The sequence below is a fragment of the Couchioplanes caeruleus genome, from assembly GCF_003751945.1.
GTDB lineage: Bacteria > Actinomycetota > Actinomycetes > Mycobacteriales > Micromonosporaceae > Actinoplanes > Actinoplanes caeruleus.
In genome coordinates this window covers 168,338-276,821 of the sequence record NZ_RJKL01000001.1, presented here as the reverse complement: position 1 = coordinate 276,821, position 108,484 = coordinate 168,338, and the positions used below count along the sequence as shown (strand labels likewise).

At 71.2% G+C, this 108,484-nt stretch carries 117 protein-coding genes, 9 pseudogenes and 2 riboswitches (2 of these 128 cut by a window edge); of the genes and pseudogenes, 63 read left to right on the top strand and 63 right to left on the bottom strand.

All coding sequences use genetic code 11. The features are described 5' to 3' along the window. Together EDD30_RS01395 and EDD30_RS01390 are read right to left on the bottom strand one after the other, a co-directional pair. Positions 1–54: the 5' end (the start) of a CbtA family protein gene (locus tag EDD30_RS01395; protein WP_084557420.1), read on the bottom strand. The gene continues 750 nt to the left of window position 1, outside the view; only the first 54 of its 804 coding nucleotides appear in the window; the start codon lies at positions 52–54; its stop codon lies off the left edge, out of view. Further along, positions 45–248, bottom strand: a complete 204-nt coding sequence (locus tag EDD30_RS01390; RefSeq protein ID WP_071808872.1) for a CbtB domain-containing protein — start codon at positions 246–248, stop codon at positions 45–47. Before EDD30_RS01390 ends, EDD30_RS01395 begins: the two co-directional genes overlap by 10 nt. Before the next feature lie 37 nt (positions 249–285). Further along, positions 286–433, bottom strand: a riboswitch (cobalamin riboswitch). A gap of 111 nt (positions 434–544) precedes the next feature. Between EDD30_RS01390 and mycP the strand changes: the two genes are divergently transcribed. Then, positions 545–1,771, top strand: a complete 1,227-nt coding sequence (gene mycP / locus EDD30_RS01385; protein ID WP_244945063.1) for a type VII secretion-associated serine protease mycosin — start codon at positions 545–547, stop codon at positions 1,769–1,771. Between the two features lie 710 nt (positions 1,772–2,481). Here the strand turns inward: mycP and EDD30_RS01380 are convergent. The 4 genes and pseudogenes from EDD30_RS01380 to EDD30_RS39695 all read right to left on the bottom strand — a co-directional run. Continuing rightward, positions 2,482–3,279, bottom strand: coding sequence for an aminotransferase class IV (locus EDD30_RS01380; RefSeq protein ID WP_170047648.1), 798 nt, complete (start codon positions 3,277–3,279; stop codon positions 2,482–2,484). Between the two features lie 409 nt (positions 3,280–3,688). Further along, the gene (locus EDD30_RS01375; RefSeq protein ID WP_244945062.1) at positions 3,689–4,180 is read right to left on the bottom strand and encodes a GNAT family N-acetyltransferase; all 492 of its coding nucleotides are present in this window, start codon (positions 4,178–4,180) and stop codon (positions 3,689–3,691) included. A 353-nt stretch (positions 4,181–4,533) separates the two neighbouring features. Further along, positions 4,534–4,872: a VOC family protein gene (locus EDD30_RS01370; protein ID WP_244945061.1), complete on the bottom strand. Its 339-nt coding sequence runs from the start codon at positions 4,870–4,872 to the stop codon at positions 4,534–4,536. 256 nt (positions 4,873–5,128) lie between these two features. After that, a pseudogene (locus tag EDD30_RS39695) lies at positions 5,129–5,665 on the bottom strand (MFS transporter); the annotation flags it as partial. Between the two features lie 548 nt (positions 5,666–6,213). On the opposite strand from EDD30_RS39695, the gene EDD30_RS01360 reads away from it, so the two are divergent. Then, the gene (locus EDD30_RS01360) at positions 6,214–6,822 is read left to right on the top strand and encodes a TetR/AcrR family transcriptional regulator (protein WP_211278001.1); all 609 of its coding nucleotides are present in this window, start codon (positions 6,214–6,216) and stop codon (positions 6,820–6,822) included. Positions 6,823–7,343: 521 nt separating this feature from the next. Here the strand turns inward: EDD30_RS01360 and EDD30_RS41885 are convergent. Together EDD30_RS41885 and EDD30_RS01350 are read right to left on the bottom strand one after the other, a co-directional pair. Then, positions 7,344–8,666 (bottom strand): GNAT family N-acetyltransferase, encoded by a 1,323-nt coding sequence (locus EDD30_RS41885; protein ID WP_084556996.1) that lies wholly within the window; start codon positions 8,664–8,666, stop codon positions 7,344–7,346. A gap of 11 nt (positions 8,667–8,677) precedes the next feature. Next, entirely contained in the window at positions 8,678–9,559 is an 882-nt protein-coding gene (locus tag EDD30_RS01350) for a LysR family transcriptional regulator ArgP (RefSeq protein WP_071808085.1), read from the bottom strand. Positions 9,560–9,629: 70 nt separating this feature from the next. Between EDD30_RS01350 and EDD30_RS01345 the strand changes: the two genes are divergently transcribed. After that, the gene (locus EDD30_RS01345; RefSeq protein ID WP_071808086.1) at positions 9,630–10,223 is read left to right on the top strand and encodes a LysE/ArgO family amino acid transporter; all 594 of its coding nucleotides are present in this window, start codon (positions 9,630–9,632) and stop codon (positions 10,221–10,223) included. On the opposite strand, the gene EDD30_RS01340 is transcribed toward EDD30_RS01345, so the two are convergent. Continuing rightward, complete coding sequence (locus tag EDD30_RS01340) at positions 10,206–11,480, bottom strand: CoA transferase (protein WP_123678008.1); 1,275 nt, start codon at positions 11,478–11,480, stop codon at positions 10,206–10,208. The two genes, EDD30_RS01345 and EDD30_RS01340, sit on opposite strands and share 18 nt — an antisense overlap. Further along, positions 11,477–12,007: a DUF6817 domain-containing protein gene (locus EDD30_RS01335; RefSeq protein ID WP_071807961.1), complete on the bottom strand. Its 531-nt coding sequence runs from the start codon at positions 12,005–12,007 to the stop codon at positions 11,477–11,479. The genes EDD30_RS01340 and EDD30_RS01335 overlap by 4 nt, the downstream gene beginning before the upstream one ends. 168 nt (positions 12,008–12,175) lie before the next feature. Here EDD30_RS01335 and EDD30_RS01330 point away from each other — a divergent pair, with 168 nt between their 5' ends. Beyond that, positions 12,176–12,658, top strand: a complete 483-nt coding sequence (locus EDD30_RS01330) for a hypothetical protein (RefSeq protein ID WP_071807962.1) — start codon at positions 12,176–12,178, stop codon at positions 12,656–12,658. A gap of 122 nt (positions 12,659–12,780) precedes the next feature. Here EDD30_RS01330 and EDD30_RS01325 read toward each other — a convergent pair whose 3' ends face one another. The 3 genes and pseudogenes from EDD30_RS01325 to EDD30_RS01315 all read right to left on the bottom strand — a co-directional run bounded on the left by EDD30_RS01325 (position 12,781) and on the right by EDD30_RS01315 (position 15,037). Beyond that, on the bottom strand, positions 12,781–13,398 hold the full coding sequence (locus EDD30_RS01325) for a hypothetical protein (protein WP_071807963.1): 618 nt from the start codon (positions 13,396–13,398) through the stop codon (positions 12,781–12,783). Between the two features lie 109 nt (positions 13,399–13,507). Beyond that, positions 13,508–14,086: pseudogene (locus EDD30_RS01320) on the bottom strand (maleylpyruvate isomerase family mycothiol-dependent enzyme); the annotation flags it as partial. A 705-nt stretch (positions 14,087–14,791) separates the two neighbouring features. Further along, complete coding sequence (locus EDD30_RS01315; RefSeq protein ID WP_211353784.1) at positions 14,792–15,037, bottom strand: nucleoside triphosphate pyrophosphohydrolase family protein; 246 nt, start codon at positions 15,035–15,037, stop codon at positions 14,792–14,794. Between the two features lie 577 nt (positions 15,038–15,614). Here EDD30_RS01315 and EDD30_RS01310 point away from each other — a divergent pair. After that, a complete protein-coding gene (locus EDD30_RS01310) occupies positions 15,615–18,020 on the top strand; it encodes a carbohydrate binding domain-containing protein (protein WP_143162789.1) in 2,406 nt (801 codons plus the stop codon). Between the two features lie 201 nt (positions 18,021–18,221). Here EDD30_RS01310 and EDD30_RS40195 read toward each other — a convergent pair whose 3' ends face one another. Both EDD30_RS40195 and EDD30_RS40190 read right to left on the bottom strand, forming a co-directional pair. Beyond that, complete coding sequence (locus tag EDD30_RS40195) at positions 18,222–18,491, bottom strand: transcriptional regulator (RefSeq protein WP_244945547.1); 270 nt, start codon at positions 18,489–18,491, stop codon at positions 18,222–18,224. A 65-nt stretch (positions 18,492–18,556) separates the two neighbouring features. Continuing rightward, entirely contained in the window at positions 18,557–19,291 is a 735-nt protein-coding gene (locus EDD30_RS40190) for a hypothetical protein (RefSeq protein ID WP_071806900.1), read from the bottom strand. A gap of 32 nt (positions 19,292–19,323) precedes the next feature. On the opposite strand from EDD30_RS40190, the gene EDD30_RS41880 reads away from it, so the two are divergent. Continuing rightward, positions 19,324–19,452: a helix-turn-helix domain-containing protein gene (locus EDD30_RS41880; protein WP_123678741.1), complete on the top strand. Its 129-nt coding sequence runs from the start codon at positions 19,324–19,326 to the stop codon at positions 19,450–19,452. 154 nt (positions 19,453–19,606) lie between these two features. Here EDD30_RS41880 and EDD30_RS01295 read toward each other — a convergent pair whose 3' ends face one another. The 3 genes and pseudogenes from EDD30_RS01295 to EDD30_RS01285 all read right to left on the bottom strand — a co-directional run bounded on the left by EDD30_RS01295 (position 19,607) and on the right by EDD30_RS01285 (position 20,959). Further along, a complete protein-coding gene (locus EDD30_RS01295; protein WP_071806899.1) occupies positions 19,607–19,969 on the bottom strand; it encodes a YciI family protein in 363 nt (120 codons plus the stop codon). 148 nt (positions 19,970–20,117) lie between these two features. Then, positions 20,118–20,504 (bottom strand): annotated as a pseudogene (locus tag EDD30_RS01290) (transposase); the annotation flags it as partial. A gap of 35 nt (positions 20,505–20,539) precedes the next feature. Next, the gene (locus EDD30_RS01285; protein WP_071806898.1) at positions 20,540–20,959 is read right to left on the bottom strand and encodes a hypothetical protein; all 420 of its coding nucleotides are present in this window, start codon (positions 20,957–20,959) and stop codon (positions 20,540–20,542) included. A 146-nt stretch (positions 20,960–21,105) separates the two neighbouring features. Here EDD30_RS01285 and EDD30_RS01280 point away from each other — a divergent pair, with 146 nt between their 5' ends. Then, entirely contained in the window at positions 21,106–21,399 is a 294-nt protein-coding gene (locus EDD30_RS01280; RefSeq protein WP_071806897.1) for a hypothetical protein, read from the top strand. 67 nt (positions 21,400–21,466) lie between these two features. Here EDD30_RS01280 and EDD30_RS01275 read toward each other — a convergent pair. Continuing rightward, positions 21,467–22,400 (bottom strand): annotated as a pseudogene (locus EDD30_RS01275) (transposase). Between the two features lie 516 nt (positions 22,401–22,916). On the opposite strand from EDD30_RS01275, the gene EDD30_RS01265 reads away from it, so the two are divergent. Both EDD30_RS01265 and EDD30_RS01260 read left to right on the top strand, forming a co-directional pair. Further along, positions 22,917–23,603 (top strand): helix-turn-helix domain-containing protein, encoded by a 687-nt coding sequence (locus EDD30_RS01265; RefSeq protein WP_170047416.1) that lies wholly within the window; start codon positions 22,917–22,919, stop codon positions 23,601–23,603. Then, entirely contained in the window at positions 23,600–24,037 is a 438-nt protein-coding gene (locus EDD30_RS01260) for a VOC family protein (RefSeq protein ID WP_071806895.1), read from the top strand. The genes EDD30_RS01265 and EDD30_RS01260 overlap by 4 nt, the downstream gene beginning before the upstream one ends. A gap of 346 nt (positions 24,038–24,383) precedes the next feature. On the opposite strand, the gene EDD30_RS01255 is transcribed toward EDD30_RS01260, so the two are convergent. Then, positions 24,384–25,124 carry an SDR family NAD(P)-dependent oxidoreductase gene (locus tag EDD30_RS01255; protein WP_071806894.1) on the bottom strand — a complete coding sequence of 247 codons (741 nt, stop codon included), beginning with the start codon at positions 25,122–25,124 and terminating at the stop codon, positions 24,384–24,386. A gap of 87 nt (positions 25,125–25,211) precedes the next feature. On the opposite strand from EDD30_RS01255, the gene EDD30_RS01250 reads away from it, so the two are divergent. After that, complete coding sequence (locus tag EDD30_RS01250) at positions 25,212–25,823, top strand: TetR/AcrR family transcriptional regulator (RefSeq protein ID WP_071806893.1); 612 nt, start codon at positions 25,212–25,214, stop codon at positions 25,821–25,823. 45 nt (positions 25,824–25,868) lie between these two features. Continuing rightward, entirely contained in the window at positions 25,869–26,681 is an 813-nt protein-coding gene (locus tag EDD30_RS01245; protein WP_123678005.1) for an IS5 family transposase, read from the top strand. Here the strand turns inward: EDD30_RS01245 and EDD30_RS01240 are convergent. Both EDD30_RS01240 and EDD30_RS01235 read right to left on the bottom strand, forming a co-directional pair. After that, positions 26,678–26,980: a transcriptional regulator gene (locus EDD30_RS01240; protein ID WP_071806890.1), complete on the bottom strand. Its 303-nt coding sequence runs from the start codon at positions 26,978–26,980 to the stop codon at positions 26,678–26,680. The two genes, EDD30_RS01245 and EDD30_RS01240, sit on opposite strands and share 4 nt — an antisense overlap. After that, positions 26,977–27,411, bottom strand: coding sequence for a hypothetical protein (locus EDD30_RS01235; protein WP_071806889.1), 435 nt, complete (start codon positions 27,409–27,411; stop codon positions 26,977–26,979). Before EDD30_RS01235 ends, EDD30_RS01240 begins: the two co-directional genes overlap by 4 nt. A gap of 354 nt (positions 27,412–27,765) precedes the next feature. Here EDD30_RS01235 and EDD30_RS01230 point away from each other — a divergent pair, with 354 nt between their 5' ends. Together EDD30_RS01230 and EDD30_RS01225 are read left to right on the top strand one after the other, a co-directional pair. Next, a complete protein-coding gene (locus EDD30_RS01230; protein ID WP_071806888.1) occupies positions 27,766–28,941 on the top strand; it encodes a serine hydrolase domain-containing protein in 1,176 nt (391 codons plus the stop codon). A 172-nt stretch (positions 28,942–29,113) separates the two neighbouring features. Further along, positions 29,114–30,001 (top strand): CPBP family intramembrane glutamic endopeptidase, encoded by an 888-nt coding sequence (locus EDD30_RS01225; protein WP_071806887.1) that lies wholly within the window; start codon positions 29,114–29,116, stop codon positions 29,999–30,001. Here EDD30_RS01225 and EDD30_RS41330 read toward each other — a convergent pair. Beyond that, positions 29,996–30,349, bottom strand: coding sequence for a metal-sensitive transcriptional regulator (locus EDD30_RS41330; RefSeq protein WP_084556595.1), 354 nt, complete (start codon positions 30,347–30,349; stop codon positions 29,996–29,998). The genes EDD30_RS01225 and EDD30_RS41330 overlap by 6 nt on opposite strands. A gap of 96 nt (positions 30,350–30,445) precedes the next feature. Here EDD30_RS41330 and EDD30_RS01215 point away from each other — a divergent pair, with 96 nt between their 5' ends. Then, on the top strand, positions 30,446–30,808 hold the full coding sequence (locus EDD30_RS01215; RefSeq protein WP_071806886.1) for a hypothetical protein: 363 nt from the start codon (positions 30,446–30,448) through the stop codon (positions 30,806–30,808). A 22-nt stretch (positions 30,809–30,830) separates the two neighbouring features. On the opposite strand, the gene EDD30_RS01210 is transcribed toward EDD30_RS01215, so the two are convergent. Then, positions 30,831–31,436, bottom strand: coding sequence for an ABATE domain-containing protein (locus EDD30_RS01210; protein WP_211277866.1), 606 nt, complete (start codon positions 31,434–31,436; stop codon positions 30,831–30,833). A 127-nt stretch (positions 31,437–31,563) separates the two neighbouring features. Between EDD30_RS01210 and EDD30_RS01205 the strand changes: the two genes are divergently transcribed. Next, a complete protein-coding gene (locus EDD30_RS01205; protein WP_071806884.1) occupies positions 31,564–32,322 on the top strand; it encodes an MBL fold metallo-hydrolase in 759 nt (252 codons plus the stop codon). A gap of 34 nt (positions 32,323–32,356) precedes the next feature. Here EDD30_RS01205 and EDD30_RS01200 read toward each other — a convergent pair whose 3' ends face one another. Further along, positions 32,357–32,920 carry a transposase gene (locus EDD30_RS01200; RefSeq protein ID WP_244945060.1) on the bottom strand — a complete coding sequence of 188 codons (564 nt, stop codon included), beginning with the start codon at positions 32,918–32,920 and terminating at the stop codon, positions 32,357–32,359. 43 nt (positions 32,921–32,963) lie between these two features. On the opposite strand from EDD30_RS01200, the gene EDD30_RS39690 reads away from it, so the two are divergent. Together EDD30_RS39690 and EDD30_RS41875 are read left to right on the top strand one after the other, a co-directional pair. Then, the gene (locus tag EDD30_RS39690; RefSeq protein WP_211353735.1) at positions 32,964–33,257 is read left to right on the top strand and encodes a transposase; all 294 of its coding nucleotides are present in this window, start codon (positions 32,964–32,966) and stop codon (positions 33,255–33,257) included. Positions 33,258–33,284: 27 nt separating this feature from the next. Next, a pseudogene (locus tag EDD30_RS41875) lies at positions 33,285–33,476 on the top strand (transposase); the annotation flags it as partial. A gap of 138 nt (positions 33,477–33,614) precedes the next feature. Here EDD30_RS41875 and EDD30_RS01190 read toward each other — a convergent pair. Further along, the gene (locus EDD30_RS01190; RefSeq protein WP_170047167.1) at positions 33,615–34,793 is read right to left on the bottom strand and encodes a serine hydrolase domain-containing protein; all 1,179 of its coding nucleotides are present in this window, start codon (positions 34,791–34,793) and stop codon (positions 33,615–33,617) included. Positions 34,794–35,247: 454 nt separating this feature from the next. Between EDD30_RS01190 and EDD30_RS01185 the strand changes: the two genes are divergently transcribed. Next, positions 35,248–35,724: a hypothetical protein gene (locus EDD30_RS01185; RefSeq protein WP_071803740.1), complete on the top strand. Its 477-nt coding sequence runs from the start codon at positions 35,248–35,250 to the stop codon at positions 35,722–35,724. 489 nt (positions 35,725–36,213) lie between these two features. Next, a complete protein-coding gene (locus EDD30_RS01180) occupies positions 36,214–36,408 on the top strand; it encodes a hypothetical protein (protein ID WP_071803739.1) in 195 nt (64 codons plus the stop codon). Positions 36,409–36,612: 204 nt separating this feature from the next. Here EDD30_RS01180 and EDD30_RS01175 read toward each other — a convergent pair whose 3' ends face one another. The 5 genes from EDD30_RS01175 to EDD30_RS01165 all read right to left on the bottom strand — a co-directional run bounded on the left by EDD30_RS01175 (position 36,613) and on the right by EDD30_RS01165 (position 39,485). Next, positions 36,613–37,266: a hypothetical protein gene (locus tag EDD30_RS01175; RefSeq protein WP_143162584.1), complete on the bottom strand. Its 654-nt coding sequence runs from the start codon at positions 37,264–37,266 to the stop codon at positions 36,613–36,615. 126 nt (positions 37,267–37,392) lie between these two features. Further along, the gene (locus EDD30_RS41870) at positions 37,393–37,527 is read right to left on the bottom strand and encodes a transposase (protein WP_394328220.1); all 135 of its coding nucleotides are present in this window, start codon (positions 37,525–37,527) and stop codon (positions 37,393–37,395) included. Continuing rightward, positions 37,488–37,757 (bottom strand): hypothetical protein, encoded by a 270-nt coding sequence (locus EDD30_RS39680; RefSeq protein WP_244945059.1) that lies wholly within the window; start codon positions 37,755–37,757, stop codon positions 37,488–37,490. The genes EDD30_RS41870 and EDD30_RS39680 overlap by 40 nt, the downstream gene beginning before the upstream one ends. A gap of 18 nt (positions 37,758–37,775) precedes the next feature. Further along, positions 37,776–38,237: an IS110 family transposase gene (locus tag EDD30_RS39675; protein ID WP_071803736.1), complete on the bottom strand. Its 462-nt coding sequence runs from the start codon at positions 38,235–38,237 to the stop codon at positions 37,776–37,778. Positions 38,238–38,321: 84 nt separating this feature from the next. After that, complete coding sequence (locus EDD30_RS01165) at positions 38,322–39,485, bottom strand: IS110 family RNA-guided transposase (RefSeq protein ID WP_071803735.1); 1,164 nt, start codon at positions 39,483–39,485, stop codon at positions 38,322–38,324. A gap of 288 nt (positions 39,486–39,773) precedes the next feature. On the opposite strand from EDD30_RS01165, the gene EDD30_RS01160 reads away from it, so the two are divergent. From EDD30_RS01160 to EDD30_RS38630, 3 genes and pseudogenes are all read left to right on the top strand, one after another. Beyond that, a complete protein-coding gene (locus tag EDD30_RS01160) occupies positions 39,774–40,190 on the top strand; it encodes a hypothetical protein (protein WP_244945058.1) in 417 nt (138 codons plus the stop codon). Continuing rightward, positions 40,183–40,681, top strand: a pseudogene (locus EDD30_RS41705) (hypothetical protein). The gene EDD30_RS01160 and the pseudogene EDD30_RS41705 overlap by 8 nt, the downstream one beginning before the upstream one ends. 261 nt (positions 40,682–40,942) lie before the next feature. Further along, complete coding sequence (locus tag EDD30_RS38630) at positions 40,943–41,113, top strand: hypothetical protein (RefSeq protein ID WP_211277702.1); 171 nt, start codon at positions 40,943–40,945, stop codon at positions 41,111–41,113. A 23-nt stretch (positions 41,114–41,136) separates the two neighbouring features. On the opposite strand, the gene EDD30_RS01150 is transcribed toward EDD30_RS38630, so the two are convergent. Further along, positions 41,137–41,547, bottom strand: coding sequence for a hypothetical protein (locus EDD30_RS01150; RefSeq protein ID WP_071803733.1), 411 nt, complete (start codon positions 41,545–41,547; stop codon positions 41,137–41,139). 31 nt (positions 41,548–41,578) lie between these two features. Between EDD30_RS01150 and EDD30_RS38625 the strand changes: the two genes are divergently transcribed. Continuing rightward, positions 41,579–41,917, top strand: coding sequence for a hypothetical protein (locus tag EDD30_RS38625; protein WP_170047165.1), 339 nt, complete (start codon positions 41,579–41,581; stop codon positions 41,915–41,917). 19 nt (positions 41,918–41,936) lie between these two features. Here the strand turns inward: EDD30_RS38625 and EDD30_RS01140 are convergent, their stop codons facing one another. Further along, on the bottom strand, positions 41,937–43,217 hold the full coding sequence (locus tag EDD30_RS01140) for a multidrug effflux MFS transporter (protein WP_084556179.1): 1,281 nt from the start codon (positions 43,215–43,217) through the stop codon (positions 41,937–41,939). Between the two features lie 339 nt (positions 43,218–43,556). Between EDD30_RS01140 and EDD30_RS41865 the strand changes: the two are divergent. After that, a pseudogene (locus tag EDD30_RS41865) lies at positions 43,557–44,144 on the top strand (DUF7691 family protein). Positions 44,145–44,202: 58 nt separating this feature from the next. Next, positions 44,203–44,838: a YfbM family protein gene (locus EDD30_RS01125; protein WP_211277701.1), complete on the top strand. Its 636-nt coding sequence runs from the start codon at positions 44,203–44,205 to the stop codon at positions 44,836–44,838. Here the strand turns inward: EDD30_RS01125 and EDD30_RS01120 are convergent. Beyond that, complete coding sequence (locus EDD30_RS01120) at positions 44,805–45,008, bottom strand: hypothetical protein (protein WP_071803730.1); 204 nt, start codon at positions 45,006–45,008, stop codon at positions 44,805–44,807. The two genes, EDD30_RS01125 and EDD30_RS01120, sit on opposite strands and share 34 nt — an antisense overlap. 471 nt (positions 45,009–45,479) lie before the next feature. Further along, the gene (locus EDD30_RS01115) at positions 45,480–45,959 is read right to left on the bottom strand and encodes a replication protein RepA (RefSeq protein WP_170208242.1); all 480 of its coding nucleotides are present in this window, start codon (positions 45,957–45,959) and stop codon (positions 45,480–45,482) included. A gap of 487 nt (positions 45,960–46,446) precedes the next feature. Between EDD30_RS01115 and EDD30_RS01110 the strand changes: the two genes are divergently transcribed. Beyond that, positions 46,447–47,034, top strand: a complete 588-nt coding sequence (locus EDD30_RS01110) for a TetR/AcrR family transcriptional regulator (protein ID WP_071804227.1) — start codon at positions 46,447–46,449, stop codon at positions 47,032–47,034. A 55-nt stretch (positions 47,035–47,089) separates the two neighbouring features. Further along, positions 47,090–48,322, top strand: a complete 1,233-nt coding sequence (locus EDD30_RS01105; RefSeq protein ID WP_071804228.1) for an MFS transporter — start codon at positions 47,090–47,092, stop codon at positions 48,320–48,322. 13 nt (positions 48,323–48,335) lie between these two features. Here the strand turns inward: EDD30_RS01105 and EDD30_RS01100 are convergent, their stop codons facing one another. Next, positions 48,336–49,352, bottom strand: coding sequence for an ATP-grasp domain-containing protein (locus tag EDD30_RS01100; protein ID WP_084556232.1), 1,017 nt, complete (start codon positions 49,350–49,352; stop codon positions 48,336–48,338). Between the two features lie 157 nt (positions 49,353–49,509). Here EDD30_RS01100 and EDD30_RS01095 point away from each other — a divergent pair, with 157 nt between their 5' ends. Next, positions 49,510–51,009, top strand: a complete 1,500-nt coding sequence (locus tag EDD30_RS01095; RefSeq protein ID WP_071804237.1) for a carboxylesterase/lipase family protein — start codon at positions 49,510–49,512, stop codon at positions 51,007–51,009. A gap of 15 nt (positions 51,010–51,024) precedes the next feature. Continuing rightward, positions 51,025–51,183 (top strand): hypothetical protein, encoded by a 159-nt coding sequence (locus EDD30_RS01090; RefSeq protein WP_211277726.1) that lies wholly within the window; start codon positions 51,025–51,027, stop codon positions 51,181–51,183. A 12-nt stretch (positions 51,184–51,195) separates the two neighbouring features. Here the strand turns inward: EDD30_RS01090 and EDD30_RS38100 are convergent, their stop codons facing one another. Then, positions 51,196–52,083, bottom strand: a complete 888-nt coding sequence (locus EDD30_RS38100; RefSeq protein ID WP_071804230.1) for a hypothetical protein — start codon at positions 52,081–52,083, stop codon at positions 51,196–51,198. A 156-nt stretch (positions 52,084–52,239) separates the two neighbouring features. Here EDD30_RS38100 and EDD30_RS01080 point away from each other — a divergent pair, with 156 nt between their 5' ends. The 5 genes from EDD30_RS01080 to EDD30_RS01060 all read left to right on the top strand — a co-directional run bounded on the left by EDD30_RS01080 (position 52,240) and on the right by EDD30_RS01060 (position 56,649). Further along, positions 52,240–53,010 carry a type 1 glutamine amidotransferase domain-containing protein gene (locus tag EDD30_RS01080; protein ID WP_071804231.1) on the top strand — a complete coding sequence of 257 codons (771 nt, stop codon included), beginning with the start codon at positions 52,240–52,242 and terminating at the stop codon, positions 53,008–53,010. A 467-nt stretch (positions 53,011–53,477) separates the two neighbouring features. Next, positions 53,478–53,975, top strand: coding sequence for a hypothetical protein (locus tag EDD30_RS01075; RefSeq protein WP_071804232.1), 498 nt, complete (start codon positions 53,478–53,480; stop codon positions 53,973–53,975). Continuing rightward, positions 53,975–54,202, top strand: coding sequence for a helix-turn-helix transcriptional regulator (locus EDD30_RS01070; protein WP_071804233.1), 228 nt, complete (start codon positions 53,975–53,977; stop codon positions 54,200–54,202). Before EDD30_RS01075 ends, EDD30_RS01070 begins: the two co-directional genes overlap by 1 nt. A gap of 37 nt (positions 54,203–54,239) precedes the next feature. Continuing rightward, on the top strand, positions 54,240–54,944 hold the full coding sequence (locus EDD30_RS01065) for a DUF4386 domain-containing protein (RefSeq protein ID WP_071804234.1): 705 nt from the start codon (positions 54,240–54,242) through the stop codon (positions 54,942–54,944). A 775-nt stretch (positions 54,945–55,719) separates the two neighbouring features. After that, a complete protein-coding gene (locus EDD30_RS01060; RefSeq protein WP_071804235.1) occupies positions 55,720–56,649 on the top strand; it encodes a PLP-dependent lyase/thiolase in 930 nt (309 codons plus the stop codon). A 6-nt stretch (positions 56,650–56,655) separates the two neighbouring features. Here the strand turns inward: EDD30_RS01060 and EDD30_RS01055 are convergent, their stop codons facing one another. Continuing rightward, a complete protein-coding gene (locus tag EDD30_RS01055; protein WP_084556231.1) occupies positions 56,656–57,966 on the bottom strand; it encodes an NsdA family TPR-like regulatory protein in 1,311 nt (436 codons plus the stop codon). A 406-nt stretch (positions 57,967–58,372) separates the two neighbouring features. Here EDD30_RS01055 and EDD30_RS01050 point away from each other — a divergent pair, with 406 nt between their 5' ends. Then, positions 58,373–60,016: an alkaline phosphatase family protein gene (locus EDD30_RS01050; RefSeq protein WP_071804236.1), complete on the top strand. Its 1,644-nt coding sequence runs from the start codon at positions 58,373–58,375 to the stop codon at positions 60,014–60,016. A 1-nt stretch (position 60,017) separates the two neighbouring features. Here the strand turns inward: EDD30_RS01050 and EDD30_RS01045 are convergent, their stop codons facing one another. Next, positions 60,018–61,058, bottom strand: a complete 1,041-nt coding sequence (locus EDD30_RS01045) for a beta-ketoacyl-ACP synthase 3 (RefSeq protein WP_123678000.1) — start codon at positions 61,056–61,058, stop codon at positions 60,018–60,020. Between the two features lie 164 nt (positions 61,059–61,222). Between EDD30_RS01045 and EDD30_RS01040 the strand changes: the two genes are divergently transcribed. After that, positions 61,223–61,573 carry a DUF6204 family protein gene (locus tag EDD30_RS01040; protein WP_071803456.1) on the top strand — a complete coding sequence of 117 codons (351 nt, stop codon included), beginning with the start codon at positions 61,223–61,225 and terminating at the stop codon, positions 61,571–61,573. Here the strand turns inward: EDD30_RS01040 and EDD30_RS01035 are convergent. Further along, complete coding sequence (locus EDD30_RS01035) at positions 61,570–62,052, bottom strand: GNAT family N-acetyltransferase (RefSeq protein ID WP_071803455.1); 483 nt, start codon at positions 62,050–62,052, stop codon at positions 61,570–61,572. The genes EDD30_RS01040 and EDD30_RS01035 overlap by 4 nt on opposite strands. A 66-nt stretch (positions 62,053–62,118) precedes the next feature. Between EDD30_RS01035 and EDD30_RS01030 the strand changes: the two genes are divergently transcribed. Next, positions 62,119–62,802: a Clp protease N-terminal domain-containing protein gene (locus tag EDD30_RS01030; RefSeq protein ID WP_071803454.1), complete on the top strand. Its 684-nt coding sequence runs from the start codon at positions 62,119–62,121 to the stop codon at positions 62,800–62,802. Here the strand turns inward: EDD30_RS01030 and EDD30_RS01025 are convergent. Continuing rightward, complete coding sequence (locus tag EDD30_RS01025) at positions 62,787–63,254, bottom strand: heme-degrading domain-containing protein (RefSeq protein WP_071803453.1); 468 nt, start codon at positions 63,252–63,254, stop codon at positions 62,787–62,789. The genes EDD30_RS01030 and EDD30_RS01025 overlap by 16 nt on opposite strands. A gap of 129 nt (positions 63,255–63,383) precedes the next feature. Between EDD30_RS01025 and EDD30_RS01020 the strand changes: the two genes are divergently transcribed. Continuing rightward, entirely contained in the window at positions 63,384–64,184 is an 801-nt protein-coding gene (locus EDD30_RS01020) for an endonuclease/exonuclease/phosphatase family protein (protein ID WP_071803452.1), read from the top strand. Here the strand turns inward: EDD30_RS01020 and EDD30_RS39670 are convergent. Further along, the gene (locus EDD30_RS39670; protein ID WP_071803451.1) at positions 64,166–64,360 is read right to left on the bottom strand and encodes a hypothetical protein; all 195 of its coding nucleotides are present in this window, start codon (positions 64,358–64,360) and stop codon (positions 64,166–64,168) included. The genes EDD30_RS01020 and EDD30_RS39670 overlap by 19 nt on opposite strands. A 53-nt stretch (positions 64,361–64,413) precedes the next feature. Here EDD30_RS39670 and EDD30_RS01010 point away from each other — a divergent pair, with 53 nt between their 5' ends. Further along, the gene (locus tag EDD30_RS01010) at positions 64,414–64,851 is read left to right on the top strand and encodes a MarR family winged helix-turn-helix transcriptional regulator (protein ID WP_071803450.1); all 438 of its coding nucleotides are present in this window, start codon (positions 64,414–64,416) and stop codon (positions 64,849–64,851) included. 14 nt (positions 64,852–64,865) lie between these two features. After that, positions 64,866–65,285 (top strand): organic hydroperoxide resistance protein, encoded by a 420-nt coding sequence (locus EDD30_RS01005; protein WP_071803449.1) that lies wholly within the window; start codon positions 64,866–64,868, stop codon positions 65,283–65,285. 134 nt (positions 65,286–65,419) lie between these two features. On the opposite strand, the gene EDD30_RS01000 is transcribed toward EDD30_RS01005, so the two are convergent. Continuing rightward, positions 65,420–66,379 carry a tyrosine-type recombinase/integrase gene (locus EDD30_RS01000; RefSeq protein ID WP_071803448.1) on the bottom strand — a complete coding sequence of 320 codons (960 nt, stop codon included), beginning with the start codon at positions 66,377–66,379 and terminating at the stop codon, positions 65,420–65,422. A 1,128-nt stretch (positions 66,380–67,507) separates the two neighbouring features. On the opposite strand from EDD30_RS01000, the pseudogene EDD30_RS00990 reads away from it, so the two are divergent. The 4 genes and pseudogenes from EDD30_RS00990 to mraY form a co-directional block, all read left to right on the top strand. Beyond that, a pseudogene (locus EDD30_RS00990) lies at positions 67,508–67,795 on the top strand (hypothetical protein); the annotation flags it as partial. A 346-nt stretch (positions 67,796–68,141) separates the two neighbouring features. Next, positions 68,142–68,990, top strand: coding sequence for a lysophospholipid acyltransferase family protein (locus EDD30_RS00985; protein WP_071803447.1), 849 nt, complete (start codon positions 68,142–68,144; stop codon positions 68,988–68,990). Positions 68,991–69,172: 182 nt separating this feature from the next. Next, the gene (locus EDD30_RS00980) at positions 69,173–69,796 is read left to right on the top strand and encodes a DinB family protein (RefSeq protein WP_071803446.1); all 624 of its coding nucleotides are present in this window, start codon (positions 69,173–69,175) and stop codon (positions 69,794–69,796) included. A gap of 28 nt (positions 69,797–69,824) precedes the next feature. Further along, positions 69,825–70,928 (top strand): phospho-N-acetylmuramoyl-pentapeptide-transferase, encoded by a 1,104-nt coding sequence (gene mraY, locus EDD30_RS00975; RefSeq protein WP_071803445.1) that lies wholly within the window; start codon positions 69,825–69,827, stop codon positions 70,926–70,928. Between the two features lie 216 nt (positions 70,929–71,144). Here the strand turns inward: mraY and EDD30_RS00965 are convergent, their stop codons facing one another. Further along, positions 71,145–72,332 (bottom strand): macrolide family glycosyltransferase, encoded by a 1,188-nt coding sequence (locus tag EDD30_RS00965; RefSeq protein ID WP_071803444.1) that lies wholly within the window; start codon positions 72,330–72,332, stop codon positions 71,145–71,147. A gap of 110 nt (positions 72,333–72,442) precedes the next feature. On the opposite strand from EDD30_RS00965, the gene EDD30_RS00960 reads away from it, so the two are divergent. Next, the gene (locus tag EDD30_RS00960) at positions 72,443–73,027 is read left to right on the top strand and encodes a TetR/AcrR family transcriptional regulator (protein ID WP_071803443.1); all 585 of its coding nucleotides are present in this window, start codon (positions 72,443–72,445) and stop codon (positions 73,025–73,027) included. Positions 73,028–73,099: 72 nt separating this feature from the next. After that, positions 73,100–73,402, top strand: coding sequence for a DUF4158 domain-containing protein (locus tag EDD30_RS00955; protein ID WP_071803442.1), 303 nt, complete (start codon positions 73,100–73,102; stop codon positions 73,400–73,402). A gap of 12 nt (positions 73,403–73,414) precedes the next feature. Here the strand turns inward: EDD30_RS00955 and EDD30_RS00950 are convergent, their stop codons facing one another. Beyond that, positions 73,415–74,110: a GAP family protein gene (locus EDD30_RS00950; RefSeq protein ID WP_071803441.1), complete on the bottom strand. Its 696-nt coding sequence runs from the start codon at positions 74,108–74,110 to the stop codon at positions 73,415–73,417. Between the two features lie 117 nt (positions 74,111–74,227). Here EDD30_RS00950 and EDD30_RS00945 point away from each other — a divergent pair, with 117 nt between their 5' ends. Both EDD30_RS00945 and EDD30_RS00940 read left to right on the top strand, forming a co-directional pair. Beyond that, positions 74,228–75,424: a sensor histidine kinase gene (locus EDD30_RS00945; RefSeq protein WP_143162550.1), complete on the top strand. Its 1,197-nt coding sequence runs from the start codon at positions 74,228–74,230 to the stop codon at positions 75,422–75,424. Next, on the top strand, positions 75,421–76,080 hold the full coding sequence (locus EDD30_RS00940; RefSeq protein ID WP_071803439.1) for a response regulator: 660 nt from the start codon (positions 75,421–75,423) through the stop codon (positions 76,078–76,080). Before EDD30_RS00945 ends, EDD30_RS00940 begins: the two co-directional genes overlap by 4 nt. Before the next feature lie 73 nt (positions 76,081–76,153). Here EDD30_RS00940 and EDD30_RS00935 read toward each other — a convergent pair whose 3' ends face one another. The 4 genes from EDD30_RS00935 to EDD30_RS41325 form a co-directional block, all read right to left on the bottom strand. Beyond that, positions 76,154–76,480, bottom strand: a complete 327-nt coding sequence (locus EDD30_RS00935; protein WP_071803438.1) for a hypothetical protein — start codon at positions 76,478–76,480, stop codon at positions 76,154–76,156. A gap of 229 nt (positions 76,481–76,709) precedes the next feature. Continuing rightward, positions 76,710–77,039 (bottom strand): hypothetical protein, encoded by a 330-nt coding sequence (locus tag EDD30_RS00930; RefSeq protein WP_071803437.1) that lies wholly within the window; start codon positions 77,037–77,039, stop codon positions 76,710–76,712. 272 nt (positions 77,040–77,311) lie between these two features. After that, complete coding sequence (locus EDD30_RS00925; RefSeq protein ID WP_071803436.1) at positions 77,312–77,860, bottom strand: LuxR family transcriptional regulator; 549 nt, start codon at positions 77,858–77,860, stop codon at positions 77,312–77,314. After that, a complete protein-coding gene (locus EDD30_RS41325; protein ID WP_280526116.1) occupies positions 77,857–80,445 on the bottom strand; it encodes a LuxR C-terminal-related transcriptional regulator in 2,589 nt (862 codons plus the stop codon). Before EDD30_RS41325 ends, EDD30_RS00925 begins: the two co-directional genes overlap by 4 nt. A 278-nt stretch (positions 80,446–80,723) precedes the next feature. Here EDD30_RS41325 and EDD30_RS00915 point away from each other — a divergent pair, with 278 nt between their 5' ends. The 5 genes from EDD30_RS00915 to EDD30_RS00895 are packed head-to-tail and all read left to right on the top strand — an operon-like array spanning position 80,724 to position 86,361. Further along, positions 80,724–82,175, top strand: a complete 1,452-nt coding sequence (locus EDD30_RS00915; RefSeq protein ID WP_244945055.1) for a dynamin family protein — start codon at positions 80,724–80,726, stop codon at positions 82,173–82,175. Further along, positions 82,172–84,016, top strand: coding sequence for a dynamin family protein (locus EDD30_RS00910; protein WP_071803433.1), 1,845 nt, complete (start codon positions 82,172–82,174; stop codon positions 84,014–84,016). Before EDD30_RS00915 ends, EDD30_RS00910 begins: the two co-directional genes overlap by 4 nt. After that, entirely contained in the window at positions 84,013–84,573 is a 561-nt protein-coding gene (locus tag EDD30_RS00905) for a hypothetical protein (RefSeq protein WP_071803432.1), read from the top strand. The genes EDD30_RS00910 and EDD30_RS00905 overlap by 4 nt, the downstream gene beginning before the upstream one ends. A gap of 46 nt (positions 84,574–84,619) precedes the next feature. Beyond that, entirely contained in the window at positions 84,620–85,981 is a 1,362-nt protein-coding gene (locus tag EDD30_RS00900) for an MFS transporter (protein WP_071803431.1), read from the top strand. Between the two features lie 17 nt (positions 85,982–85,998). Continuing rightward, positions 85,999–86,361 (top strand): GntR family transcriptional regulator, encoded by a 363-nt coding sequence (locus EDD30_RS00895; RefSeq protein ID WP_071803430.1) that lies wholly within the window; start codon positions 85,999–86,001, stop codon positions 86,359–86,361. Between the two features lie 22 nt (positions 86,362–86,383). Here EDD30_RS00895 and EDD30_RS00890 read toward each other — a convergent pair whose 3' ends face one another. Then, positions 86,384–87,226, bottom strand: a complete 843-nt coding sequence (locus tag EDD30_RS00890; RefSeq protein ID WP_071803429.1) for a helix-turn-helix transcriptional regulator — start codon at positions 87,224–87,226, stop codon at positions 86,384–86,386. A gap of 100 nt (positions 87,227–87,326) precedes the next feature. Between EDD30_RS00890 and EDD30_RS00885 the strand changes: the two genes are divergently transcribed. Next, positions 87,327–88,097: an SDR family oxidoreductase gene (locus tag EDD30_RS00885; protein WP_071803428.1), complete on the top strand. Its 771-nt coding sequence runs from the start codon at positions 87,327–87,329 to the stop codon at positions 88,095–88,097. Positions 88,098–88,223: 126 nt separating this feature from the next. Here the strand turns inward: EDD30_RS00885 and EDD30_RS00880 are convergent, their stop codons facing one another. The 7 genes and pseudogenes from EDD30_RS00880 to EDD30_RS00855 all read right to left on the bottom strand — a co-directional run bounded on the left by EDD30_RS00880 (position 88,224) and on the right by EDD30_RS00855 (position 94,289). Further along, positions 88,224–88,418: a ferredoxin gene (locus EDD30_RS00880; RefSeq protein WP_211277674.1), complete on the bottom strand. Its 195-nt coding sequence runs from the start codon at positions 88,416–88,418 to the stop codon at positions 88,224–88,226. After that, complete coding sequence (locus EDD30_RS00875; protein ID WP_071803426.1) at positions 88,415–89,638, bottom strand: cytochrome P450; 1,224 nt, start codon at positions 89,636–89,638, stop codon at positions 88,415–88,417. Before EDD30_RS00875 ends, EDD30_RS00880 begins: the two co-directional genes overlap by 4 nt. Before the next feature lie 107 nt (positions 89,639–89,745). Then, positions 89,746–90,591: an undecaprenyl-diphosphate phosphatase gene (locus tag EDD30_RS00870; RefSeq protein ID WP_071803425.1), complete on the bottom strand. Its 846-nt coding sequence runs from the start codon at positions 90,589–90,591 to the stop codon at positions 89,746–89,748. A 53-nt stretch (positions 90,592–90,644) separates the two neighbouring features. Further along, positions 90,645–91,613, bottom strand: a complete 969-nt coding sequence (locus EDD30_RS00865) for a tyrosine-type recombinase/integrase (RefSeq protein WP_071803424.1) — start codon at positions 91,611–91,613, stop codon at positions 90,645–90,647. Positions 91,614–91,625: 12 nt separating this feature from the next. Next, positions 91,626–92,273 (bottom strand): ATP-binding cassette domain-containing protein, encoded by a 648-nt coding sequence (locus tag EDD30_RS42245; protein WP_483400372.1) that lies wholly within the window; start codon positions 92,271–92,273, stop codon positions 91,626–91,628. A 456-nt stretch (positions 92,274–92,729) separates the two neighbouring features. Further along, positions 92,730–93,134: pseudogene (locus EDD30_RS42240) on the bottom strand (ATP-binding cassette domain-containing protein); the annotation flags it as partial. Positions 93,135–93,425: 291 nt separating this feature from the next. Continuing rightward, a complete protein-coding gene (locus EDD30_RS00855; protein ID WP_071803422.1) occupies positions 93,426–94,289 on the bottom strand; it encodes a sigma-70 family RNA polymerase sigma factor in 864 nt (287 codons plus the stop codon). A 222-nt stretch (positions 94,290–94,511) separates the two neighbouring features. Here EDD30_RS00855 and EDD30_RS00850 point away from each other — a divergent pair, with 222 nt between their 5' ends. Next, entirely contained in the window at positions 94,512–95,039 is a 528-nt protein-coding gene (locus EDD30_RS00850; RefSeq protein ID WP_071803421.1) for a 2'-5' RNA ligase family protein, read from the top strand. A 24-nt stretch (positions 95,040–95,063) separates the two neighbouring features. Here the strand turns inward: EDD30_RS00850 and EDD30_RS00845 are convergent, their stop codons facing one another. Both EDD30_RS00845 and EDD30_RS00840 read right to left on the bottom strand, forming a co-directional pair. Beyond that, on the bottom strand, positions 95,064–95,246 hold the full coding sequence (locus EDD30_RS00845; protein WP_123677998.1) for a hypothetical protein: 183 nt from the start codon (positions 95,244–95,246) through the stop codon (positions 95,064–95,066). A 15-nt stretch (positions 95,247–95,261) separates the two neighbouring features. After that, complete coding sequence (locus tag EDD30_RS00840) at positions 95,262–95,678, bottom strand: VOC family protein (RefSeq protein ID WP_071803420.1); 417 nt, start codon at positions 95,676–95,678, stop codon at positions 95,262–95,264. Between the two features lie 117 nt (positions 95,679–95,795). On the opposite strand from EDD30_RS00840, the gene EDD30_RS00835 reads away from it, so the two are divergent. From EDD30_RS00835 to EDD30_RS00815, 5 genes are all read left to right on the top strand, one after another. Continuing rightward, positions 95,796–96,779, top strand: coding sequence for an NAD-dependent epimerase/dehydratase family protein (locus tag EDD30_RS00835; RefSeq protein WP_071803419.1), 984 nt, complete (start codon positions 95,796–95,798; stop codon positions 96,777–96,779). Positions 96,780–96,896: 117 nt separating this feature from the next. Beyond that, entirely contained in the window at positions 96,897–98,609 is a 1,713-nt protein-coding gene (locus tag EDD30_RS00830) for an IucA/IucC family protein (protein ID WP_071803418.1), read from the top strand. A gap of 8 nt (positions 98,610–98,617) precedes the next feature. Next, on the top strand, positions 98,618–100,225 hold the full coding sequence (locus EDD30_RS00825) for an IucA/IucC family protein (protein WP_244945053.1): 1,608 nt from the start codon (positions 98,618–98,620) through the stop codon (positions 100,223–100,225). Continuing rightward, entirely contained in the window at positions 100,212–101,357 is a 1,146-nt protein-coding gene (locus tag EDD30_RS00820; RefSeq protein ID WP_071803416.1) for an alanine racemase, read from the top strand. Before EDD30_RS00825 ends, EDD30_RS00820 begins: the two co-directional genes overlap by 14 nt. Then, entirely contained in the window at positions 101,357–101,794 is a 438-nt protein-coding gene (locus tag EDD30_RS00815; RefSeq protein WP_071803415.1) for an NUDIX hydrolase, read from the top strand. The genes EDD30_RS00820 and EDD30_RS00815 overlap by 1 nt, the downstream gene beginning before the upstream one ends. On the opposite strand, the gene EDD30_RS00810 is transcribed toward EDD30_RS00815, so the two are convergent. Genes EDD30_RS00810 through EDD30_RS00800 form a run of 3 tightly spaced genes read right to left on the bottom strand, consistent with a single transcriptional unit; the run spans position 101,778 to position 104,230 of the window. Then, positions 101,778–102,440, bottom strand: a complete 663-nt coding sequence (locus EDD30_RS00810; protein WP_071803414.1) for a class I SAM-dependent methyltransferase — start codon at positions 102,438–102,440, stop codon at positions 101,778–101,780. The two genes, EDD30_RS00815 and EDD30_RS00810, sit on opposite strands and share 17 nt — an antisense overlap. After that, the gene (def, locus tag EDD30_RS00805) at positions 102,437–102,931 is read right to left on the bottom strand and encodes a peptide deformylase (protein WP_071803413.1); all 495 of its coding nucleotides are present in this window, start codon (positions 102,929–102,931) and stop codon (positions 102,437–102,439) included. The genes EDD30_RS00810 and def overlap by 4 nt, the downstream gene beginning before the upstream one ends. Before the next feature lie 48 nt (positions 102,932–102,979). Then, a complete protein-coding gene (locus EDD30_RS00800; RefSeq protein WP_071803412.1) occupies positions 102,980–104,230 on the bottom strand; it encodes a chorismate-binding protein in 1,251 nt (416 codons plus the stop codon). Between the two features lie 122 nt (positions 104,231–104,352). Here EDD30_RS00800 and EDD30_RS00795 point away from each other — a divergent pair, with 122 nt between their 5' ends. Continuing rightward, positions 104,353–104,553, top strand: coding sequence for a DUF5999 family protein (locus tag EDD30_RS00795; RefSeq protein ID WP_071803411.1), 201 nt, complete (start codon positions 104,353–104,355; stop codon positions 104,551–104,553). Positions 104,554–104,698: 145 nt separating this feature from the next. Here the strand turns inward: EDD30_RS00795 and gcvP are convergent, their stop codons facing one another. After that, positions 104,699–107,503, bottom strand: a complete 2,805-nt coding sequence (gene gcvP / locus EDD30_RS00790) for an aminomethyl-transferring glycine dehydrogenase (protein ID WP_071803410.1) — start codon at positions 107,501–107,503, stop codon at positions 104,699–104,701. A 73-nt stretch (positions 107,504–107,576) separates the two neighbouring features. Continuing rightward, a riboswitch (glycine riboswitch) is annotated at positions 107,577–107,670 on the bottom strand. A gap of 59 nt (positions 107,671–107,729) precedes the next feature. Here gcvP and EDD30_RS00785 point away from each other — a divergent pair. Both EDD30_RS00785 and EDD30_RS00780 read left to right on the top strand, forming a co-directional pair. Continuing rightward, a complete protein-coding gene (locus tag EDD30_RS00785; RefSeq protein ID WP_071803409.1) occupies positions 107,730–108,398 on the top strand; it encodes a nucleotidyltransferase domain-containing protein in 669 nt (222 codons plus the stop codon). After that, positions 108,395–108,484, top strand: partial view of a nucleotidyltransferase domain-containing protein gene (locus EDD30_RS00780; protein WP_071803408.1) — the 5' end (the start) only. The gene runs 669 nt beyond the window's last position; the window shows 90 of its 759 coding nt (coding positions 1–90); its start codon is at positions 108,395–108,397; the stop codon falls past the right edge of the window. Before EDD30_RS00785 ends, EDD30_RS00780 begins: the two co-directional genes overlap by 4 nt.

Sequence of the window (108,484 nt, the reverse complement as noted above, 5' to 3'; positions counted from 1 at the left end):
CCGCAGCAGCAGGACGCCGTAGGTGGGCGCGGTGCGGCTCTGCGTCAGTGACACGGGACGCCGAGCAGGTGGCGGCCGTCGTGCATCAGCTCGTGCAGGAACATCCCGCTCTGCGAGACCGCGCCCTGGTCGAACGCGACCAGGTAGGCGAGCAGCAGCAGGGTCGCCACGACGCCGAACGCAGCCCCCAGCACGCGGGGGGAGACGGTAGTGGGGTGCAGCGGGCGAACCGTCTGGACCTTGGGCATAACGGAGAGGACCTCCTTGCGGGATGACGCGTCCCGATCGACAGGCCTGCGGCGCGTGAGCGTCCTGACTCACGGATCCGACGGATCCGTTCACAGTGGCGCGACCGCACCGGAGTTGCACCGGTTTCCCTCGCGACGCCGCAGATGGTTCCCACAACCTAGCGGCGCGCCGGTGAGGCGGTCAATCGCGGCCCCCCGCACACCAATTCTGACGATGTGCCCACCGTCCCGCCGTGGATCTCCAGCCCCGGCCCGGGACCGGTAGCATCCAACGCGGTCGTGGCACAGGAGTGAGCATGCGGATGAGAAGGGCGGCACTGGCCGTCGCCGTGGTGGCCGGAGGGCTGATGCCCGCCGCGCCGGCACAGGCGCGCGCGTTCACATGCCCCGACAAGCAGGCCGTCGCCGCCCAGGTCAGCAAGGCCCAGCCGTACGAGGACAAGATGTTCGCCCCGGACAGGTTGGCGCCTTTCGCCACAGGCGCCGGGGTGCGGGTGGCAGTGATCGACTCGGGTGTGGACGCCGACCACCCCCAGTTGCGCGGCCAGGTCGACAGCGGCCGTGACTTCCTGCACGGCAACCCCGACGGCCGGCAGGACTGCGTCGGCCACGGCACCGGTGTGGCGAGCATCATCGCCGCCCGTCACGTCGACTCGGCCGGCCTGCGCGGGCTCGCCCCGGATGCGACGATCGTGCCGGTGCGGGTCAGCGAGCAGACCGACACCGAGAGGCCCGGCGGGTCCGACCCGGTCGATCCGGGGAGGTTCGCGGACGCCATCGACTGGGCCGCAAGCCCGTCCGGTGGCAACGCCGACGTCATCAACATGTCCCTGGTGATGACCGACCCCAGCGACCAGGTGCGCTCGGCGGTCGAGCGGGCCGCCGAGCGCGGTGTGGTCATCGTCGCGGCGGCGGGCAACCGCGGCGGCGCCGACGCCGGCAATCCCACGCCGTTCCCGGCGTCCTACCCCGGCGTGATCGGCGTCGGCGCCATCGACGCGGGCGGCGCCCGCGCCGGCTTCTCCCAGCGTGGTGACTATGTGGACGTGATGGCACCGGGCGTCGACATCACCGTCGCCGCCCGCCGCGGCGGTCACACCTCCGCCCAGGGCACCAGCTATGCGGCGCCCTTCGTCTCCGCCACGGCCGCCCTCGTCAAGCAGCGTTTCCCCACCGCGACCCCGGCCCAGGTGGCACGCCGCATCCTGGCCACCACCGACCCGGCCCCGGGCGGCGCCCGCAGCGACGAGTACGGCTTCGGCGTGCTCAACCCCTATCGGGCCCTCACCGAGACCCTGGGCCCCGAGAAGCCGGCCGCCCCCGCGCCGAAGGTGGTCGTGACCGACGACCCGGCAGCCGTGGCCCTCAAGGCCCGCCGCGCCCGCGCCCAGGACCTGTCCTTGATGGTGGCGGCCGCCGGCGCCGGAGCGATGGTGTTGGTGATCATGCTGGCGGCGGCGCTCCGCCACGGCCGCCGCCGCGGCTGGCGTCCGCCCACCCCACCACCCCCGGGCGGCGGCTGAGCACCGCAGGCGCGCCCCGGACACCCGCAGCCCCTCCGATGGACGCCGCCCGCGCCACCGGCCACCCCGAGTATCGGACCCGGCCCGAACGGCGGCCCCGTAGCCCCTGACCGGACGTGGCCCGAACGGTCCCGCAGCAGCCAGCGGACCCCGGCACCCGACACGGGCACCGACGCGGGCAGCATCCGGACGGAGCCGGCCTGATCGGCGACGCCGCGATCCGGACGGAGCCCGAGGCCTGGACCGAGGAAGATCGGTGCCGGACGGACGCTGACGACAATCTTCACTGCCGGACGTCGTCCGGCGCTGCTGACCGAGATGCGTGGCGGCCCGACTACCCTGCTGCGCTGCCAGATCACCCGCAAGCCGCTGACCGCGCGGACCGGACATGGGCCTGGTCCCGCCGATGCGGCGCCGCGCACGCGGAAGACGGAGTAGTCGCGGATGCCGACCAGGCGCAGCCCTCGGTGACGCGGGGCCTGGCCGACAGCGGGGGAATGCCAGTTGGTGTCGGCCTGGGGGAGAACCGGACGAGGGCGACGGTCCGCGCCGCGGCGGGCACCGCCGGCTGATGACGGAGGGGGCAGGGTGACCGGCCGTCCCCGGGAGACCACCGCGCGCAGCTCCCGGAGCGCCGTGACGTCTGGGGCGGGGTCGCCCACGTCACCTCGCGGCCGAGGTGGAGGCATCTCCACACCTGGGACAGGCTCCTACCGAGCTATGCGGACTGGCTCCCAGACAGCCTCCTGCCAGGCTCGCTGCAGCAGGCTGGTAAGCGCCTCGTCGCCGGGGAAGACTGTCTCGTCCACGGCAGCGATCGGCTGGGCTGAGCAGTGCGAGTTGGTCGCGGCAGCGGCTCTCATGCCGTTTAGTGATTCGCCCGTCAAGCGCCGTGTCTCGTCGGGAATGCCGAGCCTTCGCATGCCCAGCCGCAGAATTTGCATGGTGATGCCGGCCAGCATCGGGGCTTCAGGCCAGATGACTCGGTCGCCGTCCCAGAAAGCGATATTCCACACCGAGCCCTCACGCAGAAAGCCGTCCTGCCCCGCGAAGAGCACGTCGTCGAATCCGGCGCGGCGAACCTGCAGGGAGTGGTAGGTGAGCCCCATCGTCGCCAGGTGCTTGAGGTGAGGCAACTCCCGCTCGTACCGAACGGTGCGAACCCGCAGCGGTGGGCGTGGAGTGTCCCGGGCCGGCTCGGAAACGGACACCATGACGTCAGTACCGGTACCGTTCGTCAGACTCGGAAGAACGGTGACCCGCACGGAGGCGTCCTGCTGATCCCGCAGCGCGTGGTCGATGAACGCCCTGATCTCGTCGTCGGAGGGCGGCGTGGCATCGGGGAAAAGCACGGCCGAACTTTCGCGCAGGCGGCGCAGGTGAAGGGCCAGGCCGGCTACTGCACGGCGACGCACCTGCATGGACGTGAAGTGGCCGTAGTTCCAGGTCGCTGCTCGATACACCGCATCGATATCCGCCGGGCCGCCGTTGATCTCCACATGCGTCACCGGGCCCATACTGTCATCCGATGCTCTGGCCGGCCCCAGTGGCGGGGCAGCGCATGCGGCCATCCCTGCGTTCGGCGCTCACGCTGATCGAGTATCCGGAGTAGCCGCAGACAACACGCGCCCGACCAATCCTGTGCCCCATTTGGCCCACTCGCCGGACACGGACCGTAGTCGGGGCTATCGCTGCGCGGTCTCGTCCGCCTGACCCTTACCAGGCGCCGGAGGTTAACGGCAAGCTGGCTCCTGGCGAGACTGGTGATTGTCAGCTGCGCTGGCGACTCATGCGGTGTCGTCGTATATGTGAGACCTCAACCGCAAGATCATTCTCAGCGCTAACCGCTGCACCGCTCTTCCCCAACCCCGGGCTCAAGTTCGGCGATGGATCTTGAGAGGGATCGATTGGTCGGTTCTATTCGGCGAGAACGAAGATGAGATCCTCGATCCCATCCTCAGGATCGGGCGTTTTGGCCTCGCGTGCACGGTCTCGTTGGAAGCCGCACTTCTGCAGGACGCGGATCGAACCGGCGTTGTGGGCGGCGACGTAGGCATACAACGGCCGGTCCGGCACCTCGTTTACGAACTGCTTGAGCGCTCGCGTCGCTACGGCTTGCCCCCAGTGCTCGCGCCCGATCCAGTAGCCGACCAGCCGCCGCCCGTCGTCGTCCTGCCAGCTGCTGATGCCGCCCGCGACGACGCCATTGGCCACGATCGTCCGTAGGACCACTGCATCATCGAGACGGATCTTCGCCCAGTGCGCGTCGAACTGCTCCCGGTCGCGCGATACGAAGGCAGCCATCTCGGCTGCCTCCGGATCTGCCTGGTGGCCGAAAAGCACATCGAGATCGCTATCTTCGACGGCCCTGAGGCGCACCCGGTGTGATTCGCCCGGATCTACGGTCACTCTCAGTCCTCCTGCTCGATTCTTGGCACCTGCGGTAAGACCGGACAGATCTCCATGCGCAGCACACTGGCGCAGCCACGCTGACACCGCAAGACCGGGTCGCTGCTGGCTCGGCAAGGCGGGTCAGCGGCAGCCAGGGGTTGAGAAGGATCGGGGCCTTGGTCTTTCGCAGTACAACGATGATCTTTGTCAAGGACTCCCTCCTCACCGGGCTGTTGGGTCTCGCCTGCCTTATCAGCCTGGCGCCCCGGATCACCGAGACGAGCGTCGCCTTCGACGCGGCCGGCCGCACGCTTGACCTGGATCGTCACATCGGAGTCCGCCGCGGACCGGTCCGCGGCGGACTCCGGTGGTCAGCCGGCGGCCAGGCAGAACGGGTGACCGGCCGGGTCCAGCAGGACCCGCCACCGGTCGCCGCCCGGCTGGTGGTCGGGCCTGACCGCGCCGAGTTCCAGCGCCTGCTTCTCCGCGGCGTCAAGGTCCTCGACTCGGAGGTCGAGGTGGAACTGTTGCGGCACGTCCTGACCGGGCCACTGCGGGGCCCGGTATCCGTCGACTCGCTGGAAGCCCAGGTCGCAGCCCGAACCGGCGGTCAGGGCGACGAACTCGTCTGCGTCATAGCTGAGGGCCATGCCTGTCAGCTCTTGGTAAAACCGGGCCAGGGCCCGGGGATCGGCGCAGTCCATAGTCATGCCTCGTACCGTGGCGATCGGCATCGTTCACTCCTTCTCATCCAGGTCCGCGGGGCCACGCCGTGGCCGCGGGTAGTGGTCTATCCGCACTGTCGTGGCCCGGCTCCACTCACTTTTCGGCGCCGGACAGCGCTCGTCCCGGGCCTCGGTCGTGGCGCGCCGTTGCAGCAGCACCCCGGCGGGGACGGCCCCGGCCGGTTCGCGGGCGACGGCGAGCGGGACGCGTGTGGTGGCGCGGAGCACGGTGCACGTCCAGTCACGCCGCCGGAGTCGGGCGCCGGTTGACCAACGCCAGCACGACGGCTGTGGCCGTCAACGCGCTGGCGGCCCCGAACGCACGCGACATTCCGTCGATCGGCGCGGTCGCCGACGTTGCGACGGTGACCAGCACGGCCAGCCCGAGCGCGCCGCCCACCTGCTGCATCGCGTTGAGCAGGCCGGCCGCCGCGCCGGACTCGGCCGGCTCGACCCGGGAAAGGATCGACGTGGTCAGCGGCGCGAAGACGAGTCCCGCGCCAGCGCCGAAGAGCAGCACCGGGCCGAGGATGCCTTCGGCGTACCCGGAGTCCCGCGAGATCTGCCCGAGCCAAACCATGCCGGCGGTGGTCACCACACCGCCCGCGATCGCCAGCCTCGGAACACCAACTCGGGGCAGGAGCCGAACCGCGAGCGCGGATGAGGCGAGGATCAGGATTGTTATCGGCAGGAACGCGAACCCGGTCCGCAGCGCGCCGTAGCCATGCGTCTGTTGCAGGAACTGAGTCAGGAAGAAGAACATGCCGAACATGGCCGCCGGGGAAGAGCAGCACCGTCAGGAACGCGCTGGCGCGCGCCCGGTCGGCGAACAGCCGCAGCGGGACGATCGGCTGCCGGACGCGGACCTCCACGACGAGGAACGCCCCGAGCAGCGCCACCGCGCCGGCGAGGGCGGTCAAGACGACCGGATCGCCCCAGCCGTCGGTGGAGGCTACGGCGATGCCGGTGACGAAGACCCAGCGCTGGCCGAGGATGTCACCGGCCCGCCCGCCCAGAAGCAGCAGGCCGCCAAAGGCCAGCGTGTACGAGTTGACCACCCAGGACAGGCCGCTTGCGGTGAAGCCGAGGTCGGCCTGGATCTTGGGGAGCGCCACGTACACGACGGTGCTGTCCAGCACCACCATCCACTGGCAGGCGGCGATGATCGCCAGGACGGCGCCACGCCGGGATGTGGATGCGCCCGGCGTGGGTGCCGTGCTGATAGGCGCGGTGGCCCTGGTCGACATGGGAGTCCCCTCGTGGCCGGCTAAGCTGAGGTTGCCTCGACAACATATTGAGGCGGCCTCAACTTAGCAAGGGGTTACCGTGAACGCTGCGAACACGCCCTACCGCCCGATGCGTGCCGACGCCCGCCGCAACTACGAACGGCTGCTTGCGGAGGCGGAGGTCGCCTTCCGGGAACGGGGCACGGAGGCGTCGCTGGAGGAGATCGCGCGCCGTGCCGGGGTGTCGATCGGCACCCTGTACGGGCACTTTCCGACCCGGCAGGCGCTGCTCGAAGCGATGCTCCACGAAAGCATCGACCGGCTCGTCGCCACCGCCGAGGAGTTGCTCACGCACCCGTCGCCCGGCGAGGCGCTCACCCGGTGGGCCCGCGCGACCGCAGCACACATGTCCGCCTACCGAGGACTGGCCACCTCGCTACTGAGCAGCCTGAAGGACGAGAATTCCCCGCTGTACCGGGCCTGCCAGCAGATGACCGCCGCTGGCCAGCGGCTGCTCGACCGAGCGCGCGCGGCGGGTCTCGTACGGGCCGAGGCCGGCGCCGACGACATGTTCGCGCTCATCAACGCGGCCGCCTGGGTCCGCGAGCAGGTCTCCGACGAGCAGGGCAACCGCCTGCTGGCGTTCATGCTTGACGGACTGCGCCCGGTGCCCGCCAAGACTCGCCGTCCCGCCGACCCAGGCCCATGAGGTGACGGGGCCGCGGGGCGCCGAAGGGCGAGTGCCGGCTCGCGGGCTCCCACTCGGCTCGCCGCCGCACGTGAGACCTCTCGCCAACGTGTCAGTGCTGATTCTCACCGGGACGTCAGTAGGTCTCTCACAAGGTGTCAGTGGCGGGCGTGACGGCCGTTGCGGTGGCGGTGGTGGATCAATGCTGCGATCCTCAACGGTCTGGTCGCCATAGTGAGGCGGTTGACGGCAAAGCTCAGGTCATCCCGCCCCGCCGCTGACGTCAGCATTTGCACACAGCCGCGGGAGGAGGAAATCTGGCATCGACTTTCAACATGCCGAACCGCCCATTGTCACAATCTTCCTCCGGACGTCGGATGACCATGAATATAGACTTGAGCAGCACGTTAGCCGGGTGCAGATTCACACCCGGCGGTCAAGTACGTACAATTCTATTGACGAGGCCCATTAGCCTCACCGAGCGCGGCACACCGCCGGTCCGGGTCACGGTGTCCTTCTTCGCCGGTCCGTGCTGAACCGGGTCAGGATCGGCCGGCCGGCGCCTCGTACACGAACTCCAGCCCGTCCTCGTCGTCCCACTGCTCGCCGACCTTGCGGAAGCCGTACTGGGAGGCGAGTTGGTAGGAGGCGACGTTGTCCGGGGCGATGCTGACCCGTATGCGGCGTACCCCCGGCTCCCGGGCCGCCCGGGCGAGAAGGATCTCGAGGGCGGCGCGGGCGTAGCCCTGTCGCCGGTGTGCCGGGTCGACGGCGTATCCGATCTCCACCATCCCGTCGGCGTCCGGCGGCGCGTGGAAACCGGCCCGGCCGACCGCCGTCCGCCGGCGCTCGTCCCAGATGATGCCGGTGACCCAGTCCGCGGCCTGCGGGTCCTCCCCGGCCTGCCGACTGCGCATCCGCCACACACTCCGGCACGCGGGGCCGGCGAGATAGTCCGAGACGGGTACGGGGCTGAGCGCGTTCGCCGCCGCGACGTCGCCGTCGGCCAGGGCCTGAAATGCCGGGCCGCTCAGGTGCACGACCCGGACGCGCGCCATGAACTCCTGGGCTCCGCGCAGCCGGGTGCGGAGCACCGACTCGGCCGTGTCGGTGCGCAACCGTACGTCGGCGGGCAGTCGCAGGCCCCGCTCGGCGATCGCGCCGGCGGGGATCAAGGCGGGATCGAGGCCGTCGCGCCGGGCGACGAGTAGGCCGAGGTCGTAGCGGCTGATGACGTCCGGGCCCGCCACGTTGATGATGCCCGGATACCTGTTCGTCGCCAGCTCCAGCAGGGCGTCGGCGAGGTCGTCGACGTGGATCGGCTTGCGGAGCTGATCGGTGAACAACACCCCGTCGGCCCGGCCGGAGGCGAGCTGGTGGGTGAGGACCTCGTGGGCTCCGCCGCCATCGCCCAGGATCGTGGAGGTGCGGACCACGGCGGCCGTCGGGTCGATGGCCCGGATCGCCGTCTCGGCCGCGGCCTTCGCCGCGCCGTACCGGTACACCGGATCCGGTGGCGCCGTCTCGTCGTAGTGGACCTCCCGGCCCGAGAAGATCGCGTCGCTGGAGACGTGCACGAGCCGGATGCCCAGGGCGGCCGCCGCGACCGCGACGTGGGCGGCGCCGTCGGCGATGGCGTGCCAGTCGTCGCGGCCGGCGGCGGTGTGGATCACCGCGTCGGGGCGCAGGCGGTGCAGCAGCTCGCGCACGGCGGCCGGGTCGCGGATGTCCAAACGTTCCCGGGCGATCGCCGACGGCGCGGTGAGGTAGGTGCCGGACACGGACCAGCCCGCGGCTACCGCCCGTTGCACGGTCGTGCGCCCGAGGTGCCCGGTCGCGCCGGTGACCAGCAGTCGATCAGCCATGGCCAGGGACCCTAGCGCAGAGCGTCGGCGGCGGCCGCGCGGACCGCGGCCGTCAGCGCCGACAGCACCGGCGACTCCAGGCGCCAGTACTGCCAGTACAGCGGCACGTCCAGGTGGTGCCCGCCGGCCAGGTCGACGAGCCGTCCGGCGGCGATGTCGGTACGGGCGGAGGCCTCGGGAATCAGCCCCCAGCCGAGTCCGAGCCGGATCGCCGCGGTGAAGCTCGCCGATGCCGGCACGAAATGCGTCGGCGGGTCGATGTCGCGGCGGGTCACCGTACGGGCGAAGCGGTGTTGCAGGGTGTCCTTGCGGTTGAAGCGGATCATCGGCGCGGCCGCGAACGCCGCCGAGAGCTCGCGGCCGGCGAACCATGCCGTGTGGCACTCGGGGGCGGCGACGGCGAGGTATCGCATCGCGCCGAGCCGGTGCACGCGGCAGCCCTGCACCGCGACCCTGTCGGTGGTGACGGCGGCCATCACGGTGCCGTCGCGCAGCAGCTCGGCCGTGTGCCCTTCGTCGTCGGTGCGCAGGTCGAAGTCCACGTCGGGCAGCGCGGTCAGGGCCGGCAGGAACCAGCCGTCCAGGGAGTCCGCGTTGACGACGACGGCCACGCGGGTGCGGGCGCTGCCGCTCAGGGCGCCGCGCGCGGCATCGAGGGCCTCGGCCTCCAGCAGGGCCAGTTGCCCGCCGAGGCGCACCAGCGGCCGACCGGCGCCGGTCGGCACGCACGGCCGCGCCCGGCGTACGAGCACCTGCCCGACGACCTGCTCCAACGCCTTGATCCGCTGGCTGACCGCGGACGGGGTGACGTGCAGCATCCGCGCCGCGGCGTCGAAGCTGCCGTGCTCGATGACGGCCTGGAACGTGGCGAGCTGCACGGGGTCGAGCGTCATAAGCGATTTTAACCGTACTGAAGAATCTTTAGCTGGAGTGACAGCGGGCCGCCGCCCTAGCCTGGCGGTCATGGGTTCCGTCCTGGCCGGCTTCGGCTTCTCTCTCGCGCTGATCGTCGCCATCGGGGCGCAGAACGCCTTCGTGCTGCGCCAGGGGCTGCGTCGCGAACACGTCCTGCCCGTCGTGGCGGTCTGCGCCTGCGCCGACGCCGTCCTGATGACCGCCGGTATCGCCGGCCTGGGTGCGGTCCTGACGGACGCCCCCACCGTGCTGAGCGCCGTACGGTGGGGTGGTGCCGCCTTCCTGATCGGGTACGCGGCGCTGGCGGCCCGCCGGGCCTGGCGACCCGCCGCCCTCTCCCCGCTCGACCGTCCCCCGGCCACGCTGCGCGCGACGCTGCTGGCCTGCCTGGCCTTCACCTTCCTCAACCCGCACGTCTACCTCGACACGGTGGTGCTGCTCGGCACGGTCGCGCACCACGACCCGCACCCGTGGCCGTTCGGCGCCGGTGCGGCGGCGGCGAGCCTGCTGTGGTTCGCGGCACTGGGCATCGGCGCCCGCCGGCTGGCGCCGCTGCTCGCCCGCCCGGCGGCCTGGCGGGTCGTGGACGGAGCGATCGCCGTGATCATGACGGCTCTCGGGGTGTCACTGGCCGTCGGATGAGAGCGGCCAGGCGGCCGGGGCCGCACCGTACGCCGCGGGCAGACGCGGCCAGCTCAGCGCCCGCCCGTCGAGCATTCCGGGCGGGCTGACGCCGCTCCACCCGCCGCCCAGGTCCACCCGGTAGGCGTCCGGATCCACCTCGCCGGCCGTGGCGGCGACGGTGTCGTGACCGAGCAGCCACCGGGCCGTCCGCTCCAGCGACACGGACACGTGCGTGGCTGCGCCGCCACGGCACCGGCGGGTCAGGGCATCCAGCACACCCGCCGCGAGGAAGTAGCCGGTGGCGTGGTCGAGGAGCTGGCACGGCAGGGCGCCCGGCCGGTCCCCGTCCACGCTGGTCATCGCGCCGATGCCGGTGGCGATCTGCACCAGGCTGTCGAAGCCGCGGCGGGTGCCCCACGCGCCCGCCGTACCCCAGGCGCTCAGGGTGGCCACGATCGTGCCGGGGAAGCGGTCGGCGATCCGGCCGGGCGCCAGCCCGAGCCGGTCCAGCGCGCCGGGACGGCCCGCGGTGACGACCACGTCGGCCTGCGCCACGAGCCGGTCGAGAACCTCTCGGCCCGCGCCCGTACGCCCGTCCACCGTGGTGCTCGCCTTGCCGACGACGCCCTCGACCTGCAGCGAGTCCAGCTCGGGCCGGGCCGGGTCGTCGACGCGCAGCACGTCGGCGCCGAGCGCCGCGAGCATCCGGGTCGCGACGGGCCCGGCGATGACCCGGGTCAGATCGAGGACCTTCACCCCGGAGGCGGGCAGCTCGCCGGGCGCCGGTAGGACTCCCGCAGGCCCCAGCGCGACCGCATTCACCAGTGGTGTATCGTCCGGCGGGTTCTCCGCCCGCCACTGCCCGGCGGTGCGGGCCGCGACGGCGAGCCCGCCCGCCGCGTACACGCGTTGCTCGATTCCGGTAGCAGGCAGCGCGGCGATCGTCTCTCCCACCGCGGCCGCGACGACGTCGTCGGGCCCATCGGCCACCCCGAGGGCGGCGAGCAGGGCGGATCGGTGCCAGGGATAGTTCGCATGGGTACGCACCCAGCCGTCGGCGGCCCGCCACAACCGCGACAGCGGCGCGAATCCGGGTACGCCCCGACCGGCCGGATCCCGGAGCAGCACCTCGCTGCGCACCGCCGCGGCGACGTGCGCCGGGTCCAGGGTGATCTCGGGCCGCCGGCCGGTGCGCGCGAACGCCAGCTCGGCCGCGGCCGTCAGACAGGCCGACACGGAGGCGACCGCGCACTCGGCGACGGGCAGCGCACTCATGCGGCGAACACCCGGCTTGCCTCGGCCAGCACGGGCTCCGAGGCCAGGCCCTGCCAGGTGGTGAAGACCGAGCGGAAGTACGGGCCGTGCTTCTGCGCCACCGACGCGTCATGCTCCGCGACGTCGAGCTCGTTGACGATGCTCAGGTCGGCGAAGCCCGTGGCCAGGTCGTCGGGCAGCGGCGCGGCGACGCCGGTCCAGCGGTTCCACACCTGGCGGTTCTCCGGCAGGACCTTCCACGTACGGGACCGGTCGCATGCGCCGTACAGGTACACGAGCGCCTCGGCACGCTCGCCGACGAGGTGCCGCAGCGGGGCCCGGTCGCCGGGGTCCAGCAGCGTCAGGTCGAACCCGTCGGTGCCGTAGACGGCATGGGCAAGACCGGCGAGGCAGACGTCCGGGCCGTGCCCGAACCCGGCCAGCCGATCGTGGACACGGCCAAGATGGGCATACAACGTCCCACCAGGATGGTCGATCGTCTCGGTGCCGCGCTCCCGCAGCCAGAACTTCACATCGCCGGTCGTCACGGCTTCATGCTTAGCAAGCGATCATCCCGGAGCGGTATCACCAACCTCACTGAGGTGTCCGTCGACACGACCGGACGGGCCACGAAGCTGATGTCTCGTTCCGGTGTGCGGTCGGTAGGGTGGATGCGGTGCGTGGCACTTCGACGGCAAACACCGCAGCGAGGGATCGTGTCCGACCGCGACGACGTGCAGCCCGGCCAGCAGGAGCAGGCGCTGGCCGAGCTCGAAGGCGCGCTCGCCCAGCGGGAGCGGGAGGTGGACGCTCGGACGCGGGCGGCCGACCGGCGTGACCGGGTAGCTGATGACCGGGATCGCCTGTCGGACGAGCGGGAGCGCGCCGCCGACGAACGTGAACGCATCGCCGACCGCCGTCAGGATGTCGCTGATGCGCGCGAGGACAGGCTGAGCGAGTGGCAGGGGCGCCTCGACGAACGGGCCCGGTGTCTGCAGCACGTCGCGGACCATCACATCGACAACAGCATGGAGTCTCTCGAGCTGGCTCGAGCGGCACTGCAGCGTTCACGGCAGCGGCTGGAACGCGCCGACGCCGCCCTGGTCAGCAGTACGCGCCGGACGAACCGCGAGCAGGCCGAGATTGATCGGGAGGTCGCGTGTAGCGAACGCGAGGAGCACGGCCGTGCGCCGCAATGACCGTTGGTGGAGGGTGTGCCGGTCGCGGCGGCGGTGAGGTGTCTGTCGGATGTGGGCCAGGGGGTGGAGGTGCCGGTGAGGCGGTCGACGATGGCGGCTTCGGCGGCCTGCCCGGTCCCCACCTAGGCGACGAAGAGGGCGCGGCGGCGACGGGCGGTCAGCACGCCCACCGCACCGGCGCCGAGCAGCAGCAGGCCGGTTCCACCGATCAACCCGGCCACGGGGCCGGTGACCGCCAGGCTGTCACGGCCACCGACGATGCGGACCTTGCTGGTGCCGGTGATCGGCGTCAGTCCCTTGGCGGAGAACGTGATGGTCACCGTACCGGTGTCGCCGATCTCGGCGGTCTTGGCGGCTTTCACCATCACGGGCAGGTAATGCTCGATCGTCGTTCCCTCGAACGAGAGCACCCGCGGATCGGAGCAGACGACCCGGGTCCGTGACGGTGTGACGCATTCGCCGCCGCCGTCTCTGCTCGGGGTGAGCTGAACCCCGGCGACCCCGCTCAGGTCATAGGCGACCTTCACCTGCGTCAGCTTCGTCGGGCCCGTGGACCAGACGTTCGGTCCCAGCGGATCGATGGCGGTGCCGCCCGCCGGCACCTTGATGTCCGGGAAGGCGACCGAGATCGGGTCGCCTCGGTGGATTCCCCCGGCCTGGGCCGGGCCCACCACGGTGGCGAGGAGAACGCCGGCCACCGCCAGCACGCCCGTGAGGTGTCGCGCGTACGGATGCCGCATTGCCGGTGTCTCCCTGCCGACGGTGGATCAGGCCTATGCAGCGTAACCAGTGCCCGGAGAAGTCGCGTGATGTGACACGCGTCGGGAATGAGTGGACCGCCGAGATGATCTACGCGGTCCTGGATCGGGAGTGGCGCGGCTGAAGCCGGGCCGTCAGCTCCGCCACGCCGGGGCCGGTGAGCTGCGGCAGGGCGGCCAGCCGTCCTGCGGAGACCAGCAGGATCGCCGCGATCGGCCCGCGGACCTGCGGACCGTCGCCGCCTGACCAGGTGGTGTCGGTGGCGGTCACCCGGAACGCCTTCACCACGGTGGTGGCGGGGCTGGGCAGCGGCCAGCGCATCGACCACGCCCGACTGGCGGCGGTGGCGGCCGCTTCGACCGGCAGCTCGAGCCGGCGTCCGAGCGGGATCGCGATGTCCTGGCTGTGGACCAGGGCGTCGATCAGCGCCTCCAGGTGGGTGACGCCGATGTTGCGCCGCGGCGAACCGACCATGCCCCGGATCCGGGCGGTGATCTCCATCGTGGTCAGCGCGGCGGCCTGCCGGCGGGCGGCGTGGTCGATCATCCGGTCCATGCCGCCGGGAGCCCGGAGCATCATGCCGAGCGCCTCGCCGAGCCGTATCTGCTGCAGGGTCAGGTGGGCGGCGACGTCGCGCACGGTCCAGCCGGCGCACAGCGACGGGTGCTGCCACTCCGCTTGGCGTTTTACCTCCGGCTCCGACCCGGTGCCACCGGAGGCGGGTTCGTCGCGTTACTAGCGTTGACTACATTGGGTGACGCGCGGTGCCCCGAGCGCGGCTGGAGCGGGTACCGGGCGCGCGTTGTCTGCGGCCAGAAGACTCGCCCGGTGGGGCACGCCGTTGCCGACCAGGCCGCCGAGCAGATTCGACTGTGGGTCCGGCATGGCGTGCCGGACCGGACTTGACGTGCATCAGACGCCTTGCCCTTCTGAGGCCTAGGAAACTACATCGGCTGCTGGGTAGCTGCGCGTTGTCCAACTGTTCCGGGCCGACCTCGCACCGCACTATCGTCGACAGAAGTGGATACTGTTCGAGCGGACCCTCGCGGCGGGGCGGCCGTAACACACCGTACGTACTGCTGGTCGACAGTGACACTTCAGCATGGGTGGTGCCGGGCTCGAAGGCCCGGTGTCACCGAAGCGGCGCCCCCGTTGAGGGCGGGCGGAGGTTTAGGAACCCCGGCGCGACGAGGGCCTGAGCAGCGCGTGTACGTAAACCTCGGTTGTCCCGGTCATCGGCGCCGGCCGGTTTCTGAAGCCAGCAGCGAGCTCCTCGCTACGACGCGGGTTCATCCTGGTCACCGGCCAAGGCGCATCCGCGCACCGCCCGTAGTAGGTGGAACATCAAGCCGCGCCAGAGGTTGAATCACAAGCTCAGGGGATGAGCACCTCGTCGAGCCAAAGGCGCCGCGCGAACGCACCACGCTCGGCGGGCTTGCTGGCGGCCGCCTCATCCACTTCGGCCTCGGTGAAGCCGAGTGCGGCCGTCAGAGCGGCGAGCACTTCGTGGATGTCGGCGAGTTCGCCAAGTCGCGCGGCCGGCTCGGCGGAGGCGACTTCCTCCGCCTCCTCGTGCAGTTTCGCGATCAGCGCGGGAAGTAGCTCTTGGGCGCCCAGCACCCGGACCTTTGGAGTCTGACCACCGGCGGAGATGATCTCCGGAATACGATCACGCACGAGCTTGCCGCTGTCGCAACCGTGCCGATCACCGCAAGATCATCCTTAGCGCTACTGGCCGTTCCGTTGTTCCCCAACGGCCGCTGCCCGACGCGGCGGGACCACGCCCAGGTCCGTCTCGCCCACACCGATCCCGGCGATCTCAGCGATCCGCTCGATCGCGCCGGCCAGCGCCATGCCCGAGATCCGGGTCGGGCCGCGCCGCAGGCGCTCCAGCTCCGAGATCCGCTTGCCTCATGGCGGATGTCGATGTGGCTGGTCGGCGGAGTTGGACCCGGCACAACGAGCCGATCATCGATACGTTCCGCCTGCTTACTGCCGTTGCAGTACTAGCCGACTGTGGCCCATCCGGCGTGGTGTCTCAGCCGATCAGGCGTACCGGTCGTTCGCACGGCTGAGAAGCCTTGGCGTCGCGGTGGAGAGCATCACTCCTGCGGATGCTCATGTTCCGGTCGCGCCCGCCGTTACTCCGGTCGCACCCGGACGGCAACCCGCCGGGAACCGACGACATGGAGTGGACTTGACTCACGAACCCCGACGGCCGATGCGCATGGCGCTGCGTGTGCTGCCCGCTGTCCTACTCACGGCTGCTGCACCCGTGCTGCCTCTGGGCACGAGTGCGGCGCTGGCCGCGACCGACCTGCCGGATGCGCCGTACTCGCTGGACGCCACCGTGAGCCCGGCGCCGTTGACCGGCTGTGCCACGGATGTGCGGTGCAAGCTCGTGTTCGCCCCGACCGGCGCCGACGACTGGAGCAAACTTCAGGGCGAGCTGACCGCCGCCGGCAGCCGGGCCCAGGCCCCGGTGCTGGACGCGAACGGCACCGTGGTCACCCCGGCCGTGCCGGCGACGGTGCTGCTCCGCGCCGGCACCTACTCGGTCACCAAGCCGCTGAAGGTACCGGTGAACGTCAACCTGCGCGGCGCGGGCATCAAGACGACCGCCATCAAGATTGACGACGCCGCGCCGTGGATCAACTTCAACTACTCGTTCCTCATCAAGCCAACCGTCGACCCGGACAGTGAGAAGGATCTTGCGCCGGGCAGTGTCAACACGGTCTCCGACCTGACCCTCAACGGCCGGTGCATCAAGGGCAAGGGCGCCTACACCGACGGCGCCAGCCAGGAGCCGACCATCTGGACCGACGCGCAGTCGAAGACCGGATGTGAGAGCGACTTCGCCACGGAGAACAACGCCGGCGGCGGCATCAAGGCGGGCAACCGCTGGACCGTCCAGCAGGTCCGCTTCACCAACTTCAACTACTTCAAGCTGTGGGTCAGCAAGACCCGCGACGTCCACATCATCGACAACCGGTGGGACAACTGGGGCGGCGCCGGCAGCGGCGACGAGGACAACATCGGCGGCGGCGGCGAGAACACCGGCACCGTGATCGAGCACAACCAGTGGGACCAGACGATCCGGGGCAACAGCTTCGACTTCACCCACGCCAAGAACGTCACCTTCAACTGGAACAAGGTCGTCGCGAACCGGTACTACGCCAAGCTGCGCGACGTGGAGGGCTACGGCTCCGTCTACTTCGAGTCCGTGGTCGGCGGCACCGTCATCGGCAACAAGCTGAAGGGCGCCAACATCGTCCTCAAGTCGAACGCGAACTACGAGCACACCGGCGAGAACTTCCACGTCACCAACAGCCGCGACTTCGTGGTCAGGTGGAACGAGATCCGCGACACCTACAACACCGGCATCTCGCTCGTCTACGACGACTACCCGCAGGACAGCCTCAACCCGCACAAGCGTTACCCGGGTGGCAACAACACGATCACGGAAAACGGGATCATGAACACCGCCAAGAGCGCGATCCTGATCACCGGCGTGAAGAACTCCGACAAGGACGCCCCGGACACCATCACCGGCAACAGTATCTTCAATGTGGGCATGGACGGCACCACCGAGTACGTCGGCTACGACCCCGTCGGCATCGCCATCGGCATCGGCGACGGCGACAAGGTGTACGGCAACAGCATCAGGGATAACCAGGCCCAGCACACCACCTGGTACGGCCTGCAGATCGGGTCGAGCAGCAACAACGACATCTCCGTCACCAACATCCACCTCACTGACGCCTACGGCAACGGGAACACAACCCCCTTCCAGCATGAGATCATCGGCGGCCTGATTAAGTACGGTGCCCTCGCGGCCCTTCCGCCGACCAACCTGACCAGCTCGGTGACCACCACCTTCGTTGCGGGGGCGGCGGGCTGGTCTAACGGCGTGGTCACCTGGTCGGAGTCGGTGCCGCAGAACCCGGCGCTCGGCTACCGCCCGATCGCGGGCTACCGGGTCTACCGCGGCGCTTCTCTGGCGGCAGACCTTCCGGTCGGTAGCTCCGTCGTCCCGGGCAACCTGCTCACCGCCGAACAGGCCGACTTCGAGTCCGGCGTCACCGGGTACACCGTCTACGGCGGTACCGCCGCGGCCAAGACCGGTGACGCCGCCATCGGCAACGGCTCGCTGCTGGTCACCACCGGCGCCACCAACCGCACCGTCACGCTCAACGGCCAGGCGGTCCCGGTCACGGCCGGCACCACCTACACCTCGGTGGCCTCGTTCAAGGCGGTCACCAGCGGCGGCCGCGTGGTCCGCGCCGGCATGTCCTGGCGCGACGCCAACAACAAGTCACTCGGCCAGCCGGCGACCCAGAACAAGTTCACCATCGCCTCGACCGGCAACTGGATCACCTCTTCGCACACCGAAAAGGCCCCGGCCGGCGCAGTGACCGCCCTGCCGTTCCTCGTGATCGACAACTCGATCGCCGGCGAGCAGCACCTCATCGACCGCGTCGGCCTCGTCGCCGGCACCAACACCGAGGGCTGGACCGACAGCGGGCGGACTTACCGCTACCACGTGGTGGCCTACCGGGCCGGCGACCTTCAGAACTCCACGCCGGCCACGGTCATCGGCTGACCGGCGAACACCCGCACCATCGAACGGCCCCGATCAGCACCGCTGATCGGGGCCGTGCCGTCAGGTCGCGCGTCGGTGACTGGCTACCCGCGGTCCCTGACGGCCATGATCCGCGGGACAGAACCCTCCCGCCCTGTCGACCGTCCGGCAGCTCAATGAGGGCGACCACCTGCTCGATCGCGTCCTGGATGGTTGTGGCTGTCAACCCTGTGGATCGTCGAGGTCCGCTGACTTGAGGCGTGCGGTGAGTTGTTCAAGCGCGAGCAGTTCGGCGCGGAGAGCGCGGCGACCATCCTGGGTGAGTTTGAGCCAGGTTCGGGGCCGGTTACCTTCGTAGCCCTTGTTGACGGTGACCAAGCCGGCATCGGCAAGGACCTGCACATGACGGTTGAGATTGCCGTCGGTGAGCTGCAATTCGTTCCGCAGGGTGGAGAAGGCGCATTCGGGAATCTCGGCAAGCATGACGAGCATCCCTAGTCGCACTCGCTGATGGATGACGTCGTCGAGCCCGACTGCAGGGTGTGGAGGTGCGTCGCTCACGTCAGATGTCCGCGGGATCGCGCAGCGCGGTAAAGGCCGCTCAGCGCGAGAGGCAGCGCCATCATCATCAGGGCAGGCGCGGGGCGATCCATGCCGAGCAGCGTCAGTTGTCCGCCCAGTGCGGGCCCAGAACCGCCGCCGAGGATCCATGTCTGCCAGCCGAGCAGGCCGCCGACCTGGCCGGTGGCGCAGAACTGCCAGGCCAGAGTTGCCATCCAAGCCCCGGATACCGTGATGGCGATGCTGCGCTCGACGAGCCCGAGGACGATCGCGGCGATGGCGATGCTGAGTAGGGGAGTGAGCAGCCCCTGCCACCACGAGAACGAGGCGGCCCACGCCCGTGCCGGTTCTCCGGTGGGAGCGGCGAAGAGCGCCAGAAGGCAGAAAATGCCGACTGTTCCGGCAGCGATAGGCACGCGCCAGGGCACCCGGATGCCGTGGTGGTGCTCGCGGTAGCGGTACCACTGTGCGACGAGGACGAAGGCGAGCGGCGCAGCCACGAGCCAGAAGGCGTAGGACGCGAGGCTCGCGCGTTGCGTCTCCGGCAGGCCGGCCCAGTACGGAAACTGGACGAGGCCTCCGCCTCCCGCATCGCCGCCGGAGTTGATGACCGAGGAGAAGGGGTGCTGGTAGAGGACGATGCTTGACAGCGGTAGTGCGGCCAGCGCGAGAGCAGGCAGCCAGGCGCCGCCATCGGCCAGCCGTCGGCTCCGGGCCTTGAGCTTGTTCATGCAAGGGCAAACTCCGCGGCAAACAACCCAAGCTGCCCGAGTCCGCCCAACGCTCCATCCGCTCCCGCTACGCCGAAGGCGGCCTCTCTCTGGCCGACGTCGCCGAGGAATACAGCGTCGGCCGCTCCACCATCCACCGAGTCATCCAGGCGACCCAGTAACCGACAGCCGCGAAGCAGCAGGGTCCTCAAATCAGCCACATGCCTTCTGACCAGCCTTACCGCTTGTTTTCACAAGGTCGTCAGTCGAGGGCCAGGACCTGCGGCGCGAGGTCGCGCAACAGGTCCCCGAACGGCTCGGTCACGAACCCCACTCTCACATGTCCGTAGGAGGCTCATCCATGACCCGCCGGACCTCCATCGGGTACTCGGTCACCGCGACCACCTGCGAGGCGATCTCGACCGCCCGTTCGTAGCTGCCCTCTATGACCCAGTATCCGGCGAGACTCTCCTTGGTCTCCGCGAACGGGCCGTCGGTCGGCACGGGCGCGCCGTCGACGAACCGGACGGTCGTGGCCTGCGTCGGGTCGGTCAGGTGCCGGCTCTCGATCACTTCGCCGGCCTGGCGTAGTTCGCGGTCCATCCGCATCATCGTGGTCTGCATCTCGGTGATCCACTCCGGGCTGCGGTCGGCGCGCGACGCCCCCATCCCGCTGAACATCATGACCATGTACTTCATCGGTTGCTCCTTCTCGTCGCGCGCCCGGTCGCTGGGCGTCGGCTCTCGGTCGGAGCCGGCACCCTGGTTCTCGACATCCCGGCCAAGATTTTCCTTCGGGCTGCCACGACCGGCAGGGTGCCTGTCTAGAGGCGTCCCGGAAGCGAGGGAGCACGATCTCGTCGACGCCGGTCAGCCGGCGCTGGCGCTTCTTCACGATCTGCGGTTCGAACGTTCCGGCCCTGTCTCGCGGTACCTCGATCTCGACGTGACCGGTGGCATCGGTCAGTACCGTCTTCGACCGGCTGCCGTTGCGCACGTTGCCCGACCCGGCACCGACCGGATCGCGTTTGGCGTAGCCGAGGTGTTCGGTCATCTCCTCGTTCAACGCGGTCTCCAGGACCGTCTTGGTGAACTGTTTGAGCAGCCCGCCCGGGCCGGTCAACGACAGGCCCTGCTCCTTGGCCAGGGGCACCAACTCCGCTGCGGCAGCAGCCTCCGCGGACGGCTCCGGCTTCTTCTTCCGAGGGGTCACATCATCCAATGTCGTGGTCATCACGGCACCTTCCTCGCCGGGCTACGCCCGGCGGGTCAGGCCGGAAACACCGAAAGATCCACAGTCCCGCCGACGGCGATGACGTCGTCGCGGGTGACTTCGCGTAGGTGATCGAAGCGGGTGGACCAGTCGAGCAGCACGGGCTGGATCTCGTTGAGGTAGCCCCAGACGGTTTCCAGGCGGCGGGGCCGCGACCGCGGGCCGCCGTGGTGCAGGGTGCGTAGCCACTGTTCGACGTCGACGCGGATGCCGAGCGTGACACCCGTGAGCCTGCGCGCCAGCCAGGTGTCGAACTGAGAGGGCCGGTCGTCGTGGAGCAGTCCGAGGAGGCTGAGGATCTCGGCGGTGCGTCCGACACTGAGTCCGTGCGTGTAGCGCGGGAAACATCTCGCTGTAGTGGACGTTGTCGCCGCCGGTGTGGCCGGAGAGCCGCATGACCAGGGCACGGTCGACATCGCTTGCGGCCCAGTGGCTCCAGCCGTGCGATTCGGTCCACCGCTTGGCCGACACGTTGCCGTCGAGGACAGGCCCGAGTTCTGGGATCTGACCAGGACCACCGTCAGCTCGAGGCGACGGACTTCCAGAGGTCGGGGTTGCGGTAGTGGTTGCAGGCGCCGGTCTGCAGGACGGCACGGAGCTGGGGCAGGTGCTCGGTGTCCGGGGGCAGGGAGAGCTGGTCGAGTACGGTGCGGGCCTCTACAGGATCCAGGTCGCCGTAGAAGTCGTGGTAGCTGGTCAGGAGGCCACGGAAGACGGATCGATGCAGAGCCGGGACGGTCGCGGTGGCCCGGTAGATGTCGTGTTTCCTGAGCCAGGAGACCGGGCCGGAATGCTCCAGGACGCGGGTGGCGCGGCGGTGCAGGGCACCGGTAGCTACTTCGACCTGAAGAAGTAGGCGGCGGTTTCGGCCGGCTGGTTGGGGCTGCTGGTTGTGGTGGCGCGGTGGTGCCGGGTCGTTGTCGTTATTCGGCGAGGGCGCTGATCTTGGTGAGGTTGTGGGTGAAGACCCCGTGTCCGCACCAGATCCGGGCGCCGGTGAGGCCGTCGAGCATGGTGCGGTCCCAGCCGGATCGGCGTTTGAGGTGGGTGATGCGGCCTTCGCATCCGGTGCGCCATTTGACCAGTTCGCGGAAAGGCCGGCGGTGTTCGGTTTCGCGGCGGGCCGGTCCGGGTGCTCCCTTGCGGGGGATGGCGACGGTGCGGACGCCGAGTTCGTGCAGAGCGGTGTCGATGCGGGCTTCGCCGTAGCCGCGGTCGGCGGTCACCGCGCGCGGCCTGGCGCAGCCGGAGTCGGGAGTTGATCTGCCGGGCTCGGCGGCCGGCGGCTCTGGTGCGATCCCGCCACGGGGTCCGTGCTGCCGCACCGGCGGTCTTGATCCGGGCGATCTGGCGGTTCATGACACCGATCGCCTTCGCCAGCAGGCCGGAGTCGGTCGGGCGTTGCACGTTGGCCGTGACCACGGTGGTGTCGGCGCGGACCCGTCCCACCCGCAGCAGTTTCGCCTCGGCCGCCTTGGCCAGCAGTGCCTCGTTGAGCTGCTCGATCACCTCGCTGCCGCACCGGGTGGTGATCTTCATCAGGGTGGTCGGATGCGGCACCCGCCCCTCGAGTCCGATCCGGCAGAACAACCGCCACCCGATCGAGTCGGCCACCTCGGCGCACAACGACTCGTAGCCCAGCCGGTAGCGGACCTTCAAAAACATCAGCCTCAGATAGGTCTCGACCGGGATCGACGGCCGCCCGAACGTCAGGTCGACGTAGGCCCGGAACGGGGCGAAGAACCGCTCATCGTCCAGCAAGGCATCCACCCGCGCGAGCTGCGCCGGTAACCGCAGCACCTCGGGCGGCAGGACCGACTCCCACAAGGTTGGCTGGTCATTGCGTGTGCGCAGCATCCGGGCCTCAACCCCTTACACGGCAACGCCTCCAGCCAACTTTCCCAGTTCACGTCCGACGAACGTGGTAGCCACGCCGATCGATTCGCCCGCCGCAGGATCCACCAGTTGATCTTAGTTTTTCAGGGCGAAGTAGCTAGGACTCTGTCATCAGGTAGAGCAGGTCGCGGAGGGTGCGGCGCTGAGGTTCGGTGAGCGCGACGAGCGGCTCGCTCGCGAACCGGAGGTGGCCGCGCATGGTGCTGTGGACCGACCACGGCCGAGCGGGTCCAGCGCAGGCACCAGGGTGTCACCGGGATGCATGAATGTGGCCAGCTCGGGCCGGTCGGCATCCCTGGCCGACGGCTTCTCCGCGAAGAAACTCCCGACAGCCCAGGTGCCGGCGACGTCGATGGATACTGGATCGTGGCCCTGTGGACCCGGCTGGTTGATTACGCGGAGCGCATCGACGGTGAGGTGTGCCGTCGTGAGGCGGCTCCGGCCGGCGTGCCGTTGATCTTGTCTTGGTCCGGAACAGTGACCGTGCCGGGAACCGGCGGGTTCACCAGGGGATTCGTGGCCGGCCCGACCGACCGGTGGACCGATACGGTCTGCCGCGGCGACGCGGCCGGCGTGCAGGTCGACTTGACGTGGACGGCGGCCCGCGCTGTGCTCGGCCTGCCGCTGATTGAACTGCGGCACACGACGGTTGCGGTCGAGGACATGTGGGGGGCCTCCGGACGTCGGCTGGTCGAGCAGCTCGCCGAGGAATTGACGCCAGCCGGGCGGCGCCGGTTGGTTGAGGTGTTCCTACGGCGGCGCGCCGAAACGTCGGTGCCTGCCCTGGTGACCAGCGCCGCGGCCATCCTCGACCAGCAAGCCGGCCGGATCAGCGTGGCCGACCTCGCCGCCGAACTCGGCTGCGGGCGCCAGTACCTGCACCGGCAGGTGAGCCGGCACCTGGGGCTGGCGCCGCATACGCTGGCGCGGTTGGTCCGGTTCCGGTCAGCGCTGACGGCCCTGCGCACCAGCCAGCACTCGACGGGCTGGGCCGGCCTCGCCGCCGACTACGGCTACTACGACCAGTCGCATCTGTACCGTGAGTTCCGCGAGCTGGCCGGAGTGACACCGGGCCAGGCTCGAGCAACGTGGCGCCTGGCGCCAGTGAAGGCGACATCTGTACATGACGAGGCGTTCGGCGACGCCGTAGCGTCGTCGCCATGAACACTCTCACGCCATATCTGTGCTGCGCCGACGCGGCCGCGGCGATCACCTTCTACCAGGTCGCGTTCGGCGCGGTCGAGGTCGAACGGTGGACCGCGGATGATGGCCGGATCGGCCACGCTCAGCTCGACATGCAGGGCAACCCGGTCTACCTCGCCGACGAGCATCCGGAGATCGGCGTCGTGTCGCCGACCACCCTGGGCCGCACGCCCGTCTCGTTTGTGCTGGAGGTGGCTGACGCTGACGCGGCGGTGGAACAGGCGGTCGCAGCGGGCGCCACCCTTGAGCGCTCGGTGACCGACAGCCCCGATGGCCGGCGCGCCGGCTGGATTGTCGATCCATACGGGCATCGCTGGAACCTGAGTGCGCAGAGCGCGCAGGCAGCGGCCTTGCCTGATCGGGTGGGAGAGTACAAGGTTACCCAGGGCCGCTGAGTCGATCGGCCAGCACCCGCCGCCATGTCTCGCGCGGAGCCCGGCCCTCGACTGACGACCTTGTGAAAACAAGCGGTAAGGCTGGTCAGAGGGGCATGTGGCTGATGGTCAGCCGTGTAGCCGGGCTGTAGTGCACATGCGGATACGCATAGTGCCGAGATGCTGGGTTTTCCATGTGGCAGTCCCGGTGTCGCCGGGGTGCACGGTCTGGCCGATGTCTTTCCAGGTGATGGTGCTGAACGGCTGATGAGGTAACTGCATGCTGGTCCCTATGCTCCTACGGCTGGCCCGCTGTGGGGCGTCGGGATGCTGAGGCCGGTCCTTCGGCGTGCTGGATGCTCGGTCGTCAGACGGTGGCGAGGCGTCCGCCGTCGATGACGATGGTGGTGCCGTGCAGAAAGCTGGCCTGCGGTCCGGCAAGGTAGACGGCCGCGCCGGCCACCTCTTCGGGGGTGCCGGGTCGGCCGGCCGGGAAGGTGCTGGTGAAGTCGTCCAGCGTTGTGCCCATGGGGGCGGTGCCGGGAGTGCGGGTGGGGCCGGGGGCAATGGCATTGACGTTCACGCCGGCCGAACCGAACTCGGCGGCCCAGGACTTGGTCAGATGTTCCAGGGCTGCCTTGCTGGCCCCGTACAGCGGCCAGGTGGCGCCGCCGAGGTGCGCGGCGATGGAGCTGATGTTGATGACGCGGCCGCGGCCGCGCTGGGCCATGGCGGGGGCGATTGCTGCGGTGAGCAGGAACGGTACTCGGACGTTTAGGTGCATGGTGGCGTCGAAGGTGAACTCGTCGGTATCCAGCGTGGACATGAACGGGTAGCTTCCGGCGTTGTTGACCAGGATGTCGACCGGTCCGTGCGGGCGTGCGGCGTCGAGCAGGTGCGTTACACCTTGGGCAGTGGCGAGGTCGGCGATCAGCGCGGTGGCGCGGCCGCCGGCGTCGGTGATCGTGTCGACGACCTGCTGGGCCCGGTCGGCGTCGCGGCCGGCGACCAGTACGTGCGCACCCTCGCGTCCGTATGCCTCGGCGATGGCCCGGCCGATGCCGGAGGTGCTGCCGGTGATGAGTGCCGAAGATCCGGTGAGCTGCATGGAGACCCCTATAGTCGTAGAACTGGACTGGTCGGTCCAACAGTAGAGTGGACTGGACCGTCCAGTCCAGAAGGGTTTGCGTGACGCATGTCGCAGGAGCCGAAGACCGTGCGCGGGCGACGAACCCGCGAGCGCATCGTGGCCAGTGCCGTGACACTGATGGCCGACCATGGAGTCGAGGCGACCAGCCTCGATCAGGTGCTGGTCGCGGCCGGCGCCAGCAAAAGCCAGCTCTACCACTACTTCCAGGACAAGCAGGAGCTGGTACGTGCGGTCATCGCCTGGCAGGCAGAGACCGTCCTGCGCGTGAGCGCGCAGGAGCTGGCCGCGGTCGACAGCTGGCCGGCCCTGCAGGCATGGTTCGACGCCCTGGTGCAGGCGCAGCGGCACAGCCAGTGCCGGCTCGGATGCCCGATCGGCTCGCTCGCTGCCGAACTCGCCGACATCAGCGAGCCGGCCCGCCAAGACCTGGCAGGCGCCTTCGACGCTTGGACGCGACAACTCGGCGCGATGTTCGATCGGCTACGCGCTGGGGGGCTGCTGCCCGGCGACGTCGACGTCATGACTCTGGCCACCGCCACCCTTGCCACCATCCAGGGCGGGATCCTGCTGGCGAAGACGACACGAGACCCGGAGCGGCTGCGAGCGGCCCTGACCGCCACCACCGGCTATCTGCAGGCCCTGGCTCCCGGGGCCTGACAGTCGTCACGGCCGAAGAAGGTTTCGACGGGGGTACCGGTCCGGCTGCCACCGGGTGCGGGCTGGGGTAGCGGCAGCGATGTCAGACGGACACCGTCACCTGCCCACCGTCCGGGGGCCCGCCACTATCCGTCGGACACCAGCGACGCCGAATGGCAGGTCCTCGCCCCGCACGTCCCGACCGGCCGCGGCCGCCCGATCGTCTACCCGCGCCGCGACATCGTCGACGCGATCCGCTACCTCGACCGCACCGGCTACCAATGGGACGCCCTGCCCGCCGACCTCCCCCACCCCAAACTCGTCTACCACTACTTCAAGGCGTGGGCCGCCGACGGCACCCTGACCCGGATGCACAACAGCCTGCGCGAGCAGGTCCGTGAACACCTCGAAGGTCGTAACCGGCAGCCATCGGCGGCTTTGATCGACTCCCAGTCGGTACGCGGCGCGGAGACCGTCGCCCGCACGAGCCGCGGCTACGACGCGGGCAAGAAAGTGAACGGCCGTAAACGGCACGTCGCGGTCGACACCTGCGGACTGCTCCTCGCGGTCCTGGTCACCGCCGCCCACACCCCAGACCGCGACGGCGCGAAGCCCCTGCTCTGGGTGCTGCACGCCTGCTCCCCGAGCGTCCGGCACGTATGGGCCGACTCGGACTACGCCGGCAAAGTCGTCGACTGGGCCACCGCCAGTCAGGCTCAACGCCAATCTCTGCGCCGCTGGTCCTCAACCCCAAGTTCGTCCGGCTGGGTGCGTAGACCGGACGCAGAGCGGCAACACTGGGCGTTGGAGCCGTTCGTGGTGGTGGGCCGTTGCGAGGCACTTCAGGACTTCTCTCAAGATCTACAACGTCCGACCTAGTTCACGGAGGGAACCGTCGTCGCGTTGACGATCTCCCGGAGCGCGGCGACATGCCCTTTGTACGCCTTCAACCCCCGGCGTGTCATCGACAGCCACACCCGCCGAGTGTCCGAGCCGAGACGCTCCTGCTTCACGTAACCCGCGTCGACGAGGGCGGCGACCTGTTTGCTCAGTGCCGACGGGCTCAGATTCAGATGTTCCTTGATGACCGACAGCTCCAGAGTGCTGCCGGCGACGAGCATCGCGCAGATACGCAGCCGGTGCGTCGGGTGGATGATCGGGTCGAGGTCCGCGGTCACCGGGGCGCCCCTGTCGACCGTCGGTGCGCTACGCCGCCTGCCAGGTAGAAGGCGGCCGCCGCGATGGCCAGGACGACGATCGGCCATGGCTGCGCGGTGAGGTCGGCGGCGATGAACGCGGTGAGCACGCACGCGCCTGCGGCGCCGGCCGAGGCGAGGAAGGCGCGGCTGGTGGGCAGGGTGAACGGCGCACCCATCCGGTACCCGGCCAGCATGTTGACCGCGATGAGCGCAGCGCTGGTGGCGAGGAGGAACACGAAGCCGTCGTCGCCCAGCGCGAAGGTCAGCGTCATGGCGCCCAGCAGGAGGGCGTTGACCGGGTAGATCCACGTGGGCCACGGCGCGTCCCGCACGGCACGCTGGGCTGTGTCTATGTGCGCCAGCGCCTCGCGGGCCTCGACGGAGTTCGGGACGTGCGGGTTGTTTTCCATAGCGGAAACTATCTCAGATGTTTTCCGCTATGGCAACTTTCAGCCACTCGGAAACCATGTGGACCCGCCGGCGGCGGAGTCGATGCCGAGGGTCCAGTCCGGGTCGCCGGCATCGGCGTCCATTCCCGGAACAGATGAGGCTGCAACGGCGCCCACATCTCATCAGAGGTCCATCGACGAACCCTCACGTCCCATCAACGAACCACTGATCCGAGACGCTCCCTAGCCGGCCGGCCGGTCGAACTGGAGTGGGGTTAGCCTCACCCTGGTTCGGCCGGCTGCCCGTATCGCTCTTGGAGTCGTTACTGACGAGGCTTGGGCGGTCCCTGTCGCACCGTCCGAGGAGCGTCCTTCGTGTACCGTCGTCATCCCCTGCCGCCGACCGATCTTTCCGGCGCCCGGCGCCCGTCGCGGGCCGCCCGAACATTGACGGCGTTGGCCGCGGTAGGTGGCCTCGCCTTGGCCGGCGTTGCGCCGGCTGCGCCCGCACATGCCGGCAAGCCCTTCGGCGCCGTCGAAGCCGACCTCAACCGTCTGGTCGCCGAGCAGGGGTTCCCTGCCGCGCTGGTCAACGTCCGCGGGCGCGATGGCGAGACCCGCGATCTCACCGCGGGTGTGGCCGAGCTCGGCAAGCGCAGGAAGCCGCCGGTCGACGGTCGGGTGCGGATCGGCAGCAACACCAAGACCTTCGTGGCCGTGGTCGTCCTGCAACTGGTCGACGAAGGCAAGATCAAGCTCGACGATTCCGTGGAGACGTACCTGCCGGGGCTGCTGCGCGGCGACGGCATCGATGGTCGACAGATCACCGTACGGCAGATGCTGCAGCACACCAGTGGCCTGCCCGACTACAGCCACCACATCCGCGACTACCGCAGCACCTACTTCGAGCCACGGGACCTGCTAGACGTGGCCTTGGCGCACAAGGCGGGGCCGACGCAGTGGAGGTACAGCAACACCAACTACGTCGTCGCCGGACTGCTGGTGCAGAAGGTCACCGGCCGGCCGATCGCCGAAGAGATCACCCGGCGGATCATCAAGCCGTTGAAGTTGCGAGACACCTACTTCCCCGCGCAGGGCGACAAGACGATCCAGGGCCGGCATCCGCACGGCTACCAGGCCGACGAAGCGGGGACGCCGCGCGATGTCACCGAGATGGACCCGTCCGTGGCCTGGACCGCCGGTCAGATGATCGCAAGCCCGAGTGACCTCAACCGCTTCTTCGCCGCCCTGCTCTCCGGCAAACTGCTAGCGCCGGCCCAGATGGAACAGATGCGCACCACCGTTCCCGCCATCCAGCCGGGACTGCCCGCCGGCAGCCGCTACGGGCTGGGGCTGCTCAGCAAGCCACTGCCCTGCGGCGGAATCTACTGGGGCCACGGCGGCGACATCGACGGCTACGAAACCCGCGGCGGCGTGACCGACGACGGTCGCGGCGTCAGCCTCGTCGTCACCGTCAGCCCTTCGGGCCCGAACGCCCTTGGCGCCGTCGCGGCGGTCGAAGAAGCTGTGGCCACGACCCTGTGCCGGTAACGCGCCGCGGCACCTCGGCACAGCCGCGGACAAGGGGCGACCCCGATCCAACCACCGGCTGGCCGCTCCTGGAGGCTGAACCGCCAGAAATTTCGATCTTTGATTGCGAAGCCGCCGACCAGGACGTGGTTCGCGTAGCCGCCTCATTGAGGCACACATTGAAAGGGTTGTTGTGTCCCACACCATCTCTGCGCCGCCTCTGGACGACGCCGCCTCCGGCGGTCCTAGGCGGCCGCTGAGCCCTGCACGGGCCCGGCGAGACGTCTGGCTGTTCCTCGGCATCGTCATGACCGCCACCGCGGTGATCAGTACGGCGGTACTACGAGGTGGCTCGGTCGCGTTGGTGCTCCTGCTGATGTGGACGCCGGGCCTGGCATCGGTGGTGCTGCGGCTCGCCGGGCGTCAGGGATTCGCCGACGTGTCCTTCCGGTTTTACCTGCGCCGCTCCTGGCCCTGGTATCTCACGGTGTGGCTGATGCCGGTGGCGGTCGGCGGCCTCGCCTACAGCGCCGCGTGGATGACCGGCATGGTGGACATGGCCGCCGGCGTCGGCGGCGCAGCCGTCGCACGAACCGTTCTGGGTGCGCTCACCGTGGGCGTACCGCTTGCCGCCCTGACGGCGCTGGGTGAAGAGCTGGGCTGGCGCGGCTTCCTGGTACCACGACTGGCGCAGGCAGGCGCTCCCCGGCCGGCGCTGATGACGGCCGTCGCCTGGTGGCTGTTCCACGTCCCGCTGATCCTCGGCGGAGTGTACGCCTCCGGCTCACGGCCGTGGCTGCACGCCCTCATCTTCGGGATCGTCATCCTGTCGCTCAGCGGCCTCGCCGGCTGGTCGCGGCTGGCCACCGGCAGCGTATGGCCCGCGGTGCTGCTGCACTCGTCGTGGAACGCGGTCATCCAGTCCGCGTTCGACGCCTCCACGGCGGGCGCCGGCCCGCGAGCGGCGGGCAACCTGTGGGTCGGCGAATCCGGACTCTTCGTCGCCGCCGCGGCGCTGCTCGTCACCGGCATCGCCGCCCTGATCCTGCGACGATCGACACCGGCAGGTCCCTCGTCATGAGCAGATGAATGCACCGCCCTTTCCCGGCGGTGCATTCATGCATCCGCGCCCGTCTCGCGCCGCACGCGGCCGAGGCCGCTGTGCGGATCGCGTCGCTGCGCGCCGGTGATCGCTCGGCCCGCTGGAACGCGGTGGGCTGAGCCCTGTGGTCAGGCCGCAAGCTGCATGCGTAACCACTCCTGAACGGCTGGCCGCCGAGATCTGGGTCAGCACGTCGATGCAGTAGGTGTCCTCGTCCACCATCCGCTGCAACCCGCGAACCTGACCCTCGACCCGCTTCAACCGGGCCAGCAGAACCTGCTTCTCCGCGGAGTACCCGTGCGGACCCACCGCCAGATCCTCGTCCATGCCGACAATGATCCCAGTAGGGGTATGTACAGGCAGTGCCGAGGATTACAGCGGCGGCCGGGTGGAACACTCCTTCTCGGGTTCGCGCTGGGCTTCGTGCCGTTGACCCTCACCGCCGTGCACGGCGTGCGCCCGCAGGACTCCGGTATCGCCTCGGCCCTGCTCAACGCTGCCCAGCAGATCGGGGTCGCCATCGGCCTGGCCATCGTGTCGACCGTGTCGGTCACCGCGACCGCGGCCCGACTCCCCGACGCCCTCGGCGCGCTGCACCACGGCCGGACCGCCGGCGACAGCACACTGATAGCTGCGGCCAGCGACGCCCTCGTGCACGGCTACAGCACCGCGCTGGTGGTCGGGGCGCTCGTCCTAGCCGCCGCCGCGGTGATCACCGCGCTGCTGGTCAACGCGCCGCGCCAGCACACCGCGGACCAGGCAGCGGCCGGGAACGAGGCTCCCTGAGCCGCCGCGGCGCTTCGCTGGGCTAGGGCGCCTGCACCTCTACCGGGGCAGGTGAGGCCTCCCCGGGGCGGGCGGCGCGTCGGGCGTAGGCCCGGGCGGCCCGGGCGCGGTCACCGCAGCGCACGGAACACCAGTGCCGCCGCCGGTGAGTGCGCAGCAGATACCGGCGGCAGGGAGGCGACCCACACGCCGTAAGCAGCTGGGCGTCGTCGCCGGTAAGCAACTCGGCGGCGTCGGCGGCCAGCACGGCGAGAGCGTGCTCGACAATCTGCGTGGTGGGATGCGCCGCCTGCCGGTGCAGCCCGTGTGCGCTGTCCCAGCGCAGCACAGCCGCGGTCGACACGCGGGTCATCGCCTCGTTGATCGCCTCTATCGCCGAGCCCGGTGCAGGGCGCCCGGCGACCACAGCGGCGATCAATGAGCGGATGTGCTCGCGCAGGCGGCGCAACTGCGCCGCGCACTGCTCTCGCATGCCGGCCTCGGCTGGCGCCAGGTCCCGCTCGGTCAGCCATCGGTTCGCGGCTTGGGGAGTATCGAGGAGATCGAGCACGTGGCCCCCGGCCACGGTGACCACACTGTTGGCGAAGTCCAGCGCGACGTAACGGTCCGCGCCCGGAGCGGGTGACACGTCGCGACCACTGCCCCGTGGCTTAGCAGATTCCCTCACACATCTCACGGTACCCGTGGCAGATTACCGTGAGAAGCAGCTACCGTGGTCTCACGGCAAAAAGCCGAAAAGACCATGAGAGGTGCCCATGACCGAGCACGCCCAGGTTCCCGTCCGCGTCTTCGGCGGTCCCACCGCCCTCATCGAGTACGCCGGGCTGCGCCTGCTCACCGACCCCACCTTCGACGCCCCGGGCGACTACGAACTCGGACCAGGGCTCGTGCTGACCAAGACGGCGCCGTCCGCGACGAGCCCGGCAGAGCTGGGCCGAGTCGACGCCGTCCTGCTATCGCACGACCAGCACCCCGACAACCTCGACACCTCCGGCCGCGCCCTGCTCAGCGACGTACCGATGGTCCTGACCACGGCCAGTGGCGCCCAGCGCCTCGGCGGCACCGCCCGCGGCCTCGCACCCTGGGACAGCATTGAGCTGGCCAGCCCCGACGGCGGCACTGTCACCGTCACCGCCACACCCGCGCAGCACGGCCCCAAGGGCTGCGAGCCGATCACCGGTGACGTCATCGGGTTCATCCTGTCGGCCGACGGCCAGCCCACCGTGTACATCAGCGGCGACAACGCCTCTGTCGACGTCGTCAAGGAGATCGCCACCCGTGTCGGGCGCGTCGACACCGCGGTGATCTTCGCCGGCGCTGCCCGGACTCCGTTCTTCGACGGTGCGCTCGTCACCGTCGACGGCTCCCTCGCCGCCGAAGCCGCGCAGATCCTCGGCGCCCGCCACGTCGTACCAGCCCACACCGACAGCTGGGCACACTTCACCGAGACCCGCGAGCAGTTCCAGGCCGCCTTCGACGCCGCCGGAATCAGCGACCGCCTCCAGCTCGGCTGACCACCCCGTCTGCCGCGGGCCCACCGGACCCGGTTCACCCAGCGCGGCCCTCGCCCCGCAACGCCAGCCGCTTGGTCATGTTCAGCTTCACCTCGCCGTACGGGGCGACGTGCGTCCAGAACAGCGGGGTCAGACCGCGCCGATCCTCCGCGGTGAGCGCGTCGGCCCAGGCCGGTTCGGCGAGGACGTCCTGCACGAGCAGGGTGTTGACGTAGGCGACGGCGGCCTGCAGCACGTGCAGGCAGGCCACGGACAGTTCCTGCTCGTCGCGGCGGTTGGTGGCGATGTCGCCGCCCTTGCCGTAGAAGAGCACCTGGTTGCCGCCGTTCCAGCCCTCGGCCACGTTCAGCCCGTCGTGGATCTCACGTTGCAGGTCTCGGTCGCGCAGATACCGGGCCACGAAGATCGTCTTGACGGCCCGGCCGACCTCCAGCATCGCCTGATACGTGGAGTGGGAGGCGGCGCGGGTGAAACGGCGCAGGATCGCCTCGGTCGACGCGGTCCCCGTCCGGATCGCCGTCGCGTACTTGATCATCTGGTCGTACTGCTCGGCGATGAGGTCCCAGCGGATCGCGCGGCCCATCATCGCCGGCGCCAACTGCGGCCAGGCACCCGCTTCGCCCGGGCCGGATCGGTAGAACTTGACGTGGCCACGGCACTACCCGTCGGACACCAGCGACGCCGAATGGCAGGTCCTCGCCCCGCACATCCCCGCCGGCACCGGCCGCGGCCGTCCGATCATCTACCCGCGCCGCGACATCGTCGACGCCATCCGCTACCTCGACCGCACCGGGTGCCAAGGGGACGCCCTACCCGCCGACTTCCCGCACCACAAACTCGTCTACCACTACTTCCAACGCTGGACCGCCGACGGCACCCTGACCCGGATGCACAACCACACGCGAACAGGTCCGCCAGCACGTCGAAGGCCGTAACGCGCAACCCACCGCCGCGCTGGTCGACTCCCAGCCAGGCAGACCACCTTCATCGTCCTGCACCGCAGATGGGCAGTCGAGCGGACCTTCTCCTGGATCAACCGCTGCCGACGCACCGTCCGCGACTACGAACGCCTACCGCAGCACCACGCAGCGATGGTCCAATGGGCAATGATCATCATCATGACCCGACGCCTCGCCCGCCACCGACACACCTGAACCCCTTATTTACCAGGGTCTTAGGGCCAGATTCCGTCCCGATGTTCCTCGACGGACTTACCGGGAGGCCCTGAAGCCACGGGAACGACCGGGCGGGCCGGGCGCCACGACGGCGCCCGGCTTGTCACGCGATCACCGTCAGAGGCGGCGGCACATCACGTTGTCGATCAGTTTCCAGGCGGCGTCGTGCGTGGGCGTGTCGGCGCTCGTCGAGATCGAGATCACGACGGTGGTGCGGCCGTCGGCGCTCACGCCGTTCTTGGTGCTGAATCCCGGCACGTCGCCGTCGTGGAACCAGTACCCGCCGCCGCAGGACAGCGGCGTCCACTGGATGCCGAGACCGTACCGCGTGCCGGGCTGGTCCTCCTCGAACGTGGTGGCGGGCACCGTACGCCGCATCTCGTCCTGCTCGGCGCGCCGCAGCAGCGTCCCACGACCGATGGCGCTCCAGAACCGGCTCAGGTCGTCGGCGTTGGTGACCAGCGCCCCGGCGGCGTCGGACCAGTTGACCGCGGCGTCGGCGGTCTCCACGCGGGTCTGCGCGTCGAGGAACAGGTAGGCGCTGGCGTGCGGGTCCGGCAGGTCGGCCGAGTCGCCGGGTGCGATGGTGTGGCGCAGGCCCAGCGGCCGCACGATGCGGTTGTGCACCTCCACGTTCCAGGGCCGACCGGAGACCCGCTCGATGATCATGCCGAGCAGCACGTAGTTCGTGTTCGAGTAGCTGAACCCCTGCCCGGGCGCGAACTTCGGAGCGTGCGCCATGGCGATACCGACTAGCTGGTCCGGCGCGAACGACTCGAACCGCAGCTTCTGGTACTCCGCCACCGAGGTGATCCGCTGCGACAGGTCCTCCGCGTAGTTGTGCAGGCCGCTGGTGTGCTGCAGCAACTGCCGCACGGTGATCGCCTGGCCGTCGTTGCCGTTGCCGGTGACCACGCCGGGCAGCCACCGCTCGACCGGATCGTCGAGCGACATGCGGCGCTCCCGCACGAGTTGCAGCACGACCACCGCGACGAACGTCTTGGTGTTGCTGCCCATCCGGAAGTACCCGTCCGGATCGACAGCGCCGCCGGCGTCGAAGTCGGCCACGCCGCTGGTGCCGCTCAGCCGGCGCTGGCCAGACCGGACCTCGGCGAACACCCCGGACACCCCGGTGTCGCGGATCGCGTCCAGGTCCCGCTGCAACTGCGCCTGCCCGTACCCGTGCGGGGCGTCGCCGCCCCACGCGACGTGCCCGACGGAAACCGTCACGACGACCATGACCGCCGCGGCCGCGGCTTTGAACCACCGCCTGCTGACCCATCGTGCATCGAACACCGTCATCTCCCCTTTCGGACCGGCGCCACTCTGCCGAGGGCACAGCATTGGTGCCCCCTTGGTGGTCAGATCTCAGGTTTCCGTGGCCGGGCCGCGCCGTCATTGGGGTGTGCGCCCCGTTGAGGGTGGGGTTTTCCCCACCCTCAACTTGTCGTTTAACCAGCTCGGCGGGGTTTGGTGCCCTTCTGGTGGTGGGTTGGCCGCTGATGCGCCTGGCCGGTGACCAGCATGAGCCCCACGTCGTAGCGGGTGGCGGTGTGCCGGTTAAGTGCCCGTCTCTGAACCTCAAACCAGTAGCGAGCCGTGCGACGACGCTCGGACGGGTGCCGGAGCCGTCAGGGCGGAAGCTGGACGAACGGGTATCAGCGTCCGGATCCGAGGAGCGGTATCCGGCTGGCGCCGTGTCTTGGCAAGAACGACACCAAGGCACTGGAGGATCTCTACGCTGGATGACGTGCTGGTGGCCAGGAAGATGGATCGCACCTGGCACAGCCGGTATGAGCTCACCATCGACGACCAGCCAATCGGCGTCTGGAGGGGTCGCTTCTACAGGCTCGGCGGTGACCTTGAGCTTCAGGGCCATTGCTATCAGGTCCGCAGCCCTAGCTGGTTCTCTGACTGGTGCTTCATGCTCGACGCGCACGGCACAAGACTCGCTACGGCAAGCAGGGGGAAAGGCAGACGGCAAATCATCGAGGCGCAGGGGCAGACCTACCACCTGTCGCCGAACTTGCTGGGTACCGCGCACCAGGTGCACGTCGGCTCTGTGTGGGTGGGATGGGTGGAGCGAGCCAGCTTCTGGCGTCGAGACCTGGGCGCCGCGGAGCTGCCGGGTCTGCCCCTCACGGTGCAGGCTTTCATCCTCGCCGTGGTCATCGACTCATGGACCAAGGGCGTAGGCGGAGGCGGGGAGGCCGGAGGCGGGGAGTGACTGAGTGCCCGTCCTTGAACTTCAAGATCGCCCTTGGGTTGGTCGTACGCTCGCGGCATGATCGGTGGCGCGCGTCGTGCTCGGGGTTGGTCGTCGCTGGTGCCGCAGCCGGCCGGGGGCCGGCCGGGGGCCGGTGGAGCCGGCAACGCGGCGGTGTCCCGGTCTGTGGTGGGGGTTGCCGGGGAAGGCGCGCGCGTCCATGGTGTTCTGTTCGACGGCGTGCCGATCGCGGCATTGGCGTACGTCCGGCGGAGCCGGACGCGGATCGCTGCGGCGCGGCAGGATCAGCGGGTGGGGTGTCTGCAGTGCGGCGCTGAGTGGGTGGTCGGTCTTGACCGGCCGGTGTCTTCGGTGTTCTGTTCGCCGCGGTGTCGGACTCGGGCGTGGCGGGCGCGGTCCCTCGGGCAGGGTCGGGCGGATGGGTGACCGCGTGTGAGGGACTGTGACCTAGCTGATCTGCGGTTCAACCTGGACGAGTATCGACCGTAGTTGCTGACGGCGGCCCACGCCGCGCTGCGGCCCTCGGGTGGTGAAGTGATGCCAGCCATGATCGGTAACGTGACGCAGGCCCGTTACGAGCAGATCGTGACCGAGTGGCGCGAGTTGATGCGTGAGCACACTCGGATCCAGTTCCGGATGGGTGAATGGGCGCTGGATCTCTTTACCGACCGCCGGAGCCGGTGAACCGAATCTGACCTGCGGCGATACATAAATTACATGTCCACGACGGCGCGGTGGGGGCAGCCGCTGTAGTCCGTCTGGGTGGTCGTCAGGATGAGGGCGGCCGGCAGATGGGACGGATGGCCCCGCACCTGAAATTCGTCGGCTACGCGACGTGACGGTGGGCGGGTCCGCCAACATCCGGATCTGCCGAGAAGAGTGCGTCTGTTAGCCGATGGTTGCGCTGTGCGATGAGTCGTTCGCGCTGCCAGAGAGGTGAATGATCACCTTGTGCTCTGTCACAGCGAGTCCGACGCATTCGATGGTCTGGTTCAGCAGCCATCCGATGGGGCGACACCCTGAGCCCCATCCGCGCTCTTTGACGTGCCGCTTCACCTCGTTATAGAGATCATTATCGGCTTGCCCGGTGCGACCGGTGACCGTAATCGTCCGCGTACATGATTGCGAGCCGCAGTCTGCATCGTCGGCGGGACGGACTGTGGCATGCAGGCCATCGGGCAACGGCAGCACTCCGCCGGTCGCCGGGAAGAACGGCGCCGGCCGCCAGAGAATCGCGCCGCAAAGCAGTGCCACTAACGACCAGCCAGCTAGGAGGTGCGTCGCTGCGCTCACCCTGGCCTGCCGTGCAGGGCCGAGCCGGCGCCCTTCGACAAGGCGGCCGGTAAGAGCGGTCGCCAGGGCCAGAACCAGGACCGACAGGGAGATCTCGAAGAAGCCCCCCGGAAAGAAGTGAACGAGCATGGTTGCGATCGCCGCTTGACCGGCAAGGCTCGCGGCGATGATCCACCGCATCCGCGGCTCGCGTGACATGACCAGCCAGAGCAGCAAGATCGGCCCGATTAGTATCAGCACCAACAACATCCAAACGATCATGCCGGGCGCGCGCAACAGGCAGCCGCCAGCCAGCGCGAGACACTGCCCTGGCCTCAATGCCACAGCGGTACGGCGCCCAAGTCATGCCTTCAAGGGCCGCGGACCGGTGCGCGCTCATTTGGCACCCCTCTGGCCCTGCTTGGTGATCGGCCCGCGATGCACGACCGTGTCGGACTCGCGATGCTTGGGCGTCAGCCCTGCCCACGACGTCAGATGCGCCGGCGTGGCGAACCGGGTGACGTCACCGATCTCGGCGACGAAGATCGCCGCGAGACCGGACCCACGCCCGGCACCGCCTGCACCGCGGTGAACCCCGGGTGGTCGGCCAACGCCACCCGCAGCGGTCCGGCGACCGCGCGGATCTCGAAGTGGATGGCATCGATCAGCCGAAGCAGGGCGTTGACCCGTAGCCGATACGCCGTGTCCAACGGCGCCGCGGTCAGCCATCGGCGCCCGGCGACACCGAACAGATCCGTCACCACCGGATGCAGGCCCTGCTAGGCCAGGACCGCGTGGATCGAGGCTTTCAACCCGCTGCGCCAGGCCACCAGCTTCGCCCGGTGCCGCACCAGCTCCCGCAGCTCCCGCACCGCCGGCGGGGCGATCCACCCCTCGGGCAGCCGTCCCATCCGCAGCAGGTCCGCCAGATCGGCGGCGTCACGAACGTCGTTCTTGACCCGCCGGTAGGCGAACCCTTTCACTCCCAGCGGATGGGCCAGGTGCACCTGTGCGTCGGCGTCTTGCAGCACGTCGACGGCCCAGTACCAGCCGTAGGTCGCTTCCAGCACCACCTGCGGATGTTCTCCGGCCTTCGCGATCTCCGCCGCCAAGGCCATAGGGTCATTGTCGATGCGCTTGCTCTCCAGCCGTTGCCCGGCCTGGTCCATCCGCACGATCACCGACCGGCGCCGATGCAGATCGATCCCGACGTACTGCTGCTCGTCGTACGCTGCTGACACAGGGGCCTCCTTCGTCGTTTGACGTGAGCACCCCGAGCATCCCGCCGGGAGTCACGCGGAGCGAGGCCCCGCTCCTTCATGCCATCAAGAGGTGGTGGGCAGCGGTGCTCTAAAGTGGGGTTCGGCGGGTCCGGGAAGTGACTTTTCCGAAGTGTCGATCTTGGGGTTCGGGTCGGCCGCGCTGGATTTCGAAGTCGCCCCCATGTGTCCTCCCGGACCCGTCCTGAGCAGCTTGGCGTCGGCGACCATCAGCCGATAGACGATGTCGGACAGACGCCGTTTCAGCGCGCGTAGGGCCTCCATCGGGGTTTTGCCGGCCGCGAGCCTGCGCCGGTAGTAGCGGCGGCCTTCGGTGTCACGGCGCAGTTGGACGATGGCCATGATGTGCAGCGCCCGGTTGATGCGCCGGTTCCCCGCGCGCGACAGGCGATGTCGGTTCTGCTCGCCGGACGAGGCATCGATCGGTGCAGTGCCGTTCCACGAGGCAAAATGAGCGCGGCTGGAGAACCGGACGATGTCGCCGATGTCGCCGAGCAGTCGGGCTGCACCAGAGGGCCCGATGCCAGTCAGGTCCATCAGCCTGCTGCCAGTGCTGCTGACCAGCTCGGTGAGTTCCTGTTTCGCGATCTTGATCTTCCTGTCGATGACGACAAGCTCGTGGATCAATTCCGAGGCGAGCCAGCGGCGAGTCTTGCCGACCACGGCGCGGGGACGGACGGTGTTGAGCAGAGCGCGGGCCTGCTGAGCGGAAAGGTCCTTCTTCGCGCCGCCGGGGACCAGTTCGAGCAGCAGGTGATGCAAGCGGGAGACCACCTCAGTGCGGGCCCGGCCGAGCTGGTCACGGCGGTCGACCAGCAGCCGCAACGCGACCGTGGTGTCGTCGGTGACAACGCGCCGTAGGCCTTCGGTGCGCACGGCGACTACCGCGACGCTGCGGGCATCAACCGGGTCCGTCTTGCGGCCCTGCCCGGTGGCGAACACCCGTGCCCGGGCGGACAGCTTCGCCGGCACATCGATGACAGTTTCGCCGTCTGCGACCAGGCGCTGGGCGACGTGCCGGCCGATACCGTTGCAGCCCTCGACCGCCCACAGGCGGTCTTTGTGCTGGCGGCCGGCGGCAAGCATGGCTTGGTAACCGACGCGGTCGGTGTTGAACCGGCCCTGCCCGACTGTCTTCTCCCGCGTGGTGATGACCTCGATGGTGGCGGAACGCTTGTGCGGGTCCACGCCGATGATGACCTGGGCCATCGTGTCCTCCCTCGATTCGACAACGGTTGTCGACGGGAGGGCAGCGCTACCTTGAGCTGGGCAGTCCCCTCTTGAGCCTCTCGCCGCCGCGGTGACCGGCGGGGCGCACGCCAGATGAGAGCCACACCAAACTGCGGTGGGCAGCCGCGATGAGAGCGACTCCACCGGTCACCTCGACCCAACCTGGCCGGGCTGCGGTCGTGCAATCACTCAATAGGTAGCCGCGATCCGGGCGTCGACCCGCTTCTCCTGGTAACCCGGAGTAAGTAGAGGAGCGGAATCACGTGGATGGTGCTGGGTCGGCGAGGCGGGCCTCCAGGCGCCATCCTGGCGGCGCTGATCGCCCATGAGCTGTACGGAGACGATCATGCGGGCAGCGATCCCGAGGGTAGCCCCGAACGGCATGGCCCGTACTGGCGCGAGCGGATCACGCCCGCCTGCTACGACTCGATCGACACCGACGCCGCCGAGCGGCACCTACGAGCCTGGGCCGAGCAAGTCGCGCCGCTTCCGGAGCATCTGCGACCTGTGCTGGAGCAGCAGGCGTACCAACGGCTGCGCACCGCAGACCGGGTGTATAAGCTCCGAGACCTGGGCCATGGCGCCTTCCACGACTGGGGCGGCGTTCACAACGATTTCCACGAGCTGGTACTCATCGACCGTGCGAACCGCGTCCTGACCCTGATCGTGGCAGCCGATGACTGAGCAACCTCACGACCGGCAAACTCCACTGCCGAGCACGGTGGCGGCCTGGTTGGTGCTCGGCGTCGGACCCACCGAACGCGTTCCCTGGTGGGCCGCGCAGTGGCTCGCAGACGGCCATGACGGCCAAGCGCTGCGGGAGTTGGCCGGGCTCAACGGCCGTGACCCCCATGCGGTCACCGACCTGCTCCCGGATGCCCTGGCCGACATTGGGCGTCGCCCTACCAACCACCACCGTGGCAGCCGCCAACGAAGCCTTCCGAGAGTTGGCCGAGATGTGCCTGTCCGGACGAGCAGGCGAGCGATGGGTCGCGCAACAGGTCGAAGAAATCGTGAGGCAGACCGACTACAACGACGGTGTGATTGACCTTCCCCTCGGGCAGCTCTACGGCACTGAGGACGCTTGGCAGGGCGGCTGGGGCCCACCGATCGAGGAACTCAGGGCCACCGTGCGCGCTTGCCGCACGGCACAACTGCATGCCACCAAGCCGTAACGATTCACCGCCACTTATCAGCGAAGGTCACACCCAACGGCAGAGACCCCGCGCCGAGCGCCCGGTGAAGGACCCTCAAACGGGACAGCAGCGACAACGCTTCTCCGTAACTGTCCGCGATAACTGCAAGATCAACTATTTGCCGGCTGGTGGCACGTTCGTTACCGGCACCCAAGGTCTACGGGTCGGCCGACCCCCATCCCAACCGGCAATCAAGATCCCCTACCTTGCGGTTCGCCGTAGCTTCGGGAGTCTCGGGCCTTGCAGGGCCAGGAGCGCCTTGAGGTGTTTTGTGGCTTCTTGCGGGAGATCGGTCGACGTTTGGGCAAGCCGGTGCTGATGGATTCGGAGTTCGGCTATGGCCATCCGGTGCTCGGCTTCGATGTCGAGGCTGATCGAGTGGTTCTCTTGGCGGAGCCGCTAGCCAGGTGATTTTTGGTAGCCGGCTGTGAGGATCAGTCGGTGGCGCCAGCTGAGCGGAGAGAGCGACCGAGATCGCCGACGAGTAGGCGAGGGTGACGCCGCCACCACCACATTGTGACGGGATCGAATCCGCTGATCCGGTGGAACTGTGCCAACGAGATGCCGTCGTCGAAGACGGTGGCGGCCCGAAAACGGTCGTCGAGGGCTTTGATCTGTGGGGTCCGTAGGAGGATTACACGGTCGGGAAGGATTGGCCACGCCTCGTGCAGCCAGTTCCGGCTGTAGAGGTCGTTGGTGTATTCGTCCACCAGGTCGCTGTAGCCGTCCTCGACCTTATCGACGAGCCAGGCCCATTTGTCGACCATCTCTTGGACGGTGAATGCCTTGCGCCAGCCGCGTTGATGCAGGACTTCTCCTGCGGCCTGCTCGTTGTGGGGTTCCATAGGGCCGGAGCCTGGCATATGACCCGCTCCGGTGACCAGCAGTTTCGTTGATCACCGAAGCGAGCGGCAACTCCCACTACCGGTTCAGGTTGCCTGCGATTTGGGCTTCAAGGTCAGCGACGCGTCGATCCTGGAATCGAAGGTGGGAACGGGCGGCCTTGAGTCGTTCGTCGAGGGCCCGGTTGTCGGCGGTGAGCTGGCGGACGCGTTGCTTGAGAGTGGCGTTCTCGATGGTGATCCGATGGATGGTCTCCTCGGTCCATTCGGCCTGCAGGTCGCGGATCTGACCGAAAAGTTCACCGATCCGGGTCCGCTGCTACACAGTGCGCGCCTCGGCCCACGAACCGGCGGCTCCCGGCGGACCCGCTAGCTCCGCCGTCGCCGGCCGGTCAGTGACCGGCGACCGCGACCGGTTCCACCTGCTCGGCGGGGAGGCGGTGCGGCCGGACTACCAGGAAGCAGACCAGCGCGGCGGCGAGCATGCCGCCGAAGACGACGACGGCCATGGCGACCGCGCCGATGCCGAGGACACCGACCAGGGGTGCGGCCAGGGCACCGACGCCGAACTGCACCGCGCCGAACAGGGCGGCCGCGGTGCCGGCCACCTCGCCGTGACGGGACAGGGCCAGGGCCGGCGCGTTCGGCATGACCAGCCCCACCATGGCCAGCACCAGCCACAGCGGCACCAGGATGCCGACCAGGCCGCCGACCTCGGTCACCGCCAGGATCAGCAGCACCAGGCCGGAGGCGAGCCCGGCCAGCAGCGAGCCGGCCAGGATCTGTTGCTGCGTCCAGCGGCGCAGCAGCCGTACGTTGCACTGGGTAGCGCCGATCAGGCCGACCGCGCCGCCCGCGAAGACGAAGGCGAACTGCTGCTCGCTCAGGCCGAAGCCGTCCTGCAGCACGTACGACGAGCCACTCACGTAGGCGATCAGCGCCGCCATCGCCAGCCCGGAGACCAGGATGAGGCCGACGAAGACGCGGTCGGTCAGCAGGCCGCCATAATCGCGGAACGTGCCGACGATCCCGCCGTTGCGGCGCTGCGCCACCGGCAGAGTGTCGGGAACCACGACCGCGGCGGACGCCAGGATGGCGGCGGCGACGAGCGTGAGCACGACGAAGACGCCGCGCCAGGAGGTGAACTGCAGAACCTGGCCGCCGATGGTCGGGGCGAGGATCGGCGCGACGCCGACCACGAGCATGAGCCGGGAGAACAGGCGCGCCGCGGCAAGGCCGCTGAACAGGTCACGCACGATCGCCATCGCCACCACCGACGCCGCGGCCGCGCCGAGGCCCTGCACGACACGCAGGGCACCGAGGACGGCCAGGGTCGGTGCGACCACACACAGCACCGAGGCGAGCACGTGGACGCCGACGCCGACCAGCAGCGGCACCCGGCGCCCGACCGCGTCGGAGAGCGGGCCGACCAGCAGCTGGCCCAGAGCGATACCGACGAGCGTGCCGGTCAGCGTCAGCTGGACGGCGGCGGCGGTGGCGGCGAGATCGTCGGTGATGGTGGGCAGCGCGGGCAGGTACATGTCGATGGTGAGCGGGCCGAGGGCCGTGAGCAGCCCGAGCACGAGCACGACCCGGAAGCGGCGCCCCGCGGGGAGCAGCTCTCCGGGAGAGAGGTCAGCGTCGGGCGGAGCTACGGTCTCGGTGACAGCCACGACTGCGATAAGAGGTCGGGCGCCCGGACTGTTCCGTTCGGGCCGCGACGGTAACCACCGTCACAAGATCTGGGTTCCGCGTCCGGGCGGCTGATGTTGTGCTTGCGCGCCATCGCGACCGGCGGTTCAGCGCACCGCGGCGCGCTTGGTTCCCACTGGTTTCACCTGGCCGAACTCAGGCTGTGTCGCCCAACTCCATCGCCGTGATCGGACGGCGGCCCGTTACCGGCCTGAGCAGGCGGAGAAGCACTGAGAACGCGGCGCTACCCCCGCGGGGGACAGGGCCGTCAGCGAGGCTGACCGCAGGCGCCGGCGCATTGATCAAGTTATGGTGGCTATGTGGGATACGGGTTCACGGCATATCAGGTAGACCTCGAACGGCTGGGCGCTTTCGTCGATGGTCGCGTCGACGTCGAACCCGTCATCGCCGCGATGAGCGACCTGATCGGCGAGCTTGACGAGGACTTTGCCGACGACATTGACGACGGCGCGCCCTCCGTGGCGCAGGCGTTGCGTCATGGGGGCAGCGAGCAGATGGATGAGGAGTTCGGCCAAATTTACGCCTACGCCTTGCAGGTGCTGTGTGGTTACGCCGGCACCGAGCTGGCCAACCGTGGGCTTATGCCGATCCCCGGCGGGATGACCGGCGTTCAGTAGCTCAGCAGTGCTCTGCGCGTCGCCAAAGTGAGCACGGTGTTGCCCGACGACTTCACCGGTTTCGAGCCCCCGGTGGAGCTGCCGTACCCCGATGGGCACCCAGGAGTGGGCACGGTAACCCGCGAGGAATGGGGGCGGGCCGAGCGGCAGTACGCCGACGCGATCCCTATCCTCGCCGAGCCGCGGTGGCGGGCGGCGGCCGAGCAACTGCACGCATGGTTCACCGCCTGCCGTCAGGCGCAGCGCGACCTGGTCGTGTTCTACTCCTGACCCCGCGGCCCTCCCGGCCGCCGATCGTGCTGACGATCGCCTATTACGATCGTGTCGCATGAGCATGCTCGGGTACTGGCTGCGGGTCTCCCCGGCAGAGCTTCAACGCGCTGTCAGCGACCTGGAGTGGGCGGCCGCGCTGGCCGAGCAAGAGGATGTCTCGCCGCCGACCGTGCGGCGGCAGCGCCTGCTGGACCTGGACAAGACCTGGGACGGCCTGGACTTCCTGCTGCGCCGCCGCGGCTTCCCGGTGTCGGTCGTGCGCGGTGAGGAGGTTTTCCCGTTCAACCCCGGCGACATCCCCGACTGGGGTTACGGCCCTCCGCAGTACCTCACCCCCATGCAGGTCGTCCGGGCAGCGCAGGCGCTGGTTCCGCTCACCGAGCAGGACCTGGTTGCCGACGTCGACCCGGCCGAGCTTGCCCGGACCGGGGTCTACCCCGCCAACGTGGGACAGCCCCGACGAGCTGCGTTGGGCGGTCTCGCGACTGTCGAGGGTCAAGGAGTTCCTCTCCGCAGCCGCAGCCTCTGGCGACGCGGTCATCTGCTGGATTGCCTGACCAGGCGATCCAGGGGATGGCTGGCCGCCGGCGGCGTCGACGCGGCTGCGCCGCCCTGCACCCGTGCACATCGCCGCTATCAGCGACATGGATGCAGGTCTCAGGTGCGCTTCTTCCTCGTCCAGATGACGTAGACGGCGCAGAGGATCAGCATGATCACGGCGATGGCGGTCCAGGCCCAGCGAGCGAAGGGCTCGTCGGCCACGAAGGCGCGGACGCCGGCCACGACGGCCAGCGCGAGCGGGCCCAAGCCGAACCACTCGGAGTGGTCCGAGACGGTCAGGTCTTTCAACGCCTGCCGCATGCGGCCAGTTTAGGCAAGGGTCGGCGGCCCCGGAAACGGCTGGCGAACTGCGCGATACCTGATCGACCGCCACGAAACACACCGCCAGGTACCTACCAGCCGCTTCGTCATCTGCCGATCGCTGGTGCGCCGCGGGCTCATCCATCATCACCGAGACGGGCGGCTGCTAGTTGACCCGCGCTGGTCATGCGGCGGCCTACTGAACGGGCGACCGCTGGCCATCTGGTTACCGGGTGCTCCGCTGGCAACGGTCTGGCTGGCTTGGCACCGGAGATGCCTCGTCCGCTGCTGCGGCGGCGGTCCGGCGTGCGGGCAGGCTGGCCGCGGCCTGAGCGCGCCGCAACCCGTGCATTCCGCGCTCAGGCACGTGCGGCGGGCTTGGCCGCAGCTCCAGGCCGAACTTCGTCTCCTCGACCTTCGCCTGGGTGATAGACGGCCAGCACGGTCGGGAGCTGGGCCAAAATGTTGCGCTTACTCTCGGCCACCGCGCGGCTGCGGGCGCGGTTCGGGGCACCGACATTCGGGCAGGCCGTTCTTGCCGAACTGCGCGGTGAGTTGTTCCCACGTGAGCGTGACCGGCTTGGTGAGCTGCCGCAGTCGGTAGGTGAGCCAGGCGTACAGGTCCATGGCCAGTGCGCTGTCGCCGAATATCCGCAGGGCATCGAGATTCAGCGGGAACGAGTGATCGATGATCTCGTCGTAGAAGTCCCTGGACAGCTCGATATACGACCCTTCGACCGGGTGGGTTGGGTTCTCTCCGCTGCGGTCCCACCACACCTTCCACGAGCGGGCGATGCGCATGCCGGCGCCCTCGTCGGTGAGGTAGCGCGGGTCGTCGTCGAAGTCGTGCTCGACGACGAGCTGGGCGCGCACCAGGCGCCGAACCTGCTCACCGACGAGGGTCTTGGATCCGGTGCGGCCGCCGGAGGCGGCCAGGCCGAGTTCTTTCATGGCTGGAGGCGGTGATCTCAGCGAACTGAGCCGGCCCGGCCCGCGCCGGCTCGCCCAACTCGCCGCTGTCGCCACGGCGCTGATACCGGCAGCACTCATGACCGCAACAGTCATGACCTGAGCGTGGAGAAGAGGCAAGCCGACTAGGTCGCCTCACGCAGCGTCCCCGCGCAAACTCGCGCTCGAATTAGCGGATTGCCATTACCAGTAATCCGATAATCCAAAATCGGACATAATCCCTGCTACACCATAATGACAGTTATGGTGTACGCCGCATCGGGCGCGGGATGAGTTCCTACCTCTTTGGGCGCTGGAGCACGACGACCCGAAGCCGCTCCGGACCGTCCTGCGCTTCGGTGGCCCTGTCCCGAGTGGTGCACCTGCTCGAGCGCGTGGCCACGGGCGAGCGAAGGCCCGTGACCCATCATGTGTACGCTCGTACACATGATGGGTAGGACGATGGGCGCTCCAGGACCATCGAGGCGCGATGAGTGAGGCCACCGCGACCAGTGCGCCGCCCACGCCGCCCAGGCCTCGCCGGGCGCGGCGGCACGACCCTCGGCGGCGCGACCGGCTGATCGACGCCGCCCTGGCCGTGATCGCCGAGCGCGGGGTGGCCGGCACCACGCATCGCGAGATCGCCCGGGCGGCGGACGTGCCGCTGGGGTCGATGACCTACCACTTCACCGGCCTCGACGAGGTCCTCGTGGCGGCGTTCACCCGGCACGCCGAGTCGGTGGCGGCCGTCTTCGATCAGCGGCTGGCCGCGGCCGTCGATCGCGACGAGGCGATCGAGGCGGTCATCACCCTGGTCAGCGAGGACGTGTTCGGCTCGTCTCGCGACCTCGTGCTCACCGTGGAGCTGTACGCGGCGGCGGCACGCAATCCCACGTTGCGCACCGTCACGCAGGCATGGATGGAGCGCAGCCGGCGAGCCCTGGAACGCCACTTCGACCCGGCCACCGCCCGCGAGGTCGACGCCCTCATCGAGGGCCTGACCCTGCACAACTCGTTGTCGACGCAGCCGATGACCGCCCGGCAGATCCGCCACGCCATCGAGCGTTACCTGCGCTGACCTTTCGGCACCTCATTTCGTCCCGCCCGTTCCGTCCCGCTGCGAAGGGTTCGCCTTGTCCACCTCCACCACGGCCGCGCCCAGCCGGCAGGCACGCCGGGCACGCGCGGCCGTCGCCGCCGTGTTCCTCACCAACGGCGCCGTGTTCTTCAACGTCGTCCCTCGCTATCCGCAGATCAAGGCCGACCTCGGCATCAGCAACGCGGTGCTCGGCACCGCCATCGCCGGCTACTCGATCGGCGCGCTGGTGGCCGGGCTGCTCGCCGGCGCCGCCATCCGCCGCTTCCGCTCCGCCCGCGTCGCGGCGTTCGGCATCGTCGTCACCACCGTCGCGACGCTGGCCATCCCGCTCGCGCCGCACTGGGCCGTGTTCGGCGCCGTGCTGTTCGTGATCGGCGCCCTGGATGCGATCGTCGATGTCGCGCAGAACGCCCACGGCCTGCGCGTGCAGCGCCTCTACGGCCGGTCCATCCTCAACTCGCTGCACGGCGTATGGAGCATCGGCGCGGTGATCGGCGGCCTGATGGGCTCGGCCGCCGCCGGCCTCGACATCCCCCTCGGCATCCACCTGGGCATCTCCGCAGCGACGTGGAGCCTCGTCGCTCTGATCGCCTACCGGTCTTTGCTGCCCGGCCCGGAGGACGCCGAACGCGAATCCGAGGCGCAGGACCTCGCCGCCGCGGACGGCCACCCGGGTGCCCCGCCGGCCCGGCACGGTGGCCGGCGCTCGTGGGGCGCTCCCGCCGTGCGGATGCTCGCCGCGCTCAGTGCGCTGGCCGCGTTCGGCGCCCTGGTCGAGGACTCCGGCGCCTCGTGGGGCGCGCTCTACCTCACCAGCCTGCACGCCAGTGCCGCCGTCGCCGGCTTGGCCGTCGTGGTCTTCCAGGTCGCCATGACAATCGGTCGCCTCTCGGGCGATCGCGTCGTGGACCGTTTCGGCCAGCGTACGGTCGCGCGCGTCGGAGCGGCGCTCGCCGCTGTCGGCATGGGTGCCGCACTGGCCGTGCCGTCGGTCGGTACCGCGCTGGCCGGGTTCGCCTTCGCCGGACTCGGGTTCGCCACCCTCGTGCCCGCCGCCATGCACGCCGCTGACGAACTCCCGGGGATTCCCCACGGAACCGGCCTGACCATCGTCAGCTGGCTGCTGCGAATCGGATTCCTGCTGTCCCCACCGCTGGTCGGCTTCGTCGCCGACCTCACCAGCCTGCGCGTCGGCCTGCTCACCGTGGTCGTGGCCGGCACCGCCACCTTCGTCCTCGCCCGTGTCTTCGCCCACCGAAGCGCCTGAACCTCGACCTCGATCAGGACGGGCCGGTGACCCGGCCATGGCGCGTGGCGTCGGCACCGGACGACGTCCGGATGCCGTTCGACGCTGCCGGCGACCCGGTCGACCGGCCTCGCGGCGCGGCGCTGACGGTCACGGCGGCGCCGGTGAGTGCGCCCTCGCGGCCTTCGACCGGCCCGCGCGCACGGGACCGATCATCGATCGTCCGCTTCCGCGCGCGGGCGGGCGGGCGGACGAATGGTAGGTCCCGTGACGTCAGACGCCGGCGAGGCCCGGCGGCGCGCAGGACCACGTCGAGGACTCGGGCCGGGTCGGCGGCGTAACACGAACTGAACCACGCCATGTTGGCCTCCACCACCGCCCAGTGTTCGTCACTGCGGTCGGCGTCACTGGCCAGGCCGACATCGATGACGACGGCGCTGGGCAGGCCTTCGGCGCCGGCATCGAGCAACGTAGCGGCGAAGTCGTGCACCGCGGACTCGTGCGGGCCGTTCTCCAGCGGCGCCGGATCGAGCCGGCCGAAGGTGGCGTATCGGCTGGCCGCGTACACCGCCGCGTCCAGCACGAAGAGCCGGTACTCGACCGCGAACGTCACGATATCGCTGACCAGAACCTGCGTGTCCGCCGGGAGGGCGTCCGCGCCGGGAAGGCGGCTCCCGTCCGCGTACACGCCGGCCGGCAGCGTCTTGTCGCGGGGCTGCTTGACGAACATCGGCGCACGCGAGCGGCGGGCCTCGCCCAGAGACGTCAGGACGATGTCGCGTCGGACGAACTCGTCGGGCAACCCCACCAACCAGTCGTCGGCAGGCTCGAGCAAGGCGACATCGAGCTCGTCCGCGACGGTGCCGGCGAACCGGGGTCCGCCGTAGAGATGTCCGCCGGTGGCGCCACGGAGCCGTTGCGGCACGCCGCCCGTCCGGAACCGTTCCACGGCCATGCCGCGGCGTTCTGCCGCGTCGGCCAGCAGTTCCGCTGTGCTGTTCGGGCGCGGTGGCAGGACGAGGAACTCGGGGGCCGACTGGGCAACGATCATGATGGCCATTCTGGCGATCACCCGGCGTCCCGTCGCCGCCTTTTTCTCAGTCTGAGGCACCCCAGGGTCGGCGTCAGGGTCATGGCTCCACCCACCGGGCAGACGACACCGCATATATGGCTGGCGGATGGGTGGGGCACGCGTGATGATCCGGCTCATGACGGGGATTGCCGCGCCTGAAGTCCGCATCGCTGGTGGTCGCTTGCGAGGCAACTGGGAGGACGGCCTGGCGGTCTTTCGCGGGATTCCCTATGCCCGGCCGCCGGTCGGTTCCTTGCGGTTCGCGGCGCCGCGGGCGGTGCAGGGATGGGATGGCGTACGGGAGGCTCTGGCCTTCGGGCCGGCCGCGCCGCAGAGCGACGTGCTCGGTGATGCGTCGTCTTCCGATGGGGGCGACGACTGGCTGACCGTCAACGTGTGGTCGCCCGGCGTCGGTGCGGGCGCTCAGCTTCCGGTGATGGTGTGGATCTACGGTGGTGGCTACGCGCTCGGTTCGGCCGGTCGGCCCGAATACGACGGCGGCCGCCTCGTACGCGACGGCCGGGTCGTTCTCGTGACGTTCAACTACCGACTCGGGGTGGAGGGGTTCACCTGGATCGAGGGGGCGCCGCCCAACCGGGGCCTGCTCGACCAGGTCGCGGCGCTGGAATGGGTGCGCGACAACATCGCGGCGTTCGGTGGCGACCCCGGCCATGTCACCGTCTTCGGCGAGTCGGCCGGTGGCGGTTCGGTGGCGGCGCTGCTGGCCATGCCGCGCGCCTCGGGCCTGTTCCGCCGGGCGATCGCGCAGAGCGTGCCGGGCCCGTTCTTCTCACCGGCCCTGGCCGGTGACATCGGCGCCGCCATCGCGGGTGAGCTGGGCGTTCGTGCCACGGCCGCCGGCCTGGCCGAAGTGGACCCGGCGTTGCTCTGCGCCGCGGGGGACTCGCTGGCCGCCAAGATCGATTCGCGGGGCGACCGGTGGGGCCAGGCCGCGCACGGTGCGATTCCGTTCGCTCCGGTGGTCGACGGTGACATCCTGCCGGCTACGCCATGGCAGGCCCTGGCCGCCGGCGCCGGCCGTGGCATCGACCTGATGGCCGGTCACACCCGTGACGAGCAGCGCTTGCTCACCGCCCTGACCGGCATGCTCGGCCGGGTCACGCCGGCCCAGGCCGCAGAGGCGCTCTCGATCTTCGCGCCGGGTCGTTACGACGCCCTCGATCCTGAGGCGAGCCCCGACCGGCTCTACGAGCTGGTCCACTCCGACTGGCTGTTCCGCATGCCGTCGCTGCACCTCGCCGAGGCGCAGCTCGCGGGCGGTGGGCGGGCCCACCTCTATGAACTTGCGTGGCCCGCTCCGGGAATGGGCGGTGTCCTGGGCGCATGCCACGGCTTGGATGTGCCCCTGGTCTTCGGCAACCTGACCGCCGGCCAGCCCGCCATGCTCATCGGTGACCCGCCCACCGCCGAAGCCGTTGCCCTGTCCGCGGAGATGCGCTCCGCCTGGACTCGGTTCGCGGCGAGCGGCGATCCGGGCTGGCCCGCCTACGATGTCGCGCACCGTCTGACGCGGGTCTTCGACCGTCCCTCGGCCGTCGTGCCCTACCCCGAGGAGCGCTCGCGCGCCCTCTGGCGGGGCCACTCCTTCGATCCGCTGCCGCTTCTCGACGCCTGAACACCATCCGGCTTGATGACCGGTCGACGCCGAGCGGCGGCCGTGGCAGCGCTGGGCTTTCTGCTCGGCGGCCTGCTCGCGACCGCCTGGGCGATCACCACTCCGTTCTGGATCGCCGCCGTGGTCATGACGGTCATCACGGCCTGTGCCCGGCGACCGCTGCGCGGCGCCTAGTTGGGGCGCCGGTCAGAATCCGCAGATGACCTGGGCCACGATGTAGTCCCAGTCCGTTGACGTCGGGGTGTTCTCGATGGCGCTCACATGGACCTCGTCGAGTACGTCGTCAAGGGCGACCCAGCGCAGGGATGTCGCGCCCGGCGCGGTGAATGCAACCGCGCCGCCGCCGCCGAACGGGATTCTGCCGTCCAAGCACGTGGCCTCTGCCGCCTTGCTCGACTCAGAGTCGTCGCCGTCGGAGGGAACGTTCCTGACCGCGTACCCGTCGATCATGTCGGCGCAGACGGCTACCGCCATCACGAACCAGCTGCTGGCGTAGCCGTCGGCGTCCTCGTGGCCCTGAGCGTAGACGACCTTGCCCGTCATCGAGGCGCGCATGACCTGAAGGCCGACCTGGCCGCTGGAGTTGGCGTAGATGTACGCCCCGGTACCGACGACCACCTCCTCGTCGGGGCAGGTGGCCTGCGCGAGCTGGCTGGAGGCCGACGACGGCGTGCTGGCCGCCGTGACGATGTGCAACCCGGGCAGCGGGTCCGCGCAGACCGCGTAGGCCTTCACCGACCAGTCGGTGTCGGTGCCGCCGTTGATCCGCTCACCCGTGACGACGAAGCTGTCGGCGCCGGTGAACGGGTGTACCGGCTGCATGCGCGTGAGCACGACGTCGTGGGTGTAGTCGTTGAGGAACCACTCCACGCCGCCGCCACCGCCGATGACCCGCTTGCTGGTCGGGCAGAATGCCTCGGCGGTCTCCGTCTGCGACAACGGATCGTTCGTCGAACTGGCGCTCCAGATCTCCAGACCGGTTACGGCCGCGTCCGCAGCCGCGGCCGGGTGAACCGTGGCCACCTGAACCAGCGCGGCGGCGGCGAGTACCGACGCCGCATCGGCGCAGTTCACGACCCACCCGCAATTGCGCAAAGGTCGAGCCTCCACCCGGACTGCGGCTCGACACACAGGGGAGCCCAGATCCGGATGGTCGGCGAGCAGCAGTTGCCTGCCGCGGGCCGTGGCCATGTCGGTCTGCTGGCCCCGCGCCGCCGATAGTCTGTGTTGATGCGGGTCATCATGCCGTTGCCCGACCGCGACTTCGACGTCACCGAGGTCGCAGTGCCGTGGCGGTTACTCACCGACGCCGGTCACGAGGTCGTCTTCGCCGGCGAGCGGGCCGGTGCCGACCTGGCCGCCGATCCCAGGCTCATCTCAGGCGTGCTCTTTGGCCAACTCGGTGCCGAACCCGAACCGCGCCGGTTCTATACGCAGCTGACCGACGCGGCGGCGTTCCGGTCGCCGATCGCCTGGGCAGACCTGCGACCCGACGAATACGACGGAATGATCCTCGCGGGTGGCCACGCACCGGGGATGCGGCAGTACCTGGGCAGCGAGCTGTTGCGCACCAAGGTCGCCGAGTTCTGGTCCCTGCGCCGGCCGGTGGGTGCCATCTGTCACGGCGTCCTGGTCCTGGCCCGGACCCGGGACCCGGTGTCGGGACGCAGCGTGATCGCCGACCGGCAGACGACCTGCCTTCCGAAGTACATGGAGCGCGGCGCCTACTACCTGACCGCTTGGCGGCTGGGCCGCTACTACCGCACCTATCCTCGCTATGTCGAGGACGAGGTCACCGCGGCGCTCGATGATCCGGCGCAGTTTCACCGGGGGCCTCGCACGTTCGCCCGCGCGACCATGACCGATGACCGCCTCGCGTTCGTGGTGGAAGACGGAAACTACGTGTCGGCGCGCTGGCCGGGCGACGCGTACCTGTTCACCAAGCGATTCCAGGCGCTGCTGGCCGACCCGCGCCACCGGGAAGGCCTCGCCGGCAGGTGACCCACAGTTTCGGCAGCAGAGGCGGCGGCCGGTTCGACGACAGCGTGCAGACGTACTGCCATCGACTGTGAGGCTCCGGCCGGAAGCACGGCGACCGAGATTGTGCGAGGGCGCGGAGCCGGCAGAGGCTGTCTGGGACTGTTGCTCATGAGGAGCGCGGTTCCCACCGGCGCGGCGGAGGCCGCTGCGGGACCCGTCGGGGCGACGAGAGCCAATGCCAGGACACCGGTGACAGAAGCCGTCGCCACAAGGGGACGAAGGCCTCTCTCGGGCGCCGGGTGCTGGGTGGCGTGGGCCAGGGGGGTGACTCCTTTACAGAACGGTGCGGTGCATCGGCGGGGATCCACCCTGGACGGTGTGGAGGCGAGCGTGTTGCCAGCGCGCGGGCGATGTCAAAGATGTTTGACTCCTTAGGCCGGGATGCCATACAGTCGCCGTGTTAAACATTTTTGACACTGGAGGACGGTATGGCCGTTGACGAGCCGCTCCCGGACGACGACGGGCCGATCCCGATGACCGCGCAGGAACGGACCGTCTGGGCCTCGCTGGTCACCGTGATCGTGTCGTCGGGGGCCTACTTCGCGCTGATGGTGCCCCGGCTGGTGGCCCGGCCGGTCCCGGAGATCTCCTGGGTGACCCCGATGCTGTGGACCATCGGCCTCTCCGTCGTCGGGGCCGTCGTTTTCACCATCGCATTCGAGATCATCGCCGCGGCGAGCCGCCGCGGCTGCGGTGCACCGGCGGAGCGCGGCGAGGTGACCTCCGACGTCCGCGACCGGGAGATCGGCCGGATCGGCTGGGGCGCCTCGATGACCGTCATCAGCGTCGGCTTCGGCGGGGCGCTCGTCCTGGCGATGCTCGACGCCGACACGTTCTGGATCGGCAACCTGCTGTTCCTGTTCGGCACGGTCAGTGCGGTCGTGGAGACCGTCACGAGGATCCGCCTGTACCGCCGAGGGTTCTGATGAGCCCCAAACCCACCCGGGTGACCAACCGCATCCGGCAGCTGCGCTCCGACACCGACCAGATGACACAGGCAGAGTTGGCCCGCCGCCTCGGCGTCACCAGGCAGACGGTCATCGCGATCGAGCAGTGCCGCTACTCGCCCTCGCTCGAGATGGCGTTCCAGATCGCCCGGGTCTTCGGCGTACCCCTCGACGCCGTCTTCCAGTACGACGCACCGCACGACTGACGCGCGCACCCACCCCATCGCGACCCTGGAGGCCTCCATGATCGACGCCAGACGCACCGCCCGGATCACCGGCCTGGCCTACCTCGGCCTCGCCGTCTCCGGCTTGTTCACCTTCCTGTTCATCCATGCGCAGCTCTACGCGCCGGACGACGCCGCACGGACGGCCGCGAACCTGGTCGCACACCAGGGGCTCGCCCGCCTCGGCATCGTCGCCGACGTCACCGTGGTGCTCACCCAGGCCGCCACCGCGGTGTGGTTCTGGAGACTGTTCCGGCCAGTGCACCCCCTCGCCGCCGCGTCGATCGCCGCGTTCGGCCTGGTGAACTGCGCGCTGATCCTGGTGGCCACGATGTTCTCGGCCACCGCGCTCAAGGTGGCGCTGCGCGCCGACGCGGCCTCGGGCGGGAACGCGCTGCTGCTCTACGACCTCAACACCGCGGCGATCAACCTGGCGGGCCTGTTCTTCGGGCTGTGGCTGGTGCCCATGGGATGGCTGGTCGGCCGCTCCGGCTACATGCCTCGGCCGCTCGGTTGGATCCTCGTCGGCGGTGGCATCGGGTACGTCCTGAGCGTTCCCGTCGCCGCCCTTCTCCCCGCCGCGCCCGGTGTGGCGTACGCGCTCACCACGCCCGCCACGATCGGCGAGTTGTGGATGGTCGGGTACCTGCTGGCCAGGGGCGTGTCGGCCCGGGCAGCGGCGGCGGGCCGACCGGCCCCCAGCCACGAGGTGGCACTCACCTGAGCCGCCGCGCCAGCGCCCGCGCCACCACCGAGGTGGCCGGGGCGCTGGCGCATCCGCGCGGGTCTACCCGGGCGTCGCCGACCGGTCGTGGACCGGGCGATCGCTACCAAGGCGGCGCGGTGGGTGGAGTTCGCGCTGCTCGCCCCGTGGAGAGGCGGGTCACAGTGCTCGTTCGTTGACCGGTTGACCCCCAGGGTCTCGGGTATGGCTCAGTGCCTGTTGCCGCGGGATGGCTTCAAAGACTTCCTCCAACTGCTCGCCGCGCACCGCGCCGGAGACGACGCCTTACGTGCCGCTCGGGAGACGGGACACCCGCGAGCCCCGCTCCAGAGCCGCATTTTTGTGAGCCGAATTCGAATTCGGGCAGAATGGCGCCGCTCGCTGCTCCGCGCAGGACCGGGCGGGTCCTCGATGGTCCGGATGGTGTCCACTTCAGGTCCGCGCCTGGCCCTGGCCAGGTCATTCTGTCGCCCCGGACCATAACGGAAGGACCCGCGCAGCTCGAGATCGGATCTGCAATGAAAAAATCTCTGTCCAGAGGTGAGTCGATGAAATCGACGACAGTTCTCGTCTCGCATCTCCTGGCCGTCGCAGTAAGCGTCGCCGAATTCGAGAACCTCCAGACGCCTGTCGTCGTGTGCAGTGCACTGTCGGTGTTGGTGCAGATCTCGCTCGACATTCAGCGGCGGAGTGCGGACCGCCGACCGGCCCCGCAGCATCCGGGACCCGAAGCCACCTGTCCCCGCGCCTGACACGCCGATCTGGAGGACGACTCATGCTGGACGGTTCGGTCCACGTCGCCAAGAACGATCACACCATGTCCATCCGCCAGGCCGGAGATCGACTCGTCCGCGATGTCGTACGGACGCCGGTGCACCTTGTCGGCGCCGACGTCTGGCTCAAACGAGAGGACCTCCAGCGGGGGTCGTCGTTCAAGATGCGCGGCGCGGCCAACGTGGTGCGCACCGCACGGATCGGTCCGCAGAGTCCGGGCGTGGTGTGCGCTTCCTCCGGCAATACGGGCCTGGCGCTCGCGATGCTCACCAGAGAACTGGCCGTGCCGGCGTACGTCTTCGTGCCGGCGAGGGCGACCGGGGGCAAGGTCGAGGCGTTGCGGCGTCTCGGTGCCCGGGTGGTGCACGTACCCGGCGATTTCTCCGGCGTTGCCCGGGCCGCGCGCACCTTTGCCTCACGCCACGATCTGCTGTACTGCTCGTCCGCAACGACCTGGGACTTCATCTACGGCAATGCCACCGTCGGCGTGGAGCTCCTGGAGCAGTGTGCATCGCTGGACGAGGTGTTCGTGCCGATCGGTGGTGGGGGACTGGCGGCAGGCGTGGGTCTCGCCCTGTCAGTGTTGCCGTGGTGTTCCCGGCCCAGGCTGGTCGGCGTCGAACTCGAAACGTCGTGCCCGGTCCGTGAGTTTCTGCGATCCAGCCCGGCCGTGTGGTCCCCGTGCGTCTCCGTCGCGGACTGCCTGGACGGTGACCTCGAATCCGGAGCGATCGTCCTGCAACTGGCCGAGGACGTCCTGGACGACATCGTCCTCGTGTCCGACGCCGACCTTCTCCGTGCCCAGTGGGAGCTCGCGCGTTCCGGGATTCTGGTGGAGCCGGGTCCGGCCGCCGCGTTCGCGGGTTACCGGGCGGTGGCCGGACGCCGGCCGGCCGGGCGGACCGCGGTCCTTGTCACCGGGTCCCGCTAGCCGAGCTCATCCCAGGACCTGCCGCAGCGAGGTCTCGGAGAACACTTCGATGTGTTCCTGCAGGTCGGCCGAGACCGGCGTATCGAATGAGTTGAGCTTGCGGTGGACGAGATGCATGGTCTTCACGAGGTCGTGGATGCGGTGTTCGGGCGGCAGGGCCAGGACGGGCCGCAGCGAATCCGCGACGCCGTCCAGCTCGCCCCGGGACGCGCGGGCCAGCGCGAGGCTGATCTGCGAATCGGCCAGGCAGGTGAAGTCCCAGTGCGGTTGGGTCGGGTCGGCGTACGCCTCGGCGGCCTCGATCGAGAAACGCTCAGCGGCCGCGAATTCCTCCGGAAGACCGGCCAGTGCCCGGGCGGCATAGTAGAGATATTTCGGATGGCTGAACGTGCACAGGCCGCCGATGTTGTCGACCTCGTCGGGACGGGCCAGCTCTTGCGCCGTCTCGGCCTTGTGGAGGAACGCCTTCGCCTGTCCGGCGTTGCCCAGCGCCGCCCAGGCGCGGGCCTGCCCGGCGAACAGCCACGCCGTCGCGCTGCCGGTGGTGGCGCTCGCCGGGGCGGCGCCCAGCTCGGCGTAGCGCAGGGCGTCGCGGGGGCGGTCGGCCCAGAAGCAGATGAAGGACTGGAGGCCACGGATCCAGGTACGCAGACCGTCGTGGTCGGTGTAGTCCGCCCACAGGTACGCGGTTCTCGCGTGTGTCATGGCGAGTTCCGGTCGGGAGACGTCGTTCGCCGCGTTCGCGAGCAGGCCGGCGATCACCGCGGCCAGGAAGTACAGCTCGCGAGCGTTGTTCGGTGTCTGCCGGCGTTCCAGGAGCGACAGGATCGTGGACTGTGCCCCGATCAGGCGGCCGAGAATGGTGGGCAGGGGTCGATTGACATAAAGCCCGGCCAGTTCTTGCACCTCGTCGTGCAGGCTTCCGATCACTTCTCCACCGACCGGTAACTCCCGGCCCATGGCAAACTGACGTGCTTCGTCGGCGGCCATCTGCAGCAACTCCGTTTCCTTCTGCAGGGCCGGAGCGGGGCTTCGGCCGGCCACCTCGACCACCTGATCGGGTCGCCACGGCCGCAACAGCTCATCGCCCGGCACATTGAACATGGCGTGTAGTACGCGACGGGTTGCCGGCGTGGTGCCGGTACGTTCGTGCGAGGCGAGCCGGCGCAGGTGGCGGGCGGAAATGGTCAATCCTCTCTCGCCCTGCATCCGTGCCACCCGCTCGAATTCGGCAGCTACCTCCTCGTACGTCCGTTCCTGCTGCCGCAGCAGATGTTCCAGAACGGTCCGTGGCTCGTGCAGGTTGCTACCGGCCATCGTGGCGCCTCTTTCGTACTACTCACTTCATGATGCACGCCGGGAAAGGCAAAAAGCCGAATGGTCCTCACATGGTCCGGAGGTGGTCCGCAAGGTCCGCCGCGGATCGGTCGGCTCTTGGCGAGCGGGGGGATCTTCGCCTCGGATCCGATTGATCAGAAGCGATCGGTGATCGATAAGGTGACGGGCCACCTTTGCGTTCTCCGAACTATAACGGCTCGTCGAAGGTAAAGGCTCTGTCGTCCGTTCCTGTACGGCAGATCGAGGCCGTGCACCCACGGCTTCGAGACGGGCGGCGGGGAGTCGTCGATCACCGGCCGGAGGGCACCGGGCCGATGCTTGTCGGCCGTGCGCATAGGCTTGGCCGCAGGTACGTCGCCCTCCGCGTGTTAAAGGATCGCCTGTTTTGTCTCGTCCGCGCCGCATAGCCGCGGGGGTCGCCACCGGCCTCTGCGCGCTGCTCGTCTTTCTCGCCCTGGTGGTTCCCGAGCAGATCACCCGCCTGCCCGCCGGGACGTCGCCCTGGGCCGCGCTGGTACGCCTGCCCGTGGAGGCGCTGCTCGCCGCCGCCGTGCTGATCGTGCTGCCGGCGCGGGCGCGGGTCATCACCGCCGGCGTGCTCGGTGGGGTGCTGGGACTGCTCACCGTCGTGAAGATCATCGACGTGGGGTTCCTGACCACGCTGGACCGGTCCTTCGATCCGGTGCTGGACTGGCCGCTGTTCGCCGACGCGTACCGTTTCGTCCGGGATTCGTTCGGGACCGCGGGGGCCGTCGGTGCGGTGGCCGGGGCGGTGCTGCTGGCCGTCGGCCTCCTGGTCGGCATGGTGTTCGCCGTCCGGCGGCTGGCCACGGTCATGGCCCGGCACGACGCGGTGGCCCGCGCGGGTGTGGGTGTCGCCGCGGTGGCGTGGCTGGTGCTGGCGCTGCTCGGCACGTCCCTGGTGCCGGGGCTGTACGTCGCCTCCGACAGCGCCGCCGTGCTGGCGCGCCGGCAGGTGCTGCGGGTGCCCGCCGCGGTCCACGACCGCAAGCAGTTCACCGCGGAGGCCTCCACCGACGCGTTCCGGGACACGCCGCCCGCCTCGCTGCTCACCGGGCTGCGGGACAAAGATGTGATCTTCGCGTTCGTCGAGAGCTACGGCCGGTCGGCGATCGAGGATCCCCGGCTGAGCCGCCGGGTCGACCCGGTGCTGTCGGAGGGCACCGCGCGGCTGGCGAAGGCCGGCTACGCCGCCCGTAGCGGTTTCCTGACCTCGCCTACGACCAGCGGCTTCAGCTGGCTGGCGCACGCGACGCTGCACTCCGGCGTCTGGATCGACAACGAGCAGCGCTACCGCGGTCTGGTCTCGGGTGACCGGCTCACCCTGCCCGGCGCCTTCCACAAGTCGGGCGCCTGGCGGACCGTCGGCGTCGAGCCGGGCAACACGTTCGACTGGCCCGAGAGCCGCTTCTACGGCTTCGAGCGAATCTACGACTCGCGCACGCTGGGTTATCAAGGGCCGTCGTTCGGCTGGGCGCGGGTGCCCGACCAGTTCACCCTGAAGGCGTTCACCGACTACGAGTACGCCCGCGCCGGTCGCGGACCGCTGATGGCCGAGATCACGCTGATCTCCAGCCACACGCCGTGGGCGCCGACCCCGTCCCTGGTCGGCTGGGACGAGATCGGCGACGGTGCGCTGTACCGCGCTCAGCACGCCCGGGGTCGCAAGGCCGCCGAGGTGTGGAAGGAATCCGCCCAGGTGCGCTCCGAGTACGCCGCGTCGGTCGCGTACTCGATCGGCAGCCTGGTGTCTTGGGTCCGCGAGTACGGCGACGACGATCTCGTGCTGGTGTTCCTCGGCGACCACCAGCCGGCGCCGATCGTGGTCGGGAACCGGGCGAGCTACGACGTGCCGGTGACGATCGTCGCGCGCGACCGTACGGTGCTGGACCGGATCTCCGGCTGGGGCTGGACCGAGGGGCTCGAGCCCAGCCCGCAGGCGCCGGTGTGGCGGATGGACGCGTTCCGGGACAAGTTCCTGACCGCGTTCGGTCCCGGCCCGCGCTGACCTACTGCTCGGTGAGGACCGCCTCCATGCCGGGCCAGGTCAGCAGCGTCGATCCCCAGGTCAGCCCGCCGCCGAAGGAGGTCATCAGCAGGCGGTGACCGGCGGCCAGCGAACCGTCACGGACCGCGTCGGCCAGCGCCAGCGGGATCGACGCCGCGCCGGTGTTGCCGACGGAGGCGACGTTGCCGAGCCGGCGTTCCTCGCCGACCCCGACCTCCTCGGCGACCCGGTCGAGGATGCGCTGGTTGGCCTGGTGCGCCACGAACCGGTCCACGTCGGCGACGGCGACGCCCGCGGCCTCCAGCACGCGCTGCGACGACCGGGTCATGTGGATCACCGCCCGCCGGTAGACCTCCTGGCCGGAGACCGCCCAGTAGAGGTCGTCGTAGGGATCGTCGCCGCCCGGCGCGCAGCCCGCGGCGCTGCGGGCCCGCTGCCGGCTGCCGCCGGACTCGATCCGGATCAGGTCGGCGTGGCCGCCGTCGCTGCCCAGGTCGAACGGGCCGACGGCGCCCGGCTCGTCCGCTGTGCCGGCGCGCAGCACGACGGCGCCCGCGCCGTCGCCGAACAGGATCGCCGGTCCGCGGTCCTGCGGGGTCCGGCGCAGGAAGTACGAGTTGGTCTCCGCGCCCACGAGCAGCACCCGCTGCGCGATGCCCGCGGTGATCAGCCCGGCGCAGGTCGCCAGCCCGTACACGAAGCCGCTGCACACGGCGGCGAGGTCGAACGCGGCCGCCGGGGCGACGCCGGCGCGCCAGGCGACCTCGGGGGCGGTCGCCGGGCTGAGCCGGTCCGGGGTGGTGGTGGCCACCACGACCGCGTCGGCGCTGTCGACGCCGGCGGACTTCAGGGCGTTGCGGGCGGCCGTGCTCGCCAGGTCCGCGGTGGTGGTGCCGGGGTCGACGACGTGACGCCGGGCGATGCCGGTACGCCGGCGGATCCACTCGTCGGTGACGCCCAGTTCCGCTTCCAGCTCCGTGTTGGGTACAGTACGCGTCGGTAACACCGCGCCGAGACCCTCTACGACGGCCGCTGCCTGCATGCTCTCTCCTTCGCACCGTGGGGCGTCGCCACCCCAAGAATGGTCTGCGTCCGGGGGAGCCGGCGCACCGATACACACCCCCGGGCCCGAAATCCGCCATCCGTGGCTGTTCGGGCGCAGAAAACCGATGGTGGTCGCGCGTCGCCCGCCACTACGGTCGGGCCATGGGATCACGCACCATCCGAGTCACCGTACGCGGCGCCTTCGACGGCCTGACCGCCGAGCAGCGTGCCGCCCTGCTGGCCGACGCCGCCGCGCACGACGTCGCGTTCGCCGCGTTCACGGCCGAGGGGTCGCTGACCTACGACATCGCGGCCCGGCCGTTCTTCACTTTCCGCTTCGCCGACTCCGTCGACGAGGAGCGGGAGATCCCGGCGGCCACCGCCCGCGCCGAGGCCGCGGCGGTGCAGTGGCTGACCTCGCACGGGTACGCCTTCAAGAACCTCTCCGCGCAAGCCGTCGACATGTCACAGACGCCGCTGGGCAAGCGCGGCCGCCGCGAGGCTGCCCGCTAACGGGAACGCAGGTGCAGGTGCCCTTCGTACGGGAATGGGTGCTCGGCGGCGTACGTCTGCTCGTACGCGTAGCCGGTCTTGAGCGCGACCCGGCAGGACCCGGCGTTGCCCACCTGGTGGAGTAGCCGCAACCGGGGCAGCTCGGGGAACTCGGCGAACGCCCAGCCGGTAAGGATCTTCAGGGCGCGGGAGGCGACACCCTGCCCGCGGGCCGCGGCGGCGGTCCAGTAGCCGACCTCGGCGCCGGGCTGCTTCAGCACGGCGTGCCCGAGCAGCCGCCGGTCGTCGAGCACGGCGAAGGCGTAGCGGGTGCCGGTCTCCCAGCCGTGGTGCTGGATCCGCAACCAGGCGGCCGCCGTGGCCTCGTCGCTGACCCGTAGCGACGTCCAGCGGCGCAGCTCCGGGTCGGTGGCCACGGCGATCAGGGCCGCGGCGTCGCTGTCGCGCCACGGGCGCAGGGTCAGCCCGTCGTCCTCCATGGAGCGTGAGCCTACGCGTCAACCACTCGTTGACGATAGCGATACCGTCAACCTATAGTTGACGGCATGACGCAGATCACGCCACCGGTCCGGCTCGACGACCTCATCCACGCCATCACCAGCAACCGACCCGACGCCCCGCTCGAGCGGCTCTCCGACGCGGTCCTGCTCGCCGACCACCTCGGCGAGCTCGCCGACCACCTCATCGGCCACTTCGTCGACCAGGCCCGCCGCTCCGGCGCCTCCTGGACCGACATCGGCCGCAGCATGGGCGTCTCCAAGCAGGCCGCGCAGAAGCGCTTCGTCGCCAAGGCCGACCTCGACCCGTCGCAGGGATTCAGCCGCTTCACCGACAACGCCCGCAGCGCCGTCGTCGGCGCCATGAACGCCGCCCGCGCCACCGGCCACCCCGAGATCCACCCCGAGCACCTGCTGCTCGGCCTGCTCGACGTGCCCGGCGCCCGGGCACACGACGCCCTCGGCGACTTCGGCCGCGTCCGCGAGGCCGCCCTCGCCGCCCTGCCCGAGGCGCCCGGCGGCGAGCTGCCACAGCTCATCCCGTACGACGCGCGCTCCCGCAAGGTCCTCGAGCTCACCTTCCGCGAGGCCCTGCGCCTCGGCGACGACAGCGTCGGCACCGGCCACATCCTGCTCGCCCTGCTGGAGGAGGCGCAGGGCGGCGGCGTGCTCGGCGGCCTCGGCCTCGACAAGGCCGCCGTCGAGGCGGCGCTGGGTCAGTCCGCCAGGTAGGTCTCGATCGCCTCGACCACCAGGGCGTGGTCGTCGGCCTGCGGCAAACCCGACACGGTCACCACGCCCACCACACCGACGCCGTCCACGCGAACGGGGAAGGCACCGCCGTGCGCCGCATAGTCGGCCGGGTCCACCCCGTACTTCGCGTCCAGGGCGTCGCCCTTGGCCGCCAGGCGCCGGCCCACCAGATACGACGACGCCGCGAACCGTTCCACCACCCGTACCTTGCGGGCGACCCAATGGTCGTTGTCCGCCGTGCTGCCCGGCAGCGCCGCATGGAACAACTGCTGGGCGCCGCGCCGGATGTCGATGGCCACCGGCAGATCGCGGCCGGTGGCCAGATCCACCAGCAGGCTGCCGAGATGCCACGCGTCCGCGTTGTCGAAACGGTCGAACGTCAGGCGCTGTTCCTGCTCCTCGAGCCGGGCGAGGAGATCGTCGTCGGTCATCCGCCCATTCTGGAGCAAGATCAGCCCCGGCGGCGCCGCAACCAGATCCCGACCAGCCCGATCAGCACGAACACCGTCGCCGCGCAGCACACCGCCTTGAACACGAGCCCACCTCCGTACTCTTGATCCGTGCGCCTGGCCACCTTCAACCTGCTGCACGGCAGGTCCCTCTCCGACGGCAACGTACACGCCGACCGCGTCGCCGCCGCCGTCGCCGACCTCGATGCCGACGTCCTCGGCCTGCAGGAGGTCGACCGCGCCCAGCCCCGCAGCGGCCACCTGGACCTCACCGCCATCGCCGCCGACGCCCTCGGCGCCAGCGCCCACCGCTTCGCCGCGGCCATCGCCGGCACGCCGGGGGAGACCTGGCAGCCCTGGCGCTGCGAGGAGGACAACGTCCACCCGCTCTACGGCATCGCCCTGATCAGTCGCTACCCGGTGGCCCGCTGGCAGATCACCCAGCTTCCCGGCGCCCCGGTCCGCTCCCCGGTCTGGGCGCCCGGGCCCGACGGCGGCCTGCTGCTGCTCAAGGACGAGCCCCGGGTCCTGATCGCCGCCGTCATCGACGCACCCACCGGGCCGATGACCGTCGCCACCACGCATCTCTCGTTCGTGCCGGGTTGGAACATCCGCCAGTTGCGCGCCGCCGTCCGCGCCCTGGGGTCGCTGCCCGCGCCCCGCGTCCTGCTCGGCGACCTCAACATGCCCGCGGGGCCCGTACGCGCCTTCACCGGATGGCGCGCCCTCGCCCGCCGGCCCACCTACCCCAGCCCGGCACCGCGCGCGCAGCTCGACCACGTCCTGGCCCACCCCCGCGGCGCCGCCCGGCTCGGCCCGGTGGTGCAGATTCGCACCCCGGCGGCCGCCATCTCGGACCACCGCCCGCTGGTCGTGCACCTCGACCCGCCCGCTCACACCGCCCGCTCGTAAACGGTCTTCAGGCCGTCCACCCCGTCCCACTGCTCGCCGACGGGCACGAAGCCGAACCCGGACCACCCGCACCCGGGGGTCACCCTCGGCCCGCCGGCCACCGCGCTCGCCGTCTCCAGGTCGTCGACGACCAGGGTCCGCAGCGCCGCCACCGGCAGTCGGACGAAGGTGATCATTCACACCTCGTGTCCGGTTGTGCACAACTTAATCGCGTACTACTGTTCTGGTCATGCAACAGAGCACCGGTCTCGAACAAATGATCTGCTTCGAGCTGTACGCCGCCTCCCGCGCGATGACCAGCCTCTACCGGCCGGCGCTCGACACCCACGGACTCACCTACCCCCAGTACGTCGCCCTGCGCGTCATCTGGCACCGCGGGCGCATCACCGTCCGCGACCTCGGCACCGCCCTGCGCCTCGACAGCGGCACCCTCTCACCCCTGCTCAAACGCCTCGAAACCCAGGGCCTCATCCGCCGCGAACGCGGCACCGACGACGAACGCGTCGTCTGGATCAGCTCCACCCCCGCCGGCACCGCCCTGGAACAGCAAGTCGCCGACCTGCCCCAGCGCCTCGCCTGCGCCCTCGACCTCACCGTCGAGGACTTCACCACCCTGCAGCACCTGCTGAGCCGCATCCGCGGCGCGGCAACCACCACCCCCAGCTGAACGGGAGACCCCTCATGCAGTCCCTCTACACCGCCTCCGCCACCGCCACCGGAGACGGCCGCGGCGGACACACCCGCTCCAGCGACGGCGTCCTCGACCTGGAGCTCGCCGTCCCCAAGGAGCTCGGCGGCCCCGGCGGACAGCAGACCAACCCCGAGCAGCTCTTCGCCGCCGGCTACGCCGCCTGCTTCCACAGCGCCCTCAAGCTCGTCGCCGGCAAGCAGAAGATCACCCTCACCGACACCGCCATCACCGCCGACGTCGGCATCGGCCCCAACGGCACCGGCGGCTTCGGCCTCACCATCGCCATCGAAGCCGAGCTCCCCGGCCTCGACGAAGCCACCGCCAGGCAGCTCCTCGACGCCGCCCACCAGGTCTGCCCCTACAGCAACGCCACCCGCGGCAACGTCGACGTCAGCCTCACCCTCGCCTGAACGGTCCCACCACGCCCCGCGGGAACCCTCCGCGCCGGCATCGACCCGCACCACCAGGACCGCGGCGGAGCCCCTGATCGCCGTCCTGTGATCCGCCGGTGATGGCGGGCGCGACCGGTCGCGCCCGCCATCACCTATTGCAGCCGGCCCAGAGCCCTGTTCGTCCGGTTGGCGCGCACCGCCGCCCGCTGCTGCGCCGCCGTCACCTCGATGTATCCCTGCGACGTCGTCAACGAGGCATGACCCAGCAACCGCATGATCTCCGACGCATTCGCCCCGTCCTCGGCCAGCCGCGTCGCGAACGTGTGCCGCAACGCGTGCAACTGCGCACCTCGCGGCACCCGGTCCGACACGCCCGCGCGCCGGAAACACGACTGCACCAGGTACTGCAGGCCGCCCCGGCGCAGCGGCTCACCCCGGCGATCCACGAGCAACGGGTCTTCCGGCCGTACCCGCCCGAACCGCAGCCGGCGGCTCTCCACATACCGCGCCACCACCGCATCCAGCTCCGGCTCGATCGGCACCGTCCGCGGCCGCCCACCCTTGCCGGCCACCTCCACCCGCCGCTCACCGTCGCGGCCCACGAGCGAACCGGCACGCAGCGCGAGCAACTCGGACAGCCGCAACCCGGCGCACAACGCCAGGGCCAGCACGGCCACATCCCGCTCCGGCCACGGATCCCGCTGCCGCTCGTCGGCGCGGTTCACCGCCTCCAGGAGCCGTTCGGGAGTGTCCTCGCCGCGGAGGGGCTTGGGGGAGGGCGCCGACATCCGCGGCTTGCTGACCGCGGGCATCGGGTTGCCGGCCACCACGCCGTCGACGACGAGGAAGCCGAAGAACGAGTTCCAGCTCGACCAGGCACGGTAGACGGAGGCGGGGGAGCGACCGGCGGCGAACGTGGCGAAGGCCGCCCGGAGTGTACGGGGGGAGAGGTCACGGAGGGTGATCTGCTCGCGCTCGCCGAGGAGGCGGAGGACGGCGTGCAGATCGCGGCGGTAGGCGAGGAGGGTGTGCTCGGACGGTTTCCGTACGGCTCGGGCCGCGAGAAACTCCTCGATCAGGCCTTCGACCGGAATGTCTTGTTCATCCTGCATAAGGAATATTATGCAGGAAAGTCCCGTCTGGTGGGTCCGCTGATGCCGTCGGGTGGGCGGTCCCGTCCGGTGGGTCCGCTGATGCCGTCGCCGGTGGGCGCTGGTGCCGTTCTCCGTGGGTGCGCCGTTCGGCTGTTCTGCGGGTGCGCCGTTCTGTAGACGTGAAGCGCGTGTGCCTTCACGGAGCGCGCCGCCCGGCGGTGACGCCGCCGTTGCCTCGGCGCGGCAAGGATTTCGTGTGTACGTGTTTCGTGGTTGTCAGCCCCGTTTTCACGCTCAGGTTGACATAATGTCAATTATCGACCAAGCAGATTGTCGCCGGATTCCTCAGTCTGACGGGGCGGCCGCACGGTCTTGTCGGACGGTCCTGGTAGAACTGACGTCGTTGGAACACACGTTCTAGGGCGAGGGGTGGGGACGATGGCGGCGGCGCGGACCGGGGTGCGAGGGCTCGGAGCGGACGAGTTGCAGGTGATCCGGGACGCGGTGGCGGCCGGACGCAAGCCGAAGGTGGTGTTCACCGAGTCCGCGGGTCAGATCGCGGGCCAGCTCGGCCAGGTGGTGGCACTGACCGATCCGGCGGAGTCGGACGAGTGGGTGGTGGTGCGCTTCGGCCGCGACGAGCTGCCGTTCGCGCCCGCCGACCTACGGGTGGCGCCGAAGGGCGCGACGGCGAGGAAGGCGGCTCCCCCACCGCCGGCGCCGCCGAGTCGACCGGAGCCGGAGTTCGTCATCGACAAGCCGGTGGTTCCCGCCCGGGGTGGTCGGCCCGGCGCCTCCCGCGCGTCGGATGCCTCCGGTGCTCCCCTGGCTTCCGGGGTTTCCCGCGGCGCGGGTCGGGTGTCAGAGCCGCGATCGGGAAACGGCGCGGAGTCGGCGCGGCCCAGTGGTGGTGTGACGAACGGGCGGGCGAGCTCGCATGCTTCCGGCTCGGCGTCCTCGGCTCTCTCTGCGCAAGCTGCGACGTCGGGATCCTCCCCAGGCGCTGAGGCGCCGCCGTCCGGGTCGGCGGCGTCCTCGGGATCCTCTCCGGGTGCTGCCGCGTCGGCGTCCGGGGCGGCCTCGGCAGCCGCCGGCGAACGGCGGGCTTCGGGGACCGCTCCAGCGCCTCGCAAGTCGTCCGGCCGGGCGGCGCGGCCGAAGCCGTTGCCGGAGCTGACCGTCACGCTCGCCTACGCCGAGGGCGAGTGGACGGTGGCGGCCAACCAGGGGTCGAAGGCGCTGGCGAAGCCCTACATCATCCGCCCCGCCGAGGCGCTGCGGATGGCGTCGCTGGTCGACGTGCCCGGGGTGCAGGAGGCGGTGGAGCAGATCATGGCCGCCGAGCGCGCCCAGGCGGAGCAGCAGGCGCAGCGGTTACGGGCGGAGTTGGCGGAGATCGAGGCACGGTTGCAGGAGCTGGGCGAAGCCGGTTGAGCGCTGCCGAGACGTCGTGGGATGCGCCCGAGCCCAGCCGCTACCCGGGGGGTGTCGTTGAGCTGCCGCCGTCGCTGCCGAGCGGGACCGCGGTGTGAGCGTCGGGCTCGAGCGTGGGGCTACTGATAGCCCTGGGGTGCCGGACTACGCCCGGGCGGCGCGGGCCTGGGCTCGGACGTGAGCGCGGGGCCGTCGGCCGGCTTGGCGGACGGCGGCCGGGCACGGGCGCGTACCAGTCCTGGGCCGGACGCGGCACGTCCCGGGCGCGGGCCGGGGCAGGGCGGGGCGGGCTTGGGGGCCAGGGGCGGCCGCGGCGACGGAGGGGGCGTGCGATCATGGCGGCCTGATGGATGCGTCATGGCGGGTGCCGGTGCTGTGGCGGGTGCTTCTGCGGTTCTCGCGGGTGCTCGTGCCGCTGATCTGCCGGTTGCGGGTCTCCGGGCAGGTGCCGGCCGGGTTGCGGCACGGACCGTTGATCCTGGCGGCCAACCATGTCAGCCCGGTGGATCCGATCATCCTGACCGCCGCATGCAGCATTGCGGGGGTGGCGCCGCGGTTCATGGCGACCGGCGGGTTGTTCGATGCGCCGGTCGCCGGGTGGGCCATGCGCGCGTCCGGGCATCTGCGGGTCGACCGGCATACCGCGCAGGTCGCCGAGGCGCTGCCGAACGCCGCCGCCGCGCTGCGGGCCGGGTCGGTGGTGCTCGTGTATCCGGAGGGCCGCATCGGCCTGGACCCGTGGATGTGGCCCGAGCGCGGCAAGACCGGTGTGGCCCGGATGGCGGCGTTGTCCGGCGCGGACGTCATCCCGGTGGCGCAGTGGGGATCGCATGCGGTGCTGCCGTATACGGCGCCGAAGGATGTGGTGCGGTCGGTGCTGAGGGCGATGCGGCGCCGGCCGGTGGTGCAGGTTCGTTTCGGTGAGCCGGTGGATCTGTCGGGCCTGACGGGTTCCGCGGGGGCGCAGGCGATGCGGGCCACGGATCGCATCATGCAGGCGATCACGGACACCTTGATGCCGCTGCGGGTGGATGAGCCTGAGATGCCGAGCATCGTGGACCACACCCGTCCGGCCGACATGGCCCGGGTCCGGCGGCGCCCGGCGGGGGTCTCCCCCGGGCCGCAACGACGCAGCGGGCACGGCACACCGGTACGGCAGGACACGCCCGAACGCGACGACTCGCCGGGATGGTAGGGCGCCGCCGACAACGGCCGGGAGGGCCGCCCCGCCGGGCCGGTGTGAGACGCGGAAGCTGATCCTGGGGCCCGCAGTGGTGCGGCGGGCTGCGCGGCCCCGCCTCTCGTCGAGCCTGGCTGACAATCCGACCCGGGCGCCGGGGCTGCTCTGCTTGTCGTCGGATGGCAAGCTCGTGTCCCGTGATCGATGATCTCGTGAAGGACTACTTGCACGGCCAACTCAGGTCGACACGTCGGGCACTGGTATGGAAGCTCGATGGCCTGTCCGAGTACGACGTCCGGCGTCCTCTGACGACGACGGGAACGAATCTCCTTGGCCTGGTGAAGCACTTGGCGACAGTGGAGGCCTGGTATTTCGGTGAGGTCTTCGGCCGCCCGTTCCCGGAGCCGCTGCGGCGATGGCAGGACGCGGATGGCAGCGACCTGTGGGTGATCCCGACCGAGAGCCGCGAACAGATCATCGACTTCTATCAGCGTGCCTGGGTACATGCGGGCGCGACGATCAACGAGCTTCCCATTGACGCGCCTGGCCACGTGCCATGGTGGTCGCGGCCCGACGTCAATCTGTTCACCATCATGGTCCACGTTCTTCAGGAGACCGCCCGGCATGCCGGGCACGCCGACATCCTGCGTGAGCAGGTCGATGGCCGGACCGGGGTGATGGCTGAGTACGAGGAACAGGTCGACACGGAGGCCCGCGAGGCGCACTGGGCGACGATCGAGCGGGCTGCACAGGAAGCGGCCGGCGGCTCGCAACATGCCGAGCTATCCGACACTCATCGAACGGTGGGGCCCGCGTTGTGAGAGTTCCCGATCTCGTGGAGGCTCGCCCGTGAGGGCGGTCATCGTCGCGGCCGCCGTCGCGTTCATCATCTCCCTGTTCGGCACGCCGGTGGCGATCCGGGTCTTTACCGCGCTCAAGGCCGGACAGCCGATCCGCTCCCTCGGGCTCGCCTCGAACCAGGGCAAGAAGGGCACCCCTGCGATGGGTGGCGTCGTGTTCATCGTGGCGACCCTCTTGGCCTACGTCGCCGGGCACCTGGCGCTGACCACGCTGCCCGAGCGGCAGATCGCGCAGGAGAAGCCGACCATGACGGCCCTCGTCCTGCTCGGCCTCTTCGTCTTCTGCGGCGCGGTCGGCTTCGTCGACGACTTCCTCAAGGTCCGCAAGCGCAACTCCGACGGCTTGTCCGCCAAGGGCAAGCTGCTCGGCCAGGCGATCATCGGCACCGGGTTCGGCATCGCCGCCCTCTACGTGGCCAGCACCAACGGCCAGACGGTGGCCAGCGAGCACATCTCGTTCATCCGGGACATCAGCTGGTGGAACGTCGGCAAGGTCGGCTCGGTGATCGTGTTCGTCTTCGTGATCACGGCGATGTCGAACGGCGTGAACCTCACCGACGGCCTCGACGGCCTGGCCACCGGCGCGTCGACCCTGGTGCTCGGCGCGTACGCGCTGATCGGGTACTGGCAATACCGGCACTGGTGTGCCGACGAAACGTACGCCCGTGCGAACGACTACTGCTACCAGGTCCGGGATCCCCTCGAGATCGCCATGATCGCGGCGGCGGCCGCTGCTGCCTGCGTGGGCTTCCTGTGGTGGAACACGTCCCCGGCGCGGATCTTCATGGGCGACGTGGGCTCGCTCGGGCTCGGCGCCCTGATCGGCGGGCTCGCGGTGGCAACCCGCACCACGCTGCTCTCGATCCTGATCGGCGGTCTGTTCTTCATCATCACCGTGACCTGGGTGATCCAGATCGTCTCGTTCCAGACCACTGGTAAACGTGTCTTCCGGATGGTGCCGCTGCACCACCACTTCGAACTGGCCGGGTGGAGCGAGGTCAACATCGTGGTCCGGTTCTGGACCGTGGCGGGTGTCTGCGTGGCGGCTGGTCTGGGCCTGTTCTACTCGGACTTCCTGGCGGCCGCCGGATAGGGCCACGCGACACGCCTGGGTCGTGCCATTCAGTCAGATTCCCTGCGTCCGCCTGATCGATGGTCAGGGCGCGTGGGCGGCCGCCCACGCGCCCGCGCCCTCGGGCGCGGGCGGCGTCGAGGCCCTCACGGGTTCCTTCGACGATCTGCTGACGTGGGACTTGGCGATGGCCGCGAACACAGTGAAGGTCAATCCGTCGTCGGAGCGCTGCGTCGGTTACCGCATGACGGCTTCGGCCAGTTCGGCCTCGATCAAGTCGGCCGCGTGCGCTGCGCTGCCTTGCTCACGCACCTGGCGCTGGATGGCGGCGCAGCGGGTCGTCACGGTCGTGTCGGACGTGAGGTGCAGCAACGCTCGGCGTAGCTCGTCGGGGGTCACGGTCGCTGGATCGACGATGCGGGCCACGCCGAGTGCGGCGAGTTGGTCGGCGTTGGCGAACTGGTCGGTGGCCTGGGGTGCGGCGATCATGGGGGTGCCGCAGTACAGTCCCTCGCTGCTGCCGCCCATCCCGGCGTGGGTGAGGAACGCGTCCGCCTGCTGCAGGACCGCGAGCTGGGGAATCCAGTTGTGCGCTTCGACGCGGGCCGGGAGGGTGCCGAGCTCGGCGGCGTCGACGTGCCGGCCGATCTGCAGGACTGTGTGCCAGCCGGGGAGTGTGCCGAAGGCGGTGATACAGCGGCGGTAGAAGTCGGGGTGGCGGGTGTTGGCCGATCCGAGGGACACGAGCAGCACCTTGTCGGCAGTTGCGGGGCGGGTCCAGCCGCCCTGGTCGCGGCGGTCGCCTAGGGCGGGGCCGACGAAGCTGTAGACGGCGGGGTCGACCCGGTCCGCGTGTGGCTGCAGGGCGCGGGGCACCAGGGCGAGGCAGCGGGGCGGCCGGCCCTGGAAGGCGACGCTGTCCGTGGTGGATGATCCGTTGGCCGCGAGCCAGCCGGCGAATCGCCGGTAGTAGTCCGCGCCGCGTGGGTCGGCGCGGATGGCGTCGACGACCGGTGCCATCTCCTGCTCGTATCCGTCCCAGGCGACGAAGGTGGGCGAGAGCTGGACGGCGGGGATGTCCCACTGTTCGCCGAGGAGCCGGGCCGGGGCGCCGGCGATGTCGTAGAGGAACAGGTCCGGTCGGTCGTCGGCGTACGCGGCGCGGAGCTGCGGGAGCATGGCGACCGCGTCGTCGAGGAACAGCGTTAGCTGCTCGATCGGGTCCTCGGGCCACATCTTGTCGGTGCTGGGCAGGGTGGAACGGTACGGCTTGAGTTCGGCTCCCGTACGGGCGATGACGTCGCCGAACGAGGCGGCGTTGGCGTAGGTGACCCGGTGGCCTCGTGCCACGAGCGTGTGCACGACGTCCAGGCTGGGGTTGACGTGCCCGTGTGCCGGGATGCTGACCATCGCGATGTGGGCCATGGTTCTCCTTCACGAAAGCGAGACGAGACGGTTCGTCTCGTTAGAGTGCCTCCGACGCTTCCACCGTGTCAAGACGAGACGGTTCGTCTCGTCTGCGGTAAGGTGCCCGGATGCCCACTCCCGATCCCGGCCGTCGCAACGAGCGTGCGCGCAGGGCCGTCCTCGACGCCGCCCTCGGCCTGTTGCCGGAAACCGGATACGCCGACCTGACCGTCGAGGCGATCGCCGCACGCGCCGGCGTGGGCAAACAGACCATCTACCGGTGGTGGCGCGGCAAAGGCGCGGTGATCCTGGACGCGCTCGTGGAGGCGGTCACGGCCGCCGGGCCCGTCGCGCTGCCCGACACCGGCGACCTCCGCACCGACCTGCGCGCGGTCGTGCGGAGCACTGTTGCGGAGTTCGCCGACAGCCAGTTGTCCGCGACCACCCGCGCGCTGACCATCGAGACGCTGGCGGACGACGCGCTCGCCGAGCAGGCCCGCGACCGGCTCCTGCGGCCCCAGCTCGACGCGGTGAAGGACCGTCTGCGCGCCGGCCAGCACGCCGGGCAGGTGCGCGCCGAGGTCGACCTCGACCAGGCGGTCGAACTCCTCTTCGGTCCGATCTACCACCGGTGGTTGTTGCGCACCGGGCCGCTCACCGACGACTACGCCGACAGCCTCGTGGAACTGGCCCTGGCCGCGCTCGCCCCATGAGACCTGACCGCTCGTCCATGAGTTCCTCGATCCGTACGGGTTGATCTCTACGGGTGTGGGGCGTGATGTGGCGTGACGTCGATCGAGCGGACCGCGTATCCGAGATTCAAGCGGTTCTTGTCGGCTCGGGAGTTGCACGTGTTCTACACGCCGCAGCCGGAGGAGATCGGGTGGGCGAGTGGGCAGGTGCGCTCGGACGGGCAGCAGGTCGGGCCAGTCATCGGGGCTGGTCAGGAAGTGCGCGCCGGCGCGCCACACCGTCGTGAGGACCACCGCCGCAACCTGACGCCGCCCCCGCAGCCATCGAGAACGCCGACTCTGACCCTAACGATCCACATCTCGGACATCCTGTGCCGGTCGACGAACCGCTCCTGACCTGATCCTGATTCAGGAGAAGAGGTCCAGGCGGAAAGCGGCGTCCCGGGCGAGCAGGAATCCGACTATGCCTACGATCCACGCCACGGCGTTGCTGCGGACCATCCAGTCACTCAGCCGGGTCAGCAGCGGGATGACGTGCTGCCCGGCGGCCAAGCGAGCGACCAGCAGCACCAACGCCGGGATGATCATCACCAGGCAGTAGCCGGCCATCACCAGCGCGATGTGCGCTGCGGGCAGCGCCGCCGTGGTGACCATCCCGATCGCGGCGAGGTAGGGCAGCATAGTCGTCACCTCGGCGGCGCCCGCCGTGAGCGCCAGCCCGGCGAGGGCCGCGACGCCGCCGCCGTCCGCCAGGGCGCGATCCCGCCAACTGAGCAGCCGGCCGCTGCCGGCCGTCGTCTTGTTCTTGCGCTCCAGTCGGAAGCTCCAGAAGAACAGTGCGACCCCGACGACGAGTTGCGCCCACAGCACCGGCCGGGTGTCGAGCAGGCGGCTGATCTGCGGCAGGAAAGCGTCCGCGCCCAGCGCGACGGCCACCCCGACCGCGAAGTAGAAGGCGGCGACCGTGCCGAGGAAGACCAGCATGCGCGCGGCCCGGACCCGGCCGGGATGCATCAGCAGCCAGGCAGGGATCAGCAAGGTCCCGAAGCTGGTGGAGTCGATCAGTGCAAGGACCGCCAGCGAACCCAAGAGCGCGAATTCCATACCGCAGACTCTGCGGCGCGTCGGCCGAGCGTCGCGTCGGCCGAAGGATGTCCGGTCTCCGGGCGCGTACAACCTTCGACGGACGCCGTTCGGTGCGGCCCATGATGGGATAGGCCCGTGGGAACGGCACAGGTGCGACACCGGCTCGTCGGGCACTGGCGGAGCAGCACCCGGTTCCAGGACGTGATGACCGCGGCCGGCACGTTCGCCGTCGGCCTGGCGTTCAACCTCGTCGGCCTGATCGATGTCTGGTCCTCGACCCAGGCCGGTAGCCTCGCCGGCGTTCCGGGCTGGTGGCACACCGTCTTTCTGACCGCCGGCTGCCTGGCCATGCTCGGCAAGCGCCGACACCCGATGCTCGCGCTCGGCGCTGCCACCGTCGCGGCCGGCGCGGACGTGGCGCTCGGCGGCAGCATCGCTCTCGTTCTGGTCATGTTCGACCTGCTGCTGTCGGTCGGCCTGTTCGCCTCCGCCCGCGCTCGGGCTGCGGTGACGACCGCGGTGTTCGTCGCCATCGGCACGGCAAGCGTCGTGGGTGGCCTCGCCGCGGGCCAGTTCCGCATCGCCGTGTTCATCAGCCTGCAGCTGACCACGTTGCTGTTCGTGCCGCTGTGGTGGGCGGCGAACATGCGCCAGCAGCGTTCGCTGGGCGCGCTCACCGCCGAGCGGACGGCGCACGAGGCCGTCCTCGCCGAGCGCGCGGCGATGGCACGAGACCTGCACGACGTCATCGGCGCCCACCTGTCCACGACTGCGATCCACTCCGGCGCCGTCCTGGCGCTGCCGCCCGAGACCGAACGCGACCGGGCGGCGCTGCGCGAGGCCCGCACCAGCAGCCTGGCCGCCCTGGAGGAGATGCGGTCGATGATCCTGCTGTTGCGGGCCGAGGACGCCACAGAGAAGGACCCCACGATGCCCGGCGGCCTGGACCGGGTGCCCGACCTCGTCGAGGCGGCCGTGGCCAGCGGGTTGCGGGTCGACGTGCACACCCGGGAGATTCCGCGGATTCCGGTGCTGGTGGCGCACGCCGCCTATCGGATCGTCCGGGAGGCATTGATCAACGCGCGCAAACACGCGCCGGCCTCGGAGGTACGCCTCGACGTACGCGAGGCCGGCGACCGGGTGACGGTGACGGTTGTCAACACCCTGACCCGCTCGGACGATCTCGGCCATCACGCGCTGAGCGCGGGCACGGGCCTGACATCAATGCGCGAGCGGGCCACGCTGCTGGGCGGCGAACTGATGGCGAGCCGGGACGGCGACCGCTGGCGGGTCCACGCGACGCTGCCCCTGCATCCCCGGGAACGCCCGTGACGCAACCCCAGATCCGCGTCCTGCTCGCCGACGACCACGCCGCAATCCGCGCCGGGCTGCGCCTGATGCTGGAACAGGCCGCCGACATCGCCGTGGTAGGCGAGGCCGCCGACGGCGCGATCGCGATCCGCCAGGCCGCCGCGCTGCGCCCGGACGTGGTGCTCATGGACATCCGCATGCCCGGCACCGACGGCATCACCGCGACCCGCGCAATCACCGCGACCGGCGCGGCCGACGTACTGATCCTTACGACGTTCGACATCGACGAATATCTCTTCGATGCGCTACGCGCAGGCGCGGCGGGCTTCCTGCTGAAATCGGTGGAACCGGCCGCCCTGGTGGACGCCGTGCGCCGGGTCGCAGTCGGCGACGGCGTCCTCGCGCCGGAGGTGACCCGCCGACTGCTCGTCGTCTTCGCCGCCGCCGAGCCGACGCCGGCGCCGCCACGCCCGCATCCGTCACTCGACAGCCTGACCGCCCGCGAACGGGACGTGCTGGCAGCGCTGGGCCGCGGCCTGTCCAACGCGGACCTGGCGGCGACCTTCGCGATCACCGAGGCAACCGCGAAGACGCACGTATCCCGGGTCCTGGCCAAGCTCAGCTGCACCTCCCGGGTGCAGGCCGCGATCCTTGCCAAGGAGGCGGGCATAGCCTGACCTCGCACGACCAGCCCGCAGGTGCAGGTGGCCTGCCGCGAAGGGTCCGCCGCCTACACGGCCCCACGCTTGTCTAGCTGGCCCAGCACCACAGATCTTTGATCTTGTTGGCGGCGCCGGCGGCGGCGTGGGCCTGTTCCATCTGGGATGCGCCGGCCCGATCGCCTTGTTGCAGTCGGCAGGATCCGACGTTGACGAGCGCGTGCATCTCGGTTTCGAGGTCGCCGATCCGGCGGGCCAACGCGAGTGCCCGGCCTCCCCAGTGCGTCGCGTCGCCCGTCGGCATCGACGCCGGCGAGTCGCTCAGCCAGTGCGCCGCGGAGGTGGCGAGTAGTTGGGTGAGGCGGTGGCGGGTGCGTTCGGGACTGGCTGGAACACCGGGACCGGGAACCCTACCCATCGGTGGTCAACCTGCGTCCCGAGTCGGACTGGCCCCGGCGGTACAACGTCGTGGCCGACGTGGCTCGGGTGGTGGCCATCTTGCGGCGTATCGCCTACGACATGCTGCGTGAGTGCGGCGCGGAAGCCGTCGTCCGGTTCGTAGGACGTCATGGTCACCGATTGTTCTTGCCAACTCGCCGCCCGGCCGGCCCCATGGCGCGGCGGCCGCCAGGGCCTACGGGCGGGGGCTACTGTTGTCCGCCCTCGCGGTCGATCAGCTGGCCGAGCAGTCCCACGATCTCGGTCAGGCTCGCGCCGTGCTGGTCGCGTAGATGCCCGACCGTCGCGGTCAGCTGATCGACCTTCTCACCAAGTCCGGTGATCGCCTGTCCCTGGTCGAGCTGGGTCTCCCGCAACGCGGACAGCACACGGGTGTGCCCGCGCAGCTCGGCCCGGTAATCCGCGACGTCACGGTCGGCGCCGGCCGCGAGAGCGCGGGCCGCGGCCGCCTCCTGGCGCAGCACACCGACCTCTTCCTCCAGCGCGGCGACCCGCCGGGCCAGCTCCTCCAGGTTCATGGCGCTTACGGTACCTGCGCCGACCCGCACGGCATCCTCCGCGCAGAGGACGATGCTGCCGGCACGGGACTGACAGCATCGTGAGCGGCCACGGTACTCGCGCGCAGCGCGGACGGACAGCGCCCTATCCAGTGATGGCACGGGGGAACATTGCCTCCCCCAGTACTTTCCGTCACGATCGACCCCCGAGATCCCTTCCGGGTCGGCGGAGATCAGCACCTTCATCGATGCGGATCTTATCGACAGGGGTGGCCCTGCCGTACGGGCGGCTTTCAGTCGGCCGCGCGGCGCTGGCGCAGGTACGCCAGGACGGCCTCTCGGGTGGTGCGGACGCCGAACAGGGCGCGGGCTTCGGCGATGCGGCGGTTCGCCGTACGCAGGGACAGGAACTCCGCTGCCGCCGCCGCCGCGATGGTGTCGCCGGCGGCGAGACGGTCGAGCAGGGCGCGCTGTTCGGGGATGAGCTCGGCCAGGGCGTCGCCGGCGTCCGCGGGGGACGCCGTCTGGTTGCCGGGACCGAGCTGGACCGGGCCGAGGCGGCTCAGGTCGTCGATCAGCGCGCGGCCCAGGGCGCTGTCGGCGTCGCAGACGGCGACGATGCCGGCGCCGCGCGCCGCGGCCAGGACGGCGAGCTTGAGGGTGTCCCGGTCGCCGATGCGCCCGTACAGCACGAGACGTTCGAGGGTGACGTCCCAGGTGGAGCTGGGCAGGGCGTATCCCTCGCGGACGGTCCAGCCGTCGCGCAGGAGGCGGCGCACCACGGTGTCGGCGTCGGCGCTGGAGGCGACGACGTGGCGGAGGGCGTCAGGTTGTCGGCTCACCGGCCATCCTCACGGTCGGATCGATCGGATCGATCGGATCGGTCACGCGGAGCACCGCGTTCAGGCGGCGGGGAACGGTCGGGCGAGCCGGGATGGTCGCGCCCGGCGGGCGGGGGGTGAAAGCGGCCGGATTCGAGCTGGGTCAGTGCCAGTGCTGCCGCTTCCGTACGCGTGCGGGCCCCCAGCTTGCGCATCCCCGCGCGGATGTGGGTGTCGACCGTCTCGGCCGCGATGCCGAGCTGGCCCGCGATGCGCCGGGTCGGTTCGCCGGCCGCCACGAGGTGCAGCACGTCCAGCTCCCGGCGGGTGAGGTTGGTGCCGGAACGGGGGCTGCGGGTGTCGCGGTGCACGCGGTGGCGGCGTAGGCCGCGGCGGGCGCGGCCGGCGAGGACGACCAGGCCCGCCTCGTCGGCGAGGTGTTCGGCCTCGAGCAGGGCGGCGACCGCGCGGTCCGGGTCGGCTTCCTGCAGGCCGGCGGCGAGCAGGCAGCGGATCTGTTCGCGCCGGGCGGTCCCGGCCCACGCCTGGGCGGCGGCCGTGAATCCGGTGCCGGTGGCCCAGGCGGTCAGGGTGCGGCGGGCGGCGTCGGGCAGTCCGGCCGGGATGGCGGGTGCGGCGTCTCCGGCGGGGGTTCGAGACCGGCCGCCCGTGTCGTACGCGGCCCAGCGGGAGGTGATGTGCTGCAGGCCGGTGAGCAGTCCCGCGGTGCAGGCCTCGGCGGGTGCCGCCGCCCGTTCCGGTTGCCCGTCGAGCCAGGCGGCCTCCCGGGCCACCCAGGCGGTGGCGGGATGCTCCTGCGGGGTGGCGAGCCGGGCCCGGGCGGCGGCGAGGAGCCCGGTGTCGGCCTCGACCAGCGCGGTCGCCGCGAGGGCGTAGGCCCGGGCGTCGGGTGGCAGTGCCCGGTCGGCGAGGTCCGCGCCCTTGCGGACGACGTCGTCCGCCACCGACGTCGGGGCCGTCGCGACAAGGTCGGCAGCGGAGGGCGGGAGGGTGTGGCCCTGCAGGACCTCGGCCCATCCCGCGACGGCCAGGAAGCGGGTCTGCCAGCTGTACGCCAGCGCGGCCCCGCAGGCCGCGGCCGCCGACCGGGCCGAGCGGGCCGCGTCGGCGAGGCGCCCGTCGGCGATCAGATGGCCGACCAGCAGCCAGGCGCTCCACCGGGCGGTGAGCGGGTCGGTCGCGGCCGACGCCGCCGCGGCCAGTTCCCGTTCCCAGCCGGGCGTGCGGTGGGCGGCGCGGACCGCGGCCAGGGCCGCCGCCACGCCGGGTGGTGGCGTCGGGTGGCGGGCGATGATCTTCTCCGCGGTGTCGGCGGCGGTCACCGGATCGCAGGCCAGGTCCGCAAGGAGCAGGACCCGGTCGCGGGCCGCGACGACGGTGGCGGCGGCCGCGTCGGGTACGGGGGCGACGGCCGCCCGGGCCGCGACGGGGTCGCCCGCCTGCAGGAGCGCCTCGCCGCGCAGGACGTCGGCCTCGACGCCGAGCGGGCCCGGGGTGGCCAGCACGGCGGCCGCGGCGTGCGGGCGTCCGGCGGCGAGCAGCGCGTCGGCCGCGGCGACGCGGACCCGGGCGGTGACGGTGACACCGGGGCAGGCGCAGGCGAACAGAAGCAGGTCGGCGCGGTCGCCGCCGGTGGTGTGGTCGGCGGCGGCGAGGGCCTTGCGGTAGGCCTGCGGATGGTCTCCGGCGGCGGCGAGATGCCGGGCCGCTTCCGCGTCGGGTACGGCGGTGGCCAGGGCGCGGTGCAGCTCGGTGCGGGCGTCGGCGTCGAGCAGGCCGGCGGCGATCTCGGCGACGTACGCCGACACCGCCACGATGCCGTCGCCGGTGTCGTGGACGAGCCCGGCCTCGTGCAGCGCCTGCGCGCCGGCGCCGAGCAGTGCCGGCGGGGCGGGGCGTCCGAGCAGGCCGAGGGCGGCCAGCGCGGTGCGGGCGGCGCGGGGCAGGTCGGCCAGGGCCGTGGCGATCGCGTACGCGACCTGGTCGATGTCGGTGTCCGGGGTGCCGCGGCCGGCGCCGGCCGCGCGGGCGAGGGCGGTGATCGCCAGGGGGTTGCCGCCGGCGCGGGCGACGACCGCGGCCACGGCGGCCCCGTCGAGGTGTCCCGCGGTGCGCCGGACCAGGTCGGCGGCGGCGGGCGGGTCCAGCGGGGCGATGTCGAGCCAGGCCGTGGCGGCGCCGCGCAGCGCGGCCACCGTCGCCTCGGGGATGCGGTGCGGGGTGCGCAGGGCGGCGACGACCCGGATCCGGGTGGCGAGGTGGGGCAGGGCGGCGAGGGTGGCGGGGTCGGCGTACTGCAGGTCGTCGAGGACGAGCAGCCCGGTGCGCACGCGGGAGCGGACCGCCTCGGCCAGCAGCGGCACGTCGTGGGCGGGCAGGCGGGCCTTGACCGCGCGGGACAGGGCGAGCGCGGGCACGCCGGCGAGCATCGCCAGGCCGCCGCCGGCGTGGACCGGGCCGGCCGCGGCCTGCGCGACGCGGCGCAGCAGGGTGCTGCGGCCGGCGCCGGGTACGCCGGTGAGCACGACGAGGCCGGGGCGGCGCAGGTGGGCGGCGGCGAGACCGGCCAGGTCCTGCTGTGACACCCACACCCCCATCCCGCTGCGCCCCCCGGCAGCGTCCGTTGGCACGAACTCGGGATCCGCGCGTGTTCGCGCATCCGTAGTGTGTGCTGCGGCAGGCGATCCGCCCTGCCCGGGAGGGGAAGGTCACTCGCCTTGTCTGCGTCGACGGCCGCGGTCAGCACATTCTCGCCGAATGTGTGCTCGGCTGACGAGTCATGACCGTGGGCCCGCTCTCCGCCCGCGTGGCTACCTTGTGTGACGAGGTTGTTGCCACGGTGGGCCCGGAGGCCGCTGGCCAGGTGCGACACGTTCGTGACCGGCTCGCCGAGCCGTTACGGGTCGCGATCGCCGGGCGGTTGAAAGCCGGAAAGTCGACACTCGTCAACGCGTTGATCGGGCGCCGGGTCGCCCCGACGGCCGTCGGCGAGTGCACCCGGGTGGTCACCCGGTTCCGCTACGGCACGGCCGACCGGGTCGACGTGGTCGGCCGCGACGGCAGCCGCGCGAGCCTGCCGCTCGACGACGACGGCATGATCCCGCAGCGCCTCGGGATGGGCGCCGGGCGGGTCGCGTACGTGGATGTGACGTTGACCAGTGAGAAGTTGCGCGACCTGACCGTGGTGGACACGCCGGGCCTGGCCTCGGCCGACACGGTGGTGTCGGCGCGGGCCGCGGCCGAGCTGGGCGCCACCGCCGCGCCGTTCGACGCCGCCATCGACGCCGATTCGGCATCGGAGATCGCCGCCGCGGAGGCGGTCGTCTACGTGTTCACGCAGGCGGTCCGCGCCGACGACGTGCGGGCGCTGGAGGCGTTCCGGGCGGCGTCGGCGCGGCTGGCGAGCAGCCCGATCAACGCGCTGGGCGTGTTCGGCAAGGTCGACACGCTGGTGGGCGGGGCGGCGGACCCGTGGCCGGTCGCCGGTCCCCTCGCCGAGCAGCAGGCCGGCTTGCTGGCCCGTACGGTGTCGCAGGTTGTGCCGGTGGTGGGGTTGCTCGCCGAGACCGGGGAGGCGGGCCGGCTCACTGCGGGTGACTGCGCCGCCCTGAAGGAGCTGGCCGCGCTGCCGGCGGACGAGCTGCGGGTGCTGCTCGCCTCGGTGGACCTGTTCCGCAGCCGGCCCGCGCCGGTCGGCCCGGAGCGCCGGGAGCGGCTGCTGGGGCTGCTCGACCTGTACGGCGTCGGCTTCGCCCTGGCGCAGCTCGCCGCGCAGCCGCAGTTGGGCACGGGCGAGCTGGTACGCCGCCTCGTGCTGGCCTCCGGCTTCCCCCGGCTGCGGCACACGCTGGACCGGTCGTTGCGGTGGCGCGCCGACGCGATCAAGGCCGGGTGGGCGCTGTCGCGGCTGGAGCGGATCGCCGGGCACACGAGCGAGCGCCGCGACTGCGAGGCGCTGCGGGACGCGACCGAGCGATTGCTGCGCGAGCCGGCGTATCACCGGCTGCGGTTGCTGGAGGTGGCGCAGCGGGTGGCGACGGGCCGGGTGGAGCTGCCGGTGGCCTGGGAGCAGGAGCTGACCCGGCTGGCCACCTGCGAGGACGCGCGTACCGTGCTGTGCCTGCCGCACGCCGGTGCCGACGAGCTGGCGGCGGCCGCGGTCGAGGCGGCCGGCCGGTGGCGGGTGTACGCGGTGGCCGGTGCGGGCCCGGCCCAGGCCCGGGTCGCCCAGGTCGCCCACCGCGGCTTCCACCTGCTGGCCCAGTCGATCCGTGAGACGGCCCGGGAGCACAGCGCTCAGGAGGCCGGCTCGTGACGGCACCCCGCGACCTGGCCCAGGCCCTCGACTCGGCCGTGTCGGACGCGCTCGCCGCCGTGCGCGCCGCCGACGCCGACGCCGGTGCCGAGCTGGCCGAGCTGCGCCGCCGCCGGCTGACGCGCCCGTCGATCGTCCTGGTCGGCGAGACCAAACGCGGCAAGAGCTCGCTGATCAACGCGTTGCTGGGGGTGCCGGGCCTGTCGCCGGTCGACGCCGCCGTCGCCACCGCCGCCTACCTGCACTTCTCCCCCGGTGCCACGGCCGGCGCGGTCGCGTACGTGCCGGGCCTGGGCGAGCCCGTCGACCTGGAGCTGCGGGAGCTGGGTGACTGGGCCACCGGCCGCGGTGGTCCCCGCGCGCCGCGGCGCATCGAGGTGACGCATCCGGCGCCGCTGCTGCAGTACGTGAGCCTGCTCGACACCCCGGGCGTCGGTGGCCTCGATCCCGCGCACACCGCCGTCGCGCTGGACGCGGTGGAGCGGGCGACCGCGCTGCTGTTCGTCGCCGACGCGTCCGCGCCGCTGTCGCAGCCGGAGCTCGACTTCCTCGTCGCCGCCAGCGAGCGCGTGGACACGGTGGTGTTCGCGCTGACCAAGGTCGACGCGTTCCCGGGCTGGCGGCGCATCGCCGACGACAACCGGGTGCTGTTGCGCGCGCGGGCGCCGCGGTTCGCCGACGCGCCCTGGTTCCCGGTGTCGGCGCGCCTGGCCGAGGTGGCCCTGGGCGTCCCGGCCGGCGAGCAGGCCGCGCTGGTCGAGGCCTCGCACATCGCCGCGCTGCAGCACGCTCTGGTGGAGCTCGCCGGCCGGGGTCACCAGCTCCAGCTCGCCAACGTGTTGCGGGCCGCCCGCGCCGAGCTGGTCCGCCTGGAGCAGGCCGCCGAGGCGCGGGTGCGCGCGGCCGAGGCGGACCCGGGCGAGACCGCGCGGGTCCGCGAGGAGCGCGGCGCGCTGGCCGCCCGCAAGCGCACCGAGCAGCGGCAGTGGGCGCTGCTGCTGAGCACCGAGACGCAGCGGGCCCGGGTCGAGGTGGTGGGCCTGCTGCGGACCCGCGTGGCCACGTTGCAGCAGGACGTCGCGGCGCGCATCGACACGCTGCGCGGCGGCGCGCTGGCCGCGCTGCCGGACCGGGTGGACGCCGAGTTGCAGGCGGTGGCCGTACGGCTCTCGGAGGATCTGCGGGCGACGTTCCGCCAGGTCGGCGAGCGGGTGCTGGCGCAGGTCTTCGACGACGAGGAGCTGGCCGGGATGCTGGACCGGCTCAACGCGACGCTGCGGCACACCCTGGCGGCGGGGCCGCCCCGCGACGGTTCCGGCGACAGCCTGCTGGTCGCGCTGTCCGCCGGTGGCATCGCGTTCATGGCCGGTCGTGGGGCGATGTTCGGCGCCTCGGTGCTGGGCGCCGGCGGCGCGGTCGCCGGCGGGCTGCTGGTCCCCGTCGCCGGGCTGGGCCTGGGGCTGGCGGCCGGCGGGTACGTGCTGTACCGCCGGCGGGTGCAGACCGACCGGCAGCAGGCCCGGGCCTGGCTGCGCGACGTGCTGGCCGAGGCCCGCGCCGCCCTGCAGGACGAGATCTCCCACCGGTTCACCGACCTGCAGTACGCGCTGAGCGTCGCCGTCGACGACGCCGTCGAGCGCCGGCTGCGCGAACTCGACGCCCACATCGCCGAGCTCGACGCGGCGGCCGCCGAGGACGCCGCGGGGCGCGCCCGGCGGCGCTCGCGGGCCACCGCGGAGCTGCAGCAGGTCCGCGGCCGACTCGCGCAGGTCGACGAGGTCCTCACCCGCGCGCGTGCCCTGGCGCCCGCGTCCGCACCCATCGGTCAGGAGAACGCATGAGCGACGAGTACGGCTGGCCGGACTTTCCCGACCCGGGCCACGACGACGCCGGCCACCATGATCCGGTCCCGCACGACACACCGGTCGCGGACGCGGACCGGTGGCACGACGACTTCGAGGATCACCAGGGGTACGGCGACATCACCCCGCAGGTGGACGAGGGCCACGATGCCGGGTGGGAGCACCAGGACGCCCCGGGCACCGCCCCCGACCAGCCGCAGCCGGCGTCCGCGGAGACGGCCGACGCGCACGGGCTGGGCCCGGTCGGCGCCGACCCCGACGCGGCCGGTCCCGCGGGCGAGCCGGTCAGCGCGTTTCCGCCGGTCGTCGACGTGGGGCCACTGCCGGAACCGGTCGACGGGTTCCCGTGGATCGACACCGGCAGCCTGGGCCTGGTCGACGCGGCTGCGGCCGCGACCGAGCCGGTGAGCCCGCAGGAGCTGGCCGCGTACGCGGCCGAGGAGCTGCCACCCGGTGCGGACCCGTGGGCGGCCCTGGCCGGCTCCGAGGACCCGGCCACCGCGGCGCTGGCCCGCTGGTGGGCGGTGAACGGCTGAGACAGCGGTACCCGCGCGGGCCGGGAAGGTGACATCATCTCCGGCCATGACCGACACCACCGCGGCGCCTGTCGCGCGGCGTGAACGCACCGGCTGGTACATGTACGACTGGGCCAACTCGGCGTTCTCCACCACCGTCATCACGGTGTTCCTGGGCCCGTTCCTGACCTCGGTCACCGAGCAGGCCGCCGGGTGCGGCCTCGGCGCGGACGAGTGTCACGGCCGGGTGTACCCGCTGGGCATCAGCGTCGCCGCGGGCTCGTACTTTCCCTACCTGGTGTCACTGTCGGTACTGCTGACCGTCTTCGTGCTGCCGGTCATGGGCGCGATCGCCGACCGGGCGGCGCGCAAGAAGCCGCTGCTGGCCGCGGCCGCGTTCACCGGCGCGGGCGCGACGATCGCGATGGCCTTCGTGACCGGCGAGCGGTACCTGCTCGGCGGGGCGCTGTTCATCGTCGCCAACGTGGCGTTCGGCGCGTCGGTGGTCGTCTACAACTCGTTCCTGCCGCGGCTCGCCGGCCCCGACGAACGTGACCGGGTGTCCAGCCGCGGCTGGGCGCTGGGCTACCTCGGCGGTGGCGTCCTGCTGCTGGCGAACCTGGTCGTGGTGACGGTCCTCAGCGTCGAGGGCGACAACCAGCGCACCCTCGACCTGGCCCGCTGGTGCATCGTGTCGGCCGGGGTGTGGTGGGCGGTGTTCACCCTGCTGCCGCTGCGCTGGCTGCGCGAGCGTCCGACGGCGGTGAGCCTCGGCGGCAACGTGCTCACCGACGGCTTCCGGCAGCTCGTCCACACCGTGCGCGGCCTGCGGGCGTACCCGCTGACCCTGTTCTTCCTGGTCGCCTACCTGGTCTACAACGACGGCATCCAGACCGTGATCGCCCTGGCCAGCCAGTTCGGCACCGAGGAGCTGCGCCTGGACCAGCCCACCCTGATCGTGACGATCCTGATCGTGCAGTTCCTGGCGTTCGGCGGGGCGCTGCTGCTGGGCCGGGTCGCGGAGCACATCGGCGCCCGCCGTACGGTGCTGCTCGCCCTGGCGTTGTGGCTGCTGGTCATTCTCGGCGCGTTCTGGCTGCCCGAGGGCGAGCCGGTGCCGTTCATGCTGCTCGGCGTCGGGATCGGCCTGGTCATGGGCGGCAGTCAGGCGTTGAGCCGCTCGTTGTTCAGCCAGCTCATTCCCGAGGGCCGCGAGGGCGAGTACTACGGCTTCTACGAAATCAGTGACAAGGGCACGAGCTGGCTGGGCCCGCTCGCGTTCGGCCTGGTGTTCCAGCTCACCAACAGCTACCGCATCGGGATCGTGTCGTTGGTGGTGTTCTTCGTCCTCGGTGGCATTCTGCTGGCGATGGTGCCGATGCGCCGGGCCATCGTCGCCGCGGGCAACACCCCGCCGCGGCTGCTGTGACGGACGGGGGGCCGCGCGTGGACATCGTGATCGACCCGGCGTCGCCGGTGCCGCCGTACGAGCAGGTGCGCACGCGGATCGCGGCCCTGGCCGCGCAGGGGGTCCTCGCGGCGGGCACCCGGCTGCCGCCGGTGCGCCGGCTCGCCGCCGACCTGGGACTGGCGGTCAACACGGTGGCCCGCGCCTACCGCGAGCTCGAGCAGGCCGGGCTGGTGGAGACCCACGGCCGGGCGGGCACGCTGGTCACCCCGGCGGCGGCCGGGACTCCGGTCGCTGCCCACGCTGCCGCGCAACGGTACGCGGACGAGACCAGAGCCCTCGGACTGACACCGGAGGCGGCCCTGGCGCTGGTCCAGGCCGTTCTCCGCCGTCCGGGCTGAGCGTCGTGGCCGGGCGTGGCCCCTAGGCCCGCGTGAACGTCTGCTGGCCGACGACGGCGAGCAGGCGCAGCTTCTCGTGGCCCTCGCTGCCCGGCGGGGCGGTCAGCACCAGCAGGGCCTGCGACTGGTCCTCGGTGAACAGCACCTGGCAGTCCACCTCGATGGCGCCGAGCTCCGGATGCAGCAGGACCTTGTGGTCGGCGAACCGCCGGCTCACCTCGTGGCGTTCCCACAGGCCGGCGAACTCGGCGCTGACCTTCTGCAGGGCCCGTACCAGCTCCCCGGCCCTGCTGCGCGGACCCATCGCGCCGTAGGCGGCCCGCAGGTTCGCCACCTGGGCGCGGCTCTGCCGGTCCCGGTCGTGCTCGGGATAGCGCAGCCGTTCCGCGGGCCGGGTGAACCAGCGGTAGACCTCGCTGCGGTCGAGGCCCGTGTCGCCGGAGCGGTCCCCGAACAGCGCCGCGGCCAGGCGATTCTGCACCAGGGTCTCCCCCAGGTTCGACAGGATCAGCGCCGGCGTGTCGTCGAGGCGGTCGAGCACGCGCAGCAGCGCCGGGGCGACGTGCGAGCTCGCCGGCACCGACGAGGGGCCGTGACGGCCGGCGACCTGGAACAGGTAGTCGCGTTCGCCGCTGCTGAGTCGCAACGCGATCGCCAGCGAGGCCAGCATCTGGTCGCTGGGCTGCGGGCCGCGCTGCTGCTCCAGCCGCGTGTAGTAGTCGGCCGACATCGCGGCCAGCGCCGCCACCTCCTCCCGGCGCAGGCCCGGGGCGCGGCGGCGGGCGCCGGCAGGCAGCCCCACGTCGGCGGGGCGCAGCCCCTCACGGCGGCGGCGCAGGAAATCGGCGAGGGCGGCACGGTCCATCGGCCCAGTATCGTCGCTCGCCGCGGCGCATCCAGGGATCGCCGATCCCCCGATGACCGCTCTCTGCCGCGCACGCCGCGGACCCGGCAGATTTGCGGCCATGAACATCTCCGGCAACACCGTCTTCATTCCGGGAGCCACCAGCGGCATCGGCCTGGCCCTCGCGCTCGCCCTGCAGGAGCGCGGCAACACCGTCATCGTCGGCGGGCGCCGCACCGCACTGCTCGAACGGATCGCGGCCGAGCACCCCGGCATCGACACTGCGCAGATCGACACCGCCGACGCCGCCAGCATCGAGGCGGCCGCCGCGCGGGTGCTGGCCCGCCACCCGCGGCTCAACGTGTTGATCACGATGGCGGGAATCATGCGGGTCGAGGACTGGCACCGACCCGAGTCGTTCCTCGCCGACGCCGAACAGGTCCTGACCACGAACGTGCTGGGCCCGATCCGCCTGATCGGCGCGTTCATCGGCCACCTGCAGACCCGCCCGGACGCCACCATCGTCACCGTCTCGTCCGGTCTGGCGTTCACACCGCTGAGGGCCACCCCGAGCTACAACGCGTCGAAGGCGGCGATCCACATGCTCAGCGAGTCCATCCGGCTGCAACTGGCCGACACGTCGGTGTCGGTCGTGGAGCTGGTGCCGCCGGCGGTACGGACCTCGCTGCTGCCCGGCCACGAGAACAGCGACGCCGCGATGCCGCTCGACGAGTTCGTGGGCGAGGTCGTCGGCCTGCTGGAGCGCGAGCCCGAGGCCACCGAGATCCAGGTCGAACGGGTCAAGTTCCTGCGCTACGGCGAGGCCCGCGGCGACTACGACCAGGTGGTGGCCGCCCTCAATGCCACCGACCCGCACGCCACGCATCGATAGGTGCCGGACGCGGCCGGGCGAGCCACCCGAGCGTCTTGAACGAAGTGACGGACAAAGACGATCGGGTCTCCGTCGTCACGCCACATCGGGATCGACGGCCCTTGGCCGGGCGCCGACTCTGGTTCGTCAGCGTACGGTGATCGCCCCGGAGGGACACCGGGCGACGGCCTGGTCGAGCAGGTCCTCCGGTGCGTCGGCGGGGTCGGGGTCGAGCACCTTCACGAGGCCTTCGTCGTCCTGGTCGAAGACGCGGGGCAGGGTCAGGACGCAGTTGCCCGCGCCGACGCAGATGTCGCGGTCGGCGGTGATGCGGGCGGTCACCAGGTCACCGGGAGTTCGGCGACGCCGTACACGAGGGAGGTGTCGCGTTTGGGCAGGCGGTCAGGGTCGGTGGCGACGGTGAGGGCGGGGAAGCGGCGGGCGAGCCGGGTCAGCGCCACCCGTAGCTCGGCGCGGGCCAGCGGCTGACCGATGCACTGGTGCACGCCGAAGCCGAACGCTAGATGCTGATGGGCCTGCCGGTACGGGTCGAACTCGTCGGCATCGTCGAAGACCTCGTCGTCGCGGTTGGCGAGCGACAGCAGCGCGGTGACGGGTTCGCCGGCGCGGATGAGTCGGCCGCCGATCTCGACGTCGCGGATCGCCTGGCGCGGCAGGCCGGTCCGGACGATCGTCAGGTAGCGCAGCAGTTCCTCGACGACGGCGTCGGCGGCCTGGTCGTCGTCGCGCAGCCGCTGCCACACGTGCGGGTGGCGCTGCAGCAGAAGGACGCTGAGTCCGATCATGTTGGCGGTGGTCTCGTGCCCGGCGACGAGCAGCAGCACCGCCATGCCGATGAGCTCGTCGATCTCGAGCTCGCCGGTGCGCACACGTTCGTCGACGAGGCGTCCGAGCAGGTCGTCGCCGGCCCGGCCGCTGGTGCGTTTGGCCTCGATCAGGTTGCCGAGGTAGGCGCGCAGGCCGAGGAGGGCCTCGCGGGCCCGCAGCGGGTCGGCGGTGTGGTCGAGCAGGGTCGCGCTGTGCCGCTGGAAGAGGGCGTGGTCGGCGTACGGGACGCCGAGCAGGTGGCAGATGACCAGCGACGGCACCGGCAGCGCGAACGTCGCGACGAGGTCGGCGGGTGGCCCGGCCGCCTCGGCCGCGTCGAGGACGCCGTCGACGACGTCGGCGATCAGCGGCTCCATCCGCCGGATATTCCTGATCATGAATTCGGCGGTCAGCATCCGGCGCAGCCGCAGGTGCGCCTCGCCGTCCATGCGGACGAACCCGCCCGGGGTGCTCTGCGGGGTCTGCGGGGTCGGTGCGCGCAACAGCGGGAAGCCGGGCCGGGTCGCGTCGGCGCTGAACGCGTCGCTGCGCAGCATCTCCTTGACGTCGCCGTGGCGGGTGACCAGCCACGTCCAGCCGCCGGTGGGCAGCCGCACCCGGGTGACCGGGCCGTCGAGGCGGCGACGGTCGGCGGCGGCCACCGGGGTGAACGGGTCGTCGCCGGGGCTGCGGAACGGGAACAGCGGGAGGCGGTCGGTCGCGAGGTCGGCCATGGCGGCCCTCCCCAGTCGTAGCGGTACGTACCGATAGGCACGCGCTACGTTATCGCCACATCGGGCAAAGAACAACGAATGTCGATGAAACCCGCCGGGTCACACGGTCACTTCGGCTCGATCACGTTCGTCGCGAGCAGGACCATCAGCACCGCACCGAGCACCAGCCGGTAACTGATGAAGATCGAGTACGAGTGCCGGGCGATGAACTTCAGCAGCCACGACACCGCGAACCAGCCCACCACGAAGCTGGTCACCGTGGCGACGATCGTGGGCAGCCAGCCGACCCCGCCGTTGTCGGCGGAGATGTTGTCGTACTCGGTGACGGTCTGCAGCACCGTCGCGCCCATGAGCGCCGGGATGCTGAGAAAGAACGACAGCTTCGTCACCGTCACCCGGTCGAGGTCGCGCAGCAGGCCTGCGGTCATCGTCGCACCGGAGCGCGAGACGCCGGGGACCAGGGCGAGACACTGCACCACACCGATGATCAAAGTGTCCTTCCAGGTGACGTCCTCGACGTGGCGCACCTGGGTCGCGGCGTGGTCGGCGAACCACATCACACCGCTGTAGACGATCAGCGCCCCGGCCACGAACCACAGGCTGCGCAGCGTCGTCTCGATCGTGTCCTGGAACAGCAAGCCCACGATGCCGATCGGGATCGAGCCCAGAATCACCGCCCAGCCGAACCGGTAGTCGGCGTTGGCGCGCAGGTCACGGCCGAGCACACCGCGGATCCAGGCGGTGACGATCCGGATGATGTCGTGCCGCAGGAAGATCACGGTGGCCAGGACCGCGCCCGACTGGATGATCGCGGTGAACGCGGTGATGTCCCGCGCGTCGATCTCGTAGCCGAGCAGCTTCTCCAGGATGGTCAGGTGGCCGGTGCTGGAGATGGGCAGGAACTCGGTGAAACCCTCCACCGCGCCCAGCAGCACCGCTTCGAAGATGTTCAACCCAACCCCGCCCCGTGATCGACTTGCCGGACCGGTCGAGGATAGGGGGTCGCTCAGGGCCCGGTGCGCCGGACCCGTGCGGCGGCGAGCGTGTACGCGGGGTCCCGGTCCAGGTTGTGCCGGTCCCGGTCGTAGCGCCGGGTGGTGCGCGGGTCGGCGTGTCCCATCGCATCCTGCACGTCCTCCAGCGGCACCCCCTCGGCCCGCGCCGAGGTCGCGAACGCGTGCCGCAGCGAGTGCGGCGACAGCCGCGCCCACCCCTCGATCCCGGCCTCCCGGGCGAGGCGGCGCACCAGCCGGAACACGGCGTGCCGGTCCAGCCGCGCGCCGGTGGTGGTGACCAGCAGCGGCCCGTCCAGACGGTCGGCGGTGGTCCCCTCGGCCGCCGCCCGCTCGGCCAGGTACGCGTCCAGCGCCGTCCCCGCGTACGGCGTCAGCGCCCGCCGGCGAGGGCGCCCGCCCTTGCCCACGAACCGCACGCTGCGGTGCCCGCGCTCCACCCCGAGATCGGCGACGTCGAGGCCGACCAGCTCACCGACCCGCAGGCCCAGATCGGCGAGCAGGGCGATCACCGCCCGGTGCCGCGCCGCCGCCGCGCCGGTGCCCGTCTCGGCGGCGGCGATGACCGCGTCGACCTCCTCGGGACTCAGGCCCACCGTCGCCGAATGGTCCCGCGAGACGTACGGGCGGTCGGCGCCGGCCACCGGATTCGCCTCGACCGCCCGCAGCTTGACCAGGAAGTCGTACCAGCTCGACAGCCCCGACAGCTTGCGCGCCACCGTCGCCGGGGCGAGCTGGCGGGACTCCAGGCCCCGCGCGTACGCGTTGACGTCCAGGAACGAGGCCCGCAACGGATCGGCGTCGCGCTCGGCACACCACGCCAGCCACGCCGTCACGTCGCGCCGGTACGCGTCGCGGGTGTGCGCCGACAACCGCCGGTTCTGCAACCACGCCTCGGTGACCTGCTCGGCGCCGCCGACGGCCGCGACCGTCCCGGCGTGCTGACGCGGAACCAGGGACATGCCCCCATGATCTCAGCTCTCCCGCACGCCGCCGTCCGCGACATGCCAGCGACGGGTGTGCCCGACCGCCGCCGCGAAATACCGGTCGTGGGTGACCGTCACCAGAGTCCCCCGGTACGCCCGCAGCGCCTCCTCCACCACGTCGAGCGCGTCGAAGTCGAGAAAGTTCGTCGGCTCGTCGAGCAGCAGCACCCGGGCGGGACTGTTCACCATCACGGCCAGCAACAGCCGCCGCAGCTCTCCCGCCGACAGGCTGCGCAGGGTGGCGTCCCACTGCTCCGGACCGAACTGGTGGCCCGCGAGCAGCCTCTCCGCGTCCTCCGCGTACACCGGGACCCGGGAGCGGAAGAAGTCCACGACGCTCACCGCCGACCGCAGGCCCTCGTCGGTCTGCGGCAACACCGCCACCGGGACATCCGCCCCGGCCTGCAACGCGCGCAGCAGCGTGGTCTTGCCGGCGCCGTTGCGCCCGGTGATCAGGATCCGGTCGCCGCGGCGTACGCCGACGTCGACGCCGTCAAGCACGGTGCGCCCGCCGAGCGTCACGCTCAGGTCGCCGACCTCGATCAGGGTCTCGCCGGGCGCGGCGTCGTCGCCGGGAAACGCCAGCGTCAGTGGCGGCCGGGTGCGCGGCTCGGCGATCCACCGTACGGACTCCATCTGCCGCCGCAGCCGCCGCTCGCGCACCTTCGCCTTGCGCGCCACCAGGCGGGCGACCCGGCGCAGGTGCGGCGCCTCCACTCCGGAGCGTACGGTCGTCTCCACCTGCAGCGACTGGGCCTTGGTACGGGCGATGTCCTCCTCCCACCGGCGGCGGTCCTTCTCCTGCGCTTCGTAGTCGAGCAGCAGCCGCTGCCAGCGGCGCGCCTTCTCGGCGCGGTAGTGCCGGTAGCCACCGCCCGGATAGTCCTGCGGGCGGTCGTGGATGCCGTCGAGCTCGATGACGTGGGTGACCGCGGTGTCGAGAAAGGCCCGGTCGTGGCTGACCGCCAGCACCCCGCCGGGGAAATCCGCCAGCCAGTCCGCCAGCCACGCCGCACCCTCGGCGTCGAGATGGTTGGTCGGCTCGTCGAGCAGCAACACGTCCGGCGCGTCCAGCAGGGCCCGGGCCAGCAGCAGCCGGGCCTGCTCCCCGCCGCTCACCTCGCGCAGCGGCCGGTCGTCGCCCAGATGGGCGATGTCCAAGCGCCGGCGGACCTCGTCCAGGCGGGCCTCGGCGGTCCAGCCCTCCAGCACCGTCCACCGGTCCTGCGCCTGCCCGTACGCGTCGAGCACGTCGCCACCCGCGGCCAGCTCCCGCTCGAGCCGGCGCATCCGCGCGGTCACCTCGGCCAGCTCACCGAGGCCGGCGGTGAGGAAGCCACCGACGGTGCCGGCGTCGGCGGCGAGCTGCTGCGGCACGTATCCGACCCGGGCGCCCCGGCGACGGGTCACGGTGCCGCCCGCCGGGGCCAGGTCACCCGCGAGCACCCGCAGCAGGGTGGTCTTGCCGGCGCCGTTGGGCCCGACGACACCGATCCGGTCGCCGGCGCCGAGCACCAGGTCGAACCCGGAGAAGAGAAGATCGCCGTCATGGGCGGCGCTGAGCGTTACAGCCTTGATCAAGGGAGTCCTCCGCGGACGTCATACCGACGGGAATACGGCGATCCGCACGCATCCGATCATCGGCGGCGCGCTCGGATCGGGTCGGTATCACACGGAGGCGACGGCTCCCTTGGACGGCGACGGGCTCAGTGCCACCCTGCCGCACCGACGGCACAGGCCGCCACCCAATATCCGCGGGTGGCGGCCTGTGCCGTCGCTTGCTGCTGGTCAGGCGGCGTAGGCCACCGAACGGTTCACGCCCTGCACGTCGGTCACGGCCAGCCGCGTCGTCATCGTGCTGCGGCTCGCGATCTGCGCCGCGTACGCGGCCCGGCGCCGCGCCACGACACCGTCGCCCTTGACCGCGCCCTCGTTCTGCTCCATGTGCGTGCTCAGGCCGTCGCGCAGCAGCGCCAGCGCCTCGGTGCGCAACTGCGACACCCGCGACTCCGTCACGCCCAGCTCCGCGGCGACGTCCGCCAGCGGACGCTCCTGCAGGAACGACGCCTCGACCACGAACCGCAGCCGCTCCGGCAGCACCGCGACCGCGTCGTGCAGGTAGCCGATCCGCTCCCGGTGCAGCAGCATCTCCTCCGGGTTCAGCGACGCCTCGGTGACCATGTCCTCGGCCGCACCGGCGGTGAAGCCCTGCAGCGACAGCACCGCGGCCCGCTGCACGTCGTCGTCGACCGACGCCAGCTCCGACACACCCACGCCGAGCAGCTCGGCCAGCTCCGTCGGCGACGGCGTCCGGCCCAGCTTCGCCGTCAGCTCCTGCCGGGCCACGTCGGCCCGCCGGGCCCGCGCCCGCACCGAACGGCTCGCCCAGTCCATGCTGCGCAGCTCGTCCAGCAGCGCACCCCGGACCCGCACCGCCGCGAAGCGGCCGAACGGGATACCCCGGCTCGCGTCGTACGCCTGCGCCGCCGTGACCAGGGCCGCGTATCCCGCCGAGGCGAGGTCGTCGCGGTGCACGTGCGCCGGCACCTTGAACAGCATCTCGCGCACCAGGTGGCCCACCAGCGGCATGTTCTCGCGAATCAGGTTCTCCAGCTCACGGCTGATGGTCTTCGGCGCGGTCACTGCGGACATGTGGTGTTCCCCCTCGTATCCCGTCTCCCGGTGACGGCTCACCGGCTGACAGGGGGAACTTTTCGTTGCGCGGGGTGCAGCACGCGGTCACAGATGGTTGCCGACCGGTTGCACCTCAAGAAAACCTAAAGTCCGCACAGCCACTTCCCAGGCAGCGCCTACCCGGGGCACAGCCGCAAACCGCTGGACACCACCTCGCCCCCACCACGCACAATCGCCACCATGACTCCCACCCACACCGCGCTGATCGTCCCGATCCCCGCCGCCGAACCCGCCGTGGCCCGCCACCGGGCACGGCTCGACCGGGCCGCATCCTGGGGAGTCCCGGCCCACATCACGATCGTCTACCCGTTCCTGGCGCCCGCAGCCGTCACCGCCACCGTCCCGGCCGAGCTGCGCGAGGCCATCGGTGCGATCCCCCGCTTCACCGCCACCCTGACCCACGTCGACTGGTTCGGCACGACGGTCGCCTGGCTCGCACCGACACCCAGCGCGCCCTTCAAGGCCCTCACCCACGCCGTCACCGCGCGATTCCCCGAGGCCCAGCCGTACGAGGGCGCCCACCCCGACGTCGTGCCCCACCTCACGATCGGCCACGACCACCCGCACGACACCCTGCGCGCCGCCGCCGACGACGCGGCCACCCACCTGCCGCTCACCGCCGACATCACCGCCGTCCACCTCATCCAGGGCATCCCCGCACCCGGCGGCCCCTGGCGCACCACGGCCACGTTCCCGCTCGGCGCATGACCCCGCTCCGGGGTGGGCGCGCCCTCAGCTCAGGAATCCGGTCAAAGCCTCACGCCACTGCTGCGGACTGTCCAGGTGCACGTCGTGGCCCGCCCCGGCGATCCGCACGGCGCGTAGCCGCACAGCCCCGGCAGCAACAACACGACCGGCACCACCGAAATCGTGCAGAGCCAGGCGAGTGCCGTCCGGAGCACGCATCTCGATCATGGGCATGCAGGATAGTCAGGCGGCCACGCAGAACTCGTTGCCCTCCGGATCCGCCATCACCACGTGGTGGCCCTCGAACTTCGCCAGCACCCGGCCACCCGCCGCCACCAGCTCCGCCACCTTCGCCAGGATCCGCTCCCACTGATCCGGCGACTTGCCCACCCGCACGTCGATGTGCAGCCGGTTCTTCGCCACCTTCGGCTCCGGCACCTCCAGGAACGTCAGCCGCGGGCCCGCCCCCGACGGATCGTGCAACCACGCCCCGTCACCCTCGTCTTCCTCCTCCGGCACACCGAACGACGCCACCCACTCCTCCCGCGTCGCGAACGGCGCCGGCGGCGGCTCGTCCTCGTAGCCCAACGCCAGCTTCCAGAACTCCGCCAGCGACCGCGCACCCGCGCAGTCGAACGTCAGATCCACCCGCAACGCCATCGCACACCGCTCATCTCCGCGCCACCCACGCACTCGCATTCCGCCGACAGCGATAGCGTTCCGCCGACAGCGATCACATCTTCCACCCCGGGTACGACAACCGGCATCGTCGCGCCCATGCATCTGCTCGTACTCGGGGGAACCGGATTCGTCGGCCGCACCGTCGTCGACCAGGCCCGCGCCCGCGACCACCACGTCACCGTCCTCAACCGCGGCCACCGCCCGGCACCGCCCGGCGTCACGGCCCTCTCCGGCGATCGCACCGCACCCGGCGGACTCGCCGCCCTCGACGGCCGCACCTTCGACGCCGTCATCGACACCTGGTCCGCCGCACCGTCCGCCGTCCGCGACGCCGCACGCGTCCTGCGCGGACGCGCCGGCCACTACACGTACGTCTCCAGCCGCAGCGTCTACGCCGACGGCGGCCCCGTACCCCTCACCGAGGACGCGCCCGTCGTCGACGCCTCCCCCGACGCCGGCGCCGACACCGACTACGCCGCCGCCAAGCGCGGCGCGGAGATCGCCGCCGGACAGTCCTTCGACGGACCCGTCCTGTTCGCCCGCGCCGGGCTCATCCTCGGCCCGCACGAGGACATCGGCCGCCTGCCGTGGTGGCTGCTCCGCCTCGCCGCCGGCGGACCCACCCTCGCCCCCGGCCCCCACGACCTGCCGCTGCAGTACATCGACGCCCGGGACCTGGCGACCTTCCTGCTCGAGGCCGCCGCGGCCGGGCGCACCGGCGCCTACAACGTGGTCAGCCCGCCGGGACACACCACCATGGGCGAGCTGCTGGAGCTCGGCAACGAGATCACCGGCGGCCGGGCCGAGCTGCGCTGGACCCCGCCGGAGACCATCCTCGCCGCCGGCATCGCGCCCTGGACCGAGCTGCCGATCTGGCTGGCGCCGGGCTTCGACCACGCCTTCATGCACGGCGGCGACGTCCGCCGCGCGGTCGCGGCGGGTCTGACGGTACGCCCGGTGCGCGACACCGTAGCCGACACGTGGGCCTGGCTCCAGAGCCTGGACGGCCCGCCACCGCAACGCCCCGACCGTCCCCGGGTGGGCCTGGATCCGGCCAAGGAAGCCGCCCTCCTGGGCTGACCCGGTCTTTTCGGGGTATCGATGAAATTCCGGTCTATGGGTGTGCGGATGCACACCCTGTAAGCCGTCCTAGGATGTTAGGGGCCAGGGGGTGAACCGCGGGCCCGGTGCCGGAGAATGGGCGTCGTGCCCACCCCCGACTCCGACCGGACCCGCCTCGAACTGGGCACGCTCCGTCCCGGGCTGGTCGCGGCGTACGACCGGGCGCTGCCCCGGGCCCGCGCGGAGATCCTCGGCCGCCTCCTCGGCGCGCTGCACCGCGAACCGCTGCCCGGCGTCGCCGCCCGCGCGCCCGGCACGGTCACCCTGGCCGACGGCCGCGTCCTGACCCACCCGGCCGGGGCGGCGACGCCGTTCGCGACCCCGGCCGCCGGCCTCACCTGCCGGCTCGCCGACGGCGGCCGCGCGCCCGGCGCGAAGCCGGCCGGGCAGGCCGCCGGCGACCGAACCCCGGACGGGAGGTCGCCCGAGCAAGCCGCCGGCGACCGGGCGCCGGGCGAGACGCCGTCCGAGCAGACCGACCGCGACCGGGCGCCGGGCGACCGGCCGGCCAGGCCGGACGATCGGTCGGCGCCCGGGGAGATCACCGATCCCGCGGCGCTGATCCGGGCGCTGGGCTGGGCGACGGGCCTGCACGACGAGATCGCCAACAGCGTCGCCAACCTCGCCCTCGCGTACGCCGACCCGCCACCCGCCACCGCGGCGCCCCTGCTGGCGACCGCACCGCCGCTGGCCGACGTGGAGCAGCTTGTCCTCGACGGACACCCGCTGCACCCCTGCTGCCGCACCCGCGCCGGCATGGACGTCGCCGACGTGCTCGCCTACGGCCCGGAACACCGCCCCACCCTGCGCTTGCGGCGGCTCCGGGTCCCCGCCGACCGCTGGTACGGCGACGGTCCCCCGATCCTGCTCGCCCACCCGTGGCAGGCGGCACACCTGCGCGAGCGGCACACCTGGCTGCGCGACGACGGCGAGACCGGGCCGGTACGACCGCTGATGTCGCTGCGCACCGTGGCCACCGGCACCGAGCACGTCAAGACCGCGGTGGACGTGCAGATGACCTCGGCCGTACGTACGGTCTCCCCCGCCGCCGTCCACAACGGACCCCGGCTGTCGGCGCTGCTGCGCGACGTGACCGCCGGGCTGCCGCTCACGGTCCTGGCCGAGTACGGCGCGGGCGCGGTCCTCGTCGACGGACGCCCCGACCGCCACCTCGCCCACCTGCACCGCGCCGCCCCCCGGCTCGACCCCGGGGAGACGGCTGTGCCGCTGGCCGCGCTCGCCGCCGCCGACCCCTACGACGGGCGACCCCTGCTGATGCACGCCGCCGCCGATCCGTACGCGTGGTGGCACGACCTCACTCGTCTGCTCTTTCCGCCGCTGCTGGCGGTCCTCGATCGGGGCGTCGCGCTGGAGGCGCACGGGCAGAACACCCTCGTCGTGCTGCACCACGGCCGCCCCGCCCGGATTGTCTATCGCGACCTCGGCGGCGTCCGGGTCAGCCCCGCCCGGCTGCGCGCCGCCGGGTTCGACCCGCCGCCGCTGGAGGGTGACCTGCCCTGCGACGACCCGGCTGTGCTGCGCACCAAGCTGGCCGCCGCGCTCGGCACGGTCGCCGGGCAGCTCGTCGCCGTCCTGGAGGGTGGCGGCGCCGATCCGGTGAAGCTCTGGGCGAGCGCCGCGGCGGCGCTCGCCTCGGCCGGCACCGTGGACGCCGCGGCGATGCTGCGCGCACCGCTGCCCGTCAAGGCGACCACGGCCATGCGGCTGGCCGCCGACCCGCTCGACGACCTGTGGACCTACCTCGACAACCCGATGGCGGCATCATGACTCCTTCCGTGGCCGACCGCAGACTCGTCGTCGGCGCCGCCGACGCGGGCGCGTCCCTGGCGGTGCACGCTCCGCATCTGCTCGGCCCGTTCGCCGCGGCGCTGCCCGTCGCCGCCGACGTCGTCGGGCGCCGGTTGCGGAGCGCGCTGGTCCGGGAGGGGCTGCTGACCGCCGCGCCCGGCGACGAGATGCACGCCTTCCGCCGCGTCGAGTACGCGCACGCCGGCGCCGACGACCCCGTTGACCTGCTGCCGACCGGGCTGCCCGGCAACGCCGCCGGGTTCGCCGCGGAACTGCGCAACGCCGTGGTCAATCTGGCGATCGCGCTGGCCCGGCAGGCACCCACCGCCGGCGCCGGAGACCCCGACGAGCAGGCCGTGGCCGCCGAACGGCTCGCCGTCGCCGGGCACAACCTGCACCCGTGTGGCCGGACCCGGCTCGGCTGGGAGCCCACCGACGTCCTCGCCCACGACCTGGAGGCCGGGCGGACCCGGATCGGCTTCCTCGCCGTCCGCGACGACGCCCACCTCGGCGACGACCTCGGTGCCGCCCTGCGCGCCGCGTATCCGGGCCTGGCGCCGGTGCCCGCCGGATACCGTCTGCAACCCGTGCACGCCTGGCAGCGCGACACGGTCGTGCCCGCTCGCCACCGCGACCTGCTCGCCGGCGGCGCCGTGCGGATCCTCGACGACGAACTCGACGCGATCCCGACCGCCGCGCTGCGTACCCTGCTGCTGCCGGCCGCGGCCGACGGCCACCGCCGTTATCTCAAGCTCTCGCTCGACATCCAGGTCACCTCGACCCGGCGGGGGATCTCGGTGGCCAGCACCCGCAACGGCCCGGCCGTGTCGGCGCTGCTGCACCGCCTCGTCGCCGACGACCCGGACGCCGACCGGCTGCTGCTCATGGCCGAGACCGCCGGCGCCGCCGTGCCGGCCGCGGACCGCGACATGTCGGCGATCCTGCGTGACGGGCTCACCGGCCGGCTCCAACCCGGCGAACAGGCCGTCGCGGGCGGCGCGCTGCCGGTGCTCGCCGCCGGGCTGGTCGCCGCGTACGCCGCCACCACCGGGCGCCGCGACGACGCCCGGGCCGCCGCGGGTTTCCTCGACGCGTACGCGAGGCTGCTGCTGCCGCCGCTGCTGCGTCTCACCCTGCGCGGGGTGGCCCTGGAGGCGCATCTGCAGAACTGCCTGCCCACCTTCGTGGGCGGCGTGCCGCACCGGCTGGCCGTCCGCGACTTCGCCGGGTTGCGCCTGCACCCGGGCCGCCTGGCCGCCGCGGGCCACGAGGTGCCGCTCTGGCCCGGCTCGGTGGTGGGCACCCGCGACGAGGCCGTGCTCCGGGCCAAGATCGGATACACCGCCTTCCAGGCCCACCTCGGCGAGCTCGTCCTGCGTCTCGGCGAGTCGCACGGCCTCCCCGAGGACGCCGCCTGGCGCATCGTGCGCGGCGTCGTGGACGAGACCTACGAGACGACGGGCGACGCCGGCCGCGCCGACCACGCCGCGTTCACCGCCCCGCTCGTGCCGCACAAGGCGCTGGTGCGGATGCGGCTGGCCGGCGCCGGGGACGAATACCTGCCGGTGGAGAATCCGCTGCATGCCGGCTCCTGAGCGGATCCTCGCCGCGCTGCGCGACCTGCCGTCGCCGGTGTGCGCGTACGTCTACGACCGGCGGTCCCTGCGCGAGCGGGCCGCCGCCGTGCGCACCGCGCTGCCCTTCGCCACCCTGCTGTACGCGGTGAAGGCCAACGGGCACCCGGAGGTCGTGCGGACCCTGGCCCACGTCTGCGACGGCTTGGAGGTCGCCTCCGGCGGCGAGCTGGAGCTCGCGCGGGCGGCGGGCGCCCGGCGCATCGTGGTCGGCGGGCCCGGCAAGACCGACGCCGAGCTGGCCGCGGCGATCGCCGCACGCGCGCAAGTCAACGTCGAGAGCGGTCAGGAGCTGCTCCGGCTGGATCGCCTCGCCCGGGCGGCGGGGGTCGTCGTGGACGCCTGCGTACGGGTCAACCGCGCCGGCGCCGCCCTGCCCGGCAGCCACGCGATGACAGGCGCGCCGACCCCGTTCGGCGTCGACGAGACGCAGCTCGGCGAGGTGCTGGCGCTGCCGCACGACCACGTGAGCGTCACCGGGTTCCACCTGCACGCGGTGTCGAACAACCTCGACGGCCCCGCGCACGCCCGCTTCCTCGCCGACGCGCTGGCCTGGTCCACCGAGACCGCCCGCCGGTACGGCCTCACGCTGCGCACCGTCAACGCCGGCGGCGGTCTCGGCGTCGACTACCTCGGCGACGCCACCGTCGACCTGGCCGCCGTCGGCGCCGGCGTCACCGTGCCGCCCGGCGTGGAACTGATCGTCGAGCCCGGCCGCATCCTCGCCGCCGACGCCGGCTGGTACGCCGCCGAGGTCCTCGACCTCAAGCGCACGCACGGCCGCCGGTTCGCGGTGCTGCGCGGCGGCACCCACCACTTCCGGCTCCCGGCCGCCTGGGGCTACAGCCACCCGTTCACCGTCCTCGCCCGCGACCGGTGGCCGTACGACTGGCCCCGCCCGCGCTGGCACGACGTGACGCTCGACGTGGTCGGCGAGCTGTGCACTCCCCGGGACGTGCTCGCCCGCGACCGGCGCGTGGCGGAGCTGGCCGTCGGCGACGTGCTGGTCTTCGGCCGCACCGGCGCGTACGGGTGGGACATCTCGCACGACCGGTTCCTGCGCCATCCCCCGCCGTCGTTCATCGTGGTCTGATGAACGTCATCCACCGCCCCGCCGCCCGGATCGTCTGCCTCGACGCCGACGACCGGGTGCTGCTGCTGCACTGGCGCGACCCGGTCGACGCGCACGAGGTGTGGGAGCCACCCGGCGGCGGCCTCGACCCCGGCGAGACGCACTGGCAGGCGGCCCGGCGGGAGCTGGCCGAGGAGACCGGCCTGGATCCGGAGGCCGTACGGGAGCGCTGGGTCGAGGTGCAGCGCGACTTCGTGTGGAAGGGCCGGCGCTTCACCGGCCCGGAGCACTTCTTCCTGGCCCGCTTCGGCTCACCGCGCCCGGCGCTGGGCCGCGACGGGCTGCTGCCCGACGAGCGGGAGGTCCTGACCGGTCACCTGTGGCTGGACCTGGACGAGCTGCCCGGCCTGCCCGGACTGGACCCGCCGGACCTGCGGGAGATCATCCGGCGGCTCTGAACTCGGCGCGCCAGCGGGCCATGCGCGGATCGCGGGCGTCGCTGAGATGCTCCACCGCCACCGGGGTGAGCCCGGCACCGAGGGCGTCGACCTCCGCGCGGGTCAGCGGCCAGGGCGGGCCCTCGTGCGCCGGAGCCGTGGCGGCCGCGATCACCAGCAGGGTGCCGCCGGGCGCCACCATCGGCGCGACGGCGGCGATCGCCCGGCCGCGCACCGGCTCCGGCAGGGCCTGTACGTTGTTGCTCTCCACGACCAGGTCGAAAGCTCTCCGCCACGCATCCGGCGGATCGAGCAGATCCGCGACGACGTACGTGACCGGCGAGTCCGGATGCCGCTCTCGGGCCGTGCGCACCGCGGTGGCGGAGATGTCGAAAGCGGTCACCGTCAGGCCCAGGCCGGCCAGGAACTCGGCGTCGCGCCCCAGGCCGCACCCGATGACCAGGGCACGGCGGCCGGCGGCGGGGACGGCACCGCGCCGGGCCCACTCGGCGAGGTAGCGGCTGGGCTCGGGCACGTCCCAGGGCACCACGGCCGTGCCGGCGCCGGCCTGCACATACAGGCGCTCGAACCAGCCGGTCGGGTCGCCGGCGGCGAGCGACTCCGCGGCCAGGCGGGTCGGGTCCGGCCGCGGCCCGGGGCTGGTCATGCCGGCATGGGGCGGGTGCGGCGCAGCTCCCGCAGTGCCTGGCGACGGGTGTCCCCGGTCAGCGTGTCGATGTAGAGGCGGCCGTCGAGGTGGTCCGTCTCATGCTGCAGCGCCCGCGCCAGGAAGCCGGTGCCCGCGATCGTCAGCGGCTCGCCGTGCTTGTCGAAGCCGGTCGCGGTGACCGTCATCGCCCGCGGCGTCGCGAAGCCCATGCCGGGCAGCGACAGGCAGCCCTCCTCGTCGTCCTGCTCCCCGTCGAGATCGGACAAGACCGGGTTGACAAGGTGACCCACGACGCCGTCGACGTTATAGGAGAACACTCGCCGACCCACCCCGATCTGAGGTGCGGCGACACCGGCTCGACCGGGCTCGCGCACGGTGTCCTCCAGGTCGGCGACGAGCCGGCGCAGCTCGTCGTCGAAAACGGTCACGGGCTCGGCCGGGGTGCGGAGCACGGGATCGCCGAAGAGCCGGATGGGACGCACAGTCATACTCCGATCCTATCGATGAGCGGTATGCACCGGCAGCCCTGTCACTCGTTACTGCCCGGGTCCGCTGCCGGCCAGCGCCGACCGGATGGGGCCCGCCTTGGCGGCCGCCTCGTCCACCTCCGCCTCCGGGTCGCTGTCCCAGGTGATGCCGCCACCGGCCCAGAGATGCACCCGGCCGCCGGTGACCGCAGCGGTGCGGATGGTGAGCCCGAGGTCGAGGTGGTCGGTGCCGACCCAGCCCAGGGCGCCCATGCTGACGCCGCGCCCGACCGGCTCCAGCCCGGCGATCACGTCCAGGGCGGCCAGCTTGGGCGCGCCGGTCACCGAGCCGCCCGGGCACACCGCGCGCAGCAGCCCGGCCAGGCCGAGGTCGCCCTCGACCGGCGCGGAGACCTGCGACTCGGCCTGCCAGAGGCCGGACCAGCGGCGCACGGCGAACAGCTCGTCCACCCGCACCGGGCCGACGCCGTCCAGCCGGGACAGGTCGTTGCGCTCCAGGTCCACGATCATCACGTGCTCGGCCCGCTCCTTGGCGGAGGCGAGCAGCTCGCGGCGGCCCTCGGCGGTCGCCGCTCGGGTGCCCTTGATGGGCCGCGTGACGACCCGGCCGTCCCGGACCTCCACCAGGGTCTCCGGCGAGGCCGTCGCGATGGCCCAGTCCCGCCCTGTCAGAATCCCGCCATACCGCGCGCCGGGCAGTTTGGTTACCCGCTGTATGGCCGGGCCGGGATCTCCCGTGTACGGGGCGCTCATGTGCCCTACGACGTTGACCTGATAGACGTCCCCCCGGCGGATGGCCGCACGGACCTGACGGACCGCGTGTGCGTGTTCCTGCCGGGTCCAGCTGTCCTCCCAGGGGCCGAGGGCCCAGTCGGCCGGTGGCGACGCAGCGTCACCACTCGGCAGCGCCGGGAGGTGGCCCGGCGGAGGCGTGTCGCCGTCGGCGTGCCGGTAGAGAACCGCTACCACGTCGGGGATTCCAGGCACTGGGCTCGGCCGTCCGTACGCCCCGCCGGCCATCACCGAACCGGCCGCGGCCGATACGTACAGTGACGATCCGCAGGGGGTCCCGGCGCCGAACGGGTGAAAACCACTGGCCGTTCGGCCCAATTTTCGCACCGGCAGTCCGTTGTCCTCGAGCCACGCTGTCAGAAGCTCAGCAGGGTCACCACCGTCACTCAGGTACCACTCGTACCGGCATGACGGACGGTGACGACGCTGGCAGGAGGCCGGAGAACCCGGTGGAAGGGCTGGCGCGGCTGTCGCACAGTGGTCGTATCCACGGCCGCCGTGGAACATCTGAACAGTGGATTCGCTCAATGGGGCACCGTCACTCGCTCCACCCGGACTCGTTCCGATGGGAGTAGTGTTCGCCACCGTTGATGTGAAGAACGACACAACCCCCGACACGGAGACCTTCGATGTGCCAGCACCAAGTCACCTGTCCCTCCGCTGAGGCTGTGGACCGCGAGGCGGCCCGCATCGTGGCGACCTTCCCCGAGCAGGGATGGAGCCTGCTCTGCAACGGCGTCATCCTCTTCGAGGACACCGGCGAACTCCTGCCCGACGGCAGCAAGATCGAACCACACCGCGGCCCCGCCCGGCACGCCCTCGCCGCCTGACCGGCCCCTCCCGCACACCGAGGGCCGGCCGGCCCGGCGCGACACCGCCAGGCCAGGCCCGACGGCGCCGCGCACACCGGCCCGGACCGGTCTTCCGGCGCGACACCGGCCGGTGAAAACGCCCACCGGCCCGGCGCGCCGAATCTCAGTCCTCGAACGCCTCCGGCGACGGGCAGGAGCACACCAGGTTCCGGTCCCCGTAGGCACCGTCGATGCGACGCACCGGCGGCCAGTACTTCGCCGCCCGGTCCACACCCTCCGGGAACCCGGCCAGCGACCGCGGATACGCGTGCGGCCACTCGTCCGCCGACACCGCCGCCGCCGTGTGCGGGGCGTGGTGCAACGGGTTGTCGTCCCGCGGCCACTCCCCCGCCGCCACCCGGTCGATCTCACCCTTGATCGCGATCATCGCCGCGCAGAACCTGTCCAGCTCCGCCAGATCCTCGCTCTCGGTCGGCTCCACCATCAGCGTGCCCGCCACCGGGAACGACATCGTCGGCGCGTGGAAGCCGTAGTCGATCAACCGCTTCGCCACGTCGTCCACCGACACGCCCGTCGCCTTCGTGATCGGCCGCAGGTCCAGGATGCACTCGTGCGCGACGAGGCCCTCGTTGCCCGCGTACAGCACCGGGTAGTGCTCGCGCAGGCGCACCGCCACGTAGTTCGCCGCCAGCACCGCCACCGACGTCGCCTGCGCCAGGCCGTCCGGCCCCATCATCCGCAGGTACGCCCACGAGATCGGCAGGATCCCCGCCGAACCGTGCGCCGCCGCCGACACCGCATGGTGATCGCCCGGCTCCAGCGGGTCACCCGGCAGGAACTCCGCCAGGTGCGAGCGCACCGCCACCGGACCCACGCCGGGGCCGCCGCCGCCGTGCGGGATGCAGAACGTCTTGTGCAGGTTCAGATGCGACACGTCCGCGCCGAACTTGCCCGGGCGGGCGAACCCGACCAGCGCGTTCAGGTTCGCGCCGTCGACGTAGACCTGCCCGCCCGCGTCGTGCACCTTGCCGCACAGCTCCGCGATGCCCCGCTCGTACACGCCGTGCGTCGACGGGTACGTCACCATGATCGCGGCGAGCGCGTCACGGTGCTTGGCGATCTTCGCGTCCAGGTCGGCCAGGTCCACGTTGCCGTTGTCGTCGCAGGCCACCACGACCACCCGCATGCCCGCCATCACCGCGCTGGCCGCGTTCGTGCCGTGCGCGCTCGACGGGATCAGGCACACGTCGCGATGCACGTCCCCGCGGGCGCGGTGGTAGCCCCGGATCGCCAGCAGGCCCGCCAGCTCACCCTGCGAACCCGCGTTCGGCTGCACGCTCACCGCGTCGTAACCGGTGATCTCCGCCAGCCAGGCCTCGAGCTGCGCGACGAGAGCCTCGTAGCCCGCCGTCCGCGACGCCGGCGCGAACGGATGGATGTCCGCGAATTCCGGCCAGGTGACCGGCTCCATCTCCGTGGTCGCGTTCAGCTTCATCGTGCACGAGCCCAACGGGATCATGCCCCGGTCCAGCGCATAGTCGGAATCGGACAGCCGGCGCAGGTAGCGCAGCATCGCCGTCTCCGAATGGTGCGTCGAGAACACCGGATGGGTCAGGTAGTCCGTCGTGCGCGCGAGCGGGCGCGCACCGCACTGCGCGGCCACGGCCGGCGCGGCACCGAAGGCCGCCAGGACGTCCGCCACGACCGCCGCCGTGGTCGTCTCGTCGCACGAGACCGACACCCGGTCCTCGTCGACGAAGCGCAGATCGATGCCCGCCTCGGCCGCGGCCGCGACCACGGCCGCCGCCCGCGCCGGCACCACCGCGGTCACCGTGTCGAAGAACGCCGCGTGCGCCACCTCGACACCCGCCGCCGCCAGGCCACCCGCCAGCGCCAGCGCGTGATCGTGGACCCGCTGCGCGATCGCCCGCAGTCCTCGCGGGCCGTGGTAGACCGCGTACATGCTCGCCATGACCGCCAGCAGGACCTGCGCGGTGCAGATGTTGCTCGTCGCCCGCTCCCGGCGGATGTGCTGCTCCCGCGTCTGCAGGGCGAGCCGGTAGGCCGGGGCACCGTCCGCGTCCCGGGACACGCCGACCAGCCGGCCCGGCAGCGAACGCTCCAGCCCGGCGCGCACCGCCAGATACCCGGCGTGCGGACCGCCGAAGCCCAGCGGCACGCCGAACCGCTGCGTCGTCCCGGCCGCGATGTCCGCCCCGATCTCACCCGGCGCCCGCAGCAACGCCAGCGCCAGCAGATCCGCTGCCACCGTCACCAGCGCACCCGCCGCGTGGGCCGCCTCGACCAGCGGCGCGTGGTCGCGCACCGCGCCGGAGGCACCCGGATACTGCAGGTGCAGCCCGAAGTACTCCGCCGGCAGCTCCCCGCCCGCATCCAGATCCACCAGGCGCAGCTCGATGCCCAGCGGCTCCGCCCGGGTCCGCAGCACCGCCAGGGTCTGCGGCAGCGTGTCCGCATCCACCGCGTACACGTTGCTCTTGCTCTTCGACGACCGACGGGCCAGCGTCATCGCCTCCGCGACCGCCGTGCCCTCGTCCAGCATCGACGCGTTCGCCGTGGCCATGCCCGTCAGGTCGGTGACCATCGTCTGGAAGTTCAGCAGCGCCTCCAGGCGCCCCTGGCTGATCTCCGGCTGGTACGGCGTGTACGCCGTGTACCACGCCGGGTTCTCCATCACGTTGCGCCGGATCACCGCCGGCGTCACCGTGCCGTAGTAGCCCAGCCCGATCATCGACGTGGTGACCGCGTTACGCCCGGCGATCTCCCGCAGCTCGGCGATCGTCTCCTCCTCGGAGGCGGCCGGCGGCAGCGCCAGCGTGCCGTGCCAGCGGATCACCTCCGGGATCGCGGCGTCCATCAGCGCGTCCAGCGACGCGTACCCGATGGCCTTGAGCATCTGGGTCTGCGCGTCCGGATCGGGACCGATGTGGCGAAGTGCGAACGTCATGGCGGCTCCAGAGGCAACGAGGTCGACGGGCAACCTCCCCCTCTGTCATACCCACGAGCGCACTCCAGAGTCGCCTGCCCCCGCGGTCCTTTTGCCTGAGAGGTTCCGGGGAGGATTTGCCCCTTCGGCGCCACCGGCGAACCGGCGGTCTCTCCCGCGTGGGTGGTACGGCTGCGGACAACCTACCAGCGGGGTTGTCCCGGTCACTCCACCTAGGCTGTGGCATGTGACCTATCCGCCCCACACCATCCTCGCGGTGGTGGTCGGCTCCCGCGCGTACGGCCTCGACGACCCGGACTCCGACCACGACCGCCGCGGCGTCTTCGCCGCGCCGACCCGCGCGTTCTGGCACCTCGACAAGCCGCCCACCCACCTCGACGGCCCGCGCGAGGAACAGTTCTCCTGGGAGATCGAACGCTTCTGCACCCTCGCCCTCCAGGCCAACCCGACGGTCCTGGAAGTGCTCTGGTCACCCCTGATCGAACACGCCACCCCCGACGGCCACGAGCTGCGCGCGGCCCGCACGGCCTTCCTCTCCCGCAAGGTCGCCCAGACGTACGGCGGGTACGCCCGCGACCAGCTCAAACGCGTCGCTTCCCGGCGCGCCCGCACCGGCGAGACCAACCACAAACAGGCCATGCACATGATCCGCCTGCTGCACGCCGGCGCCCACGTCCTGCGCACCGGCGAGATCCTCGTCGATGTCAGCCCCCTGCGTGAGCGCCTCCTGCGGATCAAAACCGGTGGTGAGAGCTGGGAATCCGTGGTCTCGTGGTCCGAAGACCTGCAAGCCGAACTGGCCGAGGCCGAGGCCGCCACCACCCTGCCGGACGAGCCCGACCGCGCAGGCGTCGACGCCCTGCTGACCGGCGTACGCGAAAGAGGCCTGACATGACCGTCGACGTGCCCGCCTGGGCCGCGGAAGCCGTGGCCCTGCCCCATCCCACCGTCTTCGTCACGGTCAGCGGCGCCCACCTCTAC

Bases quoted from the DNA above. Each gene is read 5' to 3' on its own strand.
- EDD30_RS01390 (WP_071808872.1), bottom strand. From the start codon at position 248: ATGCCCAAGGTCCAGACGGTTCGCCCGCTGCACCCCACTACCGTCTCC.
- mycP (WP_244945063.1), top strand. From the start codon at position 545: ATGCGGATGAGAAGGGCGGCACTGGCCGTCGCCGTGGTGGCCGGAGGG.
- EDD30_RS01370 (WP_244945061.1), bottom strand. From the start codon at position 4,872: ATGACTATGGACTGCGCCGATCCCCGGGCCCTGGCCCGGTTTTACCAA.
- EDD30_RS41885 (WP_084556996.1), bottom strand. From the start codon at position 8,666: ATGGCTGATCGACTGCTGGTCACCGGCGCGACCGGGCACCTCGGGCGC.
- EDD30_RS01350 (WP_071808085.1), bottom strand. From the start codon at position 9,559: ATGACGCTCGACCCCGTGCAGCTCGCCACGTTCCAGGCCGTCATCGAG.
- EDD30_RS01345 (WP_071808086.1), top strand. From the start codon at position 9,630: ATGGGTTCCGTCCTGGCCGGCTTCGGCTTCTCTCTCGCGCTGATCGTC.
- EDD30_RS01340 (WP_123678008.1), bottom strand. From the start codon at position 11,480: ATGAGTGCGCTGCCCGTCGCCGAGTGCGCGGTCGCCTCCGTGTCGGCC.
- EDD30_RS01325 (WP_071807963.1), bottom strand. From the start codon at position 13,398: ATGCGGCATCCGTACGCGCGACACCTCACGGGCGTGCTGGCGGTGGCC.
- EDD30_RS40195 (WP_244945547.1), bottom strand. From the start codon at position 18,491: ATGCTCGTCATGCTTGCCGAGATTCCCGAATGCGCCTTCTCCACCCTG.
- EDD30_RS40190 (WP_071806900.1), bottom strand. From the start codon at position 19,291: ATGAACAAGCTCAAGGCCCGGAGCCGACGGCTGGCCGATGGCGGCGCC.
- EDD30_RS01295 (WP_071806899.1), bottom strand. From the start codon at position 19,969: ATGAAGTACATGGTCATGATGTTCAGCGGGATGGGGGCGTCGCGCGCC.
- EDD30_RS01285 (WP_071806898.1), bottom strand. From the start codon at position 20,959: ATGTCGACCGTGCCCTGGTCATGCGGCTCTCCGGCCACACCGGCGGCG.
- EDD30_RS01260 (WP_071806895.1), top strand. From the start codon at position 23,600: ATGAACACTCTCACGCCATATCTGTGCTGCGCCGACGCGGCCGCGGCG.
- EDD30_RS01255 (WP_071806894.1), bottom strand. From the start codon at position 25,124: ATGCAGCTCACCGGATCTTCGGCACTCATCACCGGCAGCACCTCCGGC.
- EDD30_RS01250 (WP_071806893.1), top strand. From the start codon at position 25,212: ATGTCGCAGGAGCCGAAGACCGTGCGCGGGCGACGAACCCGCGAGCGC.
- EDD30_RS01235 (WP_071806889.1), bottom strand. From the start codon at position 27,411: ATGGAAAACAACCCGCACGTCCCGAACTCCGTCGAGGCCCGCGAGGCG.
- EDD30_RS41330 (WP_084556595.1), bottom strand. From the start codon at position 30,349: ATGGACGAGGATCTGGCGGTGGGTCCGCACGGGTACTCCGCGGAGAAG.
- EDD30_RS01205 (WP_071806884.1), top strand. From the start codon at position 31,564: ATGACCGAGCACGCCCAGGTTCCCGTCCGCGTCTTCGGCGGTCCCACC.
- EDD30_RS01175 (WP_143162584.1), bottom strand. From the start codon at position 37,266: ATGTTGTTGGTGCTGATACTAATCGGGCCGATCTTGCTGCTCTGGCTG.
- EDD30_RS01165 (WP_071803735.1), bottom strand. From the start codon at position 39,485: ATGGCCCAGGTCATCATCGGCGTGGACCCGCACAAGCGTTCCGCCACC.
- EDD30_RS01160 (WP_244945058.1), top strand. From the start codon at position 39,774: ATGGTGCTGGGTCGGCGAGGCGGGCCTCCAGGCGCCATCCTGGCGGCG.
- EDD30_RS01150 (WP_071803733.1), bottom strand. From the start codon at position 41,547: ATGGAACCCCACAACGAGCAGGCCGCAGGAGAAGTCCTGCATCAACGC.
- EDD30_RS01125 (WP_211277701.1), top strand. From the start codon at position 44,203: ATGAGCATGCTCGGGTACTGGCTGCGGGTCTCCCCGGCAGAGCTTCAA.
- EDD30_RS01120 (WP_071803730.1), bottom strand. From the start codon at position 45,008: ATGCGGCAGGCGTTGAAAGACCTGACCGTCTCGGACCACTCCGAGTGG.
- EDD30_RS01115 (WP_170208242.1), bottom strand. From the start codon at position 45,959: ATGAAAGAACTCGGCCTGGCCGCCTCCGGCGGCCGCACCGGATCCAAG.
- EDD30_RS01110 (WP_071804227.1), top strand. From the start codon at position 46,447: ATGAGTGAGGCCACCGCGACCAGTGCGCCGCCCACGCCGCCCAGGCCT.
- EDD30_RS01100 (WP_084556232.1), bottom strand. From the start codon at position 49,352: ATGATCGTTGCCCAGTCGGCCCCCGAGTTCCTCGTCCTGCCACCGCGC.
- EDD30_RS01095 (WP_071804237.1), top strand. From the start codon at position 49,510: ATGACGGGGATTGCCGCGCCTGAAGTCCGCATCGCTGGTGGTCGCTTG.
- EDD30_RS01090 (WP_211277726.1), top strand. From the start codon at position 51,025: ATGACCGGTCGACGCCGAGCGGCGGCCGTGGCAGCGCTGGGCTTTCTG.
- EDD30_RS01080 (WP_071804231.1), top strand. From the start codon at position 52,240: ATGCGGGTCATCATGCCGTTGCCCGACCGCGACTTCGACGTCACCGAG.
- EDD30_RS01075 (WP_071804232.1), top strand. From the start codon at position 53,478: ATGGCCGTTGACGAGCCGCTCCCGGACGACGACGGGCCGATCCCGATG.
- EDD30_RS01070 (WP_071804233.1), top strand. From the start codon at position 53,975: ATGAGCCCCAAACCCACCCGGGTGACCAACCGCATCCGGCAGCTGCGC.
- EDD30_RS01065 (WP_071804234.1), top strand. From the start codon at position 54,240: ATGATCGACGCCAGACGCACCGCCCGGATCACCGGCCTGGCCTACCTC.
- EDD30_RS01060 (WP_071804235.1), top strand. From the start codon at position 55,720: ATGCTGGACGGTTCGGTCCACGTCGCCAAGAACGATCACACCATGTCC.
- EDD30_RS01055 (WP_084556231.1), bottom strand. From the start codon at position 57,966: ATGGCCGGTAGCAACCTGCACGAGCCACGGACCGTTCTGGAACATCTG.
- EDD30_RS01045 (WP_123678000.1), bottom strand. From the start codon at position 61,058: ATGCAGGCAGCGGCCGTCGTAGAGGGTCTCGGCGCGGTGTTACCGACG.
- EDD30_RS01040 (WP_071803456.1), top strand. From the start codon at position 61,223: ATGGGATCACGCACCATCCGAGTCACCGTACGCGGCGCCTTCGACGGC.
- EDD30_RS01035 (WP_071803455.1), bottom strand. From the start codon at position 62,052: ATGGAGGACGACGGGCTGACCCTGCGCCCGTGGCGCGACAGCGACGCC.
- EDD30_RS01030 (WP_071803454.1), top strand. From the start codon at position 62,119: ATGACGCAGATCACGCCACCGGTCCGGCTCGACGACCTCATCCACGCC.
- EDD30_RS01025 (WP_071803453.1), bottom strand. From the start codon at position 63,254: ATGACCGACGACGATCTCCTCGCCCGGCTCGAGGAGCAGGAACAGCGC.
- EDD30_RS39670 (WP_071803451.1), bottom strand. From the start codon at position 64,360: ATGATCACCTTCGTCCGACTGCCGGTGGCGGCGCTGCGGACCCTGGTC.
- EDD30_RS01010 (WP_071803450.1), top strand. From the start codon at position 64,414: ATGCAACAGAGCACCGGTCTCGAACAAATGATCTGCTTCGAGCTGTAC.
- EDD30_RS01005 (WP_071803449.1), top strand. From the start codon at position 64,866: ATGCAGTCCCTCTACACCGCCTCCGCCACCGCCACCGGAGACGGCCGC.
- EDD30_RS01000 (WP_071803448.1), bottom strand. From the start codon at position 66,379: ATGCAGGATGAACAAGACATTCCGGTCGAAGGCCTGATCGAGGAGTTT.
- EDD30_RS00985 (WP_071803447.1), top strand. From the start codon at position 68,142: ATGGATGCGTCATGGCGGGTGCCGGTGCTGTGGCGGGTGCTTCTGCGG.
- EDD30_RS00965 (WP_071803444.1), bottom strand. From the start codon at position 72,332: ATGGCCCACATCGCGATGGTCAGCATCCCGGCACACGGGCACGTCAAC.
- EDD30_RS00960 (WP_071803443.1), top strand. From the start codon at position 72,443: ATGCCCACTCCCGATCCCGGCCGTCGCAACGAGCGTGCGCGCAGGGCC.
- EDD30_RS00950 (WP_071803441.1), bottom strand. From the start codon at position 74,110: ATGGAATTCGCGCTCTTGGGTTCGCTGGCGGTCCTTGCACTGATCGAC.
- EDD30_RS00935 (WP_071803438.1), bottom strand. From the start codon at position 76,480: ATGGGTAGGGTTCCCGGTCCCGGTGTTCCAGCCAGTCCCGAACGCACC.
- EDD30_RS00930 (WP_071803437.1), bottom strand. From the start codon at position 77,039: ATGAACCTGGAGGAGCTGGCCCGGCGGGTCGCCGCGCTGGAGGAAGAG.
- EDD30_RS00905 (WP_071803432.1), top strand. From the start codon at position 84,013: ATGAGCGACGAGTACGGCTGGCCGGACTTTCCCGACCCGGGCCACGAC.
- EDD30_RS00900 (WP_071803431.1), top strand. From the start codon at position 84,620: ATGACCGACACCACCGCGGCGCCTGTCGCGCGGCGTGAACGCACCGGC.
- EDD30_RS00890 (WP_071803429.1), bottom strand. From the start codon at position 87,226: ATGGACCGTGCCGCCCTCGCCGATTTCCTGCGCCGCCGCCGTGAGGGG.
- EDD30_RS00885 (WP_071803428.1), top strand. From the start codon at position 87,327: ATGAACATCTCCGGCAACACCGTCTTCATTCCGGGAGCCACCAGCGGC.
- EDD30_RS00875 (WP_071803426.1), bottom strand. From the start codon at position 89,638: ATGGCCGACCTCGCGACCGACCGCCTCCCGCTGTTCCCGTTCCGCAGC.
- EDD30_RS00865 (WP_071803424.1), bottom strand. From the start codon at position 91,613: ATGTCCCTGGTTCCGCGTCAGCACGCCGGGACGGTCGCGGCCGTCGGC.
- EDD30_RS42245 (WP_483400372.1), bottom strand. From the start codon at position 92,273: ATGGAGTCCGTACGGTGGATCGCCGAGCCGCGCACCCGGCCGCCACTG.
- EDD30_RS00855 (WP_071803422.1), bottom strand. From the start codon at position 94,289: ATGTCCGCAGTGACCGCGCCGAAGACCATCAGCCGTGAGCTGGAGAAC.
- EDD30_RS00850 (WP_071803421.1), top strand. From the start codon at position 94,512: ATGACTCCCACCCACACCGCGCTGATCGTCCCGATCCCCGCCGCCGAA.
- EDD30_RS00845 (WP_123677998.1), bottom strand. From the start codon at position 95,246: ATGATCGAGATGCGTGCTCCGGACGGCACTCGCCTGGCTCTGCACGAT.
- EDD30_RS00840 (WP_071803420.1), bottom strand. From the start codon at position 95,678: ATGGCGTTGCGGGTGGATCTGACGTTCGACTGCGCGGGTGCGCGGTCG.
- EDD30_RS00835 (WP_071803419.1), top strand. From the start codon at position 95,796: ATGCATCTGCTCGTACTCGGGGGAACCGGATTCGTCGGCCGCACCGTC.
- EDD30_RS00830 (WP_071803418.1), top strand. From the start codon at position 96,897: ATGGGCGTCGTGCCCACCCCCGACTCCGACCGGACCCGCCTCGAACTG.
- EDD30_RS00820 (WP_071803416.1), top strand. From the start codon at position 100,212: ATGCCGGCTCCTGAGCGGATCCTCGCCGCGCTGCGCGACCTGCCGTCG.
- EDD30_RS00815 (WP_071803415.1), top strand. From the start codon at position 101,357: ATGAACGTCATCCACCGCCCCGCCGCCCGGATCGTCTGCCTCGACGCC.
- EDD30_RS00810 (WP_071803414.1), bottom strand. From the start codon at position 102,440: ATGACCAGCCCCGGGCCGCGGCCGGACCCGACCCGCCTGGCCGCGGAG.
- def (WP_071803413.1), bottom strand. From the start codon at position 102,931: ATGACTGTGCGTCCCATCCGGCTCTTCGGCGATCCCGTGCTCCGCACC.
- EDD30_RS00800 (WP_071803412.1), bottom strand. From the start codon at position 104,230: ATGTTCCACGGCGGCCGTGGATACGACCACTGTGCGACAGCCGCGCCA.
- EDD30_RS00795 (WP_071803411.1), top strand. From the start codon at position 104,353: ATGTGCCAGCACCAAGTCACCTGTCCCTCCGCTGAGGCTGTGGACCGC.
- gcvP (WP_071803410.1), bottom strand. From the start codon at position 107,503: ATGACGTTCGCACTTCGCCACATCGGTCCCGATCCGGACGCGCAGACC.